The following is a 114,715-nucleotide window of genomic DNA, read 5'->3' on the forward strand; positions in this document are numbered from 1 at the left end:
GCTGCGCTTCCCGGGCCGGACCGTGCTCTTCGGCCTGCTGCTCGGGCTGATCATGGTGCCGGCCACCGCGCTGGTGCTGCCGACGTACCTGCTCATGTCGCAGGCCAACCTGGTCGACTCGATCTGGGCGGTGATCCTGCCGTCGCTGTTGAACCCGTTCGGCGTCTACCTGCTGCGCGTGTACACCCACGACTCGGTGCCGGACGAGATGCTCGAGGCGGCCCGGATCGACGGCGCCGGCGAGTTCCGGGTCTTCCGCAGTGTCGCGCTGCCCGCCATGCGCCCGGCCCTGGTCACGGTGTTGCTGTTCACCATGGTCGCGTCCTGGAACAACTTCTTCCTGCCGCTGGTGATGCTCAGCGACAACCAGCTCTTCCCGCTCACCGTCGGCCTGCGGACCTGGTACATGTCCGCGACCATCGGCAACGGCGGCGCGGCCCTCTTCAACGTGATCGTGGCGGGGTCCCTGGTGGCCATCGTGCCCCTGATCATCGCCTTCCTGATGTTGCAGCGGTACTGGCGCGGCGGTCTGACCATCGGCGCCGTCAAGTAACCGTGTGACGTCTACTTCTCGGTAAAGGGACAACCATGCACCGTGCACGTGTCGCACTGAACCCTGCCCACGTCGTGGCTCCGGTGAGCCGCCGAACCTTCGGCTCGTTCGTCGAGCACATGGGCCGTTGCGTCTACACCGGGATCTACGAGCCGGACCACCCGCTGGCCGACGAGGACGGCTTCCGTACGGACGTCCTCGCGCTCGCCCGTGAACTCGGCGTCACGATGGTCCGCTACCCGGGCGGCAACTTCGTCTCCGGCTACCGCTGGGAGGACGGCATCGGGCCGGTCGAGAAGCGGCCTCGGCGGCGCGATCTGGCGTGGCGCAGCATCGAGACCAACGAGGTGGGCATCGACGAGTTCGCCAGGTGGGCGGAGAAGGCCGACGTCGAGATCATGTACGCGGTCAACCTCGGCACCCGTGGCGTGCAGGAGGCGCTCGACGTGCACGAGTACGTCAACCACCCGGAGGGCACGCACCTGTCCGAGCTGCGGCGGGCGAACGGGGCGGAGAAGCCGTACGGCATCAAGATCTGGTGCCTGGGCAACGAGCTGGACGGTCCGTGGCAGACCGGGCACAAGACCCCGGAGGAGTACGGGCTGCTCGCGGCGTCCACGGCGCGGGCGCTGCGCTCGGCCGAGCCCGATCTGGAACTGGTCGCCTGCGGGAGTTCGAGCTCGTCGATGCCGACGTTCGGCACCTGGGAGTCGACGGTGCTGGAGCATGCGTACGAGCAGGTCGACTACGTGTCCTGTCACGCGTACTACGAGGAGTTCGACGGCGATCTGGGTTCGTTCCTGGCCAGCGCCGTGGACATGGACCACTTCGTGAACAGCATCGTGGCCACCGCGGACGCGGTCGGCGCGCGGCTTAAGAGCAAGAAAAAGATCAACCTGTCGTTCGACGAGTGGAACGTCTGGTATCTGTCCCGGTTCCAGAACCAGTCACAGAACCAGCCGCAGGCCGCCGATTGGAAGGTGGCTCCGCGGGTTATCGAGGACCAGTACAACGTCGCTGACGCCGTCGTCGTCGGCAACCTGCTGATCTCGCTGCTGCGGCACAGCGACCGGGTCACCGCCGCCTGCCAGGCCCAGCTCGTGAACGTCATCGCGCCGATCATGACCGAGCCCGGCGGCCCGGCGTGGCGGCAGACGATCTTCCACCCGTTCGCCCGCACCGCCGCGCTGGCCAAGGGCGACGTGCTGGACCTGCGGATCGAAAGCCCGACCTACCCGACGGAGAAGTACGGCGACGCGGCGCTGATCGACGCGGTCGCCACCCACGACTCGACCACCGGCGACGTGGTGATCTTCGCGGTCAACCGGGACCAGGAGCAGCCGGTCGAGTTCAGCGTGGACCTGCACGGGTTCGGTGGGTTGACCGTCGCCGAGGCGTGGACTCTCACCGACGACGACCTGCGCGCGAGCAACACCAGGGACGACCCGGAGCGCGTAACCCTGCGCCCGACCGCGTCCGTGCCGACCGGCGCGGTGGCGATCTCCGGCGAGACCGCCACGCTGACACTCCCGCGCGTCTCCTGGTCAGCCGTGCGCCTCACCCGCGCCTGAAAAGCGAACCCGTTGCGTGTGAAGTTCGGCCCACATAGCGACCCAAACTCCACACGCGGAATTTTCCGGGTTCCTGGAAAGTGTTATCCGGGGCCCGGAAACCCGTCTGGGGAAGTTGACCTTAAAGGAGGTTTAAAGAACGCGCGAGAGCGCTCTCTCGTCTGAATAATGGCGTGCGTCCCTGTCCGATCTTGTTCGAAGGGCCGCACCCCCATGCGCCGGAAGAGAAGTCTGATACTCGGGTCGGTGGCCACGGTCGCCGCGCTCGCCACCGCCTGGTTCGCCCTGCCCGCCTCGGCTGCCGCACCCACCGCCACCGTTCGCACGGTCTCCGACTGGGGCTCCGGCTGGCAGGACGAGGTGACGATCAGCAACACCGGAACGTCCGCGCTGACGTCCTGGAAAGTGGAATTCGACCTCCCGTCCGGCGCGACGATCGGCAGTTTCTGGGAAGCCGACATGGTGGCCTCGGGGGCTCATCGGACTTTCACCAACCGGTCCTGGAACGGCGCCGTTCCGGTCGGCGGAAAGGTGACGTTCGGGTTTGTCGGATCCGGTGCACAGCCGCTCAACTGCAAGCTGAACGGCGCCCCGTGTTCCGGCGGTGAAGTGACAGTGCCGACCACAGTGCCGACCACACGGCCGACCACAGTGGCACCCACCGCGACGACGGCGGCTCCCACTCCCACGAAGCCCGCCGCGACCACCGCGGCGCCCGTGGAGACGACCGCGACCGCGGTCCCGCCGGCCTCCGACCTGCTCCCGGTCACGCTGACGAACCGCAGCGGCCGCAACGAGGCCGTCCACGTCTATGTGCTCGGCGTCAACCTCAACACCGGCAAGCTCGGCTACGTGAACGGCTCCGGCGCCTTCACCGCGTGGACCGGCGGCGCACCCGTGCCGGTGCCCGCGCCGGACGTCGCCATCAGCGGCCCGGGAACGGCTCGTCGACCACGATCAAGGTGCCGAAGAACCTGTCCGGCCGGATCTACTTCTCGTTCGGGCGCAAGCTCGACTTCCGGCTCACCACCGACGGCCTGGTCCAGCCGGCCCCGTGGGCGTCCGGCGACCCGAACCACGACATCCTCTTCGACTGGAGCGAGTTCACGTTGAACGGCTCCGGGCTCTGGCTCAACAGCTCGCAGGTGGACATGTTCGCGGTGCCGCACATCGTGAGCGTCACCGGCGGCAGCGGGAAGATCGCCAAGACCGGTGAGCCGGTGGCGAACGGCCGCCAGAAGGTGATCGACGCGATCAAGGCGAGCCCGGACTTCGCGAAGAGCGTCGTGACCGCCGCCGACGGCACGGTGCTGCGGGTGCTCGCGCCCGGCAAGGCCGCCGACGCCGGCCTGATGAGCCCGACCTACCTCGACCCGTACATCACGAGCGCGTGGAACGCGTACACGTCGAAGACCTTGACCGTGGTCCCCTTCACCGACCAGCCCACTGTGAAATACCTGGGCCGGACCTCCGGGAACGTCATGAGCTTCACCGACACCTCGGGCCGCACGGTGGCGTCGTTCACCAAGCCGTCGACGGCGAACGTGTGGGGCTGCGACGGCGCGCTCGGCGCTCCTAACGACCAGGTGGTGGGTCCGATCGCGCGGACCCTGTGCGCGGCGCTGCAGCGCACCACGCTGGGCCGGCTCGACACCCAGCCGAGCGGCACCGCCGCCGACTTCTACCAGGGCGAACGCACAAACGTGTACGCCCGTGAGATCCACAAGAACATGGTCGACGGCAAGGCGTACGCATTCGCCTTCGACGACGTCCAGAACCAGGAGTCGCTCGTGCACGACGGCGACCCGCGCGCGGCGGGAATCACCCTGACGCCGTTCTGATCTTCACGCTGGGGGGTAGAAGGGGGCCCGCTGTCCGAGTGACGGCGGGCCCCCTTCCGCAATGTGGGATGAATCACCCATGCCTCACGTAAGGATCTTGCACATGCCGATGCGCTGGTCGTGGCGGGTGCATCGGCGTGAAGGAGGATTCACGCATCGCCCGACCGGCCAGGGTCAAGTTTCCTTCGCGTGTCCGGCCGGTTAGCCTCCCCTCAGTTAGGTAAGGCATACCTTATTAGTGGAGGCCACGTTGGAGGGGTTCGCGTCCCCGCACCTGTTCTCCGGGTCCACGCTGGACAGTTACACGTCCGGTGTGTGGCACGCGTCGGCGCTGCTCGCCGACCGGGTGAAAGCGGTGCGGCAGCCGTACTCCGGCGCAGGAGTCGCCGAGCTCCAGGCGCAGGTCGACGCCGTCGACCTGGACCGCCCGCTCGGTGACACCGGCGCCGCGTTGCACGAGGTCGCCAGGCTCTATCTGGACAACGCCGTCTGGTTCCACGAGCCGACGTACGTGGCGCACCTGAACTGCCCGGTCGCGATCCCGGCCCTGAGCGCCGAGGTCCTCATCTCCGCGGTCAACTCCTCCGTCGACACCTGGGACCAGAGCGCCACCGGCACGCTGATCGAGCGCCGGCTGATCGACTGGACCGCCGGCCGGATCGGTTTCGGCCCGGACGCGGACGGCATCTTCACCAGCGGCGGCACCCAGTCCAACCTCCAGGGCCTCCTGCTCTCCCGCGAGGAGACGCTGGCGAGCCTCACTGAGGATCGCAGCACCGCGATCCCGCGCCTGCGGATCTTCGCCACCACCGAGAGCCATTTCAGCGTCAGCAAGTCCGCGGGCATCCTCGGCATGGCGGCCGACGCGGTCGTGGGTGTCGCCACCGACGGCACCGGCCGGATGGACCCCGTTGCGCTGGCCGCCGCCATCGACGACGTTCGGCGCGACGGCGGCATCCCGATGGCCGTGGTCGCCACCGCCGGCACCACCGACCTGGGCCGGATCGACCCGGTCGACGCGATCGGCACCATCTGCGCGGACCGGGGCGTCTGGTTCCACGTCGACGCCGCGTACGGCTGCGGCCTGCTCGTCTCTCCGCGCCGCCGGCACCTGCTGGACGGCATCGAGCGGGCCGACTCGGTCACCGTGGACTTCCACAAGAGCTTCTTCCAGCCGGTCAGCTCCAGCGCCGTCGTGGTGCGCCGGGGCGAGACGATGCGCCGGATCGCGGTGCACGCCGACTACCTCAACCCGCGTACGGCGACGGTGCCCAACCAGGTCGACAAGAGCCTGCAGACCACCCGCCGCTTCGACGCGCTCAAGCTCTGGATGACGCTGCGCACGATCGGCTCGGACCAGATCGGCGAGATGTTCGACGCCGTGGTGGACCGGGCGCACGAGGCGTACCAGTTCATCGTCGACGAGCCCGACTTCGAGGCGGTGGCGGCGCCGACGCTCAGCACGGTGCTGTTCCGCTTCAGGCCGGCCGGCATGAGTGTTGCCGCGTGCGACGAATTGATGCCGAAGCTGCGCCAGCGGCTCTTCTACGGCGGGCAGGCGATCGTCGCCGGCACCACGATCGGCGGGCACTACTGGCTGAAGTTCACGCTGCTCAACCCGAACACCACGATGGGCAACCTGCGCGACGTCCTGGACCTCATCCGGGAGATCGGCAACGAGATGCTGGGCCAGCAGGAAACCGGTGAACACGAGGCCGAGGCGGTGATGGCATGAGGACGTATGACTTCGTCGCGATCGGCGTCGGCCCGTTCAACCTCGGTCTCGCCGCGCTGACCGCCGATCTGCCCGATGTGGACGGCGTGTTCCTGGAGCAGCGCGCGGAGTTCGACTGGCACCCCGGCCTGATGATCGACGGTGTGACGATCCAGGTCCCGTTCATGGCGGACCTGGTCACCATGGCCGACCCGACCAACCGGTTCTCGTTCCTCAACTACCTCAAGCAGGTGGGGCGGCTCTACCCGTTCTACATCCGGGAGAACTTCTACCCGCTGCGCGCCGAGTACAACGAGTACTGCAAGTGGGTCGCCGGTCAGCTCCCGTCGATCCACTGGAACACCCGCGTCGACACCGTCACTTACGACGGTGAGGCTTATCTGGTGCACACCGCCGGGGAGACCTACCGGGCGCGCAAGCTCGTGCTGGGCATCGGCACGGCGCCGCGCGTTCCGGCCGCGGTCGACCAGGGGGAGTACGTGCACAGCGCGGACTACCTCCCCAACCGGGAGAAGCTGCGGGGCCTCGACTCGATCACCGTGATCGGCAGCGGCCAGAGTGCCGCCGAGATCTACCTCGACCTGCTGAACGACATCGAGACGTACGGGTACCACCTCAGCTGGATCACGAGGTCACCCCGGTACTTCCCGATGGAGTACACGAAGCTGACCCTGGAGATGACCTCGCCGGAGTACATCCGGTACCACCACGGACTGCCCCTGGAGGTGCGTGACCGGCTCGGCCGCGAGCAGCGCAACCTCTACAAGGGAATCAGCGGTGACCTGGTCGACGCCATCTACGACACCCTGTACGCCAAGAGTCTGCACGGCCCGGTGCCGACCACGCTGCTCACCGGCACCGCCCTCGAGGGCGTGATCTGGGACGAGGCGGAGAAGCGCTACACGCTCGCCCTGAACCACGCCGAGCAGGGCCGCTCGTTCACCGCCTCCACGCGGGGCCTCGTGCTGGCGACCGGGTACGCGCCCCGCGTCCCGTCGTTCCTCGACCCGGTCCGCGACCGGATCAACTGGGACGCCCGCGGCCGCTTCGACGTCGCGGTCGACTACGCCGTGGACGTCAACGGCAACGAGGTGTTCGTGCAGAACGCCGAGGAGCACACGCACAGCCTCACCGCTCCCGATCTCGGCATGGGCGCGTACCGCAACTCGGTGATCCTCAAGGGCGTCACCGGCCGCGAGATCTACAAGATCGAAGAATCGATCGCGTTCCAGCAGTTCGGAGCCCCGAAAGCCCACATTCCCCGGACCTTGGTGACATCGTGAGACTCGTACCCCTTGATCTTGATCGTGACCTTGACCTTCTGCACGCCTGGGTGACCCATCCCCGCTCGCACTACTGGGGCATGCAGGGTGCGACGGTTGACCGAGTCAGAAGCGAATATCAGGGCATCGCGGACAACCCACACCACCACGCGTGGCTGGGTCACGATGAAGACGGGTCGCCGCTGTTCCTGGCCGAGACCTACGAGCCCGCGCACAGTGAACTCGCGCGGCACTACGACGTGCGCCCCGGCGACATCGGCATGCACGTGCTTGTGGCGCCGCCGACCAGCAAGCGGTCCGGGGTCACCTCGGCCGTGATGCGGGCGGTGATGGACTTCTGCTTCGCCGACTCCCGCGTCGAGCGGGTGGTGGTCGAGCCGGATGTGCGCAACGAGGCGATCGCGCGCAAGAACGCCGAGGTCGGGTTCGTCGAGGAGCGGCACGTCCAGCTGCACGACAAGGTGGCACGGCTCAGTTTCTGCACGCGCGTCGCGTACGAAATGAGCGTTCCCCACCTGAACCCGCACGCCATGGCTTCGGCCCACCGCCGGTTGATCGCGAAGGCGATCGCCGAATTCAGCCACGAGCGCCTGATAAATCCGGAAAAAATAGATACCAATCGGTATCGGTTCGGGGAGAACACGTTCACGGCGAAGCGCTATCCCCTCGAACACTGGGTGATCGACGCGGACTCGCTGGACGGGCCCCTCGACGCGCTCGACTTCATCATCGGGCTCCGCGAGACCCTGGGCATCCCGGAGAAGCTGCTCGGGACGTACCTCGAGGAGATCTCGGCGACGCTGGCCGGCACCGCCTGGAAGATCACGCACCGGCGGGAGACGGCCGAGGAGCTGGTGCACGCCGACTTCCAGACGATCGAGGCGGCGATGACCGAGGGGCACCCCGGCTTCGTGGCCAACAACGGCCGGATCGGATTCGGCCTGAGCGACCACGAGGCGTACGCGCCGGAGGCCGGCAGCCCGGTCCGCCTGCGCTGGGTGGCCATCCGCAAGGACGAGAGCATCTTTGTCACAGCCGGTGACGAGCGCGCGCATTACGTGTCGGAGCTGGGGGAGGAGCTGCTGGACCGCTTCGAACGGCAGCTGGCGTCGCGCGGCCTCGACCCCGGCGAGTACCGCTACCTGCCCGTGCATCCCTGGCAGTGGGAGCACAAGCTGACGGTCACGTTCGCGCCGGAGATCGCCCGCCGCGCGATCGTGCCGCTCGACGCCGGGCCCGACCGCTACCGCGCGCAGCAGTCGATCCGGACGTTCTTCAACACCGACCGGCCGGACCGGCACTACGTGAAGACCGCGATCGCCGTGCAGAACATGGGCTTCCTGCGCGGGTTGTCACCGAAGTACATGCAGGCCACGCCGCCGATCAACGAGTGGGTGGCGTCGGTGGTCGAGGGCGACGAGGAACTGCGGGCGTGCGGTTTCGGCGTGCTCCGCGAGCTCGCGTCGATCGGGTACACCGGCGACGCCTATCACCGGGTGGGCACGCCCTCGGCGTACACGAAAATGCTCGCCTCCCTCTGGCGCGAGAGTCCCGTCCCGAAGATCGCCGAAGGCGAGCGCCTGGCCACCATGGCCAGCCTGCTGCACCGCGACCGTGACGGGAACTCCCTGGTCTCCGCCCTGATCCGCGCGTCCGGCATGTCGGCCGCCCGATGGGTCGCCACCTACCTGCGCGCCTACCTGCGCCCGATCGTGCACTGCCTGCTCCGGCACGACCTGGCCTTCATGCCGCACGGCGAGAACCTGATCCTGGTCCTCGAGAACCACGTCCCGCGCCGCGTGTTCATGAAGGACATCGGCGAGGAGGTGGCGGTCATGAACGACCAGCCGCTGCCGCCCGACGTCGAGCGCATCCGGATCGACGTCACCGACGAGATCAAGGAGCTGGCGCTCTTCACGGACGTGTTCGACGGGTTCCTGCGCCACCTCGCCGGGATCCTGGACGCCGACGGGGTGCTGTCCGCGGGCGACTTCTGGGCGCTGGCCGGTGACTGCGTCCGCGAGCACGCCAAGGACCATCCGCAGCTGAGCGGCCGCCTCGACCTGCTCCGGCCCACGTTCCAGCACTCCTGCCTGAACCGGCTCCAGCTGCGCAACACGCTCCAGATGGTCGACCTCACCGACCAGGCCGGCTCGCTGATCTTCGCGGGCGAGCTGGAGAACCCGATCGCCTGATGGATCTTGCCTGATGGAGTTTTTTCGGGACGGTTACGGCATTCCGCACCTGCGGGCGGGCTCGGTCGAGGAACTGGCCTACCTGCAGGGGCGGGTGACCGCGATTGATCGCGGCAGGCAGATCGAGGTGGAACGCCTCCGCTCGGAGGGCCGGCTGGCGTCGGCGGCCGGATCCGCCGAGGTGGGCTGGGACCGTTTCGCCCGTCGCGCCCGCCTCGACGACACCGCGCGCCGGTGTTTCGCCACGCTCTCCCCGGAGACGCAGGGCTTTCTCAGCGCATACTCCGACGGGGTCCGCGCCGGCGGCATCGAGTGGCATCCGTGGTCCTCGCTCGGCGTCTTCCAGGTGCAGCACATCCTTTTCGGGACATTTCCCAACAAGATGTGGCGTGCGCACGTCGAGCGCACGCTGGGACCGTCGGCGCTGCCCTGGTTCGCCATCGAGGGGCCGGTCTCGTCCGGCAGCAACGCGTGGGCGGTTCCCGGTCAGATCGCCGGCGACCCGCACCGCCTCCTCGAACTCCCCGGCGTCTACCAGCAGATCCGCCTCGCCTGTCCCGAGTTCGACGTCGCCGGGCTGACCTTTCCCGGCGTGCCCGGTGTTCAGCATTTCGGTCACGCCGGGCCGGTGGCCTGGGCGATCACCAACGCGATGGCCGATTACCAGGACCTCTACGTCGAGGAGCTGCGCCGGACCGAGGCGGGGGTCGAGGCACGCGGCGCGGCCGGCTGGGAGCCGGTGGTCACCCTTCAAGAGACCATTTTCGTACGCGACGACGACCCGATCACTGTCGACATCCTGGAGACTCCCCGCGGCCCGATCATCGACGGCAACCTGAGTCTGCGCACTCCGGCCCGTGTCTCGGCGGACCTCGGCTTCGACGCCCTGCTGCCGTTGCTGCGCGCGTCCACGGTGGACGAGGTGGCCGACGCGCTGTCCCACTGGGTCGAACCGGTCAACAGCGTCGTCATCGCCGACAACACCGGCCGGGTCGTCCAACTGACCGCCGGCCGCGTCCCGGTCCGCGACGACCGCAACCGCTGGGTGCCGGTCCCCGCCTGGGAACCCGCGTACGCCTGGAAGTCCGGCTTTGCGCCGACGGCCCGCTTTGACGCGCCTTCCGTGGTCAACGCGAACGACCGCCGCGTGGACACCGAGGCGCACGGCATCGACTTCGCGTCACCCGCGCGGGCCCGCCGGATCCGCGAGCTGCTCGACGCCGGCGCCCCGCCCGAGCAGATCCACATGGACACCGCGCTCCCGGCCGACTCCCCGGAAGCCGCGCGGCACACGGCCTGGCGCGCCGCGGTCGCCCGAGCCCTGTGGGAGCACCCGGCCCTGGCGCCGCTCTTCACCGACTCCGGTCACGACCCGCTCTTCACCCCCTGGACCGACCCCCGCGGCCGGATCGGCATCGCCCTCGACGGCGTCCTGGCGGGCCTGGGCCTCGACCCGCACAAACTGGTCCCGTCCGCTCCTGAGACCACCGTTTCCTGGGGTGACCGGCATCTGCTGCACCCGCTGCTGCTGCCCGGCCTCGAAGCCGAGGTCCCGCGCACCCCGCTCGGCGGCTCCGCCGACTGTGTCCTCAACACCTCCAGCGTTCCGGGCGTCAGTGACCTCTGCTGGCGCGGCCCGGTCGCCCGATATGTCTGGGATCTCGCCGACCGGCAGCGGAGCCGCTGGGTGGTCCCGTTCGGCGCTGTCGACTCGCCCTCGTCGCCGCACTTCCTGGACCAGTTGCCGCTCTGGTCCTCCGGTTCGCTGGTCCCGCTGATCACGGACTGGCCGCTACTGACCCCCACCTCTCTTCCCGAGGAGCTCCCATGATCGTCCTGTCCGAGAAACTGGCCGGTCTGGGCGAACTCACCATGATTCCGCTCGACCCCGCGGCGCACGCGCCGATCGTGCACGAGTGGGTGATCAAGCCGCGCAACCGCTTCTGGGGCATGACCTCACACACGGTCGACGAGGTGGCCGACATCTACGGCTTCGTGGACAGCCTCGACACCCATCACGCCTACCTCCTGCTGCTCGACGACGGGCCGATCGGCATCTTCCAGACGTACGAACCCGCGCAGGACCCGGTCGGCGAGTGCTACGACGTCCAGCCCGGTGACTTCGGCATGCACCTGCTCCTCGACGCCGGCGACCGTCACCTGCCGCACCTGACCAGCGCGGTCTTTCCCGTACTCATGAACCACCTCTTCGCCGACCCCGCCCACCAGCGCATCGTCGCCGAACCCGATATCCGCAACGAGCGCATGATCAGCCGCCTCCAGCGCGAGGGCTACAGACTGGGCGCCCAGATCGATCTCGGTCACAAGAAAGCCCAGTTGACGTTCCTGGAGCGGCTAGATTGGCGGCATGGAGTTCCGGGCGGAGTTGCAGAAGACCGGGGGTAACACGACCGGTTTCCAGGTGGCCGACGAGATCGTGGACGGCCTCGGCGGCGGCGGGCGGCCCAAGGTCGTGGTCCGCGTCAACGGGTTCGAGTTCCGCTCGTCGATCGCCCGGATGGGCGGCGACTACTGGCTCGGCGTGAGCGCGGAGCGGCGGGCGGCGGCCGGCATCGAGGGCGGCGAGACCTACGACGTCGACGTTGAACTGGACACCACCCCGCGAGCCATCGAGGTGCCCGACGACCTGGCGGCGGCACTCGCCGCAGAGCCGTCGGCCAAGACCTTCTGGGACTCGATGTCCTTCAGCAACCAGCGCTGGCATGCCGAGCAGCTGACGGGCGCCAAGACAGCCGAGACCCGCGCGCGTCGCCTCGCCAAGTCTCTCGACCTGTTGCGGGCGGGCAAAGCGCGCTGATCCCCGAAAGGGCTAGCCCGGAGTCGGGGCCTCAGGCTCCGATGACGTGCCACAGACGGAGGTTCTGACAGGTACCGGCCGGATCCCAGACCCACGCGTCCATGATCTGGCTGAATGCCGTGTCATGCCGATATCCCGTTCCCAGCGACGCGTACTTCGCATAGTGGAACGAACCATCCGCGCGCCGGTTCCAGATCGACGACGGGCCACCCTGCGCCCGGTTCCAGATCGACCGGACGTTGTCCTGCCAGATGGTTCCCTCGAACCGGTACCCCTCGCACCGGGCCAGCCCTTCGCCGCGCATCGCGAGGAGCCGAGAGCTGTAGTGATCACCCGACCAGACGCACAGGTAACCCAGAGTGCAGTCGTTCATGTCGCCTTCGATCTGGATGTAGTAATCCGGAATGGCAGCCGGCGCAGCCTGGCTGGCGGTGGGCCCGGTGAACAGGATCGCCGCCGCGAGCCCGAGCACAGCCATGAACCGTCGCATACGGATCTCCTCCTAGTTTGTCCGCCTGTCGCAGATGACCGCAGGGCCGACGCTACGGACGCTGCTGGTCTGGCTGGAGTACCAAATGGAGGGTGATTCGAGTAGACCAAGATGATGGAGCTCTTCCTCGACCCCGACGATCCCCGGCCGCTCGCCGTGCAGCTGTACGAGCAGTTGCGCACCGCCATCGCCGAGGGCCGTCTGCGGCCGGGTGACCGGCTGACCCCGTCCCGGACGGTGGCCGCGGACCTGCGGATCGCGCGTGCGACGGTCACCGAGGCGTACGGCCGGCTCAGCGCCGAGGGCTACATCGAAGGGCATTCCGGCAGGGGCAGCCTGGTCAGCGCGGTGCCGCAGCCGGCCCGTCGCCGTACGGTGGTGGCCGCCCTGCAGCCGACCCGGCGGGCGGGCGCCATCGTGCCGTTCGCTCCGCGTCCCGGTGCCGCGTCCGAGTTCGACTGCCAGCCGGGCCACCTCGATCCCGCGCTGTTCCCGGTGGCGGACTGGCGGCGCTGCTGCCTGCGAACCCTGGACCACGCGCTCGGCCAGTACGACGATCCGCAAGGTACCCCCGGCCTGCGCGCCGCCCTCGCGAACTGGGTGCTGCGCTCCCGCGGTGTCGCTGCCACGGCGGAGCAGACCTTTGTCACCTCGGGCGCCGCGCACGCCGTCGACCTCGTCGCCCGCGTCCTCGCCGATCCGGGTGCGACCGTCGCCGTGGAGGAGCCCGGTTACCCTCCGGTCGTCGCGATCCTGCGCAGCCAGGGACTGCGCGTGGCCGGGGTTCCGGTCGACGAGCACGGGATCGTGGTCGAGGCCATTCCGGCGAACGCGCGGCTGGTCTACGTCACGCCGTCACATCAGTACCCGTTGGGCATGGTGATGAGCCGCCGCCGGCGGCTGGAACTGCTCCGCTGGGCCGGCCGCAGCGGTGCGGCGATCGTGGAGGACGACTACGACAGCGAGTTCCGTCACGCCGCGCGCCCGCTCGAACCTCTGCAACGGCTCGACCGCGACGGCCGGGTGATCTACGTCGGCACCTTCAGCAAGACATTGTCCCCGGCCCTGCGCGTCGGTTTCCTCGTGACGCCGGTGACCCTGCTGCCGGCCCTGCGCGCGGTCCGCCAGGCGGTCGACTGGTGCCCGCCGCCGGCCACCCAGGGCGCCCTCACCGAGTTCATCACCGAGGGGTATCTCGACCGGCATCTGCGCCGGGCCAGGCGCCGATACGGCGAGCGGTACCGTCTGCTGCGCAGCTCGCTCGACCAACTCCTGCCCGCCGGGTACCGGCGGTTGCCCGCCGAGGCCGGGTTGCACCTGACGGTGTCGGGGCCCCGTGACGCCGCCGATCCCGACCTCACGCCGATCCTGCGGCGGCACGGGCTGCGGCTGACCTCGCTGCGCCGCTCGTACGCCTTCGAGCCGGCCGCCACCGGAATGCTCATCGGTTTCGCCGGGCTGCCGTACCAGCACGTCGTCCCGGCGGTACACGCGCTGTCCAGCGTGCTGAACTCTTAGCAGTTCGTCAGTTCAGTGGTTCGTCAGTTCAGTGGTTCGTCAGTTCAGTGGTTCGTCGGTTCAGTGGTTCGTCGGGCGGAAGGCGATCTCGGGGTCGAGCAGGGGAGCCCATGCTGGGCGCCAGGCCTCGCCGCGGCCGTCCATCTCCTCCTGGAGGTTGGTGCGCCAGGGGCCGGAGACGCCGTCGTCGTGCCACCAGGGTGGCCAGGAGTCGTATCGGCGCTCGACCTGGACCCCGGTCGCGCTGGTCTCGACGCGCAGGTAGAGCCATCGGCCGTAACGCGGGTCCGACTCGGCTCGGCGCAGTGCGCGGACCAGTTCGGTGAGGCGGCGGAAACCGGCGAAGCGCTCCTCGCCGGGACGGTCGGCCGGTGGGTGCGAGCCGGGGCGCGAGCTGAAGCTGGTGGCGTCCGCGTAGGCGAGCAGCGTGCACCGGCCGTCGCCGTGCGGGGCGCGCTCCTGGAGCCAGCTGATCAGGTCGTTGAGGGCGTCGGTCTCCGGTGGCGCGGGACGGCGCAGCTCGGTGGCGTCCCGCATGGCGGCCCACACGAGCCGGTCGTGCTCGCCCTGGCTGAGGCGGCGGACGCGGCGCATCGGCGGGCGGCGGCCGGGTTCGATCCGGGGTGCCCGGGTGCCGGTGACGAGACCGGCGCGGGTGGCGACCGCCATCGCGGCGTCGGCGTCCAGGGCGGGATCGGTCAGGCGACCCAGCAGATGCCGCAGAACCTCCGGCGTGACCTCGGTGCGGACGGCGGCGTGGAGGAGGCGTTCGCTTGCCTTGCGTACGTTTTCTCGGTCTTCCGGATCCGGAAGCTCGTGCCGCCCCGGCCCGGTGACCACCCCGGTGAGCGCGGCAAATGTGTTCTCCGCGCTGAGAAGGGGCGCGAGCAGCGTCGTCATGCCATCGGTGACCCCGTCGCGATAGCGCACCCGCGACCACCGGCCGCTCTCGTGCCAGATGACGAAGCTCAGCCGATCCGCCTCGGCAAGCGGGGTGAGGTCCGTCCAGGGCAGCCAGTCCGGGGCGCCGGTGAGCAGGTCGACCGGGGCGTCGTCGCGGAGGGCGGCGCTGTGCTCCTCGTTTCTTCCGTAGAGCACGGCACGCCGCCCGTCGAGCAGGGCGAAACGGGCCCAGCTACGATCCCGTTCCTCGATGCGAGCACGTTCTTTCAGGCGGGCGCCTTGGTCGTCGATGGACCACACGTCGGCGTGACCGATGCCGGTGAGCGCGGTGCTCAGCGTCGCCCACCGGGTCCACAGCAGTCCGGGCGCGGGCAGGTCCACGTCGGTCAGCATCAGTCCACTGTGCCATCCGTCGTGCCAAAAGTGCCGGGGTGGGTGTCCACCCCAGGCCTCACGTAGCTCGATGTCCGTCGGAGGTGGGCTTCCAGTCGGCGCTGTCACGTGTGTCCGAGGTCAGGCCGCTCAGCGAAGCGATCAATAGTAGGGCGAAGAAGACAACAACGGCGATTTCCATGCCTCTAAGCGTCGTCCTGTCGCGGGCTCGCGGACAGTGGCAGAGATGCCATACATCTTCAAGAAACTGCCAACCTCAGGGTACGGTGTCCACATGTTGCGAAGTGTCGCTGTGATCGCGATGCCCGAGGTGGCGGTCTTCGAGCTCGGTGTGCTCTGTGAGCTGTTCGGATACGACCGGACCGCGGAGGGACTGCCGGGATACGAGTTTGCGGTGTGCGGCGTGAACAGCGCGCCGGTGCCCACGCACTCCGGCTTCACCATCACGCCCAGCCACGACCTGACCCCGGCCGAGACCGCCGATCTGGTGGCCGTCGTGCCCAACGACATCCGCGAGGCGCCGGCCGAGGTGCTCGACGTGCTGCGCCGGGCGCAGGCCCGGGGCGCGTGGGTGATGAGCGTCTGCACCGGCGCGTTCGCGCTGGGCGAGGCCGGCCTGCTCGACGACCGGCGCTGCACCACGCACTGGCGGCACACCGACGAGTTGGCCCGCCGCTATCCGAACGCCAAGGTCGACCCCGGCGTGCTGTACGTGGTCGACGACAACATCCTGACCAGCGCCGGCACCGCCGCGGCGATCGACTGTGGACTGCACCTGATCCGCGAGGAGCAGGGCTCCGAGGTGGCGGCGACGATCGCCCGGCGGATGGTGGTGCCGCCACACCGCGACGGTGGTCAGGCGCAGTACATCGAGCGGCCGATCTCGTCGTCGGTCTCCTGCGAGACGCTGCAGCCGCTGCTCAACCACCTGCTCGCCACGCTGGACCGCGAGCACACCGTGGAGACCATGTCGGAGGTCGTGCACATGGCTCCGCGTACGTTCGCGCGCCGCTTCCGCGCCGAGACCGGAGCCACCCCGCACGACTGGCTGACCGGCCAGCGTGTCCTGCTGGCCCGCCGCATGCTGGAGGAGACCGATCTCGGCGTCGACGCGATCGCGGGGCGGGCCGGGTTCGGCAGCGCGCAGACGTTGCGGCATCACTTCACTCAGCGGTTGAGCACGACGCCGCAGGCCTACCGGAGCACCTTCAAAGCGAAAAGCTGAGCCGCCACTCGTCGAAGGTGGTGCGGCCCAGGCGTGCGGATGGCCCGGCCACCAGGGCGTCGACCGGGATGTCCGCGCCGAAGAACGGCTTGCCGCCGGTGGTGACGCGCTGACCGGGGGCGGCCAGGCGGCGGCCGGCCTCGTCGACGGCGAGCACCTCGGGGCCGGCGACCTCGATCGTCGCGTTGAGCGGTTCGGCCTCGACGACCTCCACCAGGATGTCGATCAGGTCGGTGAGGGCGATCGGCTGGAACTCGACGGGTGCGAGGCGGATCTCGTCGCCGTCGGTGTTGAACCGCAGGATCACCGGGATGTACTCGAAGAACTGCGCTGCGCGTACGATCGTGTGCCCCGCACCGGAGGCCCTGACCGCTGCTTCCTGGGCCAGCTTCGCCCGGTAATAGGCGAGGTCGGTGGCCCGCTCCAGGCCGATGATCGAGAGCACGATGTGGTTGCGGATGCCGGCCTTGCTGCCGGCGGCGGTGAGGTTCTCGGACGTGACCCGGAAGAACTCGGCGCTGTCCTGCCCTTCCGGCGGGTTGGTGACGTCGACGATGACGTCCGCGCCGGTGAGGGCGGCTTCCAGTCCCTCGCCGGTGAACGCGTTCACTCCTGTCGAGCGGGAGGCGGTGATGGTGTCGTGGCCGCGCTTGATCAGTGCTTGGACCAGCAGTCCGCCGGTTCGGCCGGTGCCGCCTACGACTACGACGTTCATCGCTGCTCCCTGATAAAAGGCGAAAAATCCGGCCCTGGGCCGGACCCCGCTGGGTCTGCGCCGGACCCGCTGGGTCTGCGCTTTCGGAACAGGGACGAGTGGCTCGAACGAGATGTGACAGTGCGCTGCGCCAACTCGGTCACGCGCGGCCGGGGAGTTCGTCCTGGGCTGCGGCGAGCCAATCCAGCGCGTATTCCAGGTCGGCCGCGGCCGGGCGCCTTCGGTAGTTCCGGTCGCTGCGGGCGGCCATCGCGCAGACCTCGATTCGCCGGCGCAGGCCGGCATAAAGATAGGGATCGTCGATCGGCGCGGCGCCCGCCCGGCTCGTCCGCCGTAGCCACCAGCGCCATCCGGCTCGCGCGGCCAGACCGGCCCAGACGCCGCCGACTACCGTCCCGGCGAGGACCAGCGGGAGATTTGTCCAAAGTGACAGGCCGAGCGCAAGCCCTGCCCCGGCGACCACGGCACCGAGGATCACCACGACCAGCGATTCGGCCCGGATCCGGACGGCCCGATAGCGCCGCGCCGCTGTGTAGATCTCATGCCGCGCCTGCCCCAGCCGGGCGAACCCCACCCGATCCGGCCGATCCGCCACCCAGTCCCGGCACTGCGCATCACGAACCGCCGCCGCCAGCTCCCGATCGATCTCAAGCAGCCGCCGCGCAACCCCACCCGAGAACGGATCATCCCGCCTCACGACACCCCTCCCCGAACGGCTGCTCTTCCCCGCACGGCCGCTCTTCCCCGCACGGCTCTTCCCTGCACGGCTCTTCCCTGCACGGCTCTTCCCTGCACGGCTCTTCCCTGCACGGCTCTTCCCTGCACGGCTCTTCCCCGCACGGCCGCCCTGCCGTCACCGCCACCCCCGGCCGGACCCTCTCTCATGGCCAGCCCTTCGCGAGGTCGTCGAGGTAGCGTTCCAAGCAATCGATCGCCTGGCAGAGCAGCAGATCGGCGTGGGCCAGGCGGGAGAGGGCCGGGTCCGTGCGGGCCGCCAGCCGTATTTCCGGCACCGTCCACCTCTCCGCGCCGGCCTGGCGCAGCGCCGCCGACACGAGGCGGACGCGGGCGCGTTCCAGCGACTCAGGTACCACGATCAGCCCGATGTCGGCGAGCCCGGAACCCGGCCGCTCGGCGACGTCCGGGAGACCCGCGCGGGCCAGGCGCCGCCGTCCCAGCGCGGCACGGGCCCGGCTGCGCATAAACGGAACCGCACCCAGCAGAACCGAACCCAGCGAAACCGAGCCCAGCGAAACCGAGCCCAGCCGGACCGCACCCAGCCGAACCGCGCCCAGAAGAACCGCACCCAGCAGAACCACCGTCACCAGGCCGACCACGACGAATGTTCCGAACCCGGCAGCCTGTGCGAGGGCCGCAACCAGCGCCACCGTTCCGAAAGTGATCAGGGAGCCGGCGGCCACGGACACGGGCGCTGAGATCGTGCCGGCCGCTTCGACCAGGGCCGCGTCGACCGCTGTCAGACGCAGGCAGGCCGATCGGATCCAGAACTGGTCGGGGTCACCGGTCGCGTCGCTCACCTCGGCCAGGCCGTCCGCCACCAGCGCACGCACTGCGTTGATCTCGGTATGCAGCGCGCGGACCGGCATCAACCGAGCGTCGCATCGACATGCCGGTTCGCGCAGGCTCCCTCAGGTGTCAACTTTTGGCGAACCCGCGCGTAACACCGCGGCTACCTCCTCCGAACTGGACAGCGTCGGTGCATCCGGTGCCGCCGGCCGGTTCACCATCACCACCGGGATCGCCAGGGCGCGGGCCGCGACCAGTTTGGCGTCCGAGCCGCCGCTGTCCTTGGTGACCAGCACGTCGATGCGGTGCCCGGTCATCAGCCGCCGCTCGCCGTCCACCGTGAACGGTCCGCGGTCCAGCACCACTTCCAGCCGTTTCGGCGCGGGCGCTTCCGGTGGTTCCACCGAGCGCGCCAGGAACCAGCACTCGTCCACCTCGGCGAACGCCGCGATTCCCTGCCGGCCGGTGGTCAGGAACACGCGGTGGCCGAGCCGGGGGAGCAGCGTCGCGGCCTCCGCGAGCGACGCGACGCGGTGCCAGTCGTCGCCCGGAGCGGCGGTCCAGCCTGGCCTTCGCAAAATCAGCAAGGGTACGCGCAAAGCACCGCAAACCTCCACAGCGTGCCCCGTCATCGTCGCCGCGAACGGATGCGTCGCGTCCACAACCACGTCGATCCGTTCCCCGCGCAGATACTCGCCGAGCCCGTCCACCCCGCCGAACCCACCGATCCGCACCTCACCGGCGGGCAGCAACGGCTTACTGGTCCGTCCCGCCAACGACGTGACCACGGTGTGCCCGTCCGCAACCAACAGCCCAGCGAGACGACGAGCCTCCGCCGTCCCACCCAGCAATAGCACCCTCATGAACGGCAGCACCTCATGAACGACAGCGGTCCGCGGAGTAGAGATGGCTGTCCGGGAACTGGCCCGCGGTCAGAGCGGCGCCGACCACGATCACCGCGGTCCGCTTGATGCCGGCCTCCCTGACCCGCGCCGCGATGTCCGCCAGCGTGCCGCGCACGATCAGCTCGTCCGGGCGGCTGGCCCGCGCCACCACCGCCACCGGGCAGTCCACGCCGTAGTTGCCGACCAGTTCCGCCACGACCGCGTCGATCCGTTGTACTGCCAGGTGCAGCACCATCGTCGCCCGGCTGGCGCCCAGGGTGGCCAGGTCCTCGCCGGGCGGCATCGCCGTGGCGCGTTCCGCGGTCCGGGTCAGGATGACCGTCTGCGCCACCTCCGGAACCGTGAACTCGCGTGCGAGAGAAGCCGCCGCCGCCGCGAACGCGGGTACGCCGGGTGTCACGTCGTAGGGGACTCCGGCCGCGTCGAGGCGGCGCATCTGCTCGGCGACCGCGCTGAAGACCGACGGGTCGCCGGAGTGCAGGCGGGCCACGTCGTGACCGGCCCCGTGGGCAGCCACCATCTCGGCGACGATCTCGTCGAGCGTGAGGTTCGCGGTGTCGACGCGGCGGGCCCCGGGGGGGCAGGCGTCCAGCAGCTCAGCGGGAACCAGGCTGCCCGCGTAGAGACAGACCGGCGCCGCCGCGATCAGCCGGTGCCCCCGCAGCGTGATCAGATCCGCCGCCCCCGGCCCGGCCCCGATGAAGTGCACAGTCATAGCGTCACCGACACAGTTTCACCGACACAGCGTCACCGACCAGATGGTCACCGGCATGAAGGAGCGCCAGCCGGTGAAGCCGCCGACCGGCGCGCCGCGCTGGACGGTGAGGCGGGTCAGGTCGCCGCCGTACTTCGCGTAGGCCGCGGCGAGCACCGCCTCCGACTCGACCGTGACCGCGTTGGCGACCAGCCGGCCGCCCGGTCGTAGCGCCGCCAGGCAGCGGTCCAGGACTCCGTCGCGTGTCACGCCGCCCCCAATGAAGATCGTGTCCGGGTCGGGCAGGCCGTCCAGGGCCTCCGGGGCGCGGCCGTGCACCACGCGGAGGCCGGGTACGCCCAGGTTCGCGGCGTTGAGCGTGATCGTGGTGACCCGGTCGGCCGACGACTCGATGGCGACGGCGCGGCACGACGGGTGGCTGCGCATCCACTCGATGCCGATGCTGCCGGAGCCCGCACCGACGTCCCAGAGCAGCCGGCCGGGCACCGGGGCGAGGGCCGCGAGCGTCACCGCGCGTACCTCTCGTTTCGTCAGCTGGCCGTCCCCGGCGTACGCATCATCGGGAAGGCCGGCCACGCACGGACCCGGCGGCCCGTCGCCGCATCGCACCGCGATCACGTTGAGGGGATCGCCCGCCGGAGCCACCCACCCGCCCGCTGTGCCGGCGACCGCACGCTCACCCGGACCGCCCAGCTGTTCCAGAACGGTCATCTCGGACGAGGCGTAGCCGCGGGCCGCAAGCAGGCCGGCGACCGCGGCCGGGGTCTGCGCGCCGGCCGACAGCACCAGGATCCGGCGGCCGGGATTGAGCCATCGGGCCAGCGTCTCGACCGGCGCGGTGACCAAGGTCACCACGTCCGTGCCGGCCAGGTCCCAGCCCATCCGAGCGGCGGCCAGCGACACCGAGGACGGGTGCGGCAGCACGCAGACCCGGGCCGCGCCGAGAAGGCGGACCAGCGTGGCGCCGATCCCGTGGAACATCGGGTCGCCGCTGGCGAGCACGCTGACGGCACGGCCGCGTTCCGCGTCCAGCAGGGCGGGAAGCGCGGGGAGCAGCGGAGACGGCCACGGTACGCGGCGCGCGGCGACCGAATCCGGTAACAGTGCCAGCTGGCGGGCGCTGCCGAAGATCACCTCCGCGGCATCGAGAGCGCTCCGGCCCGTACCGGAAAGGTCTGACCACCCGCCGGCGCCGAGGCCGACAACGGTGACCACATCTTCGGAACGCACCCGCAGAACCTATCCCCATCCCATCGCCCGGAATTTTCCGGATCACGTTGAGCCAACCGGCGGCCACGCGCGTACCCAATCCTGACGGCTCTTTTCCGGTGACCGGCCGTCACGTCAGCCGCAGGGGTGGCAGGCGCCGTGAGACGACTGCTGGACGAGGTGAACACGATGGCCATACCGGCCTTCCAGGACCAGCGCGAGCTGCCCGACGACGACGCGGGCTACTTCGCCGACCTCCGGTCCGACACACGTCCGAGCTGGGACAACCCGTCCCCGCCCGCGTGGTCGAGTGCCGGATCGGGTCAATACCAGCAGTTCGATCAATATCAGCAGCCTCAGCAGTTCGAGTCCGCCGACCCCTATCGGCGTGGTGACATCGTCGTCGAGTCGAACACCGATCCGACCGGCTGGCAGGCCGGCGCCGGTGTGCCGATCCCGGACGACCGGCCCCCGGCCGAGGCGACCAGCGGCAACCGGCTGCTCACGGTCCTGCTGTTCTTCTCCGGTCTGGCCACCAGCGTCGCCCTCTGGCTCTTCAACACCCAGGCCGGCGCGGTCAGCGACACGACCAGCCTGATGCTCGCCGCCGGGCGGATCACCGGCCTGATCGGTGGCTACCTGCTCTTCATCCAGCTGCTGATGATGAGCCGCGTCTCCTGGCTGGAGGAGTGGGTCGGCTCGCGCGACCTGCTGATCTGGCACCGCTGGCTGGGCACCTCGCTGCTCGCCGCGGTCGTCGCGCACATCGTCTTCATCGTGTACGCCTACGCGCTCACCGCCGACACCGGCGTCGTCGACCAGGCCTGGACCGTGATCACCACGTTCCCGGAGATGATCAGTGCGGCCGTGGCGACCGGCATGCTGGTCCTGATCGCACTCGTCTCGATCCGGTTCATGCGCAACCTCCTGCCGTACGAGTTGTGGCACCTCATCCACCTGACCAGCTACGGCGTGCTGCTCCTCGGGTACGGGCACCAGATCGCGGCCGGCGCCGACATGAGCGGCAAGTTCGCCTCGGTGTTCTGGCCCGCCCTCGGTGCGCTCACCCTGGCCGCGCTGATCTGGGGCCGTCTGGTCGAGCCGCTCTGGCTCAACGTGCGGCACCGGTTCACCGTCGCCGAGGTGGTCGGTGAGGGCGCCAACACGTTCTCGATCTACATCGACGGCAACCGCCTCGACAAACTGCCCGCGCAGGCCGGCCAGTTCATGCGGTGGCGGTTCCTGACCGCCAACGGCTGGTGGCAGTCGCACCCGTTCTCGCTCTCCGCCGCGCCGAACTCGCAGTGGCTCCGGCTCACCGTGACGATCGCCGGCGGGCACACCCGGAAGCTGGCCACCATGCGGCCCGGCACGCCGGTCTGGGCCGAGGGACCGTTCGGTACGTTCACCGCGCAGCGGCGGACCCGGCGGCGGGCGCTGCTCATCGCGGGCGGCAGCGGCATCGCGCCGATCCGGGCCCTGCTCGAGGACATGCCGCCGGACACGATCGTGATCTACCGGGCGTCGCGACCCGACGAGCTGGTCTTCCGGGCCGAGCTCGAGGAACTGGCCGAGCAGCGTGACGCGTGGGTGCGGTACATCGTCGGGTCGCGTACCGACCCGGGGCCGGCCCGGCTGTTCACGCCCGACGGGCTGCGCGGCCTGGTGCCGGACGTCAACCGGCGCGACGTCTACCTGTGCGGCCCGCCCGGGCTGGTGAACGCGGCGGTCGACACGCTGCGCCAGCTCGACGTGCCGGACAGCCAGCTGCATCTTGACCCGTTCGAGTTCTGAGACCCGTTCCTACCTTTTGGGAGTATCCGCGATGCGACGCAGTACCGCAGCAGCCGTCGGCACCCTCACCGGCGCCGCCCTGATCCTCGGGGTGCGCCTGAGCGTGCAGCCGCCGGACGCACCGGTCGCCACCGCACCGGTCGCGCAGGAGCAGGACCAGGTCGAGCCGGAGGAGACCGGAGAGCCGGCACCGGAGGCCACTTCGACCAAGAAGCCCTCGGGTAACAAGAAGACGACGCCGCCGGCCGAGGAGGAAGAGGCCGGCCTGAAGGCGGGCACCTACAAGGGCAAGGCGGTGACGAACCCCTACGGCACGGTTCAGGTCACCATCAAGATCAGCGGCGGCAAGATCAGCTCGGCCGACGCGACGTACCCGACGAAGGACTTCAGCGGCACCATCAACCCGAACGCGGTGAAGAAGCTCAGCGAGGCCACGCTCGCGGCGCAGAGTGCCGACGTGGACACGGTGAGCGGCGCGACCTTCACCAGCGAGTCCTACGTCCAGTCCCTCCAGGCGGCCTTGGACAAGGCCGGCGCGTAGGGTCAATCTCCGTGCGCCACGCCGAGCATGTCATGGGTACGGTCGTCAGCATCGAAATCGCCGACGACCTCCCCGATCCACAGCTCGGTGAACTCGTCTCCTCGACCTGTGCCTGGCTGCACGAGGTGGACGCGCGGTTCAGCACGTACAAGGACGACAGCGAGGTCTGCCGTTTCCGGCGTGGCGAGATCGCGCTGGCGGACTGCTCCGACGACTTCCGGCTGGTCCTGGACCGGTGCTCGGATCTGTGGCGGGACACGGACGGGTTCTTCGACGCGTACGCGGGTGGGCCCCTCGACCCGTCCGGCTATGTGAAGGGCTGGTCCGTCGAGGTAGCGTCGTCGCGTCTGCTGGCGGCCGGGTCGCGGCGGCACTACATCAGTGCGGGCGGCGACATCCGGATGCGTGGTGCCGGGCCGGGTGGGCGCCCGTGGCGGGTCGGCGTACGCCACCCGTGGGAGGCGGACAAGCTGAGCTGGGTCCTGGAGCTGACTGACGGCGCGGTGGCGACGTCGGGGACCTACGAGCGGGGCGCGCACGTGTTCAACCCGCGCACCGGGACCGCGGCCAGCGGACTGCGGTCGGTCACGGTGGTGGGCCCGGATCTGGCGCTGGCGGACGCCTATGCGACGGCCGCTCTGGCGATGGGGGAGCCGGGGCTCGCCTGGCTGGCCAAGCGGATCGATGAGGGGTACGAGTCAGCGGCCGTCACGGATGACGGCCGAGCCTTCACGTCTCCCGGTCTCCCCGTCGCCTCCTGAAACTCAGAAGTCCGCGAACAGGTAGGGCATCCGGCGGGGGAACAGCGTCGTCAGCGGAGTGACGGCGTCGGGTTTGAGGTCGCCCAGGCCGCGCGTGACGACCTCGATCGGGTCCAGGGAGCCGTAGACCAGAGCGCTGAAGCCCGCGGCCGTCAGCGTGGCCGACGGGGAACCGCCGGCGGTGACGGTCAGACGGCCGTCGTCGGAACCCAGCGTCCAGACGCCGCCGATCAGGTCGTCGTCGACCACCTCGACCGTGACGGCGCCCTCGCCGACTCGGTCGCCCGCGCCCTCTCCGACGCGAGAGCCGGCCAGGGCGGGCACGTGCAGGACGCGGACCATCGGTGCGTTCGAGCGCGGGTAGTCGACAGTGCCCTCGGTCACCGCGGACAGGTCGGTGCCCCACAGTTCGGGAACGTCGTCGGTGCCGACGGTCAGCGTCACGCGGGCCACCTGGTCGACGTGGCGGGCGAGGAACTGCAGCAGCAGCGCCCGGCCGAGCGGGTTCGCCGTCAGCAGGTCGGAACCGGACAGCGTCCCGCCGTGGTTGTCGATCGTGTAGCGCAGCGCGCCCAGCACCTCACCGCCCGACCGGGCGATCGCCACCCAGACCGGATCGTCGCGGTACTCGGCGGCCCGCACCTCGTCGAACACGGCGAACCCGTGTCGTTCCGCGAGGAGACGGCGCGTGAGGTCCGCGTACGCATCAAAGCCTTTGATCATCGGCAGGCGCTCGACCGAACCGGGAAGGTCTCGCCGCAGCAGCTCGGAGAGGCCCTCCGGCGCGAACGTCGTGGTCCGGCGCCGCGGGATGCCCACGAAGCCGAACTTGGCGTAGAAACTAGGCCGAAACGGGTAGAGAGCGCTCACCGCACAGCCCTCGTCCCGCATCTGGCGCAGCAGGCGGGTCAGCAGCGTCCGGACCAGCCCCCGTCGGCGCGCCGACGGATGCGAGGCCACCGACGCCACACCGGCCATGTCATGCACGACGCCGCGCACGTTCTGCCGCATCCGCAGCGACGACACCGCCGCGAGCGTCTCACCACCCTCCTCGGCGATCAGCGAAACCGAGGTCTCGAAGAACCTCATCCTGCGCCGATAACTCTCGGTCTCCGAGGGAGACCAGGGTGAGGGCGTGAAAGCGTACGCCTGAAGCGGGAACATCGTCTCCGGCCGCTCGGCCGCGTCAATCTGCCGGAATTCCATCCGTCTATCCAATCGTCTTCCGGGCCCGCCCGTGTTCCCGCTGGTCACGACACGCCGGGGTACCCCGGTTTGGCGTGCGCCCCCGCGACCGGCTAATGTTTCCTGCGTCGCCGGGAATACTGGCGGCACGCGGACGTAGCGCAGCTGGTAGCGCATCACCTTGCCAAGGTGAGGGTCGCGGGTTCGAATCCCGTCGTCCGCTCGGAGCGGCCTGCCAGACCGGGGCCACCTCGGTGGAGTGGCCGAGAGGCGAGGCAACGGCCTGCAAAGCCGTGTACACGGGTTCAAATCCCGTCTCCACCTCGCGTGAGCTTCTTTCAGAAGCGCAGCTAGGGCGATTGGCGCAGCGGGAGCGCGCTTCCTTGACACGGAAGAGGTCACTGGTTCGATCCCAGTATCGCCCACTCACTTTGGATGCCCCCTGTCCGCGGGATGCGCGGACCGGGGGCGTTCGTCATTTCCTGCGCGACTTCGTCGCGCGAAGCGGGGGCTTCGCCACCCGCACCCCCACTGCCGAACTATTGCTGGGTGCGTTGGCTGCGGCCCCACTGCCGAACTATTGCTGGGTGCGTTGGCTGCGGCCCCACTGCCGAACTATTGCTGGGTGCGTTGGCTGCGGGTTGCTGAGGTTTGGGGCGTGCTGGCGAAGAGGGTTAGGCCCAGGCGGCGGGAGAGGTGTTTGGCGGCTAGTTGGCCCTTGATGCTGTTGCCGTAGGGGTCTAGGGGTGGGGCGAAGGTTGCTAGGGCGCCTTTGCCTGGGGAGATGACCAGGATTCCGCCGCCTATGCCGGATTTGCCGGGGACGCCTACGTCGTAGAGCCAGTCGCCTGAGGTTTCGTAAAGGCCGGCGGTTGCCATTACGGCCAGGGTGAAGTGGCAGGTGGGTGGGTCTATCACTTGGGTTCCGGTGATGGGGTTCACGCCGCCGTTGGCGAGGGTGGCGCCCATGGTGGCCAGGTCGGTTGTCGTTATGCGCAGGCAGGACTGGCGGGTGTAGAGGTCCACTGCGTCCGGTGGAGGGCAATTGAGCAGGTTGTAGGTGTGCAGTAGGTCGGCCAGGGCTCTGTTGCGGTGGTTGGTGGCTGAGGCTGAGGCGTACACCTCGTCGTCGAGAGTCAGGTCGCGGCCCGCAAATAGGGAGAGCCCGGTTCTCAGGGTGTCCCAGCGCTCCTGTGGGGTGTTGCCGGAGATCAGGCTCGCGGTGGCTATCGCGCCCGGGTTGACCATGGGGTTGGTTCGGCCGTTGGGGGAGCGTTCGACGGCGGTCAGGGAGTTGAAGGGCAGGCCGGTGGCGTTGACGCCCAAGTGGTGGCGGATGGCGTCGGGGCCCAGGGATTGGCAGGCCAGGGCGAAGACGAAGGGCTTGGCTACGCTCATGATGGTGAAGCCGTAGTCGGTGTCGCCCGCCGCGTAGAGGCCGCCCAGCGTTCCGGCGGCGCAGATGCCGAACAGGTCGAAGGGGACGCGTGAGAGGGCCGGGTACACCGATGAGCGTTCGCCTTCGGTGTTGGTGCGGAACTTCTCGTAGGCTTCGTCGACCGACTTCCTGACCTGCTCAGGTGAGGGTAGGTGGCCGGTGGAGACGTACGGGGTGTCGTCCATCGTTCGCTCCGCGCGCTGGTGTGGGCGTGTGCCATACGCTAGGCAGAGCGTCACCGGCTGTGATCGTCCGTGGCGGGTGAGGTGATCCCTCGGTTAAGGGCAACTGGTGTGCGGGTAGAAAGGCCACCGCGGGCACCGCTACCGTGATCTTTCCCGATCAGTGGGCAGATGGAAGGGACCTCTCTTGAGCGCTGGACTGGCGGCTCTGCTGGATGACGTGGCCGTGTTGGCCCGTGCTGCCGCGGCGTCGGTGGATGACGTCGGTGTGGCGGCTGCCAAGGCGGGGGCCAAAGCCGCTGGTGTGGTGATCGATGACGCCGCGGTCACACCGCAATACGTGCGAGGGCTGGCAGCGGAGCGGGAGCTGCCGATCGTCAAGCGGATCGCGATCGGGTCGCTGCGCAACAAGTTCCTGATCATCCTGCCGGCGATTCTGGTGCTCAGCGAGTTTCTGCCGTTCCTGCTCACACCGCTGCTGATGCTCGGTGGCCTCTACCTCTGCTTCGAAGGAGCGGAGAAGGTCTGGGCCAAGATCGCCCACCACGAGCACGCCGAGGACGAGGCTCAGCCGGACGAGAAGACACTCATCTCCGGGGCGATCCGCACCGACCTGATCCTGTCGGCGGAGATCATGGTGATCTCGCTGAACGAGGTGGCCGACGAGTCGTTCTGGTCGCGGCTGGTCATTCTGGCGATCGTCGCCGTGGTGATGACGGTTCTGGTCTACGGCGCTGTCGGGTTCATCGTGAAGATGGACGACGTCGGTCTGCGGCTCGCCGAGTCGGAGAAGAAGGGGCTGGCGGGCTTCGGGCGTGGACTCGTCAAGGCCATGCCCAAGGTGCTCACCGCTCTCACCGTGATCGGTACAGCGGCGATGCTGTGGGTGGGCGGCCACATCCTGCTGGTCGGTTCGGACACGCTGGGCGTGCACGCCGTCTACGAGTTCGTCCACCACATGGAGGAGGCGGCCCACGACGCCACCGGCGCGCTCGGCGGGCTGGTGGGCTGGACCGTCAACACGCTGGCCAGCGCCGTCATCGGCCTGATCGCGGGTGCGCTGGTGGTGGTCGCGGTGACATACGCGCAGCGGCTGCGCAAGCCCAAGGCGGAAGCGCAGGAGGCTGCGGAGCCCAAGGCCGAAGCAGAGGCCACCACAGCGGCCAGGACTGAGCCGGACGCCGGCGTTGAGGCGACGAGTGAGAGCGCGTCGGGGAGCCAGAGCGCCGGCGAGCCTGAGAGCCCGACATCGAACAGCGCCGAGGCCGATCGGCACTAGCCTCAGCCGGGCAGCGCGGTGTTGGCCGTGGGGTAGTGGTTCCACCATTCCTCACGGCGATGCTTGACGAGAACGCCGTCGAACCGGGTCAACAGGAGGACGTCGCCGTTCTGAGTGAGCGCGGCGTCCTCCGGCCCGCTGTCGAGCACGCGTCGCACCACGTCGATCATGCTCGCGACCTTCCAACCTGAGAGGTACGCCGAAGAGCTCTCCGGGTCCAGGAAGCCGCCGTCCATCCCCACCCCAGACCTCGAATATCGCTGTCCGTGAATGTGAAGTCTACCGCTCCGCGGTGGCGAGTAGGCGGTCGGCGAAGTTGACCAGGCGTTCGGCGAGGGCCTCGTCGGTTACCAGGAACTGGAGGCCGATCTCCTGGCCGTCGCGGGTTTCGGCGGAGTTGACGACTCGGGCGTGCACGGCCAGGGTTTCGCCGTCGCTGGTCAGTTCGGCTTCGAGCGTGGTGCCCTCGGGGAGGGAGCGGTCCGGTGGAGCGATGCAGCGCAGGCCGCCGGCGCTGACGTTGACCAGGGCGGCCTCGGCGGGGGACTGGCCGGGGCAGTGCAGGACGACGTGGCCGCCCGCGGCGATCCGGTCGTGCTCGCGGCGTTCCAGCAGGGTGGCCAGGTTCGTCATCTCCTCGACCCGGCCCAGGGTGGCGGTCATCTGCGCGGAGAGCGCGGCCATCAGCGCGCCCTGATCGGCCGCGACGGTGCGCAGCGAGGTGGCCGCCTCGCCGACACCGGCGATGCCCTCGATCATGCCGTTGATGGTCTGCGACATCGCGGCGGTGTCGCGCTTGAGGTCCTCGATGGTGTTCGTGATCTGGTCGGTGGACTCGGCGGTGTGCGTGGCGAGCTGTTTGACCTCGTCGGCGACGACCGTGAAGCCGTACCCGAGGTCCCCCGCCCGGGCCGCCTCGATGGTCGCGTTGAGGGCGAGCAGCCGCGTCTGCCCCGCGATGCCGGTGACCAGTGCGGCGGTGGTCGCGACACGGCGCAGGCTCTCCTCGAGCGAGGCGATCACGTGCTCGGCGTCGTGCGCCTGGCCGACGATGGCCGTGGTGGCGGTGTCCGCGACGCTGATCCGCTCGTCGATCACCCGGGAGGCGTCGGACACCTCGTCGACCTTCCCGGTGACCTGCCGCAACTCCTCGGCGATCACTCCGGTGGACTCGTCGATGATCTCCTGCGTACGGCGGCGGAACTGTGTCTCGGCCTGCCGCTGGTGCATGAAGCCGGCCCGCAGCTGCTGCTCCCGGGCCTGATCGGCGGCGGTCAGGGCGTTGTCCTGGTCCAGCAGCCGGGTCCGTGCCACGGTGAGCGCGCGGCCGATGTCGCCCATCTCGTCGTTCCCCTCGGGCAGCGGGCGCGGCGCCAGATCGGAGGCGGCGATCGCGGTCACCGCGGCCACGGTCATGCGTACGTCGTGGGTGGTACGCCAGAGCACCGCCGCCGCACACCAGAGCGCCAGCAGGAACCCGCCGATCGAGAAGCCGAGCACCAGGCCCCGCTCCAGTTCGAACCGGTTGATCCGCGCGTCCAGCAGCTCGGACAGCCCGTCGTGCAACGGGCCGACCGCGGCGGCGGCCGCCTCGGCGACCGGTTGCGGGTCGGCCGGTCCCGGCTTGTCCAGCGTCCGGGTGAGCGTCTGCGCCAGCGAGTCGATCGTGTCCGCGAGCGCGTTGACGGGCTGGAGCCGGTCCGCGAGCCCGGTGCTGTCGGTGTTCTCGGCGGCGGTCTTGACATCGTTGCGCAGCGCGGCGGCGGTCGTCGCCAGACGCCCGGCCAGCACCGCCTGCTCCGCCACCGCGTTCTGTCCGTCCGAGGCGGAGACCGGCGCGCCGGCCTCCAGCGTGGCGATCAGCGCCTGCGGCAGTTGCACGACCTGAGCGTCCATCACGTAGAACGTGTCCAGGTCGGGGTCGAGGATCAGGTTGGAGTTGTTGCCGATCACGCTGATCAGCGAGGCGAGCCCGGTGGCCGTGGCGATGCGGTCATCCGTGGAGCCGGCGCCGATCTCCGGTACGGCGCCGACCGCCTCGGACAACTCGAGGTCGGGGTGGGCGTCGGCCGAGGCGCGTACCGCGGCCAGGTCGGGAGTGCGCCCGGCGGCGGTCTCGGTCAACGCGGCGAGCACCGCGCGCAGCGTGTCCGCGCCCTCCTCCTCACGGGTGCTGAACGTGATGTCCGCCGTGGTCACGGCGGTGTACATGCCGGTGGCCAGGCATCCCGGAACGAGCAGGGCCAGGACGACGACACCGAGCCGGGTCGCGGTACGGACCCGGCCGGTGATCGCCAACATGGGACGGAGCAGCGCCGGTGGCGATCCGGACACGCTCGATCGCGCCGATCTCATCGTGGTCATCTTCCCGACTCGAACCGCTGCCTGGGGCGCAAATCAGACAACAGCCGGACCGTTTCGCCGTGTCAGGATCGGACGATGGCTGACTTGTTTCAGGTACGCGTCGCGGTACGCGGATACGAGCTCGACCTCCAGGGGCACGTGAACCAGGCCGTCTACCTGCAGTACGGCGAACACGCCCGCTGGCAGTGCTTCCTTGCCGCGGGCCTGAGCCCCGAGGTGCTCGTCGGTGCCGGCGTGGGCCCGGTGGTGCTGGAGACCACGATTCGGTACCTGAAGGAGCTGCGGGCCGGCGACGAGCTCGACGTCAGCTGCCGGTTCCTCTGGAGCGGCGGGAAGACGTTCCAGGTGGAGCAGGATTACGTACGGATCGACGGCACCCCCGTGGCGCGGGTGACCGGCGTCGCCGGGCTGATGGACCGGGCGACACGGCGTCTGGTGGCCGACCCGGTCGAGAAGTTGCGTGAGCTCGCCACCGACGTCACCTATCTCGGCATCGACAAGTAGACCCCTCAGGTCCCGGTCTCGGCTTCTGTTCCGGTTCCGGTCCCGTCCGGCAGCATGTCGCCCTGCTGGCCGCCGGGCGGTCCACCGCCGCCCGGCCTCTCCCCGCCCGGGCCGCCCTGCTGGGTGACCGCCGGTGTGGTGGTGCCGTCGTTGCCGAACGCGGCCATCACGGCAGCGGTGATCCCCGAACTGGCGATCGCGGTGACGAGAATCGCCGCGATCAACATCATTTTCGGGCTCTTCCGGCGCGCCTGTGCGGGCGGCGGCGCTGTGACGATCTCAGTGGGGACGATCACCGGTTCGGCGCTCGCCCACGGGTCACTCGCCACCTGCTCGGTCTTTTCCTGCATGCCTCAACTCCTCGGCTCAAATTCCGGGCAAAGCATGCGTACGCGCCATGTGCGGACTCTGTGCCCGCTGTAGGTACCGGCTGTCAACCCCGGCCCGCCCGTCTGACCTGCCGAAACGGGTGATACGAAACCCCCGCGGGCGTGTGCGAGATTGTCGCGCGTGTTTGAGGAATCGTTTCAGGCGTACAGCGCGGGCCACACCGACGGAGCCGTCGGCCACCGCGACCCCGACCGTGCCGACCATCCCGAGACCGGCCCCGACTACCGCGTCGGCGTCGTCGACGGCAGCGTCGCCGCGTTCCAGGCCGAGCTCGTGGCCGAGGTCCGGCGACTTCTCGGAAAAGACACGCACTGACCCCGCTTTGTCATCAGTGGCGGCCCTCGGCTAAGGTTTCATCCGTCGCCGGGGAAACCCGGGACGGTTCGCGGACGTAGCGCAGCTGGTAGCGCATCACCTTGCCAAGGTGAGGGTCGCGGGTTCGAATCCCGTCGTCCGCTCGGAGAGGCTGACGTGAACCATGCATCGGCCTGCTCGGTGGAGTGGCCGAGAGGCGAGGCAACGGCCTGCAAAGCCGTGTACACGGGTTCAAATCCCGTCTCCACCTCGCAGTTTCATCAGCGAGTGTTTGCGGGCGATTGGCGCAGCGGGAGCGCGCTTCCTTGACACGGAAGAGGTCACTGGTTCGATCCCAGTATCGCCCACGAGTGGCAGGGGCCGTGTGTCTGCGGAAAGCGCAGACCTCGGCCCCTCGTCCTATTCAGCGCGACTTCGTCGCGCGAAACGGGGGCTTCGCCACCCGTACCCCCGCTGCCGGAGGCCGGCATTGTGCGTCGGCTGCGGCATTGGCTTTGGCTTTGCTGCGACTTCGTCGCGCGCAGGCGAGGGCTTCGCCACCCGCAACCCCGTAGCCGGGCACCAGCTTTGTGCGCCGAATGGGTAGTAACATTGCTACACGGTTCGGAGGTGGGGGCAGTGACGGTCACGAGGTTGTCGAGTCGCGAGTTCAACCAGGATACGGGGCGGGCGAAGAACGCTGCTCGCAGTGGCCCGGTCTTCATCACCGATCGTGGCCGGCCTGCGCATGTGCTGCTGACCTTTGAGGATTACCAGCGGCTGACCGGCGGGCAGGAGAGCATTGTTGACCTGCTCGGCTTGGATCCGGATGAGGCAGATGTCGAGTTCGAGACCACCGTGTCGCGTGATCTGGCCCGGGCTGCGGACCTGGCCTGATGTTTCTGCTGGATACGAACGTCGTCTCCGAGCTGCGCAAGGCCAAGACCGGCCGGGCCGACTCCAATGTCGTCGCGTGGGCGGCAGGCGCCGCGGCAAGCAGTATGTTCGTCTCGGCGATCACCGTTCAGGAGCTGGAGATCGGGGTTCTTCTCGTTGAGCGGCGCGACCCGGCGCAGGGTGCAGTTCTGCGCCGTTGGCTGGAAGTGCAGGTGCTGCCCGCATTTGCCGAGCGGATCCTCCCGGTTGACACTGCCGTTGCGCGGCGCAGTGCCGCTCTGCAGGTTCCCGATCCGCAGCCCGTTCGTGACTCGCTCATCGCGGCTACCGCGCTTGTGCACGGCATGCCGGTCGTCACTCGTAACGTGGCCGACTTCGCGCCCGCGGGTGTTGAGGTCATCAATCCGTGGCGGACGCTCGACGAGGGTGGCTGAGCTTCCGGGTCACAGGGCCTCGGTCAGGGCTGCGACGGCTGGGGCTACGCGGCCGGTGGGTAGTGCGCCGAAGCCGAGGAGGAAGCTGGCTGTGGGGTGCTGTTGGTAGGAGCGGCGCAGGGACGTCAGCAGGACGCCTCGGGCGGCGGCCCGGTGACGCAGATCCGGGTCGGGTGGGGTGTTCGGGCCGACTACGGCCAGATGCAGGCCCGCGTCGGCGGGTAGGAGGCGGTAGCCGGCGGGCAGCCGCTGCCGCAGTTCATGATGCAGGCGAGTGTGGCGCTGGGTGTAGACGGCGCGAGCACGGTGCAGGTGCCGGCTCAGATGACCGTCGTTGAGGAACAGGGTCAGGGCCTGCTGAGTCGTCGCCGGCGGGCACCAGTCGACGATCTGGCGGGCGGCGGTGAGAGCCGGGATCAGGGTGTGCGGCGCTGCCATGAAACCGGTGCGGATCGCCGGGCTGAGCGTCTTGCTGAACGTTCCGACATAGATCACCCGGCCGTCGCGGTCCAGGCGGTGCAACGGTTCGAGCGGGCCCGGCGTGTGCCGGAACTCGCTGTCGTAGTCGTCCTCGATGATGGCCGCGTCGGCACGGCGGGCCCAGCGCAGCAGGTCACGCCGGCGCTGGCGTCCCAGCAGGACACCGAGCGGGTACTGGTGCGAGGGCGTGACGCAGACCAGGCGGGCGGCCGGTGGGATGGCGTCGACGACGATGCCGTGCCTGTCGACCGGTACACCGGCGACGTCGAGGCGGTGTGCGCGCAGCAGCTCCCGCACCGGCGGGTAGCCCGGCTCCTCGACCGCGACAACGTCGCCCGGTTCCAGCAGGACCCGTGCGACCAGGTCGATCGCGTGGGAGGTGCCGGAGGTGACCACGATCTGCTCCGGTGTGACAGTCACCCCGCGTGAGGCTGCCATCCAGTGCGCGAGCGCGGTGCGCAGGGCGGTGCTGCCGGCCGGGTCGCTGTACTGGCCGGGTGCGCGGCGCAGCGCGGCCAGCTGGCAGCGCCGCCAGGCGGCGACCGGGAACAGGCCCGCGTCGACACGTCCGGCCCGCAGGTCGAAGCGGGCCCGCGCCTCCGGCGCCGGATCATAGGCGCGCAGCGAGGCGGCCAGCGGGGTCGGCGTCAGCGCCGCGGGCATTTCGCTGTCCGGGTACGCGACCAGGCGCTCTGCCACGACGCTACCGCCGCCCGCCCGGCCCTCGACGTACCCCTCGGCGGTCAGCCGGCCGTACGCCTCGGTGATCGTGGAGCGGGCCAGGCCGAGGTCGGCGGCGACACCGCGGGTCGGCAGCAGCCGGTCGCCCGCGGTGAGCCGGCCGTCGAGGATCGCGTCCCGGATCTGCTCGTAGAGCTGGCGGATCGCGGATCGGTCGTCGTCCGGGTCGAAGAACAGTTCCATGGGTGTCACTTGGTCGGGTTGCGGTTGCCGTACTTGGACCTTCTGGCCTCGCAATTCTCTTCGTAGCGTCATAGAAGGTGCAAATCGACGAAGGGAAAGACGATGAATCTCCGTGCGATTGTTCCCGTCGTGGCCGTCACCGCCGGCCTGCTCGGGCCGATGGTGACCGGCGGGCCGGCATACGCCGAGAACGGCCCGTCCGGCTGTAACCACTCCGTCTGCCTTTACACGGCGTACACCGGGAAGGGGTATCAGGCCTGGGCCGAGTTCCGGATCGGCGTCACTCGGGGCCATCACCACATCACCGGCCCCGGCCTGGACCGCAACACGCCGGACGGGCCGTGGCGGGCCGGCCAGGACTCACGTCGCTACAACGCCCGCGGCAGCGGCCAGGTATGCGCGGAAGGCTGGTCCTACAGCGGCGGCGGGTGGCACTCCATCGGCCTGCCCTGCGTCACCATCGGCTGACCGGGTCGGCCGGTCAGCCTGTGGTCAGGGCGCAGGTGGTGGCCGGGAGTGTATTGGTGCTGGTCGACGAGGCGAGGAAGCCGAAGGTGGCGGTCGCCCCGGCGGCCAGCCGGCCGTTCCAGGTGACGTTGCGGGCGGTGACTGTGGCGCCGGACTGGGTGACCGCGGCGTTCCACGCCTGGCTGACCGTCTGGCCGTTGGCGAACGTGAACGTCGCGGTCCAGCCGGAGGAAGGCGCCGAGGAGGCGTTGGTGACGGTGACCTCGCCCTGGAAGCCGCCGGTCCATTGTGAGGTCACTCGATAGGTCGCGGTGCAAGGGCCGGAAGCGGGCGGCGTCGTGGTGGGGGGTGTCGTGGTGGGGGGTGTCGTGGTGCCGCCCAGGACCCTGGTCAGGGCGGGATACCAGGCTTCGGCCATCTTGCGGAAGCCGTTGTCGTTGGGGTGGACGCCGTCGGAGTTGTCGGCGACGGCGTCGTAGCCGGTCCACAGGTCGGCGAGGGTGATCGGCGACTGGGCGGTGGTCAGGCCGGCTGCCCAGGCGGGCAGTGCTCTGTTGAGTGCCTGTACGTCGGCGGGGCAGGTGGCGCAGGCGGCGGCGCTCATCGGGATGATCTGGGCGACGATGATCTTCATGGCGGCGTTCTGGGCGCGCATCTGGCCGATCAGCTTGGTGAAGGCGTTCAGCTTGTCCTGCAGCGGGATGTAGCCGCCCCACATGTCGTTGGTGCCCAGGTGCATGAGGACGACGTCCGGCTTGGCGGCGGCCAGCCACGGCGGGAGCTGGTTGTTGGCGGCGATCCCGGTGGCCGAGAACCCGCCGTGTCCCTCGTGGTCGAAGTCGTACGCATAACCGGGGTTGCAGCCCCCGCCGTCGGACTGGGTGCCGACGAAGTCGATGCCGGTGTAGCCGGCGGTCTGCAGGCTGTGCCACAGCTTGGCCCGCCAGCAGCCCGGCCCGGCGGTGATCGAGTCGCCGAGCGCCATGATCCGTACGGGGGCGGCGGCGTGCGCGACCGGTGCCACGGCCACGACGGCGGCCACCGTGAGCAGGACCGCGAGCAGGACTCTTCGCATCACCACGAACCTCCGGATCGACTTGCATTGACATCCATTGATGGGAGCGCTCCCAACAGCTTGCTGCCCGCCCGTCGCGAAATCAATAGCTGAGCGGTAAGCGATTGTCTGGTCACTCGCTGTTGAATGGAACAAGACACAAAAGCGACTATGGGCCTGAACTACCTATTGATCAGGTACTGAGCGGTGACGTGTGGTTACCATCACGGTTACCGCATTCGGAGCGCTCGGCGCATCGAGGGTCTCACTCGGAGATGTTGGTGACGGACAGGCGCTTCGGGGTGATTATCGGCAACAATGGTGCCGATAACGCTGCCGTGGGGGCACGCTACAGCGAGGCGGACATGCTGCCGACGCTGTATCACGCGGAGGATGACGCCCGAGCGATCTTCGACGTGCTCTGCGACCCGCGGACCGGGATGTTCGACTCCGCCGACGTGCGGCTGTTCATCGGGCCGGACTTCACGGCCGACCAGGTCAAGGCGACGCTCATGGACATCGTGGGCCGGGCGGGGCCGACGGATGCGCTGGTGGTCTACTTCGCCGGCCATTCGTTGACGCCGGACTGGAGCCGGGCGACGGACACCTACCTGGTGACGCCGGACCTGAACGCGGCCGATCTGGAGCGCAATCCGGATGCCGGCCTGCGGATGGCGTTCCTGAAGCGTGACGTGCTCGATGTGTTCCCGGGGCACGCGTTGCTCCTGCTGGACTGCTGCCGGGCCGGGACGCTCCTGACGGCGCCGGGCAGGGACTTCGACCTGATCAGCGTCAGCGGGCGGCAGGGTGCCCACTACACCGCGCTGATGGCGTGCACGGCCGAGGGTTTCGCGCGGGAGGATCCCCGGCTCGGTCACGGCGTTCTGACCTACCACGCGTTGCGCGCCATGCGGGGTGAGGCGGCCGACGCGCGGGGCAAGGTCACCTTCCAGAGCCTGGGCAGTTTCGTGACCAGCCAGGACATCTCGCCGGAGCCGGGCTTCGTCACGCAGACGTGGGGCCGGGGGACCGTGCTCACCCGTCCCGGCCCGCCCACCGCGGGTCGTCCCGCCGTGCCGGCGGCGCCGGATTACATCAAGACGACGCCGTTGGAGAATCCACTCGATCGCTTTGTTCCCGCGATTCGCAATCTCATTGACCGCATCTCGTACGGCGCGCGCAATTCAATCCCGGTGGTCGAATTCCTCAAAACGGCCCTCGACGCCGATTCCGTCGCGGTTCTGGAACGGACCACGGCCGGTTTCAAGCCGATCGACTCGACATTGAGATTCGACCTGGAGTACGCGCAGGACCTCCTTCGCGCCGGCGATTCCATGAGCCCGCTCTGGTTCGGGCACCGCGCCGCGGACGAGAGCCGGTCGCTGCTGTGCGTTCCGCTTCGCCTGGGCCCGGGCAGAGTCGTGGTTCTCGCCGCGATGAACCCCGCGCCGCAGTGGCCGGCGATGGGCGAGCCGATCGCGACGATCCTGAAGACCGTGTGGCGCACGGGCCGGTCCGCCTCGCCCGACGAGCTGGCGATCCAGGTGTTGACCGACCTGCGCGAGGCGTTCGGCCGCCTTCCACGTGAACTCTACGAGCGTTACCGCCGGCTCCACCGGCGCGCACTGCAGTCACTCAGCATGGTGTTCCAGCCGATCGTCACGATCGAGGCGATCGGCAAGCACGTCGGTGTGCACAGCTTCGAGGCGCTCGCCCGTCGCTCCCTGAGCGAGGTCAGCGCGCCGGTCGCCCTGCTGCAGACGGCGCACGTGTGGGGTGACGGCCAGGTCGTCGAGCGTGACGAGATCATCGTGGCGAAGGCGCTCTCGGCCTACGCCGACGCGCACCGGGAGGGTCCCTGGGACGTTCCCCGGCCGGTGTCGGTGAACGTGGCCGTGCGGTCTCTGCTCAGCGACCGCTACGTGGGCACGCTGCGTGAGGCTCTCGGCGCCGCCAGGTTGAACCCGGTGGGTGTCACGCTCGAGATCGCGGAACGGGACCCCATCGCGCCGCATCCGGACGAGGAGTGGCCCGGCGAGCCGCACGCGTACTTCAATCAGCGGCTCGTGAACATCTCGCGCGACCTGGGGATCGAGTTCGCGCTCGACGACTTCGGCGTCGAGCGCTCGTCGGTGTCCCGGATGGCGGGGCTGCCGTTCACCCACATCAAGGTCGACCGTGCGGTGCTGCACCACCAGACGGCGCTCGAAACCCTCGACTACGTGGCGAGGAGCGCACGCCACGCGCGCGACCGGGGCGAGACGAACGCACCCCGGATGGTCATCGTGGAGGGCGTGGACCACCAGTCACCGGTCACGCTCCGCCAGATCTACGACGCCCAGATCCGGCAGATCCAGGGCTACATCACGCAGCAGCCCGCTGCGCCGACGTTGCGGCAGTTGAGGGACGACGTCCGCGAGGACATCGCCGCACGAGTCCGAGGGTGATGCGATCGGCGGGTCGTCACGATCCGGCCAGCAGGTGCTGCCTCACCTGGGTCCTGGCCTGGTGGATCCGGGATTTCACGGTTCCCTCGGGGATGGCCAGGTGGGTGGCTATCTCCCGGTAGTCGAGCTGGCAGATGTCTCGAAGGACCATCGGAGCCACCAGCTCGGGGCGCGCGCTCTCCAGGCGTTCCAGGGCGTCCAGCAGGTCCAGGCGGGAGCCGGCTATGACGCTGGTGGTGCGGGCGTCCACCGGATCGAGTGGTAGGTCGCCGTAGTTCTGCTCGGCGGCCCGGCGTTTCAGGGAGCGGTAGGTCTGCCGGGCGGCGTTGGCGATGACGACGTGCAGCCAGGTGCTGAACCGGGAGCGGCCCTCGAAGGCGCTGATGTTGCGGGACACCTGGAGCAGGACGTCCTGGCAGGCTTCTTCGGCGTCCTGGTAACAGGGCAGGAAGCGGGCACAGCGGCGCAGGACGCTCGGTCTGATGGTGGCCAGCAACAGGTTCAGGGCGGCGGTGTCGCCGCGGGCGGCCTGGAGTGCCAGGGTCTCTGTCTCGTTGTCGCGCACGTCGTTCTGTCCCCCGAATTCAACGACGTTGATAATACGAGCGTGCAGGCACCAACCATGATCGGCCGATACCGGGTGACCGGGCGTCTCGGCTCCGGCGCGTTCGCCACCGTGTGGCTCGCCGAGGACGACGTGCTGGAGTCGCAGGTGGCGATCAAGGTGCTGGCGGAGAACTGGGCGCATCATCCGGACGTGCGGGCGCGGTTCGAGCAGGAGGCACAGGTGCTGCGCCGGGCCGACTCGGAGCGGCTGGTCCGGATGCACGACTTCGGTGAGCTGCCGGACGGGCGGCCGTACCAGGTCATGACGTACGCGGCCGGCGGCACCCTCGCCGACCGCCTGGAGAAGGGTCCGATGCCGGTCCGGACCGCGCTGCGCCTGGCCGGTGACATCGCCCACGCGGCGCACGTCCTGCACGACTCCGGTGTGCTGCATCGCGATCTGAAGCCGTCGAACGTGCTGTTCGACACCGTCCGGGGTACCGAGCGGGTGCTCGTCGCCGACCTCGGACTGGCCAAGGAGATCGCGCACGCCTCCGGGTTCACCGTCGTCGCCGGCACGCCCGGGTACATGGCGCCCGAGCAGCATCACCCCGGTGGTGGCCTGGACGTGCGCGCCGATGTGCACGCCATCGGGGCGATGACCTATCAGATGCTGACCGGCCGGCCACCACGCGCGAGCCGGGTCGCACCGTCGAAGCTGCGTCCCGGTGTTCCGCGCCAGGTCGACCGGGTGGTGATGCGGGCTCTCGAAGCGGACCGGACCCGCCGCTGGCCCACCCCGGCCGCCTTCGCCGAGGCGCTCGAGGCCGCCGCGAAGGTCGTACCCAGCCGGGCGGCGCGCACGGTGCGCCGCGGCCTCGGTGCGGTACTGGCGCTGGCCCTGGCGGCCCTGGGAGGCGGCGCGACGGTACCGGGCGGCACACCGGCCGGCTGGGTCCGGGTCACCGACGCCGATGCCGTCCTGTCGGTGGCGGTGCCGCCGGACTGGGCCGGGCAGCTGCGGAACTCCGGGTGGAACGCGGCGGCGGTGGGCCTGCCCAGCGGGTCCGAACCCGGATTGCAGGTCGGCGCCGATCTGGGCTCCGACACCGCGGCCGAACTGTTCGCCGGGGTCAGCCGGTGGCTCGCGCCCGGGTCGGCGGCCACTCTGCCGTCCCACCCGGGTTGCACGGCCGGGCCGGAACGGGCGATCGCGGTCGCCGGGCTGACCGGGGCGGTCCGGCGCTGGGCGGGATGCCCGAGCGCCGGTGTCTCCTACGACGAGGTGCTCCTGACCAGGGCCGGCGAGCCGGGCGTGTACCTGCAGATCCGCCAGGACGGTGGTCCGGACCGTACCGATGAAGTGCTTCGGACCTTGCGGTTGAGTCACTCGTAGCAGTTCTGCTCGTCGTGCTCCAGCGCCAACTCGGCCACCTTGTTGTTCTTGAAATGGAAGCGGTAGTGGACGCCGTCGTATCGGTCCTCGGTGCCGGCGAGGCCCCGCCCGGTGCCCTGGAAGTCCTCCTCGTCGATCGGGTTGAGGGCGAAGTCGGAGTAGGCCGCGCGGACCTGGGCGATCGTGCTGCCGATCCGGATGCCCGCGGGGGTGGCGATCCTGTCGTAGGCGGGGATGAAGACCAGGCCCTTGTCCGAGGACGTGATGACCGTGATATCACTCGATCCGGCCGCCCTCAGCTCCGAGGAGCCGCATCCCTCACCCTTGTACGCCGCCTTGATCTCACCGGTCGCCACGGCGTCCTTGACGGACATGCCGATCTTCAGCTGTCCCAGGCCGGTGGGCCCGAGCACGAGCGCCCGGCTCTGCGGCTTGCCGGCCGTCCTCGACGGCGTCGGCGAGGACGGCTGGGCGGTGGTGGGCGCGGCTGACGGCGATGCCGTCGCCGGGCCTGCTGAGGTGGCCGAGGGCGCCGGCGAGGCGCCGCCCACCGGCTGGGCCTCGCCGGCCACCTGCTCGGGTGAGTTGCCGCAAGCGGCGGTCAGGGCCACCGCGGCGCCCGTCGCGATAACCATGATCATGCGTCGCATCTTCTTCCAACCTCTCTCTGTCGGTCAGAAGGTGCGATGCGGCAGTCGGCGGCCTGGTTCGGGAATTCTCATCACGGAAGGGTAACGGCTGCTCCTCAGCGGGTGGCGTCGGCCAGGGCACGCTCGACCGGCACCGGCCGTCCGAGATAAAAACCCTGACCAAGAGGTACGCCGCAGGCGATCAAAGCGTCGCGCTGCTGTGCCGACTCGATGCCCTCGGCGATGAGGGTGCAGTCGTGCTCACGGGCGAACTCCACCAGCGAGCGGATCGAGGCGCGTCGTGCCCCCTCGGTCTCGACGCCGGCCAGGGCAGCCGAACCCAGCTTGAGGAAGCCGGGCTTCATCGACTCCATCCGGGCCAGGGAGTCGTAACCGGCGCCGGCGTCGTCGACGGCGATGCGCACGTTGTCGGGCAGCCCGGTGAGGTCGGCCGGATCGGCGTCGGAGATCTCCAGGACGATCGGGCGGGTGGTCTCGGCGAGCAGCAGCTCCAGCTCCTGCGGGCGGCGCAGCAGGTCGGTGGAGACGTTGACGGAGAGCCAGGTGCCCTCGGGCAGCGCGCTGGCGGAGGCCAGGGCGGCCCGGATCAGAGCGGCGTCGAGGTCGATGTGCAGGCCCTGCGCCTGAGCTGCCTCGAGGCCCCGCTGCGGGCTGCTGCCGTCGGCGAAGCGGGTGAGCGCCTCGTAACCGGCGATCTCGCCGGACTCCAGGTCGAAGATCGGCTGGAAGACCGTGAAGAAGGTGAACTCCTCGAACGAGCTCGGGCGCGACTGGGCGGTCTGCGGGTTGCGCGAGGTGCGGCCGGACTGGGTGGAGCGTACGGCGACCAGACCGGCGGCGCCGCGGTCCGGGCCGTAGTGCAGCACCGACGCCCAGTCGCCGATCACGCCGGCCGAGGCCATGGCGCGGCCCTCGGCATGACCGGTGGCGGCGGGCTGCGCGGTGGCCTTCTCGGCGCCACGGGAGCGCTTCTTCGGCTGGACCGGGCGGTACAGCCAGGAGCGCAGGTGCGTGAAGAAGTCGACCAGCGTGTTGCCGACGCCGACGAAGGCGATCATCGCGTACGAGGCGAGGACGAGGTTGATGCCGGCGAAGACGAGGTTCGCCCACTGGTGCAGCTGGATGTCACGGACGGCGGTGTAGGCGCACAGGGCGATCAGAAGGAGAGGAGCGAGCAGGTATGTGGTTGCCGCAGTCGTCCGGTTGCGCACTTTCGGCGTACGTTTGAATGCGCTTTTTTCGCCGGTGAGAAGTTGAAGGATGGAAGCGAAGCTTCCGGAGAGATTGACCGGCAGCAGGATCAGGTTGAAACCGTAGATGCGCAGGATGTCCATGCGTTTGTAGCCGCAGTACTTGAGGTCGGCGGCCATCATGAGGAAGTACGGGACCGAGACGAGAAGCAGGACCGGGTTGAGCAGTTCGGCGTTGAACGGGTACGCCAGCATGATCACCAGGCACAGGGAGCTCCAGAAAATGGAGGCCATGTAGTTGACCCGCAGGAACAGCTCGCCGAAACGGTTCTTCTGACCGCGTGCCGTGCGTGCCCGGAACTGGTCCTTGAGGCGCGACAGAATGAGCAGGCCACCGTTCGCCCAGCGCTGACGCTGAATGCAGAGCGAGCCGAAGTCCGGCGGCGTGGCGCTGTATGCCAACCGCTCCGGATAGTTGTAGAGCGTCCAGCCGTGCACCCCGAGGTCGATTGTCGACTCGGTGTCCTCGATGACCGTGCGGTCCTGGATGTAACGGCGGATCTCCCAGTCGCCCTCGTAGGCGACCTCGCAGATGTCGTCGAGAGCTTTCTTGCGCAGCACCGCGTTGGCGCCGACCCAGAAAGTCGCGTCGTAATGGGTCATTCCCTGGTGCACGATGTGCTGGATGTCGGTCGTTGCGCCGGAGATGCGCTCGATCCGGGTGGCGGCGCCGGGGAACGCGCTGTACGGCGTCTGCGCCACCGCGTCCTGGGCGTGCGCGCCCTGTTCGAGCAGGTGAACGAGCCGCAGGCAGTACTCCGGCAGCAGCACGCTGTCGGCGTCGAGGGTGAGCACGTAGTCCGGATTCGGGATGGTCAGCTGGGCGCGGCCCGGTCCGGCCGAGACGAGCGCGATACCGAGCGGCGTGCTGACCTCCTGGTAGCTGCCGCCCATCAGCCCGATGTAGCTGTTGAGGTTCATCGCCTTGTTCGGCTCGCCGGAGAGCGAGACGTAACGCTTGCGCTCGAAGCTCGTCACCGTGGCGTCGAAGATCGCCAGCAGGCGGCGGTACAGCTGCACCAGACGTACGGCGGGCAGCGCGGCACCCTGGTCGGCGCCCTGCTCCAGAGCCTCCGCGATGGTGCCGAGGTCGTCGGCGAGCCGGTTCACGATGTGCTCGACGAAGAACGAGTCGGTGTGGTCGGTCATCTCCTGCCGGAGGCCGAGACCGTAGAGCCAGCCGACCGCGAACCGGTACTCGGTGGCGAGCTCGCGCATGTCGTCGATCGTGGCGGTGCGCCGGTCACGCTCGTCCAGCGCCGACTCGAAGCGGTCGTACGCGCCCTGCACCCGGGTGAACGGGACGGCCAGCTCGGACTCGATCTCGCCGGGCAGGGAGCGGGCGGCCACCAGCAGGTCGCGGGCGGCGTGCGTACGGGGCTGCTGCGGGTCGTCGATCAGCAGCACCACCCGCAGGCCCGGGTACTCCTGCAGCGCCGCCGAGAGCAGCGTCGTACGGATGACCCGCGCGTCCTCCTGGTACGACGGCACCAGCACGGTCACCGTCGGGGTCTCACCGGCCAGGAACGGGTCCAGCGCGATCCGGGGTGCCCGGTGGTGTGCCCGGCTGCGGTAGAAGAACCCGATCCGGGTGATCAGGTACGCCATCGCCGAGCCCATCAGCGCGGTGACCACCAGCATGTAGACGATCGCCTCGACCACCAGGCGGGCGGTGTCCGCCTTGCCGACGATGAACTGCTCGAAGATCGTGTACGCGATGTAGGACGCCCAGACGGCGATCGTCAGGACGATGGCGAGCCGGCCCCGGGCGATGCGGCCCTCGGAGACGGCCGGCGGCACGAGAGGGTGGGGTTCCGAGCGCCGGTCGGCACCCCACTGCCGGGGGGCGTCCGGTTTGCGCGGCTCGGTGGTGCGCTGCATGGATCAGCCCCTCCTGGTGTGCCGGTCCATCTGACCGTTCTCGGTCACCATCGGCCGCGGGCCTCAGTTGCTTGAAGGTTTCCGCCAGGTCCTTCAGTCGGGGGCGCGCCTGCCGATCCTCCGGGCATGCTGACCGACCGCGCCGCCCCTCTCGCCGACCCGTTGCTGGACCCGGATTGGCAGGAGCCGGAGGCCCCGGTGCACCGGCTGTCCTGGCTGCGGCTGAGCTTCCTGCTCCTGCTGGTGGCCGCGCTCGGCGCCGGTGGCTTCGCGGCGGTCACGCACCTGCGCGACACGTCCGGCCCGACCGCCAAGTCGTGGGCGGTGCCGTACGTCGACGTCACGCTGACCCCGACGTTCGAGTTCCAGGACCCGGCTCTGAACCCGGCGAACTCGGTGGCGCTCGCGTTCGTGGTCGCCGACCCCGAGGACGGCTGCGCGCCCAGCTGGGGTGGCGCGTACACGCCGGACGAGGCGGCGGCGTCGCTCGAGCTCGACCGGCGGATCTCGCAGCTGCGCGCGGCCGGCGGCGACATCATGCTCAGCGTCGGCGGCCTGACCAACACCGAGCTCGCGGTGGCCTGCACCGACCAGGCGCGGCTCACCGACGCGTACCGGCAGCTGGTCAAGCGCTACGAGATCAGCACGCTGGACCTGGACATCGAGGGCACCGCGGTGGCCGACCTGGCGTCGCTGAAGCGGCGCGCGGCGGCACTCAAGGACCTGCAGGCCGAGCGCTCCCTCGACGTCTGGCTGACGCTGCCCGTCTCGCCGGACGGCCTGACCGCCGACGGCCTCACCGCGGTGCGCACCACCCTCGAGGGCGGTGTCGCGCTGCGCGGCGTCAACATCATGACCATGGACTACGGGTCGGAGAAGGACCCGGACATGCTGGCGCTCGCCACCAGCGCGCTGAACTCCACCCACAAGCAGCTGACCGACCTGTACGCGCGGCTCGGCGTACAGCTCACCTCGCCGCAGGTCTGGTCGCGGATCGGCGCCACGCCGATGATCGGCCAGAACGACGTGGACGCCGAGCGGTTCACCGTCGACGACGCGCGGGGACTCGCCGAGTTCGCCGTGGACAAGGGCCTCGGCCGGGTGTCGATGTGGTCGCTGAACAGGGACGCGCCGTGCCGCAGCACCTTCACCAACGTCGTGGTGCACTCCAACACGTGCAGCGGTGTCTCGCAGGAGGCCCTGGCCTTCTCCAAGGTGTTCGTGGGCCTGCCGGGCGGCGCGGTCGGCTCCTCCGGGCGCGAGTCGGTGGTGATCCCGACACAGGCCGCCACCCCGGACGACCCGGCGACCAGCCCGTACCCGGTGTGGCGCCTCACCGCGCAGTACGTCCGCGGCTACAAGGTGGTCTGGCACGGCACGGTGTACGAGGCCAAGTGGGCGAACACCGGCGCCGACCCCACCGCGGCCGGCGACGCGGCCGGCCCGAACCCGTGGTCGGTGATCGGCCCGGTCGGACCGAACGAGTCCGCGCCGTCGCCGAGCCCGACGGTGACCGGGGTGACGACCGAGTGGAGCCCGGAGACCGTGTACGGCCGTGGCGACCGGGTGCTGTTCAACGGCCTGCCGTATCAGGCGCGCTGGTCGACGACCGGGGACGCGCCCTCCACCGAGTACCCGATCAGCCCGGACGACCCGTGGGCTCCGCTGTTCATCGTCCCTGGGGAGCCGGTCACGAACTGACATAATTCACGGGCAGCCGGTGAGAGCTGTTACTACCCGGCGTGTCGGGGCGGTCACAGACTCATCAGCATGATGAAAGCGCTGCTCGTCGCGGTTCTGCAACTGGTGCTGCCACCGCCGTCCGGCCCGGCTGACGTCGGCACGGTCACGATGCACCTCGTCGATCGTTCACGGCCCGATCCGTGGGTCGCGACCGAACGCGTACGCGAACTGATGGTCCAGATCTGGTATCCGGCCCGCTCCGTCCACGGACGTGAGCGGGCCGCCTGGGTCTCGCCCGGTGTCGCGGCCCGGATCAACCCACCGGACAGCGGATTCGAGCTGCCGGACACACACGGGTACGTGGGCGCGCCGCCCGCGCCCGGCCGGCACCCGGTGATCCTCTACTCGCCCGGCTTCGGCATCGAGCGGACCAGCGGCACCGTGCTGGCCGAGGACCTGGCCTCGCACGGCTACGTCGTCGTCACCGTCGACCACACGCACGACGCGAACTTCGTCGAGTTCCCGGACGGGCGGATCGCCACCGCCGCGATCCCGCCGCCGGCCTCGCCCGAGGAGGAGGAACGCCTGCTCGGCAAGGTGCTCGACGTGCGGGTCCGGGACACCCGGTTCGTCCTGGACCAGCTGCGGCGCATGCCGCTGTCACGGGTGATGGACCTGTCCCGGATCGGCATGTTCGGCGCCTCGATGGGCGGTGCCACCGCGGCCGAGACGATGCGCCGCGACGGACGGGTCCGTGCCGGGCTGAACCTGGACGGGTCGTTCCTGGGCCCGGTCCTGGACAAAGGGCTGGACCGGCCGTTCCTGATGATGGGCTCGGAGCCCGCCGACGGTGAGCAGGACGAGACCTGGACGCGGATGTGGGACGGCCTGCGCGGGCCGCGGTACTGGCTGGAGCTCGAAGGCGCCGCGCACCTGTCCTTCACCGATTTCCAGGTGCTGTACCCGCAGCTGGGGCTGCCGCCGGAGCAGGTCGAGCCGGTGGTCGGCACGATCGACGGTGAACGGTCGGTGGCGGTTCAGCGGGCGTACGTCCGGGCGTTCTTCGACCGGCACCTGCGGCACCGCGACGGCAGGCTGCTGGACCGTCCGTCGGCTCGCTTCCCGGAGATGCGTCTCCTGCCGTGATCCGCACGGGGCCGCGCATCCATCGTCCACTATGTATTCTCCCCGGCAGCCAACGGGGAGGAGTTCGACGGTGAGACGTGCCCTTGCGACAGTGGCGATGCTCGTGGTGGCCGGCTGTGCCGGGCCGGCCACCACGCCGGCCACCGAGCCGGGGGCGGCACCGGCACCGGCCGGCAATGTCGCCTCGCCCATGCTCGCCGATCTGAACCGGGTCGACTTCCCGCTCGACCACTGGACGACCACCCCGGACGAGTACATCGAGCTCGACTACGCGTCGAAACTGGCGGCCGCCGCCTGCGCCAAGAGGTACGGCTTCGACTGGGACGCGGGCGCGCGGCTCAAGCTGCTGGACTGGAAGGACCGGACGAACAGGCTGGGCCTCGTCGACGAGGACGCCGCGAGGCTGGCCGGCTATCACGAGGACCCGCGCAAGGCGCACCACACCTCGGACCGGGACAACGGCGCCGAGATCACCGAGGCGCAGTCCCGGATCCTGATGGGCCCCGGCCCCGACCTCCCCGAGGGCGGTTGCTTCGGCGAGGGGCGACGCGAGATCGGCTGGGATCTCGACGACGACTTCTGGTTCCAGGAGCTTCAGGCCGAGGCGACGGAACGGGCCTTCGCCGACCGGCGGACCACGAAGCTGCACCAGCGATGGAGTGCCTGCATGGCCGAGTCCGGGCACCGGTACTCCAAGCCGGAGGACGCGGTCGCGGACAGGAGGTGGCCGGACTTCGACACCGCCGAGGCCTCGAAAGCGGAGATCAACGCCGCGGTGGCGGACGTGCGGTGCAAGAAGAGGGTGAAGTACGTCGTCGAGCTGAGCGCGACGCTCACCGGGTTCCAGCAGGAGATCGTCGAGCAGAACGCGGAACGGCTGCGGGCCGCCCGGCAGCGGACGCAGGACGCGCTCAGGAAGGCCGCAGCGGTCCTGGGCGGGCGCTGACCGGGCCGTTCGCGGTTTTGTCGGACCCCTCCGATACAACTACGCCACCTGTTCGTGAGGAGGTCTGGTTGTGACCAGTGATGGTGTCGCCGATGAGCGGCGCGGCGGGGTGCGGGTGATCGCGCCCGTGCGGCCGAGGAAGCTGGCGAAGGTGCCTTTCGTCGAGCTCTCCGAGGGGCGGCTGCAGGGCGTGGTGTCCAGCGGCTCGGACGTGTCGCGGGTCTACGTCTCGTCGATCACCGCGGGGGATCACGGGCTCAGCTGCAACACCAACAACAACCGCCCGTGCGGCGGTCTCAGCGGTTCCCATGCGTGCAACCACATCCGGGCGCTGGTCGACGCCGCCGTCGCTCAGTACGGGTTGGAGAGAGTCGCCCGCTACCTCAAGGCCGAGGGCGGCGACGACCTCTGGGCCGCGCTGCACCCGACCACCGCGCCGAGCCGCGCGGCCGAGGTGTTCAGCAGCTTCCTGCGCCACCTGTCCTACCTGGAGGTGCCGCCGACCACCGACCCGCTGCCCGAGCTGCACTGGTTCCCGGCCGCCGGGGTGGTGCGCTGATGCTCGCCGACGTCCTGCGTTCCTCCCCGGCCGGCCTCGACGAGGCGCTCGCCCTGGTCGACGGGATCGACACCGCGCTGGTGCACGGTCTCACCCGCCTCGACGACGATCGCGCCGCCGCACTGGAGTCGGTGGCCGCCGCGTTCACCGGCACACCGCTGGCCGACCGGGTCACCGACTCGATCGGCAAGATCGTCGCCGGCACGGTGACCGACGAGCACCTCGTCGTGCTGGCCGGCGCCCGGGTCGCGCTGCTCGGCGCCGCCCACGACGCCCTGCTCGGCGGGGTGGACACCGCGCTCGGCCGCTCGCGTGAGCCCTGGTCCGCGCCGGTCGCAGGCCGGGCCGGGCTGACCGGTGCGGGCAGCCGCTCCTGGCTGCGGGAGCTGGCGATCGCGGGCTGGCGCGGCGTCGACCACGAGCTGGCCGCCGGTGCGGCCCAGGCGATCCAGGCGCTGCTCGACGTGCCCGCGGCCCGCCGCCTCGCGGTGCTGCTCGACGGGTTCGCCGCCGAGCTGCGGACCGCCGCGCCGGTCGCCACCCGCTCGTGGATCCCGGTCCGGCGCTGGGCCGACCTGTGGACCCGGGCGCTGATCCTCGCCCAGGACGACTACCCGGTGCCCGGCACCGAGCCGGTGGACGGCCGGCTGCTGATCCTCGGCGTCGACCTGCACGAGCATCCGACCGTCTTCCGGGCGCAGGCGCACGGCCTGCTGGAGACCGCGGCCGGGGTGCGGCTGGTGCGCACCAGCGTGGCCGCCGCCAAGGTCGACACGATCAGCGGGCCGTCCGCCTGGCGCATGCTCACCGCCTTCCAGGTGTTCCGGTCCGCGGTGGCCGAGCACCGGTCGGTCGAGGTGACCGGCATGCTGCTCACCCCGGCCGGCGACCTGATCTGGGACGAGTCCCGGGCGGTCGTGAGCGAGCCGGCCGACCCGTTCACGACCGCCCGGGTGCTGCTCGGCACGGCCACCGCGCCGTCCGCGCTGCCGCTCGACCGGCACCCGTCGGTGATCGCCGAGCCGGTGCTGCTGGAGGGCTACACGGCCGGCGAGGAGTCGCTCGATCTGGGCGGCGTCACGGTCGCCGTCGACATGGAGCGCGTTCCCGAGGCCGGTCCGCTCACCCCGGCGCTGGTCGCGGCCTCCACCGCCTGCCTCGGCCTGCTGCGCTGGGACGGCGGGTGGTCGGTGCAGCCGCTGGCCGTGCAGGCGACGGTGAAACGCAAGGCGGTCGCCGTGCACACCGGTGACTGGGCGCTCGGGCCCACCGAGGCCAAGGCCGCCAAGGCCGAGGCCGCCGCCGGCACCGCGGTCGACGTGCTCCGCGAGCGGGCGGGAAGGTTGCTGCGCAAATGAGTGCGACGGAGAACAGGCGGCAGGTCCTCTACTGGCGGCTGCTGGCCCGGCTCTTCGACCCCGAGGAGCAGGCCGCGCTGGAGTCCGGGAGCATGGCGGTCGTCGGCGACCTGGGCCTGCCCGCGGCGCTGCTCGACCCGGCCGTCTCGGTGGACACCGTGGTCCAGCGGTTCCCGCAGCTGGAGGCGGAGTTCGACGGGCTGATGAGCGGTGCGGCCGATGACCGTGAGGGCGAGGTGCGCCGCGCGGCCCTGGTGTCCAAGCTGCTGCTCAACGTCTTCGCCACCGGGTCGGGCAACGTCACCGCGGAGCAGCTGGCCCGATGGCAGGCCGACGCCGGCTGGTTCGAGCGGGCGCTGGGCTGCACACCCGGTGAGCTGCGCGGGCGGGCCAGCGGCTCGTCGGCCGGTTCTTCCGCCGGCCTCGGCTCGGTTCTGGCCGGTCTCGAGGGTGACCTGATCAAGCGGATGCGGCTGCGTGAGGTGCTGGCCGACAACCGGCTGGCCAAGCAGCTGACGCCCAGCATGTCGCTGATCGAGCAGCTGCTGCGGGACAAGGACAATCTGGACGGTGTGGCGCTCGCCAACGCGAAAGCGCTGATCCGCCGGTTCGTCGACGAGGTCGCCGAGGTGCTGCGGACCCAGGTCGCGCAGGCCAGCGCCGGCACCATCGACCGGTCCATCCCGCCGAAACGGGTGTTCCGCAACCTCGACCTCGACCGCACGATCTGGAAGAACCTGCCGAACTGGAATCCCGAGGACGAGCGCCTCTACGTCGACCGGCTCTACTACAGGCAGACCGCGAAACGGGTCACGCCGGCCAGGCTGATCGTGGTGGTCGACCAGTCCGGCTCGATGGTCGACGCGATGGTCAACTGCACGATCCTGGCGTCCGTCTTCACCGGGCTGCCCAAGGTGGACGTGCACCTGATCGCCTATGACACGCGGGCCCTGGACCTGACGCCCTGGGTGCACGACCCGTTCGAGGTGCTGCTGCGGACCAAGCTCGGCGGCGGCACCGACGGCACCGTCGCCCTCGACCTGGCCCGGCCGAAGATCACCGATCCCCGCAACACCGTGGTCGTCTGGATCTCCGACTTCTACGAGTGGCAGGAGCAGGCGGTCTTCGACGGGATGGCCGCGATCCACCGCTCCGGCGCCCGGTTCATCCCGGTCGGATCCGTGAGCAGCGGCGGGCACCAGAGCGTCAACCCCTGGTTCCGCCAGCGGTTCAAGGACCAGGGCACCCCGGTGCTCTCCGGTCGCATCAAGAAGCTCGTCGTCGAGCTCAAGAACTTCCTCGCCTTCTAGGAGACATCCCCATGAGTGACATGCTGCGCGCCCCCGCCGAGATCAAGTACGCCGAGGAGCTCGACTGGCTCGAGTCGGTCGACGACGGCCCAAAACCGTTCTCCTGGCGGCTCAGCCCCAAGATGGTGCGCCTGTTCGTCCTCGGCTCGGAGCGCGCCGACGGCCTCGACAGGCAGATCGACCAGAAGTGGTTCGGTGACCGCAGCTTCGTCGAGCGGTCCATCGTCACCCTCGCCTCCGACCGCGGGCTGCTGCTGATCGGCGACCCCGGCACCGGCAAGAGCTGGCTCGCCGAGCTGCTCGCCGCCGCGATCAGCCGCAACTCCACGCTGGTCGTGCAGGGCACCGCCGGCACCACCGAGGACCACATCAAGTACTCGTGGAACGTCTCGATGGTGATCGCCAAGGGCCAGTCCCGCGCCTCGATGATCCCGTCGCCGATCATGACGGCGATGGAGGGCGGCGTGATCGGCCGCTTCGAGGAGCTGACCCGGTCCACCAGCGACGTGCAGGACGCGCTGATCTCCATCCTCTCCGAGAAGTACGTGTCCATCCCGGAGCTGGACGACGACAACATCGTCTTCGCCAAGCCCGGCTTCTCGATCATCGCCACCGCCAACAGCCGTGACCGGGGTGTCAACGACCTCTCGTCCGCGCTCAAGCGCCGGTTCAACTTCGTCCGCATCCCGGTGGTGACCAACAAGAAGAGCGAGGCCGAGATCGTACGGTTCCGGACCGAGGAGCTGCTCCGCCGGCACAACATCGAGCTGGAGGTGCCGCCCTCCCTGCTCGACGTGCTGCTGCAGAGCTTCGCCGACCTGCGCGCCGCGGCCACGGCGGCGAGCAGCGACGACGAGCGGCTGGAGTCGGCGCTCTCCACCGCCGAGCAGATCGGTGTGCTGGAGGACGCGATCCTGCACAGCAACTTCTTCGGCGCCGCGGCCCTGACCTCCGAGGCGCTCGCCGGTTCGCTGGTCGGCTCGCTCGCCCGGCGCAGCCCCGAGGACCTCGCCATCCTGAACAAGTACTGGCACGGCGTCGTCGAGCCGCGCAGCAAGGACCAGGGCGGCGAGTGGGACGGCTTCCTGGAGGGCGGTCGCAAGGCGATCGCCACCCTGTCTTGAGCGGGCCCTTCGAGGGTCTCCGGTCGCAGCTGCTCGGTGCGGCCGAGGCCCTCGCCGAGGGTCCGGCAGCGCTGCCGGAGATCCTCGCCGGCATCGTCGACGACGTCGACCACGCGCTGCGCGAGCCGCTCGAGATCTTCCCGGTCTGCCACCACTCGCCGGCCTCCGGACTTGCCATGGTCCGGCGGCTGCGGGAGAAGCAACCCCGGGTGATCTACCTGGAGCTCTGCGAGGACCTCGGGCCGCTCCTCACCGAGCTGCGCAACTGCCGGCTGCCGGTGGCGCTTCAGGCGTACGCGTCCGAGCTCGACGGCTTCCCCAAGGAGTCGGCGCCGCTCAGTGTCATCGCGCCGATCACCGAGGCCTCCGCGGAGTATCAGGCGATCGTGTACGCACTGGAGACACCCGGCGTCGAGCTGGTCCTGGTGGACCGGTCGACCGACCACGTGTTCCAGTGGCAGCCCACCGTCGAGGCACACCCGGGCGAGGAGCCGGAGGAGGACCTGCACGGCGACGCGGTCGGTGTCGAGATCGGTGATCTGCGGCCACGGTTCACCGAGCTGGAGGAGCACCTGTTGCACCACGGCCGGGTGCGGCACTGGTCGGAGTGGTGGGACCAGTACGTCGAACAGCCTCTGGCGAATGCCGACTACGAGACGTACCGGCAGGTCATGGTCCTGATCGGCAGCCTGTTCCGCCGGCTCGCACCGCACGACACGCGGCGGTTCGCGAGCGACGAGGACCGCGAGCGGCACATGTGGACGCGGATCCGGGAGCACCTCGCCGCCACCGGCACCGACCGCGCCGACTGCCTCTACGTGTGCGGGGCCTTCCATGCCGCCAGCCGGCTGCCGGAGGTGGGTTCCGAGCCGGGCACGCCGGACTTCGCGATCACCGCGCGGACGGCGACGAAGTGGCTCTACGGGCTGATCCCGTCCAGTCAGTCGGCGATCGAGGCGCAGTTCGGGCTCGCACCCGGTTCGGTGTCGATCGCGGCGGCCACGTGGCGCAAGCAGCTCGGCCGGAGCCGGCTCGTCCCGTTCCAGTTCAAGGGGAAACGGGCGCTGCCCGCTCCGGTCGCTGTTGCTGAGCCGGTGACCGACCAGCTCAGCGGTTATCTGTCCGGGCCGCCGGCGCTGGACGGCCTCGACGAGGAGGAACTGCGGGGCTGGTGCGTCGACATCGTGCGGCTCGCCCGGCGCAACGGCTATCTGGCCTCGACCGCTGACGCGATCGCCGTCTTCGAGACGTCGATCCTGCTGGCGGGGATGCGGGGGCGGGCGCGGCCTACGCCGTACGACTTCCAGGACGCGGCGGTCACCTGCATCGAGAAGGACACCGTGCCGGGCCGCCGCGACGTGCGGCGGCTCTGCGAGATCCTGCTCGGTGGCGACCGGATCGGCCAGGTCGGCTACGAGGCGCTGCCACCGCTGGCCCGCGACGTCCACGACCGGCTCGCGCCGCTCGAGCTGAACCTGGAGCAGCGCACCATTCAGCGCGCGCTGCTCGACCTGGCCGCCCGGCCCGAACTCGCGGCCTGCTCACAGCTGCTCTGGATGCTGCGTTACCTGCTGCCCGACCAGGCGGTGCGGCCGATCATGGGCTCCCGGCGGCTCGGCGAGAAGCACATCCAGGAGAGCTGGGACCTCGACCTCGGCCGGCACCAGCGCACGATCATCGAGCTGGGGTACGAGGGCGTCACCGTCGAGCAGGTCCTGGAGCAGCGCCTGCGCCGCGACGCGTGGGACCCGAAGGCCACCGCGGCCACGGCACTCAAGGCGGTCGAGCACTCGCTGCTCTTCCTGGAGAGCCCGAGGCTCACCGACGAGCTGGGCGGCCGGGCCGTCGAGCTGCTCGCCGCCGAGCGTGCGGTGGACGACGCGCCCACAGTCCTGCGGCGGATCCGCCGGTTGCTGGCGCACTACCGGGCCACCGAGCCGGCTCTGCCGTCGTGGTGCGAGCGGTTCGTGACGGAGGGGTACGCGCACTACTGCACCCTGCTGCCGGCCGCCTTCGTCGAGGAGGAGACCGGGGTACGTCAGGTCGGCGCGATGCTCGGCTTCCTGTTCAGCATGGAGAGCCTGGCGCTGTCACTGGGGTGCGACCGGACGCAGCTCGAGTTGGCCGTACGTCAGTCGCATCCCGAATCGCCGGCGAAAGTCGCCCTCCTCTGGGCGGCCCGGCACCAGCTCGGCGCACTGTCCCTGGCCGATCTGCGGACCAGGGTCGACGAGCTGCTGGAAAACCCGCTCGTCGTGCCGGCGTTCCCGCAGTACGTGAGCGGCTTCGTGCAGGCGCTGGAACCGGTGCCGCGGCTCGCGCCGTTCGTCGTGGAGACCCTGTCCAAGGCGTTCGGCAGGCTGCCCGACCCGGTGCTTCTGCCGTGGCTGCCCACGCTGATCACGACGTTGCGCGCGCAGGCGGGCGAGCTGGTCCCGGTCCTCACCCGGGAGGCGGGCCGCACGTTCCCGGGCACCCTGGCCGGGATCGACTCCTGGACGCCACCCTGGAACACCCAGCGCGCGGCTCCGGTCGCCGCGACCCGGCCGGCCGGGCCCGCGGTGATGTTGCTCGCGGCGCATCCGGACACCACGGACGGGGTGGCGTCGCTGCTGGGCTGCGCGGGAGGGTGGGCGGCTGTCGAGGCCGGTCCGGTCACCGCCGCGCTGCTCGTGGAACACCCGGCATCCGTCGGCGCGGTTGCCGAACTGCTCGGTGCATGAGTTCGTGCATGAGTTCGAAAGAGGGAAGTTGTGGGCGCATCAGGCTGGGATTACGTCACGCCTTACGAGCCGGACCTGCGCACGGCTCTGATCCGGCTGATCGGCCGGGTCTTCGAGTCGGGGGAGTATTACTGGGCCGGTGAGGGTGAGCCGCCTACTCACTTCGGTGACCTGTTCAAGGACGAGGTGGTTCAGGAGGAGGGGACACACTCGATCCTGGACTGCAACAACATCATCGGCCCGGACACGCCCGACGGGTTCGGGACACTGCGGCTGTTGCGGGCGGAGGAGAGCCAGCGGTACTTCGGGTCGGCCACGCCGACGCGGGAGCAGTGGGAGAAGGGGTACGCCAACGGTTCCCTGGTGATCGGTGAGCGCTGGTGCGGCTGGTTCGTGGTGCTCTACCGGGACGGCGAGCCGAGCGAGATCGCGGTCTGGGGCATCTCGGGCGACTGAGAAAGTGTGGTGAGCGGCCGGGCCGATGTAGGGGATGGCCCGGCCGCATCGGCCTTCCGCGCGGGGGATCGTCGTGCGGAAGGCCTCACCTCGGGGAAAGGCTGCTGCCTTGTCGGGACCGGCCGGCAGGCCCCAGCGCTGCCGGCCGCTCCCGGGTCTCTAGATCACCGTGCAGGTGGTGCCGTTCAGGGTGAAGGCGGCCGGGGCGGGATTGCTCCCGGTCCAGCTGCCGAGGAAGCCGAACGAGGCGGTGCCGCCGGAGGACAGGGTGCCGTTCCAGGAGGCGTTCTTGACGGTGACCGCGGCTCCGGACTGGGTGAGCGACCCGTTCCACAGCTGGGAGATCGTCTGGCCGCCGGTGTACTGCCAGGCCAGTGACCAGCCGTTGACCGCCGCGCCGCCGGTGTTGGCGATCTTCACGTCACCCTGGAAGCCGCCGGGCCAGGAGCCGGTGACGCGGTAGGTCACCGAGCACGCCGCCGCGCCGCTCGGGCTGGAACTCGGGCTTGCGCTGGGACTGGAACTCGGGCTCGAGCTGGGGCTCGTGCTTGTGCTCGGGGACGGGCTCGTGCCGATTTTCGAGGGGTCCACAACACCCCAGTACGCGTTCTTCGCCTGGAGCCGGGTGTCGAACAGCAGCGGTGCGTCCTTGCGGGTCACCGGGAACGTGTCGAGCCAGGTGTTGTCGTCGGCCAGGCCCCACAGGGTCACCGAGGTGATCTGCGAGGCGTACTTGCGGAAGAGCGCGAACATGTCGCGGTAGACGTACGCCTGCTGCAGCAGCCGGTCGGCCGGCGGGGTGGGGAAGTTCTCGCCGCTGTTGGTGTAGATGCTGACGTCCATCTCGGTGACCTGCTGCTCCAGGCCGAGCGGGGCGAACTTCTGCAGCATCGCCTCGGTCTCGGAGATCGTCGGCCAGCTCACGTTGATGTGCATCTGGTGGCCGACGCCGTCGATCGGTACGCCCTCACTCTTCAGCTGGGCGACCAGGTTGTAGAGCTTGTCCCGTTTCGACGTGACGTTCGTGTTGTAGTCGTTGATGAAGAGCTTGGCGTTCGGCAGGACCTCCCGCGCGACCCGGAACGCGGTGCGGATGTAGTCGAGGCCGGCCACGTTGTACCAGTTGCTGCGCCGCAGGCCGTCCGACTGGTTCTCGTCGATGACCTCGTTCACCACGTCCCACACGCCGATGTCCGAGCCGTAGTGGCCTGCCACGTTGCGGATGTGGTTCTCCAAGCGGGCGAGCAACAGCTCCTTGTCCTCGGCGGTGGCGGTCATCGGCTGACCGTCGGCGCCGACGAAGACCCAGGCCGGAGTCTGGTTGTGCCAGACCAGCGTGTGCCCGCGGATCGCCTTCCCGTTCGCCTTCGCCCAGGCGATCAGCGGGTCGGCCTGCGCGTACGTGAACGCGTTCTCGGTCGGCTCGGTCGCGTCCCACTTCAGCGCGTTGCCCGGCGTGACGCTGTCGAAGTGCTTGTTCAACAGCTGACCGTGCTCGGTGACGATCTCGGCGCCGGTGATGGCCGCGCCGACGGGGAACTCGGTCACCACGTCCTTCACCGAGGGGATCGTGGTCTGGATCGGCAGCGCCGGCACGTAACTCACGATCACGTCGTCGATGAAGAACGACCCGGTCGTGGAGGCGGTCTCCACGTAGACACGGAGGAACTCGACGTCGGTGGCCAGCGTGTAGCGGCCGGTCAGGTTCACCCAGCCGCCACTGTTCACCGCTGTGTTGCCGACCACCTGGTCGTAGGCGGCCACGCCACCGGTGCGGCGCTCGACACTGAGCCTGGCGTTGTCGGTGCCGCTTGCCAGGCGTACCCATGCAGAAATCGTGTAGGCAGTGCCCTTCTCGAACACGTCCAGCACGTCCAGCGACGGCCCCTGCCAGGTCGCGGTCCGCCCGGTGATCGACAGGCTCCCGGTACCGCCGTGCGCGACGGTGGTGCTGTGCGTCAGGGTCTCGGCTGAGCGGCCGGACCAGCCCTGGACTGTGCCGTCCTCGAAGTCGCTGGTCACCACGGTGATGGGGGTGGGGTCGTCGGCCGCGTTCGCCGACGAGGTGAGGGTGATTGCGGCCAGGGGAGACGCGACCAGGACGGTGGTCACGGCCAGCCGCGCGAGAGCGCGCATGCGGGTGGTCCTTCGCGTGATGGGGGTACGCGGATAGGAGAGTGACCGTCATCGTTACATGGGAGCGCTCCCACTACAACATCATGTCCAGAATGTTTCCTGCCCTCTCCCGCCGGCCGTCGGTGGTGCCACCGTCGGTGGTGCCCAGGTCGCCGTTTCAGCGGGCGGCCCCAGGTCGCGGGCTGGCGCCCGCGCCGCTGGTCGGAGCCGCCTGTCCTGTCTTGCCGCCGGCCGTGCCCGCTCGGTTGGCGCTCACGCCACTGGTCGAGGCCGCCAGTCCTGTCTCGCCGCCGGCCACCCCGCGTTCTTGGCGCGGGCGACCTCCCGAGATCTTGGAGAGTTGCGGTTCGAGTGTGGCTGTCCTGTCCGAGGCATTTGTCATCAGTTGTTGATCACGGTGATCTGGTTCTTTGTCGGGTGCGGGTGGCCGGTGGCGGGCCCGAAGACGCGCCTTGCGGAAACCTGCTGTCGCTAGGACCGCACCAGGATTCCGCAGGGCGCTGAGGGGTGGCGTTGGCCGGGCCTCGTACGGTCGAGGTTGTGATTTTCGGGCATCCGGCCGAGCCCGACGCTGACCGGGACGGGCGTTGCGGCCGTGACCACCCACCCCGGGCGCTGGCTAGCCGACCGCAACCATCCACCAGCCGGGACTGGCGCTGCGGGTCGGAGAGTTGAACGCCCTGTCGGCGAGCAGGTGGGACGGCAGGACGAGTGCCGCTGCCCCGGGCGCTGAAGTGGTTGCGGCGGCGAGTGACACGGTCACTGTTTCGCTTCCGCGTCTGCGAGTCCGCTGTCCTCAGCCGTCGCATGATCGCCGACCCGTCCGCGCTGGCCGCGTCAGCGCCTGCTCGCTCCCGAGCCCGCCGTCTCCGAGCCCGCCCGCCCGGAGCTCGCCCGCCCGGAGCTCGCCCGCCGGGAGCTCGCCCGCCCAGAGCCCGCCCTCCTCAGGGGGCAGCCCCCGCTGGACAGTGTGGTGGGGTGGGGGGATCTTTGGGGCGGGGGCTGTGGATGGAGGGGAACTGTGGATAACGGTCAGCGGACCTCCTGTACCACGAAGTCCTGGTTGTTGGTGGGGCAGGACGGGTGGGGCGGCGGATCGTAGGTGTAACCCTGACCGCCGACCGGGAAGCCGCCCAGGTTCACCGTCTGGCCGTCGGTGAGGCGGACCAGCTTGCCGGAGTCGGGTTCGCGGAACTGGACCGTCGACGGGGAGGCGGGGTCGACCCAGGCCTGCTTGTCGGGCCAGATCAGTAGGACCGGTGAGTCGGGCGGGCCCTGCAGGTAGGCGCAGTGTTCGGTCAGGTGGAACGTGACGCCGGTGTGGGAGCCCTGGTCCGCGCCTACCCAGTCGATCACCTGGACGAAGACGAGGGGGCCCTGTGAGGGCTGAGTGCCCTCGGCGAAACCCGAGTCGGAAGGTGGCGGGGAAGGCGAGGAGCGCGGCGGGATCGAGACCGTCGAGACGGCTGGGCTTGCGGAGACGGGAATGTTGGAAACCGGGGGCCGGTGGGCGGAGGCGTCGCCGCAGCTGGTGAGGGTGAGTAGAGCGGCGGCGGCTGCGGCGGGCACTCGCATGGTGTTCATCAGGATCGGACGGTTGCCGCAGCGGATCAGTTCCGGCACGGAGGGTAACGTGGCTTTTGCGTGGCTGCGCCCCGAGATGTGGGATCTTGCGTACCGGAAACCGTCAGAGGGCTCACGGGGAATTCTTAGGAATCGCTTCTAGGGTCAAGAAATGCTGAGTGTGGCGGGCGGCCCGTGATGACGGTTCTCCGCACGGAGGGGGCCGAGACACCGGAGCCCGTTCCGGAGGAGACCAAGCGCCGGTGGAACACGCCTGAGCTGCGTAAGAAGCTGAGCAAACGGCTGTTCATCGGTGCTGTTGTGGCGTGGGCTGTCGTGATCACGGTGCTCGTTGGCGTACGCGATGGTGGGGATGAAGAGGTGACGGCCGCCCCGGTGGTCTCGCCGTCCGCTTCGGCCGGGCCTCTGACGGTGGCCGAGGTCTATCAGGCGCTGGCGCCGTCGGTGGTGCTGATCGAGACGACCGGGCACGACTCGGCGAACAAGCTGGAGGCCGGCACCGGGACCGGTGTGATCGCCAACGCGGACGGGACCGTGTTGACCGCGCTGCATGTGGTGGACGGTGCGGAGAGCATTCGGTTGACGTACGCGGACGGCACCAAGGCGGCCGCGGCGATCGCGAGCAAGACCCCTGAGCAGGACATCGCCACGATCACGCCGGAGAAGCTGCCGGAGACGCTCGTGCCGGCGGTGCTGGGCGGTGGGGCGGGGATCGGCGACGACGTGGTGGCGATCGGTAACCCGCTGGGGCTCACCTGGAGCACCAGCAGTGGCGTGGTGTCGGGTCTGGAGCGCACTCTGAACAGGGAGAACGGGGCCGACATCGAGGGGCTCATCCAGTTCGACGCGGCGGTGAACCCGGGTAATTCGGGTGGGCCGCTGATCAACGATCGCGGGCAGGTGATCGGAGTGGTGGTGGCGCTGGCCAACCCGACGGACGCCGGCACGTTCATCGGTATCGGGTTCGCGGTGCCCATCGGCGCGGCGCTGGGTGGCGGCGAGGGTGACGGTCAGGCACCGCCGCTCTAGGAACGAATAAGAAGACGCTAAGAAAAGACAAGGACGGGGTCTTACATGAGCTGGACCGACGCCCCACCGGCCTCCGCCGGGCCGATCGAGAAGGTGCTCTACGAGGTCAAGAAGACCATCGTGGGGCAGGACAACCTCCTCGAGCGGCTGATCGTGGCGCTGCTGGCGCGCGGGCACGTCCTTGTCGAGGGTGTGCCGGGCCTGGCCAAGACGCTCGCCGTGAAGTCGCTCGCGGAGGCGATCGGCGGCGACTTCCACCGGGTGCAGTTCACGCCCGACCTGGTGCCCGCGGACATCGTCGGCACGAGGGTCTATCACCAGCCGACCGGCGAGTTCCAGGTGCAGCTCGGGCCGGTCTTCACGAACCTGCTGCTGGCCGACGAGATCAACCGGGCGCCGGCCAAGGTGCAGAGCGCGCTGCTGGAGACGATGCAGGAGCGGCAGGTCACGATCGGCCGGGAGACGCACAAGCTGCCGGACCCGTTCCTGGTGATGGCGACGCAGAACCCGATCGAGAACGAGGGCGTCTATCCGCTGCCGGAGGCGCAGGTCGACCGTTTCATGATGAAGGTGGTGGTCGGCTACCCGAGTGTCACCGAGGAGTTCGTGGTGGTCGAACGGGCGCTCGCACCGGCGGCCGTGATCCAGCGGATCATCGACCCGGAGACGCTGATCGGGCTCCAGCAGGAGGCCGACCGGGTGTACGTGGACCCGTCGCTGATCGAGTTCGCGGTGAACCTGGCACACGCGACCCGTGAACCGGCGAGGGTGGGCCTGACCGATCTCGCGCGGTACGTCACGTTCGGCGCCAGTCCGCGTTCCTCGATCAGCCTGGTCCTGGCCGCCCGCGCGCTCGCCTACATCCGAGGCCGGGAGTACGTCGTGCCCGAGGACCTCAGCGACCTCGCCCTCGACGTGCTGCGCCACCGGCTCGTGCTCTCGTACGAGGCGCTCTCCGACGACGTGACCCCCGACCTCATCCTGCAGAAGATCCTGACGAACCTGACGTTCCCGGAACCGCGGGGCCGATAGCGCATGGCCACCGCACCGGATCGGCTGCTGCGGCGCCTGGAGTGGAAGCTCGGGCGGCGCCTCGACGGACGCCTGCAGGGTGCCTATCGCACGGTGTGGCACGGCGCGGGCATCGACTTCACCGATCTGCGTACGTACACACCCGAGGACGACGTCCGGCACATCGACTGGAACGTGACCGCGCGGCTGGACGAGCCGCACGTACGGCAGTACACCGAGGACCGCGAGATGACGGCGTGGTTCGTGATCGACCGGTCGGCGTCGATGAAGTTCGGCGGGAACAGCGGCAAGGAGTCGGTGGCGGCTGAGCTGGCGATCGGGCTGGCCAGGCTGGTGAACCAGGGTGGCAACCGGGTCGGCGCGATCCTCTTCGACAACCGCGAGTCCAAGATCATCCCGCCGAGGACGGGGCGGGACCAGATTCTGAGGATCGCGCGGGAGCTCACGAAGGAGCAGAAGGTACACAAGACCACCACAACCACCGACCTGACCGGCATGCTGAGCCTGGCGGCGGCAACGACCCGACGGCGGCGAAGTCTTTTGTTCGTCATGTCCGACTTCATCGGTGACCCGGGCTGGGACAAACCACTCGCCCAGCTGACCCACCGCCACGAGACCGTCGTGATCAGGATCGTCGACCCGTCCGAACTCGAACTCCCCGACGTCGGCCTGATCCTGGTCGAGGACGCGGAGACCGGCGAGACGCTGCTCGTCGACACCAGCGACCCGCTGCTGCGGGGACGGCTCGCCGACCAGGTGGGCGAACGCGAGGACACCCTCGCGGCCGGGATGCGCAGAGCCGGGGTACGCCCGCACCGCGTCACGACCGACCAGGACCTGCTGGCGGTGCTGGTCGACATGGTGCGCCGCTCCGCAGGGGGGCGGCGATGAGCTTCCTCTACCCACTGGTGCTGGGAGTCGCGGTCGTCGTGACGGTGGCGGCAGTTTGGGCGTACACCATCTTGCAGAAACGACGCACGACCGCGCTCGCCGCAGCGGGCCTGACCAGCCGGCAGGGTCGCGTCCGCCGGCACCTGCCCTACGCCCTGCTGCTCGCCGCGCTGCCGATCCTGCTGATCGGGCTGGCCCGGCCGCAGGCCGAGGTCGCCGTGCCGAGGGTGTCCGGCACCGTCCTGCTCGCCTTCGACATCTCCAACAGCATGTCCGCCACCGACGTGGCACCCAGCCGGCTGGCCGCCGCGCAGACCGCCGCCGTCAGCTTCGTCGAGCAGCAGCCCACCACCGTCGACGTCGGCGTGCTGGCCTTCGGCAACCAGGCGCTGCTCACCCAGGCGCCGACCGAGGACCACGCGCTCGCCGCCGCCGCGATCAAGCGGGTCAAGCCGAGCGGCGGCACCTCGCTCGGTGAGGCGATCCTGGTCGGGCTCGGCACGATCACCGGCAAACCGGTCAGCCTGCCCGAGGAGGGTCAGGCGCCGACCACGCAGGACCTGGGGTACTGGCCGTCGGCGACCATGGTGATCTTCTCCGACGGTGAGGAGACCGGCGGGCCGGACGTGCAGGCGGCCGCCGAGCTCGCCGCGGCGGCCGGTGTGCGGATCCAGACGGTCGGCGTCGGCACCGCGCAGGGCGGAACCGTCGAGGTGGACGGCTTCCAGCTGGGCACCGCGCTGGACGAGCAGACGCTGACCGCGATCGCGCAGGTCACCGGCGGCACGTACCGACCGGCCGGTGACGCGGCCGCGCTCGCCGACAGCACCGAGGCGATCGACCTGCGCCTGACCACCGAGAAGGAGCCGATCGAGCTGACCGCGCCGTTCGCGGCGGCCGCCCTGCTGCTCCTGACGCTCGGCGCGCTGCTGGGCACCCGCTGGCACGGAAGGATCGTCTGATGTCGCTGAGCTGGCCGTGGGCACTGCTCGCGCTCCTGGTCGTGCCACTGCTCCTGGTGGCCCGCTGGTGGCTGAACCGGCGCCGCAAGCGTGCCGCCGTCACCGTGTCGAGCATCGCCCTGATCCGGGCCGCGCTGCCCGGGCGGACCGCGTGGCGCCGCCGCATCCCGGTCTTCCTCTTCCTGGCCGGGCTGCTCGCGCTCGCCGGAGCGGTGGCCCGCCCGCAGGCGTCGATGAAGGTCCCGTCGAACAACACCACGATCCTGCTGGCCATCGACGTCTCCGGCTCGATGTGCAACACCGACATCGCCCCGAACCGGCTCGCCGTCGCCGCCGACGCGGCCCGCGAGTTCGTCGAGTCCCAGGACGGCGAGACCCGGATCGGGCTGGTGGCCTTCTCCGGCATCGCGGGCCTGCTCGTACCGCCGACCACCGAGCGCGAGCCGCTGCTCAGCTCGATCGACACGCTGAAGACAGCTCGCGGCACCGCGATCGGCCAGGCCATCCTGACCTCCATCGACGCGATCGCCGAGATGAACCCGGACGTGGCGGCAACCGGCGTTGATCTCGCGGACACGCCGCCGGGCGGTTCGGGCGACTACCAGGCCGACACGATCGTGGTCCTCACCGACGGTTCGAACACCACGGGCGTGGACCCGGTGACGGCGGCCGAGCAGGCGGCGGCGCGGCGGCTGCGTGTCTACACGATCGGTTTCGGCACGACCGAGCCGCAGCAACTGGTCTGCACGGCGGACCAGATCAGCGGCGACTCGTCGTTCGGCGGGCGCCAGTTCGGCGGGGGCGGTGGCTTCGGCGGCTTCGGCGGCCGCGGCGGCGGCAACCGGGAGATCGACGAGGAAGCACTCACGCAGGTCGCCGACCTCACCGGCGGCCGCTACTTCAAGGCCGAGGACGCGGAGCAGCTCACCGACGTGCTCAGCGATCTCCCGAGCGAGTTCGGCCTGGTCGAGCAGGACGTCGAGGTCACGGTCTGGTTCGTGCTGCTGGGGGCTCTGCTGACCTTCAGCGGAGTGGGTTTGTCACTCTGGTGGAACAGAGGACCAAATCAGAGATACGTGTCGACCAACAAGCCCTCGTGAGTCAGCGCGGCCACATCGCGGCACCGGGCCGCAGCGCGGCCGCCGGGACACGTCAGTGGTCACCGGTTCGCCACGCGCCGAGCGGCGTCGCGCCGAAACGCGGCGCGGCGTGCACACCGAGGCCGTACTCGGTGCGTGCCCGGCCCGCGGCGCCCCTCTCCGTCAGGTGACCGGTGCGGCTGAAGCGCAGTGCCTGCTCGCCGGGTCCGCCGTAGTGCAGGTCGAGCAGGCCCGCCTGACTATGCCGGATCGTCGGTGGTCAGCCGTTGGTGGCGTTGGGCGGCCATCTGAACCGGGGCGTTGGGTTCGCCGAAGCGGTCGTAGCCGTTGCGTCGTTCGACGATTTCGAAGAAGACACGGCCGCCCAGGACGGGTGTGTAGAGGTGCAGCAGTTCGCCGCCGGTCGTGTCGCGGTCGTAGAGGATGCCGTACCGGCTCAGCGTCGCCACGAAGTCGTCGTCCAGGGCGAATCTGGCGGCCAGGTCGGCGTAGTAGTTGTCCGGGACCGGCAGGCGGGGCAGGGTCAGCGCGGCGGCGGTGGCCACGATGTCGGCGGTGCTGAACGCGACGTGCTGCGGGTCGGACACAGCGGGCGCCCAGTCGCCGCGGCGCAGGAGGGCGACGGTGAGCGCCAGCCGGACGCCGCGGCCGGGGGTGGCGATGGCGCGGGAGCGCATCATGCCGAACGGTGCCGCGTACTCCTCGGTGGCGAGATGTTCCAGCCCCAGCACGGAGTGGTAGAAGAGGCCGGCCTCGTCGAAGTTGTCGAACGGCTGGGCGAGTCCGAGATGGTCGGTGGTCAGCAGGCCGGTCGTGTTCGCGGGGGTGGTACCGGTCGGCAGGAAGTCGGAGCGCCAGTCGTTGTCCGGGCGGGTCACGAAGACGCTCGTGCCGTCCGGGGCGATGATCGCGGCGAGTTCGGCCTCGCCTGGCTCGCGGACGTTGGGGTGCGCCGGCGCGGCCAGGGCCTCGGCGCGGCGCAGCGACCGGTCGGCGTCGGTGGAGGCTACGGCGAACGCGCTGATCGCGGCACCGGGGCGGGTGACCGCGCTGTTCAGCACGATCCGGCAGGCGTTCTGCTCCCAGAGTTCGACCGGCTTGGTGCGGTGCTGACCGGTGTGGGTGAAGCCGAGCCCGCGCAGTGCGGTGCGCAGTTCCGGCCCGGAGCGGCCGTCCACGGCGAACTCGGTGAAGGAGTGACCGGTGAGCTCCGGCGCCCCGGGCAGACGCCGGATCGGGCGGTCCTGTGTGGAGCGGGCGTCGTCCAGTCCGTCCTCGAGGGCGATCAGGGAGCGCATCGCGTCGACGGCGGTGCGGGCCGGGTCGGACTGGCGGAAGACGTCGTTGAAGACCTCGAGGGAGAGCGGGCCGTCGTAGCCGGCGGCCAGCACCAGGCCGACGAAGCCGGGCAGGTCGAAGGCGCCCTGTCCGGGGAACAGGCGGTGGTGGCGGCTCCACTGCAGGACGTCCATCCGCAGGTACGGCGCGTCCGCCAGCTGCAGGAAGAAGATCTTTCCGGGTGTGATGGCGGCGATGCCCTCGGGGCTGACGTCGCGGGAGAGGACGTGGAAGGAGTCGAGGCAGAGCCCGAGGTTGGGGTGGTCGGCGCGCTGGACGATCCGCCAGGAGTGGTCCCAGGTGGAGACGTGGCGGCCCCACGCGAGGGCCTCGTACGCAATCCTGATTTTTCGTTCTTGTGCCTTTTCGGCCAGAAGCCGGAGCTGGGCGGCGGCGAGCTCGTCGTCGTCGCTGCTCTCGGGCGACACCGATGAGCAGACCAGGATGGTGTCGACGCCCAGCTCGGCCATCACGTCGAACTTCCGCTCGGCCCGATCACGATTTTTCCGAAAAATCGGATCGGGGACTGCCTCGAAGTCCCGGAACGGCTGGTAGAGGTCGATCGAGAGCCCCAGATCAGCGCAGCGGGACCGGATCTCCTTGGGCGACCACGGCGAGACCACCAGATCGTTCTCGAACAGCTCGATGCCGTCGAACCCGGCCGCCGCGGCGGCGGTGAGTTTGTCGTCCAGCGTGCCGGACACGCAGACCGTGGCGATCGAGCGGCGCATGGGGAACCCTCCTGATTACCGTTTCAGATATCCGGTGACCAGGTCGCCGAGCATCGTGCGGTAGTGATCACGCCGCGCCGGGTCCAGCAGGTCCCGGTCGAAGAGCGCGCCGAACGTGTGCCGGTTGGCGACCCGGAAGAAGCAGAACGAACTGATCATCATGTGGACGTCGAGGGCGTCCACGTCGTCGCGGAACAGGCCCTCCGCGCGGCCCCGCTCCAGCACGTTGCGCAGCAGGGCGACGGCCGAGCTGTTCAGGTCGACCAGGCCGGCGACGTGGCCCATGTGCTTGGCGTGCTGCGCGTTCTCGACGCCGACGAGCTTGATGAACGCGGGGTGCGCCTCGTGGTGGTCGAAGGTGACCTCGGCGAGGCGGCGCACGGCAGCGGCCGGCTCGAGGTGATCGACGTCGACGGTCCTCTCGGCGGCGCGGATCTCGGAGTAGGCCCGCTCCAGAACCGCGAGGTAGAGGCCCTCCTTGCCGCCGAAGTAGTAGTAGATCATCCGCTTCGTGGTGCGGGTCCGCGCGGCGATCTCGTCCACCCGGGCACCGCTGTATCCACGCTCGGCGAACTCGTCGGTGGCCACCCAGACAATCTCGGCACGCGTGCGCTCGGCGTCGCGCCGCCGCTCGCCCACCGGTGCCGACATCGATTTCTCCTGCGTCATAGGGACAAGTCTGCCGTGGGGCTTGACAGTGTCCACCGTCACACCCGATAACTAACGTACCAGTTCGTACATTAGCGATTCCAGGGGCGTGACATGGCGCGGTGCAGTTGCGGGTTGATCGGAACGGGGATCGGCACGTCGCTGTCACCGGCGCTGCACGAGGCCGAGGGCCGCAGTCAGGGCCTCGACCTGAGTTACACCCTGTTCGACGCCTCGGCCCCGGCCGATCTGGAGAAGTCGCTGGACGAGGCGGAAGGGGCCGGCTTCGCCGGTCTCAACATCACCCATCCCTTCAAACAGCAGGTGATCGAGCTGCTCGACCACCTGTCGCCACAGGCCCGCGCCATCGGTGCGGTCAATACCGTGGTCTTCCGCGACGGGGAGCGGCAGGGCCACAACACCGACGCGTACGGGTTCACCGAGGCGTTCCGGGCCACCCTGCCCGGCGCCCGCACCCGGCACGTCGTGCAACTCGGCGCGGGCGGTGCCGGAGCCGCCTGCGCCTATGCCCAGCTCAGCATGGGCGTCGAGCGGCTGACGATCGTCGACCCGGACGCGGGCCGTCGCGAGTCGCTCGCCGCACATGTGAACGACACCCGCGTCACCGTGGCCGCTCCCGCCGAGCTGCCGGACGTGATCGCGGACGCCGACGGTCTGGTCAACACCAGCCCGATCGGTATGCGAGCCCACCCGGGAATGCCGCTGCCCGCAGAGCTGCTCCACCGTGGCCTGTGGGTCGTCGACATCGTTTACATGCCGGTGGAGACGGAGCTGCTGCGCGCGGCCCGTGTTGCCGGTCTGCAGGCGGTCGGCGGCACGGCGATGTGCGCTTATCAGGCCGCCGCCGCGTTCCAGCACTTCACCGGGCGTACCCCTGACACCGCGCGGATGCTGCGTCACCTCGACGTGCTGCTCCGCGCGTGACCCCCCTCCCACTTCCTGGAGTGCGGCATGCTCACCGAAACCACTACTCGTGAACTACCCGAACCCCTCTCACTGCGCCGGATGATCGGACCCGGCGTGGTCGCCGTCGGCATCGGCATGGCGGCCGGCGAGATCATCCTCTGGCCGTACCTGACTGCGATCGGCGGACTCGGGCTGCTCTGGCTCGCGTTCACCACGCTTGCCGTGCAGTTCGTCATCAACATGGAGATCGAGCGGTACACCCTGGCCACCGGGCAGACCGTCGTCGCCGGCTTCTCGCGCTGGTGGAAGGGCTGGGGCATCATCATCTGCCTGGCCGGCGCGTTCCAGTACGTGTGGCCGGGATGGGCGACGAGCGGCTCGACCGTCTTCACGTACCTGATCGGCGGCGGTGACCCGGTCTGGATCACCGTGGCCAGCCTGGTGATCGTCGGCCTGCTGCTGTCGCTGTCCAAGGTGGTCTACAAGACCGTCGAGCGGGTCGAGACGCTCAAGGTCGCGCTGACCCTGTTCTTCCTCGCCGTCGTCGTGGTCTTCGTGATCTCGCTGAACACCTGGGGCGAGGGCGCCAAGGCCACGGTGACCGAGTTCGGCCAGATCCCGGACGGCATCACGTTCACCCTGCTGCTCAGCGCGATCGGTGCGGCCGGTGCTGGTGGCGTGCACAACCTGGTGCTGAGCAACTGGATCCGGGACAAGCGGTACGGCATGGGCGCCCACGTCCCCCGCCTGATCTCGCCGATCACGGGTCAGGAGGAGGCGGCCGGCTCGGAGGACCGGTACACGTTCCCGACCGACGAGGCCACGATGAGCCGCTGGGCCGTCTGGTGGAAGCGGGCCAACATCGAGCACCTCGTCACGTTCGTGGCGGTCTGTTTCGTGACGATCGGCGTGATGAGCCTGCTGGCGTACGAGACGCTGTTCGGCCGCGACGACCTCAAGTCGGATCCGTCCTTCCTCCGGATCCAGGGCGACATCTTCGCGGGCGAGGTCGGCACCTGGCTCAAGCTGCTCTTCCTGGCCGTCGCGGCGGTCTCGCTCTGGGCGGCGGCGATGGGCCTGCTCGACATCATCGGCCGGGTCGCCTCGGACTTCCTCAGCCGCAACTACCTGGCCGGCTCCACCCGCTGGACCGAGCCGCGCATCTACCTCGCGGTGGTGTGGGGCGAGATCCTGCTCGGCTCGGCGATCCTGCTGGCCGGCTTCACCCAGCCGCTCGGCCTGCTGATCGTCTCCACGTGCGCCGCCTCGGTGGTGACCCTCCTGTACTCGATCCTGCTCGTCAAACTCAACACCCGTGACCTGCCGGCGCCGATCCGGATGAGGGGCTGGCGACTGGGCGGCATGCTGGTCGCGATCGGCTTCTACGGCTTCTTCGCCCTGGCCATGGTCGTCACCCAGCTCGACCGCCTCTAACCCCAAGCCCAGCGTGTGGAGTTCGGGCGCGTATGTGGGCCGAACTCCACACGCTGGGTGGGTTGTGGTTGGTGTGTGGAGTTGGGGTGTGTATGTGGGCCGAACTTCACACGCTGGGTTGGGGGTGGAGGGAGAGGAAGGACATTGCGGTGATTGCGCCGATTGCCAGGGTCAGGGTGCCGGCCACGCCGCCGGACATCGCCCACAGGTCACCGGCGAGCAGGGCGGTGCCGGCCACGGCGGCGGCGACGGCTCCGGCGCGCGAGCCGGCCCTGGCGTATCGCCGGGCGAGCACGTAACAGACGGCGATCAGCGCGGTGAAGGTGATCGTGCCGGCGACCATGTGACCGATCGAGTGCCAGCTCATCGCGGCCGGATCCGCGGACAGCGGGTCCATCACCAGCGCGCCGGCGGCGATCATGCCGAAGCCGGCGATCCGGGTCAGCCGGGGCGCCCACCGTCCGTCCAGGCTGCGGGCGCCGACGACCATCAGCAGGCCGGCCACCACGAAGTTGACGATTTGCAGCCAGCCGAGGGAACCCGTGCTGAGCAGGCTCAACGGGTGCCGCATGAGGTCGAATCCGTCGCGGGTGAAAGCCTGGGCCAGGGAGACGGTCGCCCAGAGCGGTCCGGCGGCGGCAAGTGCCGCCTTCGAGACATCAGGGGTACGGGTGAAAGCAACAGCGGTCATGTCGGCTCCTTCGTTGTCGGTCTCTGCCAGGACGTCGTTGCTCCGATGTGACAGGTAATGATGGAATTACCTGTCACATCGGCTGCTTCGACGTCGAGGTGTCCCAGAGATCCGCAACGAACGGAGTGACACCATGCGTTACCTGATGCTGTCGAAGGCCGGGAGCACGCCGCCGGACGCGAAGCTCTACGCCGACATGGCCGCCTTCGTCGAGGAGCTGACCGCTTCCGGCGTCCTGCTCGCGACCGGTGGGCTCGACCCGGCCGGCTTCAAGATGACCTCCGAGGGCGACGAGATCACCGTGACCGACGGGCCGTTCACCGAGGCCAAGGAGGCGATCGGAGGGTTCGCCCTGATCGAGGTCCGCTCCCGGGAGGAGGCGATCGAGCTGGGCCACCGGTTCCGGAAGATCGTCGGAGACGGGGAGAGCGTGATCCACCAGGTCTTCGGCCCGTGACCCGCTGATGTCCGGCATCTCGGCCACGGTCGGCGCCGTCTGGAAGCAGGAGTCCGCGCGCATCGTCGCCGGGCTCCTGCGGCTCGTCCACGACGTCGGCCTGGCGGAGGAGATGGCGCAGGAGGCGCTGGTCGCGGCGCTGGAGCAGTGGCCGGCCGCGGGGGTTCCGGACAATCCGGGCGCCTGGCTCATGACGATCGCCAAACGCCGGGCGGTGGATCACCTACGGCGGTCGTCGCGCCTGACCGACCTGGACGCCGAGAGGCCGGCGTCCGGATCGCACACGGGGGCTCCGGATGCCCCCGGAGCGCCGGCCGGCGGCGACATTCAGGGCGAGCCCGGCTCCGGGGACGACGTGCTCCGGCTGATGTTCATCGCCTGTCATCCGGTGCTGCCGACCGGAGCCCGGGTGGCGCTGACGCTCCGGGTGGTGGCCGGCCTGACCGCCGCGGAGATCGCTCGGGCCTTCCTGACCGGGGAGGCGGCCATCGCCCAGCGGATCGCGGCGGCCAAGCGGACCCTGGCGGAGGCGCAGGTGGCCTACGGGCTGCCGGACGGTGCTGAGCTGCGCGAACGTCTGTCGTCCGTCCTCGAGGTCGTCTATCTGATCTTCAACGAGGGGTACTCGGCCACCTCCGGCGCGGAGCTGATCCGCGGTGACCTGTGCCTGGAGGCGCTGCGGCTGGGCCGGCTGCTCGCGGGTCTGGCGCCGGACCAGGCCGAGGTGCACGGGCTCGTGGCGCTCATGGAGATCCAGCAGTCGCGGGCGGGGGCGCGTACCGGGCCGGACGGCGAGCCGGTCCCGCTGCACGAGCAGAACCGCGGGCGCTGGGACCGGCTGCTCATCGAGCGCGGGTTCGCCGCGATGCTGCGGGCGCGCGAGGCGGGCGGTCCGCCCGGGCCCTACCTCCTGCAAGCTGCGATCGCGGTCTGCCACACGGCGGAAAAGACCGATTGGGTACGCGTCGCCGCGCTCTACGAGTCTCTGGAACGCCTCATGCCCACCCCGGTCGTCCGGCTGAACCGTGCCGTGGCCGTCGGTTTCGCCGACGGTCCGCAGGCCGGGCTGGACCTGCTCGACGACGTGCAGCTCGCGGACTACCACCTGCTTCCCGGTGTCCGCGGCGATCTGCTGGTCCGGCTCGGCCGTCCCGCCGAGGCGCGCCGGGAACTGGAGCGGGCCGCCGGACTGACCCGCAACACCGCCGAACGTGACTTCCTGCTGCGCCGGGCCGCCTCCCTCGCGCTGCCCGAGCACGACGGCCCGCTCCTGGGCCTGTCCGCCGACTCGTTCCTGACCGGTCTCGCTCCGGCCACCGCCCGTGCCTATGAGCAGTCGCTGCGCCGGATCGTCAGGGCTCTGGGCGAGCGCACCCCGCTCTCCGCCGTCACCGCGAGCCAGTTGGCCGAGGCCTGTTCGGGTGCCTGGCCGCGTGTCGCGCCCCGAAGCTGGAACCGCCACGTGTCCGCGATCCGCTCCTTCACCACCTGGGCAGGCACCCCGATCCTGGCCGCCGGACTGCGCTCCAGGCCGGTCGAGTCCGTTTCGGCGCCGCCCGGCCCACGACCGGTGACCGGCGGCGTCAACCTCCGGGAACGAGTCCTCTGGTCCCTGCTGGCCGAGTCCGGTGCCAGGGTCGGTGCGGTGCTGGGGCTCAACGTCGAGGACCTCGACCTGGACGACCGGAGCGCCGGACCCGTCGTCTGGCGCTCCGGCACCGCCCGGCTGCTGCCCGCCCTGATCGGCGACCGCACCCGTGGCCCGCTGTTCCTCTCCGACCGGCGACCGGGTCCCGGCCGCCCACCCGCCGCGGTGGATCTCTGTCCCGAGACGGGCAGGCGGCGCCTGTCCTACGAGCGAGCCGAGTACCTCTGCAAACAGGCGACCGGCCACACCCTCCGCCACTTCCGCGGCACCACCATCTAGCTGGCAAGATCTTGGAGAGTTGTGGCTCGTATACGGGCGTAACTCTCCAAGATCTCAGGGGGATTGGGGGCGGCGGCGGGTCCAGGAGAAGCCGAGAAGGCCGGTGAGGGCGGCGAGGACGCCACCCGCGGCGGTCCAGATCCAGCGGGCGGAGAAGTCGGGGAGCCAGTCGGCGGAGAGGGCCGGCTCGGGTTCGGCTGACGGTGTGACGGCGGGGCTGGTGAGGATCTTGCCGGGGTGGTTCTCGGGTACCAGTGGGGCGGCCAGGACACCCTGGTCGGCGTTGGTGTCGCCGGTGGGGGTGGTCAGGGTGAGGGCGACCTCGACCGGGAGGCCCAGGTCCTTCTCGGGTAGCTCGGTGGTGGAGAGCCGGATGTAGTAGGTGCCGGGGAGCGGGTCGCCGTCCCACGGCTCGGCCCAGGAGCGGATCTGGCGCAGCCGGCAGCCGAGGGTGACGCGGGTGTCGGTGGTGGTGGCCACGGGGCTCTGGGCTCCGGCCACGCAGGCCTGGCGGCGGCGCAGGCCGTCGAAGACCTCCACGGTCCAGGACTGGTCACCGGTGCGGTCGGCGGACGGTGGCAGGTCGACGGTGAGCGCGAGTTCCGGGCGCTGGGCGGCGCCGGCCGGGAAGGACCAGTAGAGGTGGTCGCCGGTCACGGCGCTGACCTGGACGGGCTGGTCGGGGGAGATCGTCACGGCGGTGAGGAAGGACGTGCCGGCGGTGCTGATCTCGGCCGGGGCGAGTGGGGTGAGGAGTGGGAGCAGCGCTGTGGTGAGAGCGGTGGCGGTCAGGGGGATCGGCATGTCAGTTCTCCCTCCACTTGGCGACCCACCAGCGGGTCAGCCAGCCGGTCAGGACGCCGGCGACGAGGCCCGCCGCGGCGAGCACGAGGAGCAGGAGCCAGCCGCGGCCGAGGCCGGGGGCGTCCGGGGTGTCCGAGGCGTCGACGAGGCCGACGGTGAGTTCGACCGGCATGCCGGGGGCGCCGGCCGCGGTGGCCGAGGCGAACGAGTTGCTGACGATCAGGCACACGTCGTTCGAGGCAGCGCCGGAGTCGGAGTCGGAGTCGGAGGAGGGGAGGGACCAGCGCAGGCCGGTGGAGAGGACGTCGGCTCGGCCGCTGCCGGCGTCGACCCCTCGGACGAGTTCGCGGCCGTCGGGGGCGGCGGCTTTCAGGAGGACGCCGTAGTCGCGGTTCAGGGGCCGGTCCAGGGAGATGCTCACCGAGGCGCGCAGTTCCTGGTCGGGCCGGACGGCGACGCGGTAGAAGCGGTGCTGCCCGATCAGCTCGCGGTCGGTGTAGACGCCGGCGGCCAGCAGCGGCGCGCCCTCGCAGTCCTCGGTGCCGGCGACCACGGCCGGGGTGACGGGCGGCGGAAGGGCGGCCCGGTCGACCAGTTGCTTGATCCGGTCGGTCAGCTCCTCCTCGCTCTTGGCCGAGGCGTACGTGCCACCGGTCGCCGTCGAGATGCAGACCAGCTGCTTGCGGGTCTTCTCGTCGGGAGTCAGGCCGAGCGTGTCCACGACCAGGCTGGTGCCCTGTGCGGCCAGTTCCCGCGCCACCTCGCACGGGTCGGGCGGGGTGCAGGTGTCCTCGCCGTCGGTGATCAGCACGATCCGGCGTACCGAGCCGGTGTCGCCGAGATCGGTCGCCGCCCCGCGCAGGGCCAGGCCGATCGGGGTGAAACCGGTCGGCTGAAGGCTCGCGATGGCGTTCTTGGCGGCGACCCGGTTGACCGGGCCGACCGGCACGATCTGCTGGGTGTCCCGGCAACCGGTCCGCTTGTTCTTGCCGCCGTACGTGGCGCCGAGCACCCGGATGCCGAGCTGCGTGGTCTCCGGCAGCGCGTCGACGACGTCGTTGAAGGCCTGCTTCGCGACGTCCATCCGGGTGGCGCCGTCGATGTCGGCGGCGCGCATCGAGCCGCTCACGTCGAGGACGAGTTCGACGCGGGGCGGATCGGTCTCGGTCTCGGGGACCTCGTCGGCGCGGGCGGGAGTGGCGCCGAGCAGCGCCGAGGCCGCGATCAATCCGATTGCTGCCACTTTGGACAGTTTACTGTGGATCACGCGGCAAGATCATAAACAGGGGTGTCGCCCGACCCGGCACCCGGCCCCGGCGGTCGCGCAGCGGCCGGGAGCGGGCAGGCGGGTCGCGGGTCTCGGAACGGCAGAGCGCGCGTGACCGTACGATAAATGGATTTTGAATTTTGGGCGAAGCCTGCATGTCGGGGGTTGATTTCGCCGGAAACGCCCCGCTCGGAATGCTGCGGGCCGGCCCTACTATCGGCGGGGTGCCGGAAGAGATCAGCCGTTACCAGAAAATCGCGCTCCTGGGTAAGGGCGGGATGGGTGAGGTGTGGGAGGCGGTCGATCAGCGCACCGGCCGCACTGTCGCGCTCAAGATTCTGACGTCCGAGGCGCTGCTCTTTCCGGATCTGCGGGAGCGATTCCTGCGGGAGATGCGGCTGGCCGCCGAGATCGAGAATCCCTATGTGGTGGCGGTCTACGATTTCGCGATCGGGCCGCCGCCGTTCATCGCGATGCGGTTGATTCGCGGCCGGTCGCTGGCCACCGAGATCCAGCATTCGGCCGGAGGCCTTCCGCCGGCCCGTGCGGTGGACATCGTGCAGCAGGTGGCCTCGGCGCTGGCCGCGGCGCACGACAGCGGCCTGCGGCACCGGGACGTCAAACCGTCGAACATTCTGCTCGATCAGGGGCATCGGCAGGGACTCGATCACGCCTATCTGATCGACTGGGGAATCGCGCACCGGATCGACACGTCGGATCCGGAGATCACGCGGGTCGGGCAGATCGTCGGCACCCCGTCCTACATCGCGCCGGAACGGTTGCTCGGCACCCAGTCGGATCATCGCGCGGACATTTATTCGCTCGCGGTCGTGCTCTATCAGGCGCTCACCGGAAAACTGCCGTTCGGTGAGACCGGGAAGTCGTTCCCGCTGCAGGCTCATCTGTTCGAGCCGCCCAAACCGCTGCCGCCGAGCGTGTCGCCGGCCCTGCGGGATGTCGTGATGAGAGGGCTGGCCAAGGAGCCGGGCGATCGGTATTCGAGTGCGGGCGAATTCGGTCACGACGCCTACACGGCGCTGCATCCCGTCGCTGCACGGCAGCGGCCGGCCTCCTCCGCCCGGCAGGGAGGAAGCCGGCCGAGTGGGAGCCGGCCGAGTGGGAGCCGGCCGGGTGGGAGGAAGAACGCCTGGCCGATCGCCGGTGCCGGCGCCGGTGCGGTGGCCGGGGCGGCGCTGGCGCTGGGCGGGCTGCTCGACGCGGCCGCCACGCTCTGGGCCCTGCCCGCCCTCGCCGCGGCCGGTGCCTGCCTTGCCTGGGGCCTCCGGCCCTCCTCGCGACCGGGAGATTCCGCATGAGAGCGCTGCTGCGTGTCGTCGCCGTCAGCGTGGCCGTCGTCCTGATCCTCGCCGTGGTCTGGCAGGTCGTCCGCGGCCGGGACGACGGTGACGCCTCCGCGGGGTGCGCCTCGAAGGTCACCGACGTGCGCGGGATCGTCGGGTCGGAGAAGGAGCCGTTCCTGCGTGATCCGCGGGTCACCGAGATCTTCGCGTGCGCCGGCCTGCGGATGCGCGTCGACCCGGACGGCTCCCGGGACATGGCCGCCCGCCTGGACACCGGCGGCGCCGGGTACGACTTCGCGTTCCCGTCCAGCACGCCGACCGCCGAGAAGATCATGGAGAAGCTGAAAGTCGCCGAGTCCTATCGGCCGTTCTCCTCGGTGATGGGCGTGGCCACCTTCAAGCCGACCGTTGAGGTGCTGCGCGCGGCCGGGGTGGTGCAGAAGGTCGAGGGGCACGACGTCGTCTCGATCAGCAAGCTCATCGAGCTGGCCCGCTCCGACACGACGTGGAAGAAGCTGCCCGGCAACGCGGGCTCGGCGAACCCCAACGTGGTGCTGATCCGCACCACCGACCCGGCCGACTCGAACTCGGCGATCATGTTCGTCTCGATCGTCTCGGCGGCGCTCAACGACGGCAAGCCGGTCGCCGGGACCGGGCTGCTGCCGCGCGTCATGCCGGACATCTGCCGGCTGATGTCGTACCAGGGGCAGAAGCCGGACACCAGCGGTGTGCTGTTCGAGGAGTACCTGACCGGGGGCGCCGGCCGTACGCCGATAGCGCTGGTCTACGAGTCACAGTTCCTGGACCGGGCGTCGTCGCAGCGGGTGCCGGACGACGGCGAGCACGTGATGCTCTTCCCGAGCCCGACGGTCTACGCCTGGCACACGCTGGTGCCGCTCTCCGGCTCGGGCGACCGGGTGGGGCAGCTGCTGCGAGACGACGGCCGGCTCAAGGACATCGCGGCGGAGTACGGGTTCCGCCCGCAGGGCCGGACCCTGAGTGATCGGCCGAATCCGCCGGTGGTGGTGGAGCCGCCGGACTACCGGGTCCTGGAGGCGATGCTCGGGCAGATCGGCCCGTTCAACCAGCAGACCGGGGCGTGTGATCGATGAGGCGCCTGTTTCTTGTCGTGGTCCTGCTCCTGGCGGGCTGCACCGCACGCGACCCATCTCCCGAAGTTACGGAAATGCCGGACTTGTCGGGGGCGCCGACGACCCTGCGCGTGCTCGCTGGAAGCGAGTTGGCGGATATGGGCGGCATTCTGGACGAAGCGGCCAAGGCTACCGGCGTCACCGTCAAGATGGACCTCGTCGGCAGCCTGGAGGGTGCCGAGATCGTCGCCACCGGCCGCGCCGACGGCCGTTACGACGCGCTCTGGTTCTCCTCCAACCGCTACCTGGAGACCCTGTCCGAAGCGAACAGCCGCCTCGGCACCGCCACCCGGATCATGGGATCGCCGGTGGTGCTCGGCCTCCGCCCGGCCACCGCGCAACGCCTCGGCTGGACCGGCCGCCCGGTCACCTGGAAGGACATCGCCGGCGCCGCGGCCGAGGGCCGGCTCACCTTCGCGATGACGGATCCGGCCAACTCCAACACCGGCTTCTCGGCGCTGGTCGCGGTCGCCTCCGCGCTGGACGGCTCCGGGCGTGCCCTGGACGCTGCGGCCATCGACCGGGTCGCCGGCCCGCTGACCGGTTTCTTCAGCGCCCAGCGCCTCACGGCCGGCTCGACCGGCTGGCTCACCGAGGCGTTCGTCCGCCGGATGACCGGCGCCGACCCGGGCGGTGCGCTGGACGGCCTGATCACCTACGAGGCGTCGCTGACCGGCCTCAACCGGGACGGGAAGCTGTCCGAGCAGCTCATCGTGATCCGGCCCGCCGACGGCGTGGTCAGCGCCGACTACCCGCTGACCCTGTTCGCGGGCGCACCCACCGAGGCCCGGGACGCGCACGAGCGGCTGGCCGCCTACCTGCGGCAGCCACGGGTTCAGGAGCAGATCGCCGCGCAGACCGGCCGCCGTCCCGGCGTGACCGGTGCCGTGCAGCCCGCGGACTTCCCGCCGGTGCCGGTGGAGCTGCCGTTCCCGGAGACACGGGAGGCGATCGACGCGCTGCTGACCGCGTACCAGGACCGGCTGCGGCGCCCGGCCCGGACCGTCTACGTCCTGGACGTCTCCGGCTCGATGAAGGGTGACCGGATCAAACAGCTGAAGGCGGCGCTCTCCGGGCTGACCGGGCTGAACACGTCACTGACCGGGTCGTACTGCCGGTTCCGCAGCCGGGAGGAGGTGACGCTGCTGCCGTTCAGCGACCGGCCGGCGGCACCGCAGCGCTTCACCGTGGAGGCGGCGTCGCCGCAGTCGTCACGCGACAGGCTGCGGACGGCGGTGGGCCGGCTGCGGGTGGGTGGCAACACCGCGGTGTACGACTCGCTGGTCGCCGCCCTCCGCGAGCTGGACACCGCCGCCGATCAGAACCGGTTCGCCAGCGTCGTGCTGATGACCGACGGTGAGAGCAACCGCGGCCGTGACTTCGCCGCGTTCAAGAAGTATCTCAAGGGCGCCGAGCCGGTCCCGGTCTTCCCGGTGCTGTTCGGCGAGGCGGCCGAGGCCCCGATGCGCCAGATCGCGGCACTCACCGGCGGCCAGCTGTGGGACGCCCGGGGAGGCGACCTGACGAAGGCGTTCTGTCAGATCCGGGGCTACCAGTAAATCCTCACGTCGGTCAGCGGGCAGCCGAATCAGAGCACTGGCCGGACCTTCCGGCACCCGGAGACCGGCATGAGATGAGTGGTGAGGATGAACGGGACTGCATTGCCCCTCAGCGCGGCAGGAATCGACCTGCCGGAGGCCGGAACACCGGTCTTCCTGGCTCTGGGTGAGGGCGCCAACTTCCGTTCGCGGCTCGAGGGTGTCGACGGCTCGACGTTCCTCGTGGCCGCGCCCCTGGAGACGGCCGGTCCGGCGGAGCTGAAGTCCGGGCACGAGTTCCGGATCTTCTGGGCTCCGCCGCGCACCCGCATCGTGCTGCCCGTGCGCCTTGTCGAGATCGCCGACACCACCCCGTTCCGATGGCGGCTGGAGCCGATGAGCGGGCCGCAGATCAGCAACCGCCGCGAGTTCGTCCGCGGTGGCGGCGGCACGGCCGTCCGGCTGACCGCGGCCGAGGAGGAGCGGTCCAGCGAGGCCGACGGCATGCTGATCGACATCAGCGAGGGCGGCCTGCGCTGCCGGATCACCCAGCCGATGCCGGTCCGCATCGGCGACGAGATGCGCGCGGTGGTCTGGCTCGGCAACGGCGAGGTGGAACTGACCGGGCGGGTCCACACGGTCCGGGACGACGAGGACGGTGTCGGGCAGCAGATCATCCTCATCTTCCACGTCGAGGAGGTCGTCGCCCGGATGATCCGGCAGTACATCATGAACTGGGAGATGGCCGAGCGCCGCCGCGCACGCGAGCGCGACTGACGCTCAGCGATAGGCCGCCAGCCCGGTCAGGGTCTGCCCGATCACCAGGGTGTGAATCTCCGAGGTGCCCTCGTAGGTCAGCACCGACTCCAGGTTGTTGGCGTGCCGCAGCGGCGAGTACTCCAGGGTGATGCCGCTGCCGCCCAGGATCGTGCGGCACTCCCGGGCGATGGCGAGCGCCTTGCGTACGTTGTTCAGCTTGCCGACGCTGACCTGGTGCGGCTTGATCGTGCCGGCGTCCTTGAGCCGCCCCAGGTGCAGCGCGAGCAGCAGCGCCGAGTTCAGCTCGACGGCCATGTCCGCCAGCTTCTCCTGGGTCATCTGGAACGCGGCGATCGGCTTGCCGAACTGGATGCGGGTCTTCGCGTACTCCAGGGCCGTGCGCAGGCTGTCCCGGGCTGCGCCGGCCGAGCCGAAGACGATGCCGAAGCGGGCCTCGCTGAGACAGCTCAGCGGGGCACCCAGGCCGCGTGCCTCCGGAAGGCGCGCCGACTCGGGCAGCCGTACCTCGTCGAGGATCAGCTCGCCGGTGATCGACGCGCGCAGCGACAGCTTCTGCTTGATGGTTCGGCTGGTGAAGCCGGGCGTGCCCCTCGGCACGAGGAAGCCACGGATGCCGTCCTCGGTCTGCGCCCACACCGTGGCGACGTCCGCGATGCTGCCGTTGGTGATCCACATCTTGGTGCCGGTGAGGATCCAGTCGTCGCCGTCGCGCACCGCGCGGGTCCGCATGTTCGCCGGGTCGCTGCCGAAGTCCGGCTCGGTCAGGCCGAAACAGCCGATCGCCTCGCCGGCCGCCATCCGGGGCAGCCACTCCTGCTTCTGGTCCTCCGAGCCGTACTTCCAGATGGAGAACATCGCCAGCGAACCCTGCACCGAGACGAAACTGCGCAGACCGGAGTCGCCGGCCTCCAGCTCCAGGCAGGCCAGACCGTACGCCACCGCGCTCGTGCCGGCACATCCGTACCCGTCCAGGTGCATGCCGAGCACCCCGAGTCTGCCCAGCTCCGGCGCGAGTTCACGGGGGAACGTCCCGGCCTCGAACCACTCGGCGACGTACGGGCGGACCCGATCCGCCACGAACCGTCCCACCGTCTCCTGGATCTGCCGCTCCTCGTCGCTGAGCAGTCCGTCGATGTTCAGCAGGTCCAGCGGGTCGTTGTCAGCCATACCGGAATTGTGCACTCCCAGTGTCGATTGAGCTGCCTGACCCCCGTTTCAGCGATACCGACCATCACCGCCCGGACAGTACGGTGAGCCGGACATCGACCCACGGGGGTGGGCCCAAGGGGGACGTGATGGCCGAGGCCGGCCTGCTGGATCGGCTCCGCCCGGGCGACCACGTGTGCCTCCTCGTCGACGACGAGCCGCTGCGGACGCGGAGCCTCGTCGCGTTCATGCGCGCCGGCCTGCGTGACCAGAACCGGGTCATCTATCAGGGCCGTGGCGGCGAGCAGGTGGAGGCGGAGCTGATCGCCCAGGGCGTCGACGTCGCCACCCTCCGGCGGCGGGACCAGCTGCGGATCACGCTGACCGGCCCGTCGTACGTGCGGGGCGAGCGCTTCGACCCCGTCGCCACCCTGGCGACCTGGCGCGCCGAGGCCGCCCGGGCCCGCGACGACGGATACCTGGGGATGCGCGCGGTCGGCGACATGTCCTGGGCGAGCCGGCCGATTCCCGGCACCGAGCAACTGGCCTGGTACGAGGCTCAGGTCAACCGCCTGTTCGCCGAAGGGTTCGCGACGGGGGTGTGCCTCTACGACCGCTCGCTGTTCGACGTGTCCCAGATGCGCGGCGTGATCCGGTCGCACCCGTCCACGGTCACGACGGAGACCGACCCGCGGCTGATCCCGCTGCTGCGGGCCACCCGCATCACCGATCCGCTCGGCCTGCGACTGGAGGGCGAGGCCGACCTGTCGAACCGGCAGGCGCTGCAGGCGGTGGTGGAGCACCTGGTCGAGGAGAGTGCGGACACCCTGACCCTTGACGTCTCCGACCTGCGGTTCGCCGACGCGGCCGCGGTGCGCGCCCTGCTGTGCGGCCAGCGCCGCCTGCGGCTCCTGGGCTGCTCACGCTCGCTGCGGCGGATGTTCGACATCCAGGGCGCGGGTGCGGTGGAGTACGTGAACTAAATCCTCGACTCCCGTCCCGGCTTGCCGATGGTGCCTACGGCAGATCCCTGCCCACCGCCAGCAGACCAGCCGGGAGTGAGATGCGCAGCGAACCGGGCGTACCCCGCGACGACGAGGGTTTCAGCCTCCTCGAGGTGCTCGTGTCGATGGCCGTCATCACGGTCGCGATGGCCGGCATCGGCGCGTTCTTCGTCAACGGCACCAAGGCCGTGGCGCAGGAGCGGGACAAGCGCCAGGCGGTGCAGGTCGCGGCCGGCGCCATCGAGCAGGTGCGCGCGCTGAAGGGCAGTTCGCTGCTGGCCGGGCGGGGGCAGACGAAGGCCGAGGCGCAGTGGAACACGCTGCTCAACGGCCCGTACCGCCCGAAGATGAAGCGCTACATGGCGAGCATGCAGAAGGCCTGGGACACGAACATCCTCACCGCCGCGACGGACGGCGACAACGCGCCGATCTCCACGGCGACGCAGAACGTCACGGTCGGCGCGTCGTCGTACAACCGGGACATCCTCGTCGGCCGGTGCGAGGTCTACTACCTGCGCGACGACGACTGCGTGGACCCGGCCTACAGCTCGCCGCCGTCGAACAAGGCCGAGATCCTGAGGTACTTCCGGGTGGTCGTGCTGGTGAGCTGGACCGGCAAGGGCTGCACCGACGACAAGTGCAGCCTGATCGCCTCGACGCTGATCTCCGAGGCGACCGAGCCGACCTTCGACTCTAAGGCCGCTCAGCCGGAGCTCATCACCAGGGACGTGTACTTCTACCAGAACGAGACCGCCAGCTACCCGCTCGACGTCGACCACGGTCAGCTGCCGAACGTCTTCGCCGTCGCCTCCGGCTCGCTGCCGTCCTGGCTCACGCTGACGAGCGGCGGCACCGTCACCGGCAAGCCCACCGTCGCCGGCGACACCACGAGTTCGATCAAGGTGACCGACTCGCTCGGGCGCACCGACACCGAGACGATCACGTGGCACGTGGTGAAGCCGCTGTCGATCACCGTGCCCACCGCGTCCGAGAGCGTCGTCAACACGGCGGTGAGCCTGCAGGTGAAGGGCGTCGACGGTGTTCCGACGACGTACCGGTACACCCTGCTCACCGACCTGCCGGACGGCGTGGAGCTCGACCGCAAGACCGGTCTCATCACCGGCACGTTCACCAAGAACGGCGATTACACGATCACCGTACGGGTCGAGGACGCCAACGGCCGGACCAAGGAGGGCACGTTCGTCCACACCGTCCACGACCCCTATGGGCCGCTGACGCTCGACGCGATCGCCGCGAAGCAGGTGGCCCTCGGCTCGGCCGCGTCCGGCTCCGCGGTCGCGAGGGGTGGGGACACGAAGTACACCTACACGCTCAAGAACGCCCCGGCGAACGTGACGATCAACGCGCTGACCGGCGCCCTGTCCGGCTCGCCGTCGGTGGCCGGGCGATACCTGCCGACCGTGACGGTCTCCGACGGCATCGGCGGGACGGCCAGTCAGACCTTCGAACTGGTGGTGACGACCACGACCTCGCTGACCTTCACCGCGCCGAACCTGGTGGGCGCTGACCAGACGTCGGCGTCCGGCAGCACGGTCAACCTGCCCGTCACGACGAACGCCGGAGTCCTGCTGCTGAAGAACGTCCAGTACACGGTCACCGGTCTGCCGCCCGGCCTGAAGCTGAACAACGGACAGGACGCGGTCATCGGCACGCCGACGACCAAGGGCGTCTACAACGTCACCATCACCGCGAACAGCCTGTTGCCGACGCCGCAGACCGCCGTGCTGAACCTCGTCTGGACGATCACGTGAGAAGGGAACGCGGGATGGCCGCAGGCGACAACGACGAGGGCTTCTCCCTGATGGAGCTCGTGATCACCCTGTCGATCATGTCGGTCGTGACGCTGATGCTGGTCAGCGCGACGGTGGAGATCTACTCCGGTACGAAGGCGATCGACAACACCGCCGAGGCGCGCGACCAGCTGGACAACAGCTTCCGAAGGCTGGACCGGGAGCTGCGCTACGCGAGGTGGATCGGCCAGGTCAAGACAGCTCCGTACCGCTTCCGGTACGAGCTGCCCAAGGCCGCCGACGGCAAGAGCCAGTGCCGTGAACTGAGCCTCGCGGCAGACGGCGTGCTCAGCCTGGCCGCGTGGAAGGACCCGGACGCGACGGGCCCGACCAGCAGGCCCGCCATCGCCAGCGGTGTCACGCAGATCAGCGGCGTCGCTCCCTTCGCGGTCTACTACGCCGGCGCGGCACCGGCCAGCGCCGGCATGGGCTCCAGCTACGTGAACGACTTCGTGCAGACCCGCCTGCAGTTCACCGTCAAGGTCGGGAAGGTGACCCTGCCGTTCGACTCGATCTACACGGCCCAGAACAACACCGACCGGGCCACCGCGGTATCGGAAAGCGACTGTAAGGAGCTGTGATGAAGCGACACGGTGCTCACGGCGACGACCGCGGGTCGCTGCCGATGGCGATGCTGGTGATCACGATCGGGTTGGTCCTGTCAGCGGCGCTGTTGCCGCTGGTCGTCCGGCAGGTCACGTCCACACGAACCTTCACCGACCGCAGCGCCGCACTGAACGGCGCCCAGGTCGGTCTGGACGTGGTGCTGGCGCGGGTCCGCGCGGCGGCCGACTCCGTGGTCACCGACGGCACGGTCAAGGGCCGCCTGGAGGACATGCCGCAGTGCCTGATCACCGGTGACGCGGGTATCGACGGCACCGGTGAGAAGTTGCTCTACAAGGTGGAGATCGTCTACCGGGACCAGGACGGCAACATCCTCACCTGCCCGCTCACCAAGGCACCGGTCAGTGCCACCGTGACGTCGACGGGAACCAGCTCGACCGCGTCCAGCGGGTCCCGGCAGGTGACCGCCACCTACAACTTCTGGACCAACAACAACAACATTCCCGGTGGCTCGATCAAGGTTGCCTCGCCCACCGACAAGCCCCTGTGCCTGGACGCGGGATCGCAGAACCCCACAGCCGGCACGCCGGTCACGATGAAGCTCTGCAACGGCAACAACACCCAGCAGTTCGGCTACACCGAGAACCTGTACCTCAAGCTGATCAACTCGGAGACGTCCGCCGCCGAGAACGGCATGTGCCTGCACGCCGGCACCTCGCACGCCAACAACAACCCGGTGGTGTTCCGCAAGTGCGACGACACCGTCATGTGGCAGTTCCAGTGGAGCCTGGACGGCAGCAGCCGCTTCCGCTCCACGAACTCCTCGAAGGGCACCGAGACCTTCTGCATGTCGGTGAAGAGCCCGAACACCGTGGGCAGCGCCGTGGTCCTGCTCAACAACCTCGCCACCAGCCCGGGTGTCTGTAGCGCCACCAGCAACACGAGCATCTGGCGGTCCGACCCGGGCGTCGGCGCCGGGATGGCCGGTGACAAGACGAGCCAGCTGGTGAACTACTCACAGTTCAGCCGGTGCTTCGACGTCACCAACCAGAGCCCGACGTACGCGTACATGATCGCCTGGTTCTGCAAGCAGAGCCCGAGCAAGACGATCGACTGGAACCAGATCTGGGTGCACCCGGTCCCGGACTCCGAGAAGAAGGAGACCGTCAAGAAGGGCCCGATCACCGTCACCCAGAGCGGGACCATCTACTGCCTGAAGACGCCGGGCACCGCGACGCTGACCTCGTACCCGACGCTGGTGAAGTGCCCGACGGGTTACCAGGCCATCGCCGAGTCCGACAACGACCAGGGTTACGGGTGGACGGTCTTCCACAACACCGGTGACTACGCCACCAGCTATCGCATCCTCGACAACAAGAAGAACTGCCTGCAGCCCACCGACCTCAAGACCGCCGGGTCGGGCGACGTCCACTCCGACGGCACCAGCCGGATCCGGATGGCGCCGTGCAGCAGCACCGAACTGCAGAAGTGGAACGCCCCGCCGCTGTTCAACCAGCCGTCACCGCTCAACGACGTCGTGGAGAACTGAGAGTATGGGCGGCATGTCGACTCCCTCGGCTGCCGCCCGCGCTCTCGTCTCCGGTGCCTACGACACGCATGTGCACGTCGCACCGGACGTCATGGAGCGCCGCATCGACGATCTCGACCTGGCCCACCGCTTCGCCGCGGTGGGCCTGGCCGGTTTCGTGCTCAAGTCGCACTACGTGACGACCGCCGAGCGGGCCGCGGTGGTGCGCAAGGCGGTGCCGGGGGTCGACGTGCTCGGCGCGATCACGCTGAACGGCTCGATGGGCGGGATGAACCCGGCGGCGGTGGAGATAGCCGGCCGGTTGGGCGCCCGGATCGTGTGGATGCCCACGGTCGACTCCCGCAATCAGCGCACCAGCACGGCCGGCGACCTGCCCGGTGCGAAACCGGCCATGTGGGGCGCGCTGCAGGCCGACCTGCACGCGCGGGGGATCGTGCCGGACGTCGTCGAGGTGGTGGACGAGGGCGGCGCGGTGCTGGAGGCGGTGCGCCGGGTGCTGCGCGTGGTGGCGCGGCACGACATGGTGCTGGCCACCGGCCACCTCGCGGCCGCGGAGATTCCCGCGGTGGTCGAGGCGGCGCGCGACGAGGGCGTACGCCGCATCGTCGTCACCCACCCGGAGTTCACCTCGCAGCGGTTGCCGGTCGCCGACCAGCACCGCCTCGCCGGGATGGGCGCCCTGCTGGAACGCTGCTTCACCACGCCGCACACCGGCAAGGTCGCGTGGGACGACCTGTTCGCGAACATCCGCGCGACCGGGCCCGAGCACTCGATCCTCTCCAGTGACCTGGGTCAGCCCTTCAACCCGCCGGTCGAGGACGGGCTGGCCCTGTTCGCCGACCGTCTTCTTGCCGCCGGTTTCACCGAGGCCGAGGTGTACACGATGGCGGTGACCAACTCCCGTCTGGTCGCGCTTCAGTAGAAGTCGCCGTAGACGTCGAGGGCTGCGTTGCCTTCCGTGTCCGCCTTCGCCTCGTAGGTGTCGTCACCCGCGTCCCGCCCATCGGCCCGATACGCATATTTCGCGATAAAGGTGTATGTGCCGGGTTCCAGGACGTCGGCCGAGGACAGTACGAAGCGGTAGAGGAACGCGCCCGGCTCCTCGGTGACCGTGGTAGTCACGCTGGCGCCCGGCGTATGTTTCGTCCCGCCGCGTGATGTCAGCCCGTCTGTCCGGGCCACCCGGATCACCACCTCCAGGGAGGTGAGCCGCTCGGTCGTCTTGAGGGTGACCACGCTCGCGCCCCGGCTGTCCGGGTCGACGGAGCCGTCCGACCACAGCGGGCCCTGCTCGACCCGGGTGTTCCTGGACGGCGTCGTGCTCGCCGGCGGCTTGCTCGTGGCCTTCGACGTGGGCTTGCTCGTGGCCTTCGAGGTCGGCGGCGATGAGGTGGGCGGCGGTGAGGTGGGCGTTGTCGTGGTCACCGCCACGCTGGGTGGTGGCGGCAGCGGGACGGGCGTGGCGTCGTCGCCGGCCAGTGCCCAGTTCGCGACACCACCACCGGCGAGGAGCGCGGCCACGGCGGCGGCCGCGGCACCGATCCGGACCCGGGAGCCGCTGCGCCGGCCGGCCTCGTTGGTCATCGCGGAGGCGGTGATCCGGTCGAGCATCGCGTCCCGGTCGGGCCGGTGCGCGGCGGCCTCGGCCCGCAGCGCCGCGCGAAGCTCGTCGTCTCTCATCGCGCCGCCTCCCAACCGTCGTCGAACCGGGGTTTCGTGCCGTCACCCAACAGTTCGGCCAGCTGCCTCGCCCCGCGAGAGGTCGCGCTCTTCACCGCGCCGACCGAGATGCCGAGGACCGCGGCGACCTCCTTCTCCGGCATGTCGAACGCGTACCGCAGCACGACGCAGGCCCGCCTGCGGTGCGGCAGTCTGCGCAGCGCCCCGCGAACGTCCAGGATCGCGGGCACGTCGCTGTCGCGCCGGCGGAACGACTCCAGGGTCAGCAGGCGCTCCCGTCCTCGGCGCCGGACCCAGTGGCGGGCCAGGTTCATCAGGATGCCGTGACCGTACGCCGCCGGGTCGTCGGCCGCGGTGACCCGGTCCCAGTGTCGCCACACCTCGGTCAGCGCGTCCGCGGCCAGGTCGTCGGCGGCCTCAGCGGAGCCGGTCATCAGGTACGCCAGCCGGGACAGCGAGTCGTGATGCCGTTCGAAGTACGCGCGGAACGCGTCGTCGCGCATGGGGACCGACGTTAGAGATCGAGACGGGCTCCCGGCAAGGTCCGTTCAGTAGGGTGAGACGCGGATATCTTTCGCGTATTGACGGCACTTCCGGCCGCTGACCAGAATCGTCCATGGCACGGAAATCGTTGATCGTCCATGTCCTTGCCGTCCTCCTTCTCGTGATCGCCCCGGCTGTTCCGGCCCGGGCTGCGCTGCCGACCGCTGCGGTGGCGCTGGGTGACAGCTTCGTCAGCGGGGAGGGTGCCGGGGCGTATCAGCCGGTCACCGACGTCAACGGGACCGCGCAGGGCTTCCCGGGCTGGTCGGCGGCGAACGCGAACGCGTACTTCTGTCACCGGTCGGCGAACGCGTCGATCTTCCGGGCGGACCTGCCGGGCATCTCGGCGCGGATCAACCTGGCCTGCTCGGGCGGGCGGCCGTACGACCTGGCGTCGGCGTCGAGCACCCGTACCGGTGGGCGGCAGGTGGCGGCGCAGATCGAGCAGCTGCGGGCGGTGGCGCAGACGCACGACATCGACCTGGTGCTGCTGGGGATCGGGTCGAACAACAGCTCGTTCACGTTCGGCGACGTGGCGGTCAAGTGCGCGAACCGGTTCATCGCGGATGCCTGGACCGGGTGGTGGGAGTTCTGGGCGTACATCAACGGGCCGGTGCCGCAGCAGCCCTGCGCCGCGGACGACCTGGCCACGGCGGCGCAGGTGACGGCGGCGACGGCCGAGACCCTGGCCGCTGTCCGCGAGCTGCTCACCGTGCTGGACCAGATCGATCCGGACGGGCAGCACCGGGTGGTCCTGCAGGATTACACCAACCCGCTCGCTCCGGACGTCCTGCAGAGCCTGGTCGAGGAGGACGGCCGGCAGGACGACCGGGACAAGTTCCGCGCGCTCGGCGCTGAGCGGTACCGCGCCGGCTGCCCGATCCACCGGGCCAGCCTGCCGGCCGGGCACGTCTTCTCCGCCGCCCTCGGGACCCTGGTCGGCTCGGTCTACAACTCGCTGCGGAACGACTTCCCGCAGCTGGTCCACCTCAACGTGCAGCGTGCCTTCGACGGCGCACGCCTCTGCGAGACAACCACCGACCCGGCCGCCACTCTGGCCACCCCGATCCGGGTCCAGGACGGCACGAGCGGCGTTTTCATTCAAGATCTTGATGGGTACGACAAAATCGCCATCCAGCGTTTCGCCAACACCTGTGTGACCTCGTACCAGACGTGTCAGGAGTCCTGGCATCCGAACGCGGCCGGCCATGGCGTCCTCGCCACCTGCCTCACCGGAGCCGCCGCCACCGCGACCCGCCAGGTGGCGTGTGTCCGGAGATCGGACGGCACCGTCACCGTGGGCTGATCGTTCGCCTTTTGCACGAGCTATACCCGGCGGGTATACCCGCCGGGTATAACGGTGCGCATGACGGTCTCCTATGCGTTGCTGGGGCTGCTCGAGGAATCCGACCGGCACGGTTACGACCTCAAGCACTCCTATGACCGGCGGTTCGGCGCGGCCAAACCGGTGCGCTTCGGTCAGATCTACCGGATCCTCGCCCAGCTGGTCCGCGACGGCCGGATCCAGATCGTGGCGGTCGAGCCGGGCGCCGGCCCGGACCGTAAGCGCTACGCGATCACGCCGGAAGGGGTGGCCGAGTTGGACACGTGGCTCGGTGAACCCGAGGAACCCCAGCCGGACCTCCAGCCGGTCCTCTTCACCAAGATCGTGCTGGCCCTCGCCTCCGGGCGTCCCGCCGACGAGTTCCTCGACGCGCAGCGCGCCCGGCATCTGGACGCCATGCGCGAACTCACCACGGCCCGCCGGTCGGCAGCCACGTCCCACGACGCGCTGCTCGCGGACTTCCGGCTCTTCCATCTCGAGGCGGACCTCCGCTGGATCGACCACACCGCCGCCCGTCTCGCCGAGCTGGCCCGGGAGGTGCGCGATGGCGGCGCTGTTGAAGGGGCGTGACCTGCACAGGTCGTTCGGGCGGGTGCAGGCGTTGCGCGGCGCCTGCCTGGAGCTCGCCGCCGGCGAGATCGTCGCGGTGATCGGGCCGAGCGGGTCCGGCAAGTCCACGCTGCTGCACTGCCTCGCCGGCATCCTCGCTCCCGACCTGGGTGAGGTGTGGTTCGACGGTCGGCGCCTCGACGAGCTTCCCGACCGCGAGCGCGCTGTTCTTCGGCGGTCCGAGTTCGGGTTCGTCTTCCAGTTCGGGCAGCTCATCCCGGAACTGCCCGCGATCGAGAACATCGCCCTGCCCCTACTACTGGCCGGCCGCCGCCGCCGCGACGCGCTCGCCGAGGCCGGCACCTGGCTGACCCGGCTCGGCCTGGACGGCCTGGACACCCGCATGCCCGGCGAACTCGCCGGCGGCGAGGGCCAGCGGGTCGCCCTGGCCCGAGCACTGATCACCGGCCCCCGCATCGTCTTCGCCGACGAACCAACCGGCGCCCTCGACTCGATCGCCGCCGACCAGGTCATGGAACTCCTGGTGGACACGGCCCGCGAACTGGGCGCGGGCGTCCTCCTGGTCACCCACGAGCCCCGCGTCGCCGCCTACGCCGACCGCACCGTCCTCGTCCGCGACGGCCTAGACGTCCTGGCCCGAGCCGGCGCCTCATGAGTCCGGCCGGGCCTCGACGTCCTGGCCGGAGCCGGTGGCTCATGAGCCCGGGTCTTGCTGTTCGGCTGGCGGTTGCCGGTGGGCGGGAGTCGCGGGTGCGGCTTGTCTTCACGACGATCGGTGTGGCGATCGGGGTGACGATGTTGCTGCTGGCGCTTGCCGCTGTCGCCGGGGTGTTCGCGCGGGCTGAGCGCAGCGGCTGGAAGGACGCGGCCTACGCGGTGACCCTGCCGGAACTCGCCGATCCGCCGGCTGTCTCCGCCGACGGTGCGCTGTTTCTGGCGGTCACCGACTACTACGACGGCACCCGGATGACTCGGGCCTACGTCGCGGCGCTCGGGGCGGACCCGCCGGTGCCGCCGGGGCTGGCGCGGCTCCCCGCGCCCGGTGAGGTGGCGCTCTCGCCCGCGTTGCGGGCACTGATCGCGGAGGCGCCGGAGCTGGCCGCGCGGTTCCCGGGGCGGGACACGCTGACGCTGGGGGATGACGCGCTGACGCATCCGGACGAGCTCGTGGCGGTGGTCGGGCGAAGCCCAGACCAGATACAGAACGTTCGTTCTACCGCGGTGGTGCGGGGCTTCGGCACGACGCCGAGCGGGTACGCGTACTTCCTCCTCCTGGCCGTCCTCATGCTGATCACGGTGGCGCTGCTGCTCGTACCGGTGATCGTCATGATCGTCATGGTGACTCGGATCGCCGCCGCCGAACGCGAGCAGCGGCTGGTGGCTCTCCGTCTGGCGGGGGCTACCCGGGGTCAGATCGCGCTGGTGGCGGCGGTCGAGACCGGGCTGGCGGCGGTGGTCGGGGCTGGGATCGGTGCGTGTCTGTTTCTGATCGGGCGGCGTGTGCTGGCTCTCACGGTGACGCTGCAGGGTGGGCGGTTCTTCCTGGACGACCTCGTCGTGCCGTGGTGGCAGGTGCTCCTGGTGCTCGCCGGGGTGCCGCTGTTCGTGGTGGCCACGACGATGGTGTCGCTTTTTCGCGTACCCATGAATGTTCTTGGAATGCGTCGGCGCCCCCGGCCGGCGCCGCAAGCCTGGCCCGCGTTGCTTCTCGCCGTCGGTGTCGCCGGTCAGTTCACCAGCCGCCCGCTGGCCGGAAGCAGCCTCACCGATCAGCTCGCCCCGCTCTGGGTGCTGCTGCAGATCGCCGGGTTCGTCCTGCTCGGACCGTGGTTGTGCATGATCGCCGGCCGTGCGATGGCCCGTCTCAGCCGTCGCGCGCCCGCCCTGATCGCCGCCCGGCGCGTCGCCGCCGACCCGTATGCGACTTTCCGCGCCATCAGCGGCGTCGTGCTCGCGACGTGGGTCGTCACCTACATGGCGGGTGTGGTCGGCACGCTGGCCCCGCCGTCCGAAAGTGGTCTGCGCCCGGGCGTGGTCCGCGTGAATACCGGCGGTGTGTCCGCGTCGCAGCTCGGCCCGCTGCTCACCGTCCCGCAAGCGGTCATCGTCGGCACCGGCTTCGGCCCGACCGTGCGCTGCGCCGATCTCGACCGCGTCGTCGACGTCAACTGTCCGTTTCCGATCGACTCCGGTTGGAACGAGGGCGACGGGTCAATTCCGGTCACCGTCGTCGAAATCTATCTGCCGACGGACGGCTCGCTCGCCGCGGAGAACCGGATTCGGAACGAGGCGGCTGCGCTCGTACCCAACGCGATCGTCAACTCCGATCGCGATCCGGTCGACGGTGACGGGCTGGCGTTCTTCAACGGGCTGCGTCCCATGGCGAGTCTCGCGTGCCTGTTCGTGCTGGTCGTCGGCGCTTGCGCGCTCGCGGCCGGGATGGTGGGAGGCCTGGCGGAGCGGCGGCGGCCGTTTGCATTGTTAAGAGCATCAGGGGTACGGATGAGCGAACTCCGCCGCGTCGTCCTCCTCGAGGTGACCGCCCCGATGGTCATCACGTCGCTGATCGGAGTCGGTCTGGGCCTGGTGACGTCCTACGCGGCGTCGCGTGGGGGTACGGGGGAGTGGCGCTGGCCGGACATAACCGTATACGCCACTGTTGCGGGTGGTTTGCTCGCTGCCATCCTCTTTGCGAGTCTTGCACTGCCGCTGCTCTCCAGCACCACGCGCCACAACGCTGTCAGGTATGAGTAGTAGGTCCACCGATGAGTTCGGCTGCGACGGCGGGTCAGTCACAGCACAACGAACCTAGGGAACGGTGGACCGATGAGTGAGCTGAACGCGGAACTGGCCCGGCGAGCGATCGTCGAGCACACCCGGCGCCTGGCGGAGTCAGCCGCGGCGGCCGGACCTGACGCCGCGGTGCCGACCAGCCCGGAGTGGACCGTCACCGAGTTGGTGGAGCACGTGGGCCAGACGCAGCACTGGGTTGCGGAGATCGTCGAGCGGCGGATCACCGATCCCATGAAGCTGCCTACGGAGATGGCGGTCCTTCCCGGCGACCCCGGCCAGTGGCGGGGGTGGCTGTCGGAGGCCGCGGAACGGGTTGCCGGCGCGTTCTCGGATGACGCGCTCGACGCGCCGGTGTTCAACGCCGCTGGGGATGGGCGGACCGGGGCGCGCTTCTGGCTGGCCAGCGTCCTGAACGAGACTGTCGTCCACGGTTTCGACGCGGCCAACGCGGCGGTTGCGGCGAGCGCGGCCAACGCGGCGGTTGCGGGCGGCGTGGGCGGCGCGGCGGTTGCGGCGGGCGTGGGCGACGCGGCGGTTGCGGCGGGCGTGGGCGACGCGGCGGTTGGGGGTGGCGTGGGCGGCGCGGCGGTTGCGGGTGGCGTGGGCAGCGCGGCGGAGCGGGTGGTCGACGTTGACGCCGAGGTTGCGGCTGCGCTGGTCAGCAACCACTTTGCGATGCTGACGTCACCCACGTGGGAGATGCTGCGGTCTGAGTCCGCTCACGCCATCCGGGGTTCCGGGCAGACTCTGCAGTGGCTGGCCACCGACGGCGGGGGTGCGTGGTTCGTCGAGCGGAGGCCGGACGGCGCGACGTGGCGGACTGGGACCGGACGGGCCGATGTGACGGTGAGCGGGTCGGCGGGATGGCTGTTGCTGGTTCTGACCCGGCGGCTGCCGCTCACCGGTCCGGGAGCCACCGGCGTCAGCGTCGACGGCGACGTGGACCTCGCCCAGCACTGGCTCGACAACACCGCCCACGTCGCAGACTGACAGCGCCGTGGTGGGGGGCGCCGCAGTGACAGGCGGCGTGGTGAGGGCGCCGCTGTGACAGGCGGCGTGGTGAGGGCGCCGCTGTGACAGGCGCCGTGGTGAGGGCGCCGTGGTGAGGGCGCCGTGGTGAGGGCGCCGCAGTGACAGGCGGCGTGGTGAGGGCGCCGTGATGAGGGCGTCGTGGTGAGGGCGCCGCGCGGTGACGGCGCCGCAGTGACGGGCGGTGTGGTGTCAGCGCACCTCGCGGAGCTTGCCGGTGGCGACGTCGTAGACGAAGCCGCGGACCGAGTCCTTCACCGGGATGAACGGGTCGGCGAGGATTCGGCGAATCGACTGGCGGACGTCCTCGTCCAGGTCGGCGAAGGCTTCGGCGGCCCAGTTGGGCTTGAAGCCGACCTCGGCCTCGAGGGTTGCCTTGAAGCCGTCGTCGGTGAAGGCCAGCATTCCGCAGTCGGTGTGGTGGATGAGGATGATCTCGGTGGTGCCGAGGAGTCGCTGGCTGATCGCCAGGCTGCGGAGTTCGCCGGCGGTGACCACGCCGCCGGCGTTGCGGATGACGTGGGCGTCGCCCTCGGTCAGGCCCAGCAGGCCGTAGGGATTCAGGCGCGCGTCCATGCAGGCCAGCACGGCGACGCGCTTGGCCGGCGGAAGCGGGAGGCTTCCCTTGTCGAAGGAAGCCGCATAGCGCTCAGCATTGGCGAGCAGCTCATCGGTGACGCTCATGGCTACCGATCCTATCCCCACTTTGCCGATAGGAATAGCCGCAGGGCGAGGAAATGGCGCGACCGCCGACTTGCGCCGGCGGTCGCGATTCGGCCTCGCGTTGCAGATGGTCGCGGGGTCGTTGGAGGTAGAGCGCGAGTCTCGTACCCCCTAGTCTTCTGCCGGAACCGGCACCGGGGTGACTCGCCAAATCCTGGCCGCGTAATCCGCCACCGTGCGGTCCGCTGAGAAGAAGCCGCTGTGTGCTGTGTTGAGTACGGACATCCGGGTCCACCGGTTCTGATCGCGCCAGACGCGCTCGACCTCGTCCTGGCACTCCATGTAGGAGCGGTAGTCCGCGAGCGTCAGATATTCGTCCCAGCCCAGGAGCGAGCCGGCCACCTCGTATCCGACGCCGCCGAAGGCTCCCGCCTGGATGGCGTCCAGGGCGGCTCGGAGTTCGGCGTCGTGCTCGTAGTAGTCACGGGGGCGGTAGCCGTGCAGGCGCACCTCCGCGGCCTGGAAGGCGTCGAGTCCGAAGAGGAAGAAGTTCTCGGCGCCGACGCGGGCTCGGATCTCGATGTTGGCGCCGTCGAGAGTGCCGATCGTGATGGCGCCGTTGAGGGCGAGCTTCATGTTGCCGGTGCCGGACGCCTCCTTGCCGGCCAGGGAGATCTGTTCGCTGAGGTCGGCCGCCGGGACGATGCGCTCGGCGAGGCTGACGTTGTAGTTCTCGGCGAAGACGACCTTGAGGTGCGGTGCGACGACCGGGTCGGCGGCGATCGTGGCGCCGACCGCGTTGATCAGGCGGATGATGTCCTTCGCGGCGTGGTAGGCGGGTGCGGCCTTGCCGGCGAACAGGACGGTACGCGGCACCCAGTCGGCGCCCGGATCGGCCCGGATCCGGTGGTAGAGCGTAATGATGTGCAGCAGTTTGAGCTGCTGGCGCTTGTACTCGTGGAAGCGCTTGATCATCACGTCGGTGAGCGAGTCGGGGTGGCCGGCCGCCAGGTCGACCTTGTTGGCACGCTTGATCTCGCGCCAGCGCTGCAGGAACGAGCTGTCGTCGGCGAGGGCCTCCAGGCCGGCGAGGGCCTCCAGATCGTTGAGCCAGGCGTCGCTGCCCAGGCCCTCGGTGATGAGGGTGGACAGGCGCGGGTTGGCGAGCTTGACGAAGCGGCGGGGCGAGATGCCGTTGGTGACGTTCTGGAACTTGGCCGGCCAGAGTTCGGCGAAGTCGTTGAGCACGGTCTCGCGCAGCAGCTTGGAGTGCAGCTCGGCGACGCCGTTGACGGCCTCGGTGCCGACCACCGCGAGGTGCGCCATGCGGACCCGGCGGTCCGGTTCCTCCTGGATGATCGACATCCGCCGCATCCGGTCGCCGTCACCGGGGAAGCGGGCCTCGACCTCGCGCAGGAACTCGTGGTTGATCAGGTAGATGATCTCCAGGTGGCGGGGGAGCAGCCGCTCGAACTGGTGCACCGGCCAGGTTTCCAGGGCTTCCGGTAGCAGGGTGTGGCAGGTGTACGCGAAAACCCGCCGAGTGATCGTCCAGGCCTGCTCCCACTCCAGCTCGTACTCGTCGACGAGCAGGCGCATCAGCTCGGGGATCGCGATCGTCGGGTGGGTGTCGTTCAGCTGGATGACCGTCTTGTCGGCGAAGTCGTTCCAGTCGGAGTTGCGCAGCCGGAACCGCCGGATGATGTCCCGCAGCGAGCAGGAGCACAGGAAGTACTGCTGCTTGAGCCGCAGTTCACGGCCGAGCTCGGTGCTGTCGTCGGGGTAGAGCACCTTGCTGATGTTCTCCGCGCGGACCGCTTCCTGCACGGCCTCCGCGTACTGCCCGGCGGAGAAGCGGCTCAGATCGAACGACGCCTCGCTGCCCCGGGCCCGCCACAGCCGCACGATGTTGACCGTCTCGGTGCCGTAACCGGGTACCAGCATGTGGCTGGGCTCGCCGAGCACGATCTCGCCCGGCACCCACCGCTTGCGGGTCGGCGATCCGGGCATCGGCTCGGTGTGGCCGTAGAAGCCGACGGTCTGCCGGTCGTCGGGCGCCGGGAACTCCCACGGGTTGCCCTGGAACGCCCAGTCGTCCGGTCCCTCGGCCTGCGCTCCGCCGGCGAGCGACTGCTTGAAGATGCCGAAGTCGTAGCGGATGCCGTAGCCGACCGCCGGGATGTCCCGCGTGGCCATCGCGTCGACCAGGCAGGCGGCGAGACGGCCCAGGCCGCCGTTGCCGAGGCCGGGCTCCACGTCGAGCCCCTCGATCTCCTCGAGCGTGAAGCCGAGCGACTTGATCGCCTGCGCGGCCAGGTCGCCGGTGCCGGAGTAGAGCATGTTCTGCTCGAGCTGGGCGCCGAGCAGGTACTCCGCCGACAGGTAGTAGACCCATCGCGGATTGCTGGCGAAGTGCGCGGCCGCGGTGCGGGCGCGTCGGTCGGCGAGGCGGTCGCGCACGGTGAGGGAGAGCGTCTCGTAGGCGTCCCGGGGGCTCGCCGACTCGACCGTCGTGCCCCGCCGGTAGTAGAGGTTGCTCAGCAGATCCTGCTGGAACTCTTCCGCGGTCCTGCCCAGCCGTCGCAGGCCCATGCCTTGGCGAAGATCCATGCGGCCCATTCTGCCGTCTTCAGGTTACCTATGACCGCAGTTCCACAGTCGTCAATTCGGCTCTGGAGTGGATGTCCGGTCTCTGATATGCGTGCATGGCACACTCGTCCGGTGCTCGCCGCCCTGCTGCCGTCGTCGGTGATGACCGCCGAGACCTTCACCGACGACCCCGTGGACGAGTGCTTCCCGGGCGAGGAGGACCTGATCGCCACGGCGGCGCCCGGACGGCGGCGCGAGTTCGTCACGGCGCGGCGCTGCGCGCGGGAGGCTCTGGCCAGGCTCGGGCACCCGCCGGTCGCGATCCGCCCGGGGCCGCGCCGGGAGCCGCTCTGGCCGGCCGGTCTGGCGGGCAGCATCACGCACTGCTCCGGTTACCGGGCCGCGGCGGTGGCGCGGGCGGGCGACGTGGTGAGCGTGGGTATCGACGCCGAGCCGCACACCCCGCTCCCGCCCCGGGTCACCCGCACGGTGCTGGCCGGCGGTGACGCCGATCATCTCGCGGAGCTGTCCGGAACGGATCCCTCGGTGCACTGGGACAAGCTGCTGTTCAGCGCGAAGGAGGCGGTCTACAAGGCGTGGTTCCCGCTGACCCGGCGGTGGCTGGGCTTCGGGGACGCGAGCCTGCTGATCGATCCGGTCGCGGGCACGTTCACCGGCCTTCTCCACGTCGACGGCACCCGGGTCGACGGTGCTCCGCCGCTGACCGCGTTGCACGGCCGGTTCGTGGTCCGGAACGGGCTGGTGGTCACGGCCGTATCGATCGAGGTGTGAGGGACCGGCTCGGTGCGCCGAGACCGAGGAAGTGCCGGCGCACCGAACCGAGTTAGGTAAGGCTAACCTGAGTTGGCCCGAAGGGGAAGAGATCAGGCGCAGAGGGGCGAGGGCTCGGCGTTCCGGTTCCGGCTGTGCGGCACATCGATCAGACAGAGCTTGTGTACGGCCTCAGCCGGCGCGACCGGCCAGACACTGACCTGCGTGTCCGTGCTGCCGCTGAGCAGCAGTCCACCGTCCGGGGCGAAGGCGAGTGCTGCCGGAGCGGCCGAGTGACCGTGCAGGACGGCGAGCGGGCGCTGGGAGCGGGCGTCCCAGAGGCGGATCGGCCCGCTGTGGTCGGTGGCCGCGACCGTCCGCCCGTCCGGCGACCAGGCGAGCCCGTCGATCTGGGCGGGATGAACGTCGGAGCGCCACCGCGACCGGGTGCCATCGGCGGTGCGGACGTCGACGAACCGGTTGGTGCCGGCGACCGCCATCCCCGATCCGTCCGGCGCCACGGCCATGTCGAGAACCTGATAGTCGCCGAGCACCGGCCGGGCGCCCACCTCCGTCAGATCGGTGACCCGCCACGACCGCAGCTCGGTGAAGACCGGGATGACCCGCTCACCCGCGGTCGAGCGGGTGACGGCCGCGTGCATCGTGGTCCCGTCCGCCGAGAAGCCGACCGCGTACGAGGAGTGCCTCTCCAGCGTGGTCTTGCCACGCATCTGCCGGCCGGGAACGTCGTAGAGGTGGACCTCGCCCGGCACCGTGTTCGGGTCGTCGTCCCGGTCGGGGCCGGTGGCCACGGCGAGCAGCGCGCCGTCCGGTGAGGCCGCGAGGTCCTTCGGCTTGTACTGCAGCGGCACCGAGACCTGTCGCTTCCCGGTCTCGTCCCAGAGCTCCAGCGACGGCGCGAGGGTGGCGACGCCGATCAGGCCGCCGGCGGTCCAGGCGAGACCGCTGACCATTCCCGACGGGCGGAACGCGCGGACCAGTTCGCGGGAACCGGTGTCCCAGATCCGGACCGTGCCGTCCGAGCCGCCGGCCGCCATGCGGCTGCCGTCCGGCGAGAAGGTCACGTCGAAGACCTCGCCGTCGGTGTTCAGCGAGTTCACCACGCGGCGGAACACCTCGGCCGGCGCGACCTGGGAGGTGATCACGACGACCTGGCCGTTCGCCGATGCCGCGGAGGAGCCGTAGCCCGAGAAGCCCAGGTTCAGCGAGCCGTCGATGTCGTTGGAGAGCGACCAGAGGTTCGCGGTGCCGCGCAGGCCACTGGCGACGACCATGTTGTCGCCGGTGACGGTGAACTGCGCCGCGGGCGGGACCACGACGTCGTCGGGGATCACGTCGCCCAGCCTGCGGCCGGAGGGAACGGCCCACCGCGTCAGGCGGCCCTGACTGTTCACCTCGGTGTTCGTCACCAGCGAACCGTCCGGGGCGAACGCCAGGAACTGCGGGCCGGCCTCGCTCATCACGAGCGTGCCCTCGTCGATGCGCCGGACCTCGGCCCGGTAGTCGATCCCGGTCTCCGCGAGGTAGCGGCCGTCCGGGCTCACCGCGATCGACATCCCGCTGTCCTTGCCGACCTCCAGCGACCCCGTTCGCCGGCCGGTCGCCGCGTCCCAGAAACCGGCCACCTTGCGCTCCGCCGTGCCGGTCGTGGAGGTGGCCACGACGGTGGTCGTGCCGGGCAGCCAGGTCACCGCGCCGAAGGCCGCGAGGGTGCGGACCTCCTTGCCGGTCGCGGCGTCCCAGATCTTCACGCCGCCGTTCGCGAGGATTGCGCCGGACGCCAGGAAGCGGCCGTCCGGGGAGAACGCCAGCGAGTTGACCCAGGTCGGGTCCTCGCTCTCGGGATACAGCAGCGGCTGGCCGATCGGTGCCATCGTGGCGCTGTCCCAGAGCCGGACGACACCCTCGGTGTCGCCGAGCGCGATGCGCGAGCCGTCGGGGCTCACGGCCGCCGAGTATCCGCCCGGTGCCGTGCCGAGCTGCCCGGCGAACCGCACCATCTGGGTGGAGAGCAGCGCGCTGCGCGCCTCGAACGTCTCCGCCTCGTGCCAGCTGTCGAGCGCGCTGCGCACGGCTGCGGGCTCGTCCTCCGGGAGGGCGGCCAGCGCCTCGGCCGCGTACTGCCGGGAGAGCGCCTCGTGCTCCCGCGCCCGGGCCTCGGCGCGCTGGTCCAGCACGACCAGGCCGCCGGAGAGGGCCAGCAGCAGCGCCACCGCGAGACCGGCGACCAGGCTGCGCAGCCGGCTGGTGGCCCGGCGCCGGGACGCCTCCTCGTGTTCCGCGGCCTCCCGGCCGGCCGCCAGATAGTCGCCGACGACGCCGTCCGCGCCGTTGAGCCGCTCGCGCGCGGCCAGCAGGCGGGAGCCGCGGGGCAGCAGGTCCGGATCGCGCCCGGAGCGGTCCCAGTCCCGGGCGGCCTCGGTGATCTGCTGGCGGAGCAGCAGGTCCTCGCGGGCCTCGGCGAGCCAGCCGGCCAGCCGGGGCCAGCTGGTCAGCAGTGCCTCGTGGCTGATCTCCACGGTCTCCGTGCCGACCGTGACCAGCCGGGCCTTCACCAGCCGCCGCAGCACCCGTGAGTCGGCGGCGGCCCGCTCGCCTCGGCGGCGCACGACAGTACCGTTGCCGGCGACCGTGACCAGGGCGAGCAGCGCCTCCCGCAACCGGTCACGGTCCTCCGCGGACAGCTCCAGGTAGATCTTCTCGGCGGTCTCCGCGACGGCGTGCCGGATGCCGCCGGTCGCCTGGTACGCCGCGACCGTCAGCCGCGCGCCCTCCCGCCCGTCCCAGGTGGCCCGCAGCGCGTGCGCCAGCAGTGGCAGGGCGCCCGGCTCGTAACCGTCCTTGCCGTCGGCGCCCAGGTCGCGCAGGAGAAGATCGGGCAGTCCCGGCTCGACGCTCAGCCCGGCCTGCTCGGCGGGCTCGACGACCACCCGGCGGATCGCGTCGGCGTCCAGCGGGCCGAGCACGACATGGCCGCCGGCCAGCACCTTCGCCAGCGGCGGCAGCTCGACGCAGGACGGGTAGAAGTCCGAGCGTACGGCGATCACCACGAGAGCCGGTGCGGCGTTGACGAGCGCGGTCACGTAGGCGAGCCGCTCGGCCGGGTCGGGGCACTGGGTGAACAGCTCCTCGAACTGGTCGACCACGATGATTGGGCGGTGATCGGTCATGGCGGCCAACTCGCCGAGGCGCTGCGGCTCGGCTCGGACACCGCGCAGGAGGTCGTCGGCGGGACCCGGCTCGGTGCTCAGGCCGGCCAGACTCGACAGGCGGCCGACAAGATCAGCGAGAGGGCGTACCCCCGGGTTTGTCAGAACCCACGGCCAAGCCTCCGCGGCATCGCCCAGCGCGCCCCCCGCGACGGCCGGCAGCAATCCGGCCCGGACCAGCGACGACTTGCCGGCGCCGGAGACGCCGGTGATCACCAGCGGGGGACCGCCGACGGACTGCTCGGCCAGGCGCCCGAGCAACTCGGCCACCTGCGCCTCACGGCCGCGGAACCACGGCGCGTCCTCCGGCTGGAAACTCGCCAGACCGGGGTACGGCGGAACCGCGCCCGGCGGCACGTCAGCCGGCACACCGTCCTCGGCCGGCAGCTGCTCGCGGGTGAACGCGATCAGATGCGCGCGCACCTCGTCGAGCCGCAGGTTCAGCTGACGGCTCTGCACGGCCAGCTGCTGCCGCAGCCCGTCGACGCTCTGCCGCACGTCGGTGACCATCCAGCGCAGCTCGTCGACGCCCAGCCCCAGCTCCTGGAAGGAGGACTCCAGCGTGTGCCGCAGCTCCTCGTCGGTGAGCGCGGCCTCGGCGATCGCGGCACCGACCGCGTCGACACCGCGCAGCACCCGGGAGATCTCATCGTGCAGCGCCCGGCTCTGCTCGTCGGCGGCGGTCAGCCGGGGCAGCAGCTCGGCGGCGATCGCGTCGCGCCACTGCTCCTGGGTGGGATTCTCGGTGCTGTGCAGCCGGCGGGCACTCTCGGCCAGGGTGTCGGCCAGGAAGTTGCTGCCTATGCCGCCGAGCTGGTTCAGCGCGGCGGAGTATTCGGGCGGGGCACCCAGTCCGGCGCCGGCGATGGGCGCGACCGCGGAGGCGGTGAGAAAGGCGAGGATTGCGTACGGTCCGGCGGCGCGAACCTTCGCCCGCGTGCGGTGACCGGCGTCGCGGACCCACGCGCGCACACCGGCTCGGGCCTGCTCGACGGCCTGGCTGTCTTCGTCCTTCATGGACGCCCCATGGGCACATGATGACACCTGGCGGCTACGGGACTTTCGGCCCGGTTGCTCACGTCCCCCTTCATGGCCCAATGGGATCATGCGTTACGCCACACCTACTGGTGAGTCCTGCCCGTACACCCGGCGGGTTGACGGCACGGTCGAGGGTGACGGCGCCTGTCGTGGGTGCGGGAACTGCCTGCTCGGAGAGGGGTGGGAGCTTCCCGATACGTCCGAGGGTGTAGGCGTTGTGCCTCCCGGTGGCGGACGCGCCGCGGTCGCCGCGGCGGCAGGCTGGCGGTATGACTGAGCGCGCGTTTCGGTTCGGCGTCATCGCCGGGCAGGCACACTCCGGCGCGGACTGGGCGAGCACCGCGCGTCGCGCCGAGGACCTTGGGTACGACATTCTTCTCGTACCGGACACTCTCTTCACCCTGTCCCCGTTCGCGGCCCTCGCGGCGGCCGGCGCGGTGACCAGCACGTTGCGGCTCGGGACCTATGTACTGAGCGCCCCGAACCGGACGCCGGCCGCGGTGGCGTGGGAGGCGGGGAGCCTGCAGACCCTGACCGACGGCCGTTTCGAGCTGGGCGTCGGCGGTGGACGGCCCAACGGTGAGCGGGACGCCATCGCGCTGGCCGGCGGCTTCGGCACGCCGGGGGAGCGGCTGCGGCGGGTGGAGTCGACGATCACGGCGGTCCGGGAGTTGCCGGTGCCGCCTCCGGTGCTGGTGGCGGCGTCGAAGCCGGGCATGATGCGACTGGCGGCGGCGCGGGCGGACATCGTGACGTTCGGGTTGCCGCCGGGGACGCCGTTCGCCTCGCTGGCCCGGACGGCGTCGGAGTTCCGGGAGATGGCCGGGGACCGGGACGTGGAGTTGCAGTTCAACGTGGCGGGGATGGCTGCTTCGGTGGACGCCCTGCCGTACTGGCTGTCGCGGCAGGTGGGCGGGGATGCGAGGGCGATGGCGGCGGCCGGCGGGGCGAGTTTCCTGATCGGGGAGCCGGGGCGGGTCGCTGAGGAGTTGTGGGAGCGGCGGGAGGCTGCCGGGTTCTCGTTCATCGCGATCAACGCCATGTTCATGGACCAGTTCGAGCCGGTGCTGCTCGCGTTGCGCTCGTCCACGCCGGCGTCCCGCTAGCGGCTGGCTGGTGAGGTCAGGTGGTTCCGCGGATGGACCAGGCGGCGGCGGTCAGGGTGATGGAGCCGTCGGAGGCCGTGGGGAGGCCGGCGCGGAGTCGTTCGCGCAGGGCGGTTCGGTGAGGGGCGGTCAAGGTTGCGACGTAACCGGGGGCGGGACCCTGACCGCCCAGGAACGGCTGCCAGTAGTCGTCGAAGTCGGTGAACACGGTGGGGATCTCGATGCGGCGGGTGGTGACGTCGCGCAGGCCGGCGCTGGTCCAGAGGGCGGTCAGGGCGTCGTCGCGGCACAGGTCGAAGCGCAGAGATTCGGCCAGGGCGGTGGCGGCCGGGTCGAGGTCGGCGGCGGCGGTCCAGAAGTGGGCCATCATCTCCATGCCGTGCGAGTAGTCCCACACGTAGGTGGCGACGGTTCCGCCGGGAGCGGATACGCGGGCGAGTTCGCGGACGGCGGCTTCGGGGTGGGTGACGAAGTTCAGCATCAGGCCGCTGACCACGGCGTCGAAGTGGCCGCCTGTGAAGGGCAGAGCGGTGGCGTCGGCGGCGCAGAGTGGTGTGTGCCCGGCACGGACTGAGGCCAGGAAACCGGTGGAGCGGTCGACGCCGATCAGCTCGCGCGGTGCGGCGGTGGCGTGGATGCGGGCGGTGAGAGCGCCGGTTCCGCAGCCCGCGTCGAGCCAGCGCAAGCCGGGTGCGGGGTCCAGCCAGGAGACGAAGATCTCGGCGACGCGGCGACTCCAGCGGCCGACATATGCCTCATAGGCCGCGCCGGACTCCCAGACGGTCTGCCCCATCGACGCAGCCTACGCCGGGCGGCACACCACAGCCCGCCGGAGAAAGCGCCTGACGGGGGCGGGAGGGTCAGATCTGGCGGTCTCGGCCCGCGGCCATGCCGGCGAGGATCTGGGGGACCATCAGGAGGGTCATGAGGGCCAGGGGGATGCGCCAGCCGCCGGTGGCCTCGTGGAGGACGCCGATCAGGATGGGGCCGGGGATGGCGATCAGGTAGCCGACGCCCTGGGCGAAGGAGGAGAGCTGCACGACCGTGGCGGGGCTCTTGCCGCGGAGGGCGATCATCGTCAGGACCAGGGGGAAGGCGGTGTTGACCACGCCCAGGAAGAAGGCCCACAGCCACGGCGCGGCGGACGGGGAGGCCCACAGGCCGGCCCAGCCGGCAATGCCGAAGAGGCCGAGGGTCAGGGCGATGCCGCTCTGGCTGCGGAAGCGGCCGACGAGGGCGGAGAGCACGAAGGTCAGCGGGACGCCGAGGAACGAGGTCACGGCGAACAGGACGCCGGCCATCGACGCCGAGATGCCGGCGTCGCGGTAGATCTGGGGCAGCCAGCCGATGATGACGTACGCCGAGGTGGACTGCATGCCGAAGTAGACGGCGAGGGCCCAGGCGACCGGCTGCCGGCTCACTCGTACGGTGGCATTGCCGGAAGCCTGCGGACCCGCGGCGCCGCGGTTGCGCGCCATGATCAGCCATGGGGGAAGCGCGACCACCGCGGCGAGTGACCAGCACGCCAGGCCCAGCCGCCAATCATCGCCGAAGGCGCCGCTCAGCGGGACCGTCGCGGCCGCGGCGGTGGTCGCGCCGATGTTGAGAGCGATCGAGTAGAGCCCGGTGACGCTGCCCACCCGGTCCGGGAAGCGGTCCTTGACGATCGACGGGAGCAGGACGTTCACCAGCGCGATGCCGGCCAGGGAGACGGCGCTGAGCAGCAGGAACGGCACGGTCGAGCTGGCGAAGGGCCGTGCGGCGAGACCCAGGACGAGCAGTGCCAGGCCACCGGCGATCACGCGCGGCGCACCGTGGCGGCGGGCCAGGCGGGGCGCGGCGAGGCCGATCGAGGCGAAACACAGCACGGGTACGGAAGTGAGCAGACCGGCCGCCGTCGCGCTCATGCCCAGTCCGGTCCGGATCTCAGTCAGCACCGGACCGACGCTCGTCACCGCGAGCCGCAGGTTGACCGCCGCCAGCAACAGCGCCACCAGCGTGAAGAGCTGTCCCTGGCGCCGGCTTACCGCTCGTTCCTCCTGGATCGCCACGGCACCATCATCGCCGTGTTCCAGGCGGGTTACACGCCAGCGTGTGTACGGTCACAGCCGGGGACCGCCACTTACACGGTGGCGGCTTTCTCCTGCTCGCGCTCGGTCTGCTCGTTCCACTCGCGCTTGCTGGACTGCCAGCCGTCCTCGTTCATGCCGCGCCGCCAGTAACCGGAGACGGAGAGCTGGTCCATCCCGCAGCCGCGGTCCAGTCGCAGGTATCCGCGCAGGTCACGGACGAACGCCGCCTCGCCGTGCACGAAGGCCTGCACCCGGCCCGCGGGGAACGCCGCGCCGCGCACCGTGTCGACCAGCAGCTGGCCGACCGGGCGGGCGCCGCGGTGCAGCCAGGTGATCTCGGCGTCGCCGGGGCACTCCAGCTTCTGCTCCTCGTCGGGACCGGAGACCTCGATGAACGCCTGCACGGGTGCGCCGGCGGGCATCCGCTCCAGCGCGGCGCCGATGGCGGGCATGCAGCTCTCGTCGCCGGCTAGCAGGTGCCAGTCGGCGTCGATGCCGGGCACATACGCCCCGCCGGGGCCCATGAAGCGGAACGGGTCGCCGGGCTTGGCGCGTGCCGCCCAGGGGCCCGCGATGCCCTCGTCGCCGTGCACCACGAAGTCGACCCACATCTCGGCGGCCTCGGGCAGCCACTTGCGGACCGTGTAGGTCCGCACGAGCGGCCATGACACGCGCGGCAGGGTCTCCCGGATCGCGCCCATGTCGAACGGCTCGGGGTAGTCGACGCCGGCCTGTGGGAAGAGCACCTTGATGTAGTGGTCGGTGAACTGCCCGGCCTCGATGCGGGCCAGGGCCGCACCGCCGACCACCACGCGCACCATGTGCGGGGTCAGCTGCTCGACGCGGGTGACCACGCCCTCGTGTGCGGGTCGCGCCGGGCGGTTCGCCATGACTGCACCTCACTGCTGGTGGGACGATCTCCGGCAGGTAAGGCTACCCTTAATACTTTTCCTTACACCAGGTGACCACCGAAACGGGCAGGACCTCGGTGAGGTCCTGCCCGTTCTCAGTGGTGCGGGGCGGGGGTCAGCGCCCGTAGTTGCGAGGCCGGTTGCGCATGAAGGCGACCGTGATCAGAAGGACCAGCAGGAAGACCGCGCCGCCGCCGACCCAGACCATGTTGTTGCTGATCAGGGAGAGCGGTCCGCTCTGCTCCGCGGGCGGCTCGGCGAGCTGCTTGTCGCCGCTGTCGTTGCTGCCGTTGTCGTACTGGTAGTCGTCGGGAGCGCCGTCGTCGCCGGCGGCCAGTTCCGGACCGTCGGTCGGCTCGGCCTCGGGCTCGTCGAACTCCGGCTGAGCGGTCTTCTTGGTGCTCTTCGGAGTGACGGTCTCCTCGTTGCCGCTGTTGCTCTCCGTCGACTCCTCGTTGGTGTCGGCGGGCGCCTGCTCCTCGTCCTCGTTGCTCTTGGTGCTCGACGTGGTCGAGTTCGTCCGCGGCGCCGAGGTGGTCGCCTTGGTCGTCGCCTTGGTGGTCGCCTGGGTGGTTGCGGAGGGCCGGGTCGTGGGAGCGGTGGTCGCGGGCTTGGTGGGCTGGACCTCACCGCTGTTGGTGTTGTTCCCGCCGTTGTTGTTCCCGCCACCGGCGTTGTTCCCACCGCCGTTGTTCTGGCCGCCGCCGTTCTGGCCACCACCGTTCTGGCCACCACCGTTGTTCTGACCGCCGCCGTTCTGGCCGCCACCGTTGTTCCCGCCGCCGTTCTGGCCGCCGCCGTTGTTCCCGCCGTTGTTGTTGCCGGCGGCGCGGACGGTGATGCGGACCGAGTCCAGGGCCGGGGTCTGGTTGGCGCGCTCCATCATCGGGATGCGGTGCGAGCCGTCACCGGCCCACGACGAGCACTGCGCGGTGCCCTCCTGCGGCAGGCCCGGTACCTGGATGGTCACCGTGTCCGGGTCGGCGCCGCCGCGGCGGTCCTCGGTGGCCACGAAGAAGGCCGGAACCGGCGCGGGGTCGGGCGCCTCGTTGGTGCTGGTCAGCATCCGGCACGCGGAGTGGAAGTGACCGCGGACCAGACCGTTCTGCAGAACGCTGCTCTCCACGTAGTAGCCGCCCTGCCCGGCCGCGAGGAAGCGGTCCCGGATCAGGTTGCGGGTACTGACCTGCAGCGTGAACGGGGTGCCGACGGTGACGTTCCGGGGCGCCTGGGTGATCAGCAGCGTCGGGTTGTTCGCCGCGGTGCCCACCTCGCCGAACTCGGTGGAGACGCAGCGGTTGCCCTTCTGGAAACCGTCGTGCGCCTCGAGCTGGCTGTCGATGCACGTGTCGGTGAGGATCGTCAGGTTGTTCCCGACGACCTTGCCCGCGCCGCTCTCGGTCGCCGCGCGCGTGCTGTTGCCCGTGTCGGCGGCGTTGGCGAACTGGGTGAATCCGATGACGGCGCCCACCGCGGTGAGGACGGCGCCGGCGGCCAAGAGCCGGGTTCGGCGGTGACCCGAGCTTCGCATGAGGTGACCTTCTTTTCCCCGAATTGCAGGACTTCGGTTGCCGGTCGGCGCACCGATCGCCCAGACGTTAAGAGGCCGTCTCACAGAAAGCAATTCCGGAGCGAAATTTGTTGGATTCTTATGCCGAACTTAAGGAAGAAATACGGTTCGAATCTTGAACCCCTGGCATCCTCCGAACGGATGATGTCCGGGGTTCAAGCGAAGTGTGCCAAATTCCGCTGACCAGGGAGGTTGTCTGAGCGCCTCCCGGAGCGCCAGGACGTCAGGCGGGCCAGAGGCCGCGCGCCGAATAAACTTCCCGGAGCACTTCGATACGGTCCGTCATTATGCCGTCCACACCTGTGTCCACAAGCCTATGCATTTCATTCGGGTCGTCTATCGTCCAGACGTGCACGGCCAGACCGAGTCTGTGCAGGTAATGGAGAAATCGCGGAGTCAGCACGGTTATGCCGGCGTGGCGGACCGGGATCTGGGCGGCCACCACGGACTCGGGCAGCCGCAGCGGGACACCGGTGATCGAGGCGAGCCGCAGGCGGGTGACCGCGCGCATGCCGAGGGAGGTCGCGAGGCGCGGGCCGGCGAGTTCGCGGACGCGAGTCAGGCGGGCGTCGCTGAAGGAGGCGAGCAGGACGCGGTCCTCGGCGGCGGTTCTGCGGACGGCCTCCACCGCCGGCGCCACGACCCGGTCGTCCTTGACGTCCACGTTGAAGCGGATCTCCGGCCACGCGTCGAGAACCTCGTCGAGCCGCGGGACCAGCGCGGCGCCGGCGACCCGTACCGTAGAAAGATCTGCCCAGGTCAACGACGCCACCCGGCCCGGACGCCCGGCCACCCGGTCCAGCGCCGGATCGTGGATCACGACCGGTACGCCGTCCGCCGTCGCGTGCACGTCCGTCTCCACGTACCGATATCCCAGGTCGACCGCGCGCTGGAAGGCCTCGGCGGTGTTCTCGTCGCCCTCCGCCGCACCGCCGCGGTGGGCGAAGGCCAGCGGGCGCGGTGCGTCCAGGTACGGGTGATCCACGCCAGCAGTATGCCGGGGTTTATTGCGCAGAAGTAAAAGACGTATCGGCCCATTGACCCTGGCCGGAGACGTGAAGATCCTGTTCGTGCGACGTGCCGCGGGATGCGATCGGGCGGGGACATGGAGATGACGGATCAGATGATCGGGGTGCTGCGCGGGTCGATCCGGCGGAGCACGGTCAACCGGCGGCTGGTCAGCCGTCGCTTCGGCACGCGGCGCAGCGCGCTGCTGCGGATCGTCCCTCGGTGCCCCAGCCGTCGGCGGACGGCCGGCGCGTAACGGGGCGGCAGCCGGATGGCCGGTCCCAGGGTCGTTCTCATCGGCGCCGGTGTCGTCGGGTGTGCCCTGGCCGACGAGCTGACCGGGCGCGGCTGGACCGATGTCACCGTGCTCGACCAGGGCCCGCTGCCGGTGACCGGTGGATCGTCGTCGCACGCACCCGGGCTGGTCTTCCAGATCGATCCGTCGCGGACCATGACGCGGCTGGCCCGGTACACCGCTCACAAGTACACGGAGCTGGGCTGTTACTCGGCGGTGGGCAGTCTGGAGGTGGCGTCCACGCCGGAGCGGATGGCCGAGTTGCACCGGCGGGCTGGGTTCTCTCAGTCGTGGGGTGTTCAGTCCACGATCCTGGACGTTGACGGTTGCCTGGCACTCTTTCCTCTGCTGGACAAATCACTCATCCTCGGCGGGTTGCACGTACCTGGTGACGGCGTCGTGGCGGTTTCCCGGGCTGTCGAGGTGCAAGCCGCGCGGGCGGCGGCGCGTGGCGCCCGATTTTTCGGAAATTCCAGGGTTACTAGTCTTGTTTCCTCTGATGGTCGAATCGCCGGTGTCGCCACCGTGGACGACGAGTATGACGCCGACATCGTCGTCTGCTGCGCGGGCTTCTGGGGACCGGAGGTCGGCAGGCTGGCCGGCGTGACCGTCCCGCTCCTGCCCATGGCCCACCAATATGTCCGGACCACCTCGGCGGGCGTCACCGAACACCTGCCGATCCTGAGCCATCCCGATCGGGGGCTCACCTTCCGGGCGTACGGCGACCGCCTCGGCATCGGCTCAAACCTGCACGACCCGATCCCGGTGAGTCTCGACGACCTGCCCGGCGACGCGCACCCGGCGATGCTGCCGTTCACCCCCGCCGCCTTCAAGCAGTCCTGGGCCGCCGCCACCGAACTCCTGCCCGCGCTGCGCGGCACCGCCCTCGAGGACGCCTTCAACGGTGTCCTGTCGGTCACCGCGGACGGCTTTCCGCTGCTCGGCGAGGCGCGGGAGCCGCGCGGCCTCTGGTTCGCCGAGGCGGTCCGGTCGACGCACTCGGCCGGTGCCGCCAAGGCCGTCGCCGAGTGGCTGGTCGACGGGCGTTCCGGGATCGACCTGCACGAGTGCGACCTGAACCGCTTCGACCGGGCCCAGCTCGCCCCCGGCTACGTGCGGAAACGGGCGGTCCGCGGTTACGCCGACGGGTGCCGGATCGTCCACCCGCAGGAGCCGCCGGCGGTCCGCAACCTGCGGCTGAGCCCGTTCCATCCGCGCCACGTCGAGCTGGGCGCGGCCTTCGGCGAGGCGTACGGCTGGGAGCGCCCTCTCTGGTACGCGACCAACCCGCAGCCCGAGGAGCTGAATCCCCGCGACGAGTGGTCCGCCCGGCACTGGTCGCCGATCGCCGAGACCGAGGCCCGCCTCACCCGGCGGAAGGTGGCGCTCTTCGACACCACCTGGTCCACCCGGCTGGCGGTGACCGGCCCGGCCGCGCTGGTCCGTGCGCTGACCGGCGGGGACGCCGAGGTTCCGGTGGGCACCGTCGCGCAGGCGATCCTGCTCGACCCGGCCGGTGGCGTCCGCGGCGACATCACCGTGGCCCGGCTCGCCGAGGAACGCTTCCAGATCGGCGCGAACGGCCCGCTCGACCTGGACTGGCTGCTGCGCCGGGCGCCCGCGGGGCTGACGGTCCGCGACGTCACCGGCGGCACCTGCGCGGTGGGTGTGTGGGGCCCGCGAGCGCAGGAGCTTCTCGCGCCGCTGACCGACTTCGACCTCACCGCGGACGCCGTCGACACCGGGGTCCGGGAGGGCTTCCTCGGGATGGTTCCGGTCACCGTGCTGCGGGTGCCGGGCGTCGGTGAGGCGGGATGGGAGATCCGCACCGAGGCCGAGTACGGGCTGCGGCTCTGGGACACCCTCTGGGCCGAGGGGCCCGGGGTGGGGCTGATCGCGGCGGGGCGGGTGGCGTACGACAACCTGCGTCTGGAGCGGGGCATCCGGACCTGGGGAACGGACGTGACCACGGAGGACGATCCGTTCCAGGCGGGCCTCGCCGCGGCGTCCCGGCCGGCTGCGCCGCCGGACCGGCTGCTGACCTGCCTGGTGGTCGCGGAGACCGGGGACGTTCCGGTGGGGCGCGAGCCGGTTTTCGCCGGCGGCTTCGCGGTGGGACATGTCACGTCAGCGGGGTACGCGTACAGCGTGGCGGCCCCGATCGCGTACGCCTGGCTCCCCGCCGCGCTTTCCGTCCCCGGCACACAGGTGGAGATCGGATACTTCGATCGCCGGCTGCTCGCCACGGTGACGGCCGAGCCGTTGTCCGACCCCGAGCAGGAGCCACGTGCCCGCATTTGATGTGATCGTTGTAGGTCTGGGTGGTATGGGCAGTGCCACCGTCCATCATCTCGCCGCCCGCGGGCACCGGGTGCTCGGGCTGGAGCGGTTCGGTCCCGGCCACGATCGCGGCGCCAGTCACGGCGGCTCGCGGATCATCCGGCAGTCCTATTTCGAGGGGCCGGAGTACGTGCCGCTGGTGCTCCGGGCGTACGAGTTGTTCGAGCGGCTGGCGGTCGACTCCGAGCGGGACCTGATCACGCTGACCGGTGGCGTGATGGTGGGGAGGCCGGACAGCCGTACGGTCTCCGGCGCCCTCGCCAGCGCCCGGCAGTGGGGTCTGCAGCACGAGGTGCTGGACGCGGCCGAGTTGCGCCGCCGCTTCCCGACGATGGCGCCGCAGCCCGGCGAGGTGGCGGTCCACGAGGCGAGGGCCGGGTTCGTCCGCCCCGAGCGGACCGTGCTGGCGCAGCTCGACCTGGCCGGCCGGCACGGCGCGGACCTGCGGTTCCACGAGCCGATGGAGTCCTGGGAGCCCGCCGGTGACGGTGTCCGGGTGCGCACCGCGACGGGCGAGTACACGGCCGGGCAACTGGTGATCACGCCGGGCCCGTGGGCGCCGCGGCTGCTCGCCGACCTGGGCGTGCCGATCCGGGTCGAACGTCAGGTGCAGCACTGGTTCCGGCCGCGCGGCGGCGTCGAGCCGTTCCTGGCGGACCGGCACCCGATCTACATCTGGGAGCCGGACAGCGGATCGCAGATGTACGGCTTCCCGGCGATCGACGGGCCGGACGGTGGCGCGAAGATCGCGTTCTTCCGGCGCGGGACGGTCACCACTCCCGAGGCGCTGGACACCACGGTCCACCCGGACGAGGCCGCCGAGATGGCCCGGGGCGCAGTCCGGATCCTGCCCGATCTGCCCGGCGAGTGGCTGCGCGGCGAGCCCTGTCTCTACAGCGTCTCGCCCGACGAGCACTTCGTGATCAGCCGGCACCCGCTCCACGACGCGGTTACTGTGGCCTGCGGTTTCTCCGGACACGGATTCAAGTTCGTCCCGGTCGTGGGCGAGGTTCTGGCTGACCTGGCGACCACCGGGACCACTCCTCACCGGATCGATCTGTTCCATCCGCGCCGGTTCTCGTCCTGACCTCCGGCCGGAAATCCATCTTGGGTAAATAACCAGGACTCCCGCACGCGGCTCCGCGGTCTGCCCTACCTTTGGCCAAGTCTTAGTCGGGCAAAACCGCTGAAATGGAGCAGTTCGTGCGTTCATCCAGATTGGCGCGGGGCGGCCTCCTGGCCTCCGCCCTGCTGTCCATACTCGCCGCCGCGCAGGCCGGTGACGCTTCCGCGGCGGGCGGCGACGGCCAGACGCTACGGCCGATCGACGCCGGCTACGCCGAGTCGCTGGCCCTCAACGGCACCGCCGCCGTGACCTCCGACCGGGGCGAGAACCGGGTGATCGAGCTGACCACCGGCAGCTACAAGCAGACCGGCTCCGCGTGGTCCACCGCGAAGGTCGACCTCACCGCGTCGTTCGAGACGACGTTCAAGGCATACCTGCACCACGGCAAGCCCGGCGCGGACGGCATCGCGTTCCTCGCGCAGGGCGCCGGTGAGCGCGCGCTCGGCGGGTGGGGCGGTGGCCTCGGGTACCGGGGCATCCGCAAGAGCGTCGCGGTCGAGTTCGACACGTACCAGAACACACCGGACCCGGACAGCAACCACCTGGCCGTGGTGCTCGGCGGCAACCCGGACCGGCACACCGCCACCGCCGAGCCCGCGATCCCGCTGTTCGGCAAGCCGTTCCAGGCCCGCCTGCGCTACGACGCCGAGGCGCACAACCTCAAGGTGTACGTGCGCTCGCTGTCCGCCGGGTCCGACGAGGAACTGCTGCTCGACCAGAAGGTCGACCTGGCCGCGGGTGCCGGCACCGAGAGCGGCTGGATCGGATTCACCGCGTCCACCGGCGAGGTCACCGCCCGGCAGGACGTCTACGACTGGACAGTCGACGCGCCGCTGGCGTGAACCATCCCCCAATCTCCCTCCGGCCCGGACCGGGCCGGCTCCACCCTGCCCGATCGGAGAACGACATGCCCACGGTCGACCGTGTGCTTCCCGGCGAGACCGGCGCCGAACGGACCGTCGCCGAGCCACCGGTCCCCGCCGGACCGGAAGAACCCACTGTCAGCGTCATCGTCCCGGCGCTGAACGAGGCACAGAACCTGCCGCACGTCTTCGCGCGGCTGCCCCAGGTGGACGAGATCGTGCTCGTCGACGGTGGGTCCACCGACGACACCGTGGCGGTCGCCCGGCGGCTGCGCCCGGACATCCGCGTGGTGCGGCAGAACCGCCGAGGTAAGGGCAACGCCCTGGCCTGCGGATTCGCCGCGGCGACCGGCGACATCATCGTCATGATCGACGCCGACGGCTCGACCGACCCGCTGGAGATCCCGAGCTTCGTCGAGACGCTGCTGGCCGGCGCCGACTTCGCCAAGGGCTCGCGGTTCCGCCCGGCCGGTGGCAGCGCCGACATCACCCGGCTGCGCCGGGCCGGCAACAAGTGCCTCAGCATGCTGGTCAACCTGCTCTTCGGCACCCGCTACAGCGATCTCTGCTACGGGTACAACGCCTTCTGGGCGCGCTGTCTGGACGTGTTCGACCTGGACAGCACCTCGCCCGCGCCGGACACCGCCGACGGTCGGCTCTGGGGCGACGGCTTCGAGATCGAGACGCTGCTGAACCTGCGCGCCGCACAGGCCCGGCTCACCATCGTCGAGGTGCCCAGCTTCGAGCACTCCCGCATCCACGGCGTCAGCAACCTCAACGCCCTCACGGACGGGATGCGGGTGCTGCGTACGATCGCCCGCGAATGGCGACCGCGCCGGGCGCGGACCCGCCTCGCGGAACGGCAGGCCCGATGAGGATCGCCCTCGTCTGCAACGCGTACCACCCGGACATCGGCGGGGTGGAGACCCACGTGCGGCGCCTCTGTGCCGGGCTGACCGCGGCCGGCGACGACGTCGAGGTGATCACCCAGGGCGCCACCAGGTCGGTGGAGACGGTCGACGGCGTGCTGGTCCGGCGCTTCCCGCTCACCGTGCCGGCCGGCAACTATCGGCTCTCGGTGCCGCTCTGGCGCTGGCTTCGCGCGCACGCCGCCGAGTACGACGTCCTGCACGCGCACAGCTACCACGCCCTGGCGGCGCTCTGCGCGGCGCTGGGCAACCGGGCACCGCTGGTCTTCACCCCGCACTACCACGGCACCGGGCACAGCCGGTTCCGCGCCGCGCTGCACCCGCTCTACCGCCCGCTCGGGCGGACCATCATGGCCCGGGCGGGCGCGGTCGTCTGCGTCAC

At 70.1% G+C, this 114,715-nt stretch carries 97 protein-coding genes, 6 tRNA genes and 2 pseudogenes (2 of these 105 cut by a window edge); 68 read left to right on the plus strand and 37 right to left on the minus strand.

Annotated features, from left to right (window positions below):
* From AB0M02_RS05885 to AB0M02_RS05930, 10 genes and pseudogenes are all read left to right on the plus strand, one after another.
* On the plus strand, positions 1–553 hold the 3' portion of the coding sequence (locus AB0M02_RS05885) for a carbohydrate ABC transporter permease (protein ID WP_364222024.1). Its footprint begins 293 nt before the window's first position; the window shows 553 of its 846 coding nt (coding positions 294–846); the start codon falls outside the window, past its left edge; its stop codon occupies positions 551–553.
* Between the two features lie 35 nt (positions 554–588).
* Positions 589–2,124 (plus strand): alpha-N-arabinofuranosidase, encoded by a 1,536-nt coding sequence (locus AB0M02_RS05890; protein WP_364222027.1) that lies wholly within the window; start codon positions 589–591, stop codon positions 2,122–2,124.
* A gap of 213 nt (positions 2,125–2,337) precedes the next feature.
* Positions 2,338–2,661: pseudogene (locus tag AB0M02_RS05895) on the plus strand (cellulose binding domain-containing protein); the annotation flags it as partial.
* 425 nt (positions 2,662–3,086) lie between these two features.
* On the plus strand, positions 3,087–3,965 hold the full coding sequence (locus AB0M02_RS05900) for a beta-1,3-glucanase family protein (protein ID WP_364222615.1): 879 nt from the start codon (positions 3,087–3,089) through the stop codon (positions 3,963–3,965).
* Between the two features lie 250 nt (positions 3,966–4,215).
* Positions 4,216–5,700, plus strand: coding sequence for an aspartate aminotransferase family protein (locus AB0M02_RS05905; RefSeq protein WP_364222030.1), 1,485 nt, complete (start codon positions 4,216–4,218; stop codon positions 5,698–5,700).
* A complete protein-coding gene (locus AB0M02_RS05910) occupies positions 5,697–6,983 on the plus strand; it encodes a SidA/IucD/PvdA family monooxygenase (protein WP_364222033.1) in 1,287 nt (428 codons plus the stop codon). The genes AB0M02_RS05905 and AB0M02_RS05910 overlap by 4 nt, the downstream gene beginning before the upstream one ends.
* The gene (locus AB0M02_RS05915) at positions 6,980–9,178 is read left to right on the plus strand and encodes a GNAT family N-acetyltransferase (protein ID WP_364222036.1); all 2,199 of its coding nucleotides are present in this window, start codon (positions 6,980–6,982) and stop codon (positions 9,176–9,178) included. Before AB0M02_RS05910 ends, AB0M02_RS05915 begins: the two co-directional genes overlap by 4 nt.
* A 13-nt stretch (positions 9,179–9,191) precedes the next feature.
* Positions 9,192–11,009, plus strand: a complete 1,818-nt coding sequence (locus tag AB0M02_RS05920) for a penicillin acylase family protein (protein WP_364222039.1) — start codon at positions 9,192–9,194, stop codon at positions 11,007–11,009.
* Positions 11,009–11,584: a GNAT family N-acetyltransferase gene (locus AB0M02_RS05925; protein ID WP_364222618.1), complete on the plus strand. Its 576-nt coding sequence runs from the start codon at positions 11,009–11,011 to the stop codon at positions 11,582–11,584. Before AB0M02_RS05920 ends, AB0M02_RS05925 begins: the two co-directional genes overlap by 1 nt.
* Positions 11,547–11,996: a YdeI/OmpD-associated family protein gene (locus tag AB0M02_RS05930; protein ID WP_364222041.1), complete on the plus strand. Its 450-nt coding sequence runs from the start codon at positions 11,547–11,549 to the stop codon at positions 11,994–11,996. Before AB0M02_RS05925 ends, AB0M02_RS05930 begins: the two co-directional genes overlap by 38 nt.
* 31 nt (positions 11,997–12,027) lie before the next feature.
* On the opposite strand, the gene AB0M02_RS05935 is transcribed toward AB0M02_RS05930, so the two are convergent.
* Positions 12,028–12,474: a peptidase inhibitor family I36 protein gene (locus AB0M02_RS05935; RefSeq protein WP_364222044.1), complete on the minus strand. Its 447-nt coding sequence runs from the start codon at positions 12,472–12,474 to the stop codon at positions 12,028–12,030.
* 123 nt (positions 12,475–12,597) lie between these two features.
* On the opposite strand from AB0M02_RS05935, the gene AB0M02_RS05940 reads away from it, so the two are divergent.
* Positions 12,598–14,004 carry a PLP-dependent aminotransferase family protein gene (locus AB0M02_RS05940; RefSeq protein WP_364222047.1) on the plus strand — a complete coding sequence of 469 codons (1,407 nt, stop codon included), beginning with the start codon at positions 12,598–12,600 and terminating at the stop codon, positions 14,002–14,004.
* Between the two features lie 60 nt (positions 14,005–14,064).
* On the opposite strand, the gene AB0M02_RS05945 is transcribed toward AB0M02_RS05940, so the two are convergent.
* On the minus strand, positions 14,065–15,300 hold the full coding sequence (locus AB0M02_RS05945; RefSeq protein WP_364222049.1) for a hypothetical protein: 1,236 nt from the start codon (positions 15,298–15,300) through the stop codon (positions 14,065–14,067).
* 274 nt (positions 15,301–15,574) lie between these two features.
* Between AB0M02_RS05945 and AB0M02_RS05950 the strand changes: the two genes are divergently transcribed.
* Positions 15,575–16,525, plus strand: a complete 951-nt coding sequence (locus AB0M02_RS05950; RefSeq protein WP_364222052.1) for a helix-turn-helix domain-containing protein — start codon at positions 15,575–15,577, stop codon at positions 16,523–16,525.
* Here the strand turns inward: AB0M02_RS05950 and AB0M02_RS05955 are convergent.
* The 6 genes from AB0M02_RS05955 to cbiE all read right to left on the minus strand — a co-directional run bounded on the left by AB0M02_RS05955 (position 16,509) and on the right by cbiE (position 21,617).
* The gene (locus AB0M02_RS05955; RefSeq protein ID WP_364222055.1) at positions 16,509–17,240 is read right to left on the minus strand and encodes an SDR family oxidoreductase; all 732 of its coding nucleotides are present in this window, start codon (positions 17,238–17,240) and stop codon (positions 16,509–16,511) included. The genes AB0M02_RS05950 and AB0M02_RS05955 overlap by 17 nt on opposite strands.
* A gap of 139 nt (positions 17,241–17,379) precedes the next feature.
* The gene (locus AB0M02_RS05960) at positions 17,380–17,937 is read right to left on the minus strand and encodes a hypothetical protein (protein WP_364222058.1); all 558 of its coding nucleotides are present in this window, start codon (positions 17,935–17,937) and stop codon (positions 17,380–17,382) included.
* Between the two features lie 184 nt (positions 17,938–18,121).
* Entirely contained in the window at positions 18,122–18,847 is a 726-nt protein-coding gene (locus tag AB0M02_RS05965; RefSeq protein WP_364222061.1) for a hypothetical protein, read from the minus strand.
* A gap of 42 nt (positions 18,848–18,889) precedes the next feature.
* Positions 18,890–19,630 (minus strand): cobalt-precorrin-6A reductase, encoded by a 741-nt coding sequence (locus tag AB0M02_RS05970; protein ID WP_364222064.1) that lies wholly within the window; start codon positions 19,628–19,630, stop codon positions 18,890–18,892.
* Positions 19,631–19,643: 13 nt separating this feature from the next.
* Positions 19,644–20,387 (minus strand): precorrin-4 C(11)-methyltransferase, encoded by a 744-nt coding sequence (gene cobM / locus AB0M02_RS05975; RefSeq protein ID WP_364222067.1) that lies wholly within the window; start codon positions 20,385–20,387, stop codon positions 19,644–19,646.
* Positions 20,388–20,405: 18 nt separating this feature from the next.
* Positions 20,406–21,617, minus strand: a complete 1,212-nt coding sequence (cbiE, locus tag AB0M02_RS05980; RefSeq protein ID WP_364222070.1) for a precorrin-6y C5,15-methyltransferase (decarboxylating) subunit CbiE — start codon at positions 21,615–21,617, stop codon at positions 20,406–20,408.
* Between the two features lie 138 nt (positions 21,618–21,755).
* On the opposite strand from cbiE, the gene AB0M02_RS05985 reads away from it, so the two are divergent.
* The 3 genes from AB0M02_RS05985 to AB0M02_RS05995 are packed head-to-tail and all read left to right on the plus strand — an operon-like array spanning position 21,756 to position 24,692.
* Positions 21,756–23,390 (plus strand): ferric reductase-like transmembrane domain-containing protein, encoded by a 1,635-nt coding sequence (locus AB0M02_RS05985; RefSeq protein ID WP_364222073.1) that lies wholly within the window; start codon positions 21,756–21,758, stop codon positions 23,388–23,390.
* A gap of 31 nt (positions 23,391–23,421) precedes the next feature.
* A complete protein-coding gene (locus AB0M02_RS05990; RefSeq protein ID WP_364222076.1) occupies positions 23,422–23,931 on the plus strand; it encodes an FMN-binding protein in 510 nt (169 codons plus the stop codon).
* 32 nt (positions 23,932–23,963) lie between these two features.
* Positions 23,964–24,692, plus strand: a complete 729-nt coding sequence (locus AB0M02_RS05995) for an FAD:protein FMN transferase (protein ID WP_364222079.1) — start codon at positions 23,964–23,966, stop codon at positions 24,690–24,692.
* 3 nt (positions 24,693–24,695) lie between these two features.
* Here the strand turns inward: AB0M02_RS05995 and AB0M02_RS06000 are convergent, their stop codons facing one another.
* Positions 24,696–26,054, minus strand: a complete 1,359-nt coding sequence (locus tag AB0M02_RS06000; RefSeq protein WP_364222621.1) for a GNAT family N-acetyltransferase — start codon at positions 26,052–26,054, stop codon at positions 24,696–24,698.
* Between AB0M02_RS06000 and AB0M02_RS06005 the strand changes: the two genes are divergently transcribed.
* The 3 genes from AB0M02_RS06005 to AB0M02_RS06015 all read left to right on the plus strand — a co-directional run bounded on the left by AB0M02_RS06005 (position 26,028) and on the right by AB0M02_RS06015 (position 26,302).
* Positions 26,028–26,100: transfer RNA gene (locus tag AB0M02_RS06005), tRNA-Gly, on the plus strand. The two genes, AB0M02_RS06000 and AB0M02_RS06005, sit on opposite strands and share 27 nt — an antisense overlap.
* A gap of 30 nt (positions 26,101–26,130) precedes the next feature.
* Positions 26,131–26,201, plus strand: a tRNA-Cys gene (locus AB0M02_RS06010).
* 29 nt (positions 26,202–26,230) lie between these two features.
* Positions 26,231–26,302, plus strand: a tRNA-Val gene (locus tag AB0M02_RS06015).
* 190 nt (positions 26,303–26,492) lie between these two features.
* On the opposite strand, the gene glsA is transcribed toward AB0M02_RS06015, so the two are convergent.
* Complete coding sequence (glsA, locus tag AB0M02_RS06020) at positions 26,493–27,500, minus strand: glutaminase A (RefSeq protein WP_364222082.1); 1,008 nt, start codon at positions 27,498–27,500, stop codon at positions 26,493–26,495.
* Between the two features lie 184 nt (positions 27,501–27,684).
* Here glsA and AB0M02_RS06025 point away from each other — a divergent pair, with 184 nt between their 5' ends.
* Positions 27,685–28,776: a DUF808 domain-containing protein gene (locus AB0M02_RS06025; protein ID WP_364222085.1), complete on the plus strand. Its 1,092-nt coding sequence runs from the start codon at positions 27,685–27,687 to the stop codon at positions 28,774–28,776.
* 2 nt (positions 28,777–28,778) lie between these two features.
* On the opposite strand, the gene AB0M02_RS06030 is transcribed toward AB0M02_RS06025, so the two are convergent.
* Positions 28,779–29,012 (minus strand): SitI3 family protein, encoded by a 234-nt coding sequence (locus tag AB0M02_RS06030; RefSeq protein ID WP_364222088.1) that lies wholly within the window; start codon positions 29,010–29,012, stop codon positions 28,779–28,781.
* A gap of 43 nt (positions 29,013–29,055) precedes the next feature.
* Complete coding sequence (locus tag AB0M02_RS06035; RefSeq protein WP_364222091.1) at positions 29,056–31,140, minus strand: methyl-accepting chemotaxis protein; 2,085 nt, start codon at positions 31,138–31,140, stop codon at positions 29,056–29,058.
* A 75-nt stretch (positions 31,141–31,215) separates the two neighbouring features.
* Between AB0M02_RS06035 and AB0M02_RS06040 the strand changes: the two genes are divergently transcribed.
* The gene (locus AB0M02_RS06040; RefSeq protein WP_364222094.1) at positions 31,216–31,644 is read left to right on the plus strand and encodes an acyl-CoA thioesterase; all 429 of its coding nucleotides are present in this window, start codon (positions 31,216–31,218) and stop codon (positions 31,642–31,644) included.
* Between the two features lie 5 nt (positions 31,645–31,649).
* On the opposite strand, the gene AB0M02_RS06045 is transcribed toward AB0M02_RS06040, so the two are convergent.
* Positions 31,650–31,994 (minus strand): hypothetical protein, encoded by a 345-nt coding sequence (locus tag AB0M02_RS06045; RefSeq protein ID WP_364222097.1) that lies wholly within the window; start codon positions 31,992–31,994, stop codon positions 31,650–31,652.
* A 160-nt stretch (positions 31,995–32,154) separates the two neighbouring features.
* Between AB0M02_RS06045 and AB0M02_RS06050 the strand changes: the two genes are divergently transcribed.
* The 6 genes from AB0M02_RS06050 (at position 32,155) to AB0M02_RS06075 (ending at position 33,659) form a co-directional block, all read left to right on the plus strand.
* Entirely contained in the window at positions 32,155–32,349 is a 195-nt protein-coding gene (locus tag AB0M02_RS06050) for a hypothetical protein (RefSeq protein ID WP_364222100.1), read from the plus strand.
* Positions 32,350–32,419: 70 nt separating this feature from the next.
* Positions 32,420–32,492 (plus strand) — tRNA-Gly (locus AB0M02_RS06055).
* Between the two features lie 36 nt (positions 32,493–32,528).
* A tRNA-Cys gene (locus AB0M02_RS06060) sits at positions 32,529–32,599 on the plus strand.
* Positions 32,600–32,624: 25 nt separating this feature from the next.
* A tRNA-Val gene (locus tag AB0M02_RS06065) sits at positions 32,625–32,696 on the plus strand.
* Positions 32,697–32,967: 271 nt separating this feature from the next.
* Positions 32,968–33,225, plus strand: coding sequence for a type II toxin-antitoxin system Phd/YefM family antitoxin (locus tag AB0M02_RS06070; RefSeq protein WP_364222103.1), 258 nt, complete (start codon positions 32,968–32,970; stop codon positions 33,223–33,225).
* Positions 33,225–33,659, plus strand: coding sequence for a type II toxin-antitoxin system VapC family toxin (locus AB0M02_RS06075; protein WP_364222106.1), 435 nt, complete (start codon positions 33,225–33,227; stop codon positions 33,657–33,659). The genes AB0M02_RS06070 and AB0M02_RS06075 overlap by 1 nt, the downstream gene beginning before the upstream one ends.
* Before the next feature lie 9 nt (positions 33,660–33,668).
* On the opposite strand, the gene AB0M02_RS06080 is transcribed toward AB0M02_RS06075, so the two are convergent.
* Entirely contained in the window at positions 33,669–35,063 is a 1,395-nt protein-coding gene (locus AB0M02_RS06080; protein ID WP_364222109.1) for a PLP-dependent aminotransferase family protein, read from the minus strand.
* A gap of 102 nt (positions 35,064–35,165) precedes the next feature.
* Here AB0M02_RS06080 and AB0M02_RS06085 point away from each other — a divergent pair, with 102 nt between their 5' ends.
* On the plus strand, positions 35,166–35,531 hold the full coding sequence (locus tag AB0M02_RS06085; RefSeq protein ID WP_364222112.1) for a hypothetical protein: 366 nt from the start codon (positions 35,166–35,168) through the stop codon (positions 35,529–35,531).
* Between the two features lie 13 nt (positions 35,532–35,544).
* On the opposite strand, the gene AB0M02_RS06090 is transcribed toward AB0M02_RS06085, so the two are convergent.
* Complete coding sequence (locus tag AB0M02_RS06090; protein WP_364222115.1) at positions 35,545–36,606, minus strand: cellulose binding domain-containing protein; 1,062 nt, start codon at positions 36,604–36,606, stop codon at positions 35,545–35,547.
* Between the two features lie 104 nt (positions 36,607–36,710).
* Between AB0M02_RS06090 and AB0M02_RS06095 the strand changes: the two genes are divergently transcribed.
* A complete protein-coding gene (locus AB0M02_RS06095; protein ID WP_364222118.1) occupies positions 36,711–39,032 on the plus strand; it encodes an EAL domain-containing protein in 2,322 nt (773 codons plus the stop codon).
* Between the two features lie 16 nt (positions 39,033–39,048).
* On the opposite strand, the gene AB0M02_RS06100 is transcribed toward AB0M02_RS06095, so the two are convergent.
* The gene (locus AB0M02_RS06100) at positions 39,049–39,597 is read right to left on the minus strand and encodes an RNA polymerase sigma factor (protein WP_364222121.1); all 549 of its coding nucleotides are present in this window, start codon (positions 39,595–39,597) and stop codon (positions 39,049–39,051) included.
* 42 nt (positions 39,598–39,639) lie between these two features.
* Between AB0M02_RS06100 and AB0M02_RS06105 the strand changes: the two genes are divergently transcribed.
* Positions 39,640–40,974 (plus strand): serine/threonine-protein kinase, encoded by a 1,335-nt coding sequence (locus AB0M02_RS06105; protein ID WP_364222124.1) that lies wholly within the window; start codon positions 39,640–39,642, stop codon positions 40,972–40,974.
* On the opposite strand, the gene AB0M02_RS06110 is transcribed toward AB0M02_RS06105, so the two are convergent.
* Together AB0M02_RS06110 and AB0M02_RS06115 are read right to left on the minus strand one after the other, a co-directional pair.
* Positions 40,965–41,615, minus strand: coding sequence for a hypothetical protein (locus tag AB0M02_RS06110; RefSeq protein ID WP_364222127.1), 651 nt, complete (start codon positions 41,613–41,615; stop codon positions 40,965–40,967). The two genes, AB0M02_RS06105 and AB0M02_RS06110, sit on opposite strands and share 10 nt — an antisense overlap.
* Before the next feature lie 104 nt (positions 41,616–41,719).
* Entirely contained in the window at positions 41,720–44,755 is a 3,036-nt protein-coding gene (locus AB0M02_RS06115; protein ID WP_364222130.1) for an EAL domain-containing protein, read from the minus strand.
* Positions 44,756–44,881: 126 nt separating this feature from the next.
* Between AB0M02_RS06115 and AB0M02_RS06120 the strand changes: the two genes are divergently transcribed.
* The 9 genes from AB0M02_RS06120 (at position 44,882) to AB0M02_RS06160 (ending at position 56,060) form a co-directional block, all read left to right on the plus strand.
* On the plus strand, positions 44,882–46,456 hold the full coding sequence (locus tag AB0M02_RS06120) for a chitinase (RefSeq protein WP_364222133.1): 1,575 nt from the start codon (positions 44,882–44,884) through the stop codon (positions 46,454–46,456).
* A gap of 69 nt (positions 46,457–46,525) precedes the next feature.
* Positions 46,526–47,584 carry a hydrolase gene (locus AB0M02_RS06125; RefSeq protein WP_364222135.1) on the plus strand — a complete coding sequence of 353 codons (1,059 nt, stop codon included), beginning with the start codon at positions 46,526–46,528 and terminating at the stop codon, positions 47,582–47,584.
* Positions 47,585–47,654: 70 nt separating this feature from the next.
* Entirely contained in the window at positions 47,655–48,530 is an 876-nt protein-coding gene (locus AB0M02_RS06130) for a hypothetical protein (protein ID WP_364222138.1), read from the plus strand.
* Between the two features lie 70 nt (positions 48,531–48,600).
* Positions 48,601–49,089 carry a hypothetical protein gene (locus AB0M02_RS06135; protein WP_364222141.1) on the plus strand — a complete coding sequence of 163 codons (489 nt, stop codon included), beginning with the start codon at positions 48,601–48,603 and terminating at the stop codon, positions 49,087–49,089.
* Positions 49,089–50,447, plus strand: coding sequence for a hypothetical protein (locus AB0M02_RS06140; protein ID WP_364222144.1), 1,359 nt, complete (start codon positions 49,089–49,091; stop codon positions 50,445–50,447). Before AB0M02_RS06135 ends, AB0M02_RS06140 begins: the two co-directional genes overlap by 1 nt.
* Positions 50,444–51,757, plus strand: a complete 1,314-nt coding sequence (locus tag AB0M02_RS06145; RefSeq protein ID WP_364222147.1) for a VWA domain-containing protein — start codon at positions 50,444–50,446, stop codon at positions 51,755–51,757. The genes AB0M02_RS06140 and AB0M02_RS06145 overlap by 4 nt, the downstream gene beginning before the upstream one ends.
* An 11-nt stretch (positions 51,758–51,768) precedes the next feature.
* Positions 51,769–52,881: an AAA family ATPase gene (locus AB0M02_RS06150; RefSeq protein ID WP_364222150.1), complete on the plus strand. Its 1,113-nt coding sequence runs from the start codon at positions 51,769–51,771 to the stop codon at positions 52,879–52,881.
* Entirely contained in the window at positions 52,878–55,604 is a 2,727-nt protein-coding gene (locus AB0M02_RS06155) for a DUF5682 family protein (protein WP_364222153.1), read from the plus strand. Before AB0M02_RS06150 ends, AB0M02_RS06155 begins: the two co-directional genes overlap by 4 nt.
* A gap of 30 nt (positions 55,605–55,634) precedes the next feature.
* Positions 55,635–56,060, plus strand: coding sequence for a hypothetical protein (locus AB0M02_RS06160; RefSeq protein ID WP_364222156.1), 426 nt, complete (start codon positions 55,635–55,637; stop codon positions 56,058–56,060).
* A 159-nt stretch (positions 56,061–56,219) separates the two neighbouring features.
* On the opposite strand, the gene AB0M02_RS06165 is transcribed toward AB0M02_RS06160, so the two are convergent.
* Complete coding sequence (locus AB0M02_RS06165) at positions 56,220–58,196, minus strand: endo-1,4-beta-xylanase (RefSeq protein ID WP_364222159.1); 1,977 nt, start codon at positions 58,194–58,196, stop codon at positions 56,220–56,222.
* A 1,032-nt stretch (positions 58,197–59,228) separates the two neighbouring features.
* Positions 59,229–59,819: a hypothetical protein gene (locus tag AB0M02_RS06170; protein ID WP_364222162.1), complete on the minus strand. Its 591-nt coding sequence runs from the start codon at positions 59,817–59,819 to the stop codon at positions 59,229–59,231.
* Between the two features lie 138 nt (positions 59,820–59,957).
* Between AB0M02_RS06170 and AB0M02_RS06175 the strand changes: the two genes are divergently transcribed.
* Genes AB0M02_RS06175 through AB0M02_RS06195 form a run of 5 tightly spaced genes read left to right on the plus strand, consistent with a single transcriptional unit; the run spans position 59,958 to position 64,794 of the window.
* On the plus strand, positions 59,958–60,809 hold the full coding sequence (locus tag AB0M02_RS06175) for a trypsin-like peptidase domain-containing protein (protein ID WP_364222165.1): 852 nt from the start codon (positions 59,958–59,960) through the stop codon (positions 60,807–60,809).
* Between the two features lie 45 nt (positions 60,810–60,854).
* Positions 60,855–61,841, plus strand: a complete 987-nt coding sequence (locus tag AB0M02_RS06180; protein WP_364222168.1) for a MoxR family ATPase — start codon at positions 60,855–60,857, stop codon at positions 61,839–61,841.
* Between the two features lie 3 nt (positions 61,842–61,844).
* Complete coding sequence (locus tag AB0M02_RS06185; RefSeq protein WP_364222171.1) at positions 61,845–62,732, plus strand: DUF58 domain-containing protein; 888 nt, start codon at positions 61,845–61,847, stop codon at positions 62,730–62,732.
* Positions 62,729–63,694, plus strand: coding sequence for a VWA domain-containing protein (locus tag AB0M02_RS06190; protein WP_364222175.1), 966 nt, complete (start codon positions 62,729–62,731; stop codon positions 63,692–63,694). The genes AB0M02_RS06185 and AB0M02_RS06190 overlap by 4 nt, the downstream gene beginning before the upstream one ends.
* Positions 63,694–64,794 (plus strand): VWA domain-containing protein, encoded by a 1,101-nt coding sequence (locus AB0M02_RS06195; protein WP_364222177.1) that lies wholly within the window; start codon positions 63,694–63,696, stop codon positions 64,792–64,794. Before AB0M02_RS06190 ends, AB0M02_RS06195 begins: the two co-directional genes overlap by 1 nt.
* 239 nt (positions 64,795–65,033) lie before the next feature.
* Here the strand turns inward: AB0M02_RS06195 and AB0M02_RS06200 are convergent, their stop codons facing one another.
* On the minus strand, positions 65,034–66,863 hold the full coding sequence (locus AB0M02_RS06200) for a TIM barrel protein (protein WP_364222180.1): 1,830 nt from the start codon (positions 66,861–66,863) through the stop codon (positions 65,034–65,036).
* Between the two features lie 15 nt (positions 66,864–66,878).
* Complete coding sequence (locus AB0M02_RS06205) at positions 66,879–67,532, minus strand: TetR/AcrR family transcriptional regulator (protein WP_364222183.1); 654 nt, start codon at positions 67,530–67,532, stop codon at positions 66,879–66,881.
* A 93-nt stretch (positions 67,533–67,625) separates the two neighbouring features.
* Between AB0M02_RS06205 and AB0M02_RS06210 the strand changes: the two genes are divergently transcribed.
* A complete protein-coding gene (locus tag AB0M02_RS06210) occupies positions 67,626–68,456 on the plus strand; it encodes a shikimate dehydrogenase (RefSeq protein ID WP_364222186.1) in 831 nt (276 codons plus the stop codon).
* Positions 68,457–68,483: 27 nt separating this feature from the next.
* Positions 68,484–69,872 (plus strand): Nramp family divalent metal transporter, encoded by a 1,389-nt coding sequence (locus AB0M02_RS06215; protein WP_364222189.1) that lies wholly within the window; start codon positions 68,484–68,486, stop codon positions 69,870–69,872.
* 106 nt (positions 69,873–69,978) lie between these two features.
* On the opposite strand, the gene AB0M02_RS06220 is transcribed toward AB0M02_RS06215, so the two are convergent.
* The gene (locus tag AB0M02_RS06220) at positions 69,979–70,563 is read right to left on the minus strand and encodes a DUF998 domain-containing protein (protein ID WP_364222192.1); all 585 of its coding nucleotides are present in this window, start codon (positions 70,561–70,563) and stop codon (positions 69,979–69,981) included.
* 133 nt (positions 70,564–70,696) lie between these two features.
* Here AB0M02_RS06220 and AB0M02_RS06225 point away from each other — a divergent pair, with 133 nt between their 5' ends.
* Positions 70,697–71,020 carry a YciI family protein gene (locus AB0M02_RS06225; protein WP_364222195.1) on the plus strand — a complete coding sequence of 108 codons (324 nt, stop codon included), beginning with the start codon at positions 70,697–70,699 and terminating at the stop codon, positions 71,018–71,020.
* Between the two features lie 7 nt (positions 71,021–71,027).
* Positions 71,028–72,947 (plus strand): DUF6596 domain-containing protein, encoded by a 1,920-nt coding sequence (locus AB0M02_RS06230; RefSeq protein ID WP_364222197.1) that lies wholly within the window; start codon positions 71,028–71,030, stop codon positions 72,945–72,947.
* 54 nt (positions 72,948–73,001) lie between these two features.
* Here AB0M02_RS06230 and AB0M02_RS06235 read toward each other — a convergent pair whose 3' ends face one another.
* Together AB0M02_RS06235 and AB0M02_RS06240 are read right to left on the minus strand one after the other, a co-directional pair.
* Positions 73,002–73,751: a peptidase gene (locus tag AB0M02_RS06235; protein WP_364222200.1), complete on the minus strand. Its 750-nt coding sequence runs from the start codon at positions 73,749–73,751 to the stop codon at positions 73,002–73,004.
* A gap of 1 nt (position 73,752) precedes the next feature.
* On the minus strand, positions 73,753–75,018 hold the full coding sequence (locus tag AB0M02_RS06240; protein ID WP_364222203.1) for a VWA domain-containing protein: 1,266 nt from the start codon (positions 75,016–75,018) through the stop codon (positions 73,753–73,755).
* Between the two features lie 224 nt (positions 75,019–75,242).
* Between AB0M02_RS06240 and AB0M02_RS06245 the strand changes: the two genes are divergently transcribed.
* From AB0M02_RS06245 to AB0M02_RS06260, 4 genes are all read left to right on the plus strand, one after another.
* Positions 75,243–76,334, plus strand: a complete 1,092-nt coding sequence (locus tag AB0M02_RS06245) for a serine/threonine-protein kinase (protein WP_364222206.1) — start codon at positions 75,243–75,245, stop codon at positions 76,332–76,334.
* Complete coding sequence (locus AB0M02_RS06250; protein WP_364222209.1) at positions 76,331–77,431, plus strand: hypothetical protein; 1,101 nt, start codon at positions 76,331–76,333, stop codon at positions 77,429–77,431. Before AB0M02_RS06245 ends, AB0M02_RS06250 begins: the two co-directional genes overlap by 4 nt.
* Positions 77,432–77,505: 74 nt before the next feature.
* Positions 77,506–79,029 (plus strand): VWA domain-containing protein, encoded by a 1,524-nt coding sequence (locus AB0M02_RS06255; protein WP_364222212.1) that lies wholly within the window; start codon positions 77,506–77,508, stop codon positions 79,027–79,029.
* Between the two features lie 87 nt (positions 79,030–79,116).
* On the plus strand, positions 79,117–79,785 hold the full coding sequence (locus tag AB0M02_RS06260) for a PilZ domain-containing protein (protein WP_364222215.1): 669 nt from the start codon (positions 79,117–79,119) through the stop codon (positions 79,783–79,785).
* 3 nt (positions 79,786–79,788) lie between these two features.
* Here the strand turns inward: AB0M02_RS06260 and AB0M02_RS06265 are convergent, their stop codons facing one another.
* Positions 79,789–80,955 carry an acyl-CoA dehydrogenase family protein gene (locus AB0M02_RS06265; protein ID WP_364222221.1) on the minus strand — a complete coding sequence of 389 codons (1,167 nt, stop codon included), beginning with the start codon at positions 80,953–80,955 and terminating at the stop codon, positions 79,789–79,791.
* A gap of 128 nt (positions 80,956–81,083) precedes the next feature.
* Here AB0M02_RS06265 and AB0M02_RS06270 point away from each other — a divergent pair, with 128 nt between their 5' ends.
* From AB0M02_RS06270 to AB0M02_RS06290, 5 genes are all read left to right on the plus strand, one after another.
* Entirely contained in the window at positions 81,084–81,917 is an 834-nt protein-coding gene (locus AB0M02_RS06270; protein WP_364222224.1) for an MEDS domain-containing protein, read from the plus strand.
* Between the two features lie 80 nt (positions 81,918–81,997).
* On the plus strand, positions 81,998–83,710 hold the full coding sequence (locus AB0M02_RS06275; RefSeq protein ID WP_364222227.1) for a putative Ig domain-containing protein: 1,713 nt from the start codon (positions 81,998–82,000) through the stop codon (positions 83,708–83,710).
* 14 nt (positions 83,711–83,724) lie between these two features.
* Positions 83,725–84,330: a prepilin-type N-terminal cleavage/methylation domain-containing protein gene (locus tag AB0M02_RS06280; RefSeq protein WP_364222230.1), complete on the plus strand. Its 606-nt coding sequence runs from the start codon at positions 83,725–83,727 to the stop codon at positions 84,328–84,330.
* Complete coding sequence (locus AB0M02_RS06285) at positions 84,330–85,862, plus strand: RICIN domain-containing protein (protein ID WP_364222233.1); 1,533 nt, start codon at positions 84,330–84,332, stop codon at positions 85,860–85,862. The genes AB0M02_RS06280 and AB0M02_RS06285 overlap by 1 nt, the downstream gene beginning before the upstream one ends.
* Before the next feature lie 13 nt (positions 85,863–85,875).
* Positions 85,876–86,784 carry a DUF6282 family protein gene (locus AB0M02_RS06290; RefSeq protein ID WP_364222236.1) on the plus strand — a complete coding sequence of 303 codons (909 nt, stop codon included), beginning with the start codon at positions 85,876–85,878 and terminating at the stop codon, positions 86,782–86,784.
* Here the strand turns inward: AB0M02_RS06290 and AB0M02_RS06295 are convergent.
* Both AB0M02_RS06295 and AB0M02_RS06300 read right to left on the minus strand, forming a co-directional pair.
* Positions 86,778–87,542, minus strand: coding sequence for a hypothetical protein (locus AB0M02_RS06295; RefSeq protein ID WP_364222239.1), 765 nt, complete (start codon positions 87,540–87,542; stop codon positions 86,778–86,780). The two genes, AB0M02_RS06290 and AB0M02_RS06295, sit on opposite strands and share 7 nt — an antisense overlap.
* Complete coding sequence (locus AB0M02_RS06300) at positions 87,539–88,045, minus strand: SigE family RNA polymerase sigma factor (protein WP_364222242.1); 507 nt, start codon at positions 88,043–88,045, stop codon at positions 87,539–87,541. Before AB0M02_RS06300 ends, AB0M02_RS06295 begins: the two co-directional genes overlap by 4 nt.
* Positions 88,046–88,158: 113 nt before the next feature.
* On the opposite strand from AB0M02_RS06300, the gene AB0M02_RS06305 reads away from it, so the two are divergent.
* The 5 genes from AB0M02_RS06305 (at position 88,159) to AB0M02_RS06325 (ending at position 93,783) form a co-directional block, all read left to right on the plus strand.
* Positions 88,159–89,391, plus strand: a complete 1,233-nt coding sequence (locus AB0M02_RS06305) for a hypothetical protein (RefSeq protein ID WP_364222245.1) — start codon at positions 88,159–88,161, stop codon at positions 89,389–89,391.
* 60 nt (positions 89,392–89,451) lie between these two features.
* On the plus strand, positions 89,452–90,000 hold the full coding sequence (locus AB0M02_RS06310) for a PadR family transcriptional regulator (RefSeq protein ID WP_364222248.1): 549 nt from the start codon (positions 89,452–89,454) through the stop codon (positions 89,998–90,000).
* Positions 89,975–90,655, plus strand: coding sequence for an ABC transporter ATP-binding protein (locus AB0M02_RS06315; protein ID WP_364222251.1), 681 nt, complete (start codon positions 89,975–89,977; stop codon positions 90,653–90,655). Before AB0M02_RS06310 ends, AB0M02_RS06315 begins: the two co-directional genes overlap by 26 nt.
* A 95-nt stretch (positions 90,656–90,750) precedes the next feature.
* Positions 90,751–92,754 carry an FtsX-like permease family protein gene (locus AB0M02_RS06320; protein WP_364222254.1) on the plus strand — a complete coding sequence of 668 codons (2,004 nt, stop codon included), beginning with the start codon at positions 90,751–90,753 and terminating at the stop codon, positions 92,752–92,754.
* A 72-nt stretch (positions 92,755–92,826) separates the two neighbouring features.
* Positions 92,827–93,783, plus strand: a complete 957-nt coding sequence (locus AB0M02_RS06325; RefSeq protein WP_364222257.1) for a maleylpyruvate isomerase N-terminal domain-containing protein — start codon at positions 92,827–92,829, stop codon at positions 93,781–93,783.
* 231 nt (positions 93,784–94,014) lie between these two features.
* Here AB0M02_RS06325 and AB0M02_RS06330 read toward each other — a convergent pair whose 3' ends face one another.
* Positions 94,015–94,506, minus strand: coding sequence for a carbonic anhydrase (locus tag AB0M02_RS06330; protein ID WP_364222260.1), 492 nt, complete (start codon positions 94,504–94,506; stop codon positions 94,015–94,017).
* A 150-nt stretch (positions 94,507–94,656) separates the two neighbouring features.
* Entirely contained in the window at positions 94,657–97,095 is a 2,439-nt protein-coding gene (locus tag AB0M02_RS06335) for a glycogen/starch/alpha-glucan phosphorylase (RefSeq protein WP_364222263.1), read from the minus strand.
* A gap of 111 nt (positions 97,096–97,206) precedes the next feature.
* Here AB0M02_RS06335 and AB0M02_RS06340 point away from each other — a divergent pair, with 111 nt between their 5' ends.
* Positions 97,207–97,866 carry a 4'-phosphopantetheinyl transferase superfamily protein gene (locus tag AB0M02_RS06340; protein ID WP_364222266.1) on the plus strand — a complete coding sequence of 220 codons (660 nt, stop codon included), beginning with the start codon at positions 97,207–97,209 and terminating at the stop codon, positions 97,864–97,866.
* Positions 97,867–97,958: 92 nt separating this feature from the next.
* Here the strand turns inward: AB0M02_RS06340 and AB0M02_RS06345 are convergent, their stop codons facing one another.
* The gene (locus AB0M02_RS06345; protein ID WP_364222269.1) at positions 97,959–102,092 is read right to left on the minus strand and encodes a hypothetical protein; all 4,134 of its coding nucleotides are present in this window, start codon (positions 102,090–102,092) and stop codon (positions 97,959–97,961) included.
* 290 nt (positions 102,093–102,382) lie between these two features.
* Here AB0M02_RS06345 and AB0M02_RS06350 point away from each other — a divergent pair, with 290 nt between their 5' ends.
* Complete coding sequence (locus AB0M02_RS06350; RefSeq protein WP_364222272.1) at positions 102,383–103,219, plus strand: LLM class flavin-dependent oxidoreductase; 837 nt, start codon at positions 102,383–102,385, stop codon at positions 103,217–103,219.
* A 16-nt stretch (positions 103,220–103,235) separates the two neighbouring features.
* Here AB0M02_RS06350 and AB0M02_RS06355 read toward each other — a convergent pair whose 3' ends face one another.
* The 6 genes and pseudogenes from AB0M02_RS06355 to AB0M02_RS06380 form a co-directional block, all read right to left on the minus strand.
* Positions 103,236–104,012, minus strand: a complete 777-nt coding sequence (locus tag AB0M02_RS06355) for a methyltransferase domain-containing protein (RefSeq protein WP_364222275.1) — start codon at positions 104,010–104,012, stop codon at positions 103,236–103,238.
* A gap of 67 nt (positions 104,013–104,079) precedes the next feature.
* A complete protein-coding gene (locus AB0M02_RS06360; RefSeq protein WP_364222278.1) occupies positions 104,080–105,270 on the minus strand; it encodes an MFS transporter in 1,191 nt (396 codons plus the stop codon).
* Positions 105,271–105,341: 71 nt separating this feature from the next.
* Entirely contained in the window at positions 105,342–106,181 is an 840-nt protein-coding gene (locus AB0M02_RS06365; RefSeq protein WP_364222281.1) for a siderophore-interacting protein, read from the minus strand.
* Positions 106,182–107,031: 850 nt separating this feature from the next.
* Positions 107,032–107,568, minus strand: a pseudogene (locus AB0M02_RS06370) (Pecanex-like protein 1); the annotation flags it as partial.
* 427 nt (positions 107,569–107,995) lie between these two features.
* Positions 107,996–108,757: a glycerophosphodiester phosphodiesterase gene (locus AB0M02_RS06375; protein ID WP_364222284.1), complete on the minus strand. Its 762-nt coding sequence runs from the start codon at positions 108,755–108,757 to the stop codon at positions 107,996–107,998.
* A gap of 134 nt (positions 108,758–108,891) precedes the next feature.
* The gene (locus tag AB0M02_RS06380; RefSeq protein WP_364222287.1) at positions 108,892–109,077 is read right to left on the minus strand and encodes a hypothetical protein; all 186 of its coding nucleotides are present in this window, start codon (positions 109,075–109,077) and stop codon (positions 108,892–108,894) included.
* On the opposite strand from AB0M02_RS06380, the gene AB0M02_RS06385 reads away from it, so the two are divergent.
* From AB0M02_RS06385 to AB0M02_RS06405, 5 genes are all read left to right on the plus strand, one after another.
* Positions 109,052–111,376 carry an FAD-dependent oxidoreductase gene (locus AB0M02_RS06385; RefSeq protein WP_364222290.1) on the plus strand — a complete coding sequence of 775 codons (2,325 nt, stop codon included), beginning with the start codon at positions 109,052–109,054 and terminating at the stop codon, positions 111,374–111,376. The two genes, AB0M02_RS06380 and AB0M02_RS06385, sit on opposite strands and share 26 nt — an antisense overlap.
* A gap of 1 nt (position 111,377) precedes the next feature.
* Positions 111,378–112,502, plus strand: a complete 1,125-nt coding sequence (gene solA, locus AB0M02_RS06390) for an N-methyl-L-tryptophan oxidase (RefSeq protein ID WP_364222293.1) — start codon at positions 111,378–111,380, stop codon at positions 112,500–112,502.
* A 116-nt stretch (positions 112,503–112,618) separates the two neighbouring features.
* Positions 112,619–113,383 carry an L-type lectin-domain containing protein gene (locus AB0M02_RS06395; RefSeq protein WP_364222296.1) on the plus strand — a complete coding sequence of 255 codons (765 nt, stop codon included), beginning with the start codon at positions 112,619–112,621 and terminating at the stop codon, positions 113,381–113,383.
* A gap of 65 nt (positions 113,384–113,448) precedes the next feature.
* Positions 113,449–114,279, plus strand: coding sequence for a glycosyltransferase family 2 protein (locus tag AB0M02_RS06400; protein ID WP_364222299.1), 831 nt, complete (start codon positions 113,449–113,451; stop codon positions 114,277–114,279).
* On the plus strand, positions 114,276–114,715 hold the 5' portion of the coding sequence (locus AB0M02_RS06405; RefSeq protein WP_364222302.1) for a glycosyltransferase family 4 protein. Its footprint extends 688 nt past the window's final position; only the first 440 of its 1,128 coding nucleotides appear in the window; its start codon is at positions 114,276–114,278; its stop codon lies off the right edge, out of view. Before AB0M02_RS06400 ends, AB0M02_RS06405 begins: the two co-directional genes overlap by 4 nt.

It is taken from the genome of Actinoplanes sp. NPDC051861 (assembly GCF_040681145.1).
Classification (GTDB): Bacteria; Actinomycetota; Actinomycetes; order Mycobacteriales; family Micromonosporaceae; genus Actinoplanes.

Excerpts from the sequence above, each read along its gene's own strand:
- AB0M02_RS05890 (WP_364222027.1), top strand. The coding sequence starts at position 589 with ATGCACCGTGCACGTGTCGCACTGAACCCTGCCCACGTCGTGGCTCCG.
- AB0M02_RS05910 (WP_364222033.1), top strand. The coding sequence starts at position 5,697 with ATGAGGACGTATGACTTCGTCGCGATCGGCGTCGGCCCGTTCAACCTC.
- AB0M02_RS05920 (WP_364222039.1), top strand. The coding sequence starts at position 9,192 with ATGGAGTTTTTTCGGGACGGTTACGGCATTCCGCACCTGCGGGCGGGC.
- AB0M02_RS05930 (WP_364222041.1), top strand. The coding sequence starts at position 11,547 with ATGGAGTTCCGGGCGGAGTTGCAGAAGACCGGGGGTAACACGACCGGT.
- AB0M02_RS05935 (WP_364222044.1), bottom strand. The coding sequence starts at position 12,474 with ATGGCTGTGCTCGGGCTCGCGGCGGCGATCCTGTTCACCGGGCCCACC.
- AB0M02_RS05940 (WP_364222047.1), top strand. The coding sequence starts at position 12,598 with ATGATGGAGCTCTTCCTCGACCCCGACGATCCCCGGCCGCTCGCCGTG.
- AB0M02_RS05945 (WP_364222049.1), bottom strand. The coding sequence starts at position 15,300 with ATGCTGACCGACGTGGACCTGCCCGCGCCCGGACTGCTGTGGACCCGG.
- AB0M02_RS05950 (WP_364222052.1), top strand. The coding sequence starts at position 15,575 with ATGTTGCGAAGTGTCGCTGTGATCGCGATGCCCGAGGTGGCGGTCTTC.
- AB0M02_RS05955 (WP_364222055.1), bottom strand. The coding sequence starts at position 17,240 with ATGAACGTCGTAGTCGTAGGCGGCACCGGCCGAACCGGCGGACTGCTG.
- AB0M02_RS05965 (WP_364222061.1), bottom strand. The coding sequence starts at position 18,847 with ATGCCGGTCCGCGCGCTGCATACCGAGATCAACGCAGTGCGTGCGCTG.
- AB0M02_RS05970 (WP_364222064.1), bottom strand. The coding sequence starts at position 19,630 with ATGAGGGTGCTATTGCTGGGTGGGACGGCGGAGGCTCGTCGTCTCGCT.
- cobM (WP_364222067.1), bottom strand. The coding sequence starts at position 20,387 with ATGACTGTGCACTTCATCGGGGCCGGGCCGGGGGCGGCGGATCTGATC.
- AB0M02_RS05990 (WP_364222076.1), top strand. The coding sequence starts at position 23,422 with ATGCGACGCAGTACCGCAGCAGCCGTCGGCACCCTCACCGGCGCCGCC.
- AB0M02_RS05995 (WP_364222079.1), top strand. The coding sequence starts at position 23,964 with ATGGGTACGGTCGTCAGCATCGAAATCGCCGACGACCTCCCCGATCCA.
- AB0M02_RS06000 (WP_364222621.1), bottom strand. The coding sequence starts at position 26,054 with ATGCGCTACCAGCTGCGCTACGTCCGCGTGCCGCCAGTATTCCCGGCG.
- glsA (WP_364222082.1), bottom strand. The coding sequence starts at position 27,500 with ATGGACGACACCCCGTACGTCTCCACCGGCCACCTACCCTCACCTGAG.
- AB0M02_RS06030 (WP_364222088.1), bottom strand. The coding sequence starts at position 29,012 with ATGGACGGCGGCTTCCTGGACCCGGAGAGCTCTTCGGCGTACCTCTCA.
- AB0M02_RS06035 (WP_364222091.1), bottom strand. The coding sequence starts at position 31,140 with ATGACCACGATGAGATCGGCGCGATCGAGCGTGTCCGGATCGCCACCG.
- AB0M02_RS06040 (WP_364222094.1), top strand. The coding sequence starts at position 31,216 with ATGGCTGACTTGTTTCAGGTACGCGTCGCGGTACGCGGATACGAGCTC.
- AB0M02_RS06045 (WP_364222097.1), bottom strand. The coding sequence starts at position 31,994 with ATGCAGGAAAAGACCGAGCAGGTGGCGAGTGACCCGTGGGCGAGCGCC.
- AB0M02_RS06075 (WP_364222106.1), top strand. The coding sequence starts at position 33,225 with ATGTTTCTGCTGGATACGAACGTCGTCTCCGAGCTGCGCAAGGCCAAG.
- AB0M02_RS06080 (WP_364222109.1), bottom strand. The coding sequence starts at position 35,063 with ATGGAACTGTTCTTCGACCCGGACGACGACCGATCCGCGATCCGCCAG.
- AB0M02_RS06085 (WP_364222112.1), top strand. The coding sequence starts at position 35,166 with ATGAATCTCCGTGCGATTGTTCCCGTCGTGGCCGTCACCGCCGGCCTG.
- AB0M02_RS06090 (WP_364222115.1), bottom strand. The coding sequence starts at position 36,606 with ATGCGAAGAGTCCTGCTCGCGGTCCTGCTCACGGTGGCCGCCGTCGTG.
- AB0M02_RS06110 (WP_364222127.1), bottom strand. The coding sequence starts at position 41,615 with ATGATCATGGTTATCGCGACGGGCGCCGCGGTGGCCCTGACCGCCGCT.
- AB0M02_RS06115 (WP_364222130.1), bottom strand. The coding sequence starts at position 44,755 with ATGCAGCGCACCACCGAGCCGCGCAAACCGGACGCCCCCCGGCAGTGG.
- AB0M02_RS06120 (WP_364222133.1), top strand. The coding sequence starts at position 44,882 with ATGCTGACCGACCGCGCCGCCCCTCTCGCCGACCCGTTGCTGGACCCG.
- AB0M02_RS06125 (WP_364222135.1), top strand. The coding sequence starts at position 46,526 with ATGATGAAAGCGCTGCTCGTCGCGGTTCTGCAACTGGTGCTGCCACCG.
- AB0M02_RS06140 (WP_364222144.1), top strand. The coding sequence starts at position 49,089 with ATGCTCGCCGACGTCCTGCGTTCCTCCCCGGCCGGCCTCGACGAGGCG.
- AB0M02_RS06145 (WP_364222147.1), top strand. The coding sequence starts at position 50,444 with ATGAGTGCGACGGAGAACAGGCGGCAGGTCCTCTACTGGCGGCTGCTG.
- AB0M02_RS06150 (WP_364222150.1), top strand. The coding sequence starts at position 51,769 with ATGAGTGACATGCTGCGCGCCCCCGCCGAGATCAAGTACGCCGAGGAG.
- AB0M02_RS06165 (WP_364222159.1), bottom strand. The coding sequence starts at position 58,196 with ATGCGCGCTCTCGCGCGGCTGGCCGTGACCACCGTCCTGGTCGCGTCT.
- AB0M02_RS06175 (WP_364222165.1), top strand. The coding sequence starts at position 59,958 with ATGACGGTTCTCCGCACGGAGGGGGCCGAGACACCGGAGCCCGTTCCG.
- AB0M02_RS06180 (WP_364222168.1), top strand. The coding sequence starts at position 60,855 with ATGAGCTGGACCGACGCCCCACCGGCCTCCGCCGGGCCGATCGAGAAG.
- AB0M02_RS06185 (WP_364222171.1), top strand. The coding sequence starts at position 61,845 with ATGGCCACCGCACCGGATCGGCTGCTGCGGCGCCTGGAGTGGAAGCTC.
- AB0M02_RS06190 (WP_364222175.1), top strand. The coding sequence starts at position 62,729 with ATGAGCTTCCTCTACCCACTGGTGCTGGGAGTCGCGGTCGTCGTGACG.
- AB0M02_RS06195 (WP_364222177.1), top strand. The coding sequence starts at position 63,694 with ATGTCGCTGAGCTGGCCGTGGGCACTGCTCGCGCTCCTGGTCGTGCCA.
- AB0M02_RS06200 (WP_364222180.1), bottom strand. The coding sequence starts at position 66,863 with ATGCGCCGCTCGATCGCCACGGTCTGCGTGTCCGGCACGCTGGACGAC.
- AB0M02_RS06205 (WP_364222183.1), bottom strand. The coding sequence starts at position 67,532 with ATGACGCAGGAGAAATCGATGTCGGCACCGGTGGGCGAGCGGCGGCGC.
- AB0M02_RS06210 (WP_364222186.1), top strand. The coding sequence starts at position 67,626 with ATGGCGCGGTGCAGTTGCGGGTTGATCGGAACGGGGATCGGCACGTCG.
- AB0M02_RS06215 (WP_364222189.1), top strand. The coding sequence starts at position 68,484 with ATGCTCACCGAAACCACTACTCGTGAACTACCCGAACCCCTCTCACTG.
- AB0M02_RS06220 (WP_364222192.1), bottom strand. The coding sequence starts at position 70,563 with ATGACCGCTGTTGCTTTCACCCGTACCCCTGATGTCTCGAAGGCGGCA.
- AB0M02_RS06225 (WP_364222195.1), top strand. The coding sequence starts at position 70,697 with ATGCGTTACCTGATGCTGTCGAAGGCCGGGAGCACGCCGCCGGACGCG.
- AB0M02_RS06230 (WP_364222197.1), top strand. The coding sequence starts at position 71,028 with ATGTCCGGCATCTCGGCCACGGTCGGCGCCGTCTGGAAGCAGGAGTCC.
- AB0M02_RS06235 (WP_364222200.1), bottom strand. The coding sequence starts at position 73,751 with ATGCCGATCCCCCTGACCGCCACCGCTCTCACCACAGCGCTGCTCCCA.
- AB0M02_RS06250 (WP_364222209.1), top strand. The coding sequence starts at position 76,331 with ATGAGAGCGCTGCTGCGTGTCGTCGCCGTCAGCGTGGCCGTCGTCCTG.
- AB0M02_RS06255 (WP_364222212.1), top strand. The coding sequence starts at position 77,506 with ATGCCGGACTTGTCGGGGGCGCCGACGACCCTGCGCGTGCTCGCTGGA.
- AB0M02_RS06260 (WP_364222215.1), top strand. The coding sequence starts at position 79,117 with ATGAACGGGACTGCATTGCCCCTCAGCGCGGCAGGAATCGACCTGCCG.
- AB0M02_RS06265 (WP_364222221.1), bottom strand. The coding sequence starts at position 80,955 with ATGGCTGACAACGACCCGCTGGACCTGCTGAACATCGACGGACTGCTC.
- AB0M02_RS06270 (WP_364222224.1), top strand. The coding sequence starts at position 81,084 with ATGGCCGAGGCCGGCCTGCTGGATCGGCTCCGCCCGGGCGACCACGTG.
- AB0M02_RS06275 (WP_364222227.1), top strand. The coding sequence starts at position 81,998 with ATGCGCAGCGAACCGGGCGTACCCCGCGACGACGAGGGTTTCAGCCTC.
- AB0M02_RS06280 (WP_364222230.1), top strand. The coding sequence starts at position 83,725 with ATGGCCGCAGGCGACAACGACGAGGGCTTCTCCCTGATGGAGCTCGTG.
- AB0M02_RS06285 (WP_364222233.1), top strand. The coding sequence starts at position 84,330 with ATGAAGCGACACGGTGCTCACGGCGACGACCGCGGGTCGCTGCCGATG.
- AB0M02_RS06290 (WP_364222236.1), top strand. The coding sequence starts at position 85,876 with ATGTCGACTCCCTCGGCTGCCGCCCGCGCTCTCGTCTCCGGTGCCTAC.
- AB0M02_RS06295 (WP_364222239.1), bottom strand. The coding sequence starts at position 87,542 with ATGAGAGACGACGAGCTTCGCGCGGCGCTGCGGGCCGAGGCCGCCGCG.
- AB0M02_RS06300 (WP_364222242.1), bottom strand. The coding sequence starts at position 88,045 with ATGCGCGACGACGCGTTCCGCGCGTACTTCGAACGGCATCACGACTCG.
- AB0M02_RS06305 (WP_364222245.1), top strand. The coding sequence starts at position 88,159 with ATGGCACGGAAATCGTTGATCGTCCATGTCCTTGCCGTCCTCCTTCTC.
- AB0M02_RS06310 (WP_364222248.1), top strand. The coding sequence starts at position 89,452 with ATGACGGTCTCCTATGCGTTGCTGGGGCTGCTCGAGGAATCCGACCGG.
- AB0M02_RS06315 (WP_364222251.1), top strand. The coding sequence starts at position 89,975 with ATGGCGGCGCTGTTGAAGGGGCGTGACCTGCACAGGTCGTTCGGGCGG.
- AB0M02_RS06325 (WP_364222257.1), top strand. The coding sequence starts at position 92,827 with ATGAGTGAGCTGAACGCGGAACTGGCCCGGCGAGCGATCGTCGAGCAC.
- AB0M02_RS06330 (WP_364222260.1), bottom strand. The coding sequence starts at position 94,506 with ATGAGCGTCACCGATGAGCTGCTCGCCAATGCTGAGCGCTATGCGGCT.
- AB0M02_RS06335 (WP_364222263.1), bottom strand. The coding sequence starts at position 97,095 with ATGGATCTTCGCCAAGGCATGGGCCTGCGACGGCTGGGCAGGACCGCG.
- AB0M02_RS06345 (WP_364222269.1), bottom strand. The coding sequence starts at position 102,092 with ATGAAGGACGAAGACAGCCAGGCCGTCGAGCAGGCCCGAGCCGGTGTG.
- AB0M02_RS06350 (WP_364222272.1), top strand. The coding sequence starts at position 102,383 with ATGACTGAGCGCGCGTTTCGGTTCGGCGTCATCGCCGGGCAGGCACAC.
- AB0M02_RS06355 (WP_364222275.1), bottom strand. The coding sequence starts at position 104,012 with ATGGGGCAGACCGTCTGGGAGTCCGGCGCGGCCTATGAGGCATATGTC.
- AB0M02_RS06365 (WP_364222281.1), bottom strand. The coding sequence starts at position 106,181 with ATGGCGAACCGCCCGGCGCGACCCGCACACGAGGGCGTGGTCACCCGC.
- AB0M02_RS06385 (WP_364222290.1), top strand. The coding sequence starts at position 109,052 with ATGGCCGGTCCCAGGGTCGTTCTCATCGGCGCCGGTGTCGTCGGGTGT.
- AB0M02_RS06380 (WP_364222287.1), bottom strand. The coding sequence starts at position 109,077 with ATGAGAACGACCCTGGGACCGGCCATCCGGCTGCCGCCCCGTTACGCG.
- AB0M02_RS06400 (WP_364222299.1), top strand. The coding sequence starts at position 113,449 with ATGCCCACGGTCGACCGTGTGCTTCCCGGCGAGACCGGCGCCGAACGG.